The 114,288-nt window shown below is 72.9% G+C and carries 94 protein-coding genes, 2 tRNA genes and 1 riboswitch (1 of these 97 cut by a window edge); of the genes, 36 read left to right on the forward strand and 60 right to left on the reverse strand.

Translation table 11 applies throughout. The annotated features are described in order from the left end of the window. On the forward strand, positions 1 to 1,754 hold the 3' portion of the coding sequence (locus ACPU2J_RS13985; RefSeq protein WP_423833380.1) for an ABC transporter permease. 796 nt of this gene lie to the left of the window's left edge; the window shows 1,754 of its 2,550 coding nt (coding positions 797-2,550); the start codon falls outside the window, past its left edge; it ends in the stop codon at positions 1,752 to 1,754. A 66-nt stretch (positions 1,755 to 1,820) separates the two neighbouring features. Here ACPU2J_RS13985 and ACPU2J_RS13990 read toward each other — a convergent pair whose 3' ends face one another. From ACPU2J_RS13990 to ACPU2J_RS14030, 9 genes are all read right to left on the reverse strand, one after another. Continuing rightward, on the reverse strand, positions 1,821 to 3,212 hold the full coding sequence (locus tag ACPU2J_RS13990; RefSeq protein ID WP_420080587.1) for a class I SAM-dependent methyltransferase: 1,392 nt from the start codon (positions 3,210 to 3,212) through the stop codon (positions 1,821 to 1,823). Positions 3,213 to 3,358: 146 nt separating this feature from the next. Next, entirely contained in the window at positions 3,359 to 4,744 is a 1,386-nt protein-coding gene (locus ACPU2J_RS13995) for an NAD(P)/FAD-dependent oxidoreductase (protein WP_399823585.1), read from the reverse strand. A 484-nt stretch (positions 4,745 to 5,228) separates the two neighbouring features. Continuing rightward, on the reverse strand, positions 5,229 to 6,170 hold the full coding sequence (locus ACPU2J_RS14000; RefSeq protein ID WP_423833381.1) for an exopolyphosphatase: 942 nt from the start codon (positions 6,168 to 6,170) through the stop codon (positions 5,229 to 5,231). Then, positions 6,167 to 6,709, reverse strand: coding sequence for a DUF501 domain-containing protein (locus ACPU2J_RS14005; RefSeq protein ID WP_030716431.1), 543 nt, complete (start codon positions 6,707 to 6,709; stop codon positions 6,167 to 6,169). Before ACPU2J_RS14005 ends, ACPU2J_RS14000 begins: the two co-directional genes overlap by 4 nt. A gap of 79 nt (positions 6,710 to 6,788) precedes the next feature. After that, on the reverse strand, positions 6,789 to 7,277 hold the full coding sequence (locus tag ACPU2J_RS14010; protein ID WP_399823587.1) for an FtsB family cell division protein: 489 nt from the start codon (positions 7,275 to 7,277) through the stop codon (positions 6,789 to 6,791). 89 nt (positions 7,278 to 7,366) lie between these two features. Continuing rightward, on the reverse strand, positions 7,367 to 8,647 hold the full coding sequence (gene eno / locus ACPU2J_RS14015; protein ID WP_350994215.1) for a phosphopyruvate hydratase: 1,281 nt from the start codon (positions 8,645 to 8,647) through the stop codon (positions 7,367 to 7,369). A 279-nt stretch (positions 8,648 to 8,926) separates the two neighbouring features. Further along, positions 8,927 to 9,637 (reverse strand): transglycosylase family protein, encoded by a 711-nt coding sequence (locus ACPU2J_RS14020; protein WP_423833382.1) that lies wholly within the window; start codon positions 9,635 to 9,637, stop codon positions 8,927 to 8,929. A 3-nt stretch (positions 9,638 to 9,640) separates the two neighbouring features. After that, positions 9,641 to 9,811: riboswitch (cyclic di-AMP (ydaO/yuaA leader) on the reverse strand. Between the two features lie 279 nt (positions 9,812 to 10,090). Further along, on the reverse strand, positions 10,091 to 11,131 hold the full coding sequence (locus ACPU2J_RS14025; protein WP_420080583.1) for a transglycosylase family protein: 1,041 nt from the start codon (positions 11,129 to 11,131) through the stop codon (positions 10,091 to 10,093). 91 nt (positions 11,132 to 11,222) lie between these two features. Then, on the reverse strand, positions 11,223 to 12,485 hold the full coding sequence (locus ACPU2J_RS14030; RefSeq protein ID WP_365136018.1) for a cytochrome P450 family protein: 1,263 nt from the start codon (positions 12,483 to 12,485) through the stop codon (positions 11,223 to 11,225). A gap of 150 nt (positions 12,486 to 12,635) precedes the next feature. Here ACPU2J_RS14030 and ACPU2J_RS14035 point away from each other — a divergent pair, with 150 nt between their 5' ends. Then, positions 12,636 to 13,814, forward strand: coding sequence for a globin domain-containing protein (locus tag ACPU2J_RS14035; RefSeq protein ID WP_420080582.1), 1,179 nt, complete (start codon positions 12,636 to 12,638; stop codon positions 13,812 to 13,814). A gap of 88 nt (positions 13,815 to 13,902) precedes the next feature. On the opposite strand, the gene ACPU2J_RS14040 is transcribed toward ACPU2J_RS14035, so the two are convergent. Both ACPU2J_RS14040 and ACPU2J_RS14045 read right to left on the reverse strand, forming a co-directional pair. Then, positions 13,903 to 14,955, reverse strand: a complete 1,053-nt coding sequence (locus ACPU2J_RS14040; protein ID WP_420080581.1) for a MazG family protein — start codon at positions 14,953 to 14,955, stop codon at positions 13,903 to 13,905. A gap of 43 nt (positions 14,956 to 14,998) precedes the next feature. Beyond that, positions 14,999 to 15,616, reverse strand: a complete 618-nt coding sequence (locus tag ACPU2J_RS14045; protein ID WP_420080580.1) for a SurA N-terminal domain-containing protein — start codon at positions 15,614 to 15,616, stop codon at positions 14,999 to 15,001. 191 nt (positions 15,617 to 15,807) lie between these two features. Between ACPU2J_RS14045 and ACPU2J_RS14050 the strand changes: the two genes are divergently transcribed. Then, on the forward strand, positions 15,808 to 18,210 hold the full coding sequence (locus ACPU2J_RS14050) for a YfhO family protein (RefSeq protein ID WP_423833383.1): 2,403 nt from the start codon (positions 15,808 to 15,810) through the stop codon (positions 18,208 to 18,210). Between the two features lie 7 nt (positions 18,211 to 18,217). Here ACPU2J_RS14050 and ACPU2J_RS14055 read toward each other — a convergent pair whose 3' ends face one another. Beyond that, positions 18,218 to 19,768 carry a serine/threonine-protein kinase gene (locus tag ACPU2J_RS14055; RefSeq protein ID WP_361601733.1) on the reverse strand — a complete coding sequence of 517 codons (1,551 nt, stop codon included), beginning with the start codon at positions 19,766 to 19,768 and terminating at the stop codon, positions 18,218 to 18,220. Next, positions 19,765 to 20,394: a hypothetical protein gene (locus ACPU2J_RS14060; RefSeq protein WP_420080577.1), complete on the reverse strand. Its 630-nt coding sequence runs from the start codon at positions 20,392 to 20,394 to the stop codon at positions 19,765 to 19,767. Before ACPU2J_RS14060 ends, ACPU2J_RS14055 begins: the two co-directional genes overlap by 4 nt. Positions 20,395 to 20,613: 219 nt before the next feature. Here ACPU2J_RS14060 and ACPU2J_RS14065 point away from each other — a divergent pair, with 219 nt between their 5' ends. Continuing rightward, positions 20,614 to 21,309: a hypothetical protein gene (locus ACPU2J_RS14065; RefSeq protein WP_420080576.1), complete on the forward strand. Its 696-nt coding sequence runs from the start codon at positions 20,614 to 20,616 to the stop codon at positions 21,307 to 21,309. A gap of 81 nt (positions 21,310 to 21,390) precedes the next feature. Here ACPU2J_RS14065 and mfd read toward each other — a convergent pair whose 3' ends face one another. Then, complete coding sequence (gene mfd / locus ACPU2J_RS14070; protein ID WP_423833384.1) at positions 21,391 to 24,924, reverse strand: transcription-repair coupling factor; 3,534 nt, start codon at positions 24,922 to 24,924, stop codon at positions 21,391 to 21,393. A gap of 309 nt (positions 24,925 to 25,233) precedes the next feature. Here mfd and ACPU2J_RS14075 point away from each other — a divergent pair, with 309 nt between their 5' ends. Beyond that, positions 25,234 to 26,658, forward strand: coding sequence for a DUF2079 domain-containing protein (locus tag ACPU2J_RS14075; protein WP_399312391.1), 1,425 nt, complete (start codon positions 25,234 to 25,236; stop codon positions 26,656 to 26,658). 81 nt (positions 26,659 to 26,739) lie between these two features. On the opposite strand, the gene ACPU2J_RS14080 is transcribed toward ACPU2J_RS14075, so the two are convergent. Both ACPU2J_RS14080 and ACPU2J_RS14085 read right to left on the reverse strand, forming a co-directional pair. Continuing rightward, positions 26,740 to 29,268 (reverse strand): ABC transporter permease, encoded by a 2,529-nt coding sequence (locus tag ACPU2J_RS14080; RefSeq protein WP_420082421.1) that lies wholly within the window; start codon positions 29,266 to 29,268, stop codon positions 26,740 to 26,742. A gap of 53 nt (positions 29,269 to 29,321) precedes the next feature. Further along, complete coding sequence (locus ACPU2J_RS14085) at positions 29,322 to 30,098, reverse strand: ABC transporter ATP-binding protein (RefSeq protein ID WP_423834965.1); 777 nt, start codon at positions 30,096 to 30,098, stop codon at positions 29,322 to 29,324. Between the two features lie 390 nt (positions 30,099 to 30,488). Here ACPU2J_RS14085 and ACPU2J_RS14090 point away from each other — a divergent pair, with 390 nt between their 5' ends. Further along, positions 30,489 to 32,159, forward strand: coding sequence for an MFS transporter (locus ACPU2J_RS14090; RefSeq protein ID WP_399312389.1), 1,671 nt, complete (start codon positions 30,489 to 30,491; stop codon positions 32,157 to 32,159). A gap of 134 nt (positions 32,160 to 32,293) precedes the next feature. After that, entirely contained in the window at positions 32,294 to 33,178 is an 885-nt protein-coding gene (locus ACPU2J_RS14095) for a hypothetical protein (RefSeq protein WP_420080574.1), read from the forward strand. Between the two features lie 277 nt (positions 33,179 to 33,455). Here ACPU2J_RS14095 and ACPU2J_RS14100 read toward each other — a convergent pair whose 3' ends face one another. From ACPU2J_RS14100 to ACPU2J_RS14110, 3 genes are all read right to left on the reverse strand, one after another. Further along, positions 33,456 to 34,328, reverse strand: a complete 873-nt coding sequence (locus ACPU2J_RS14100; protein ID WP_420080573.1) for a cellulose-binding protein — start codon at positions 34,326 to 34,328, stop codon at positions 33,456 to 33,458. A gap of 146 nt (positions 34,329 to 34,474) precedes the next feature. Further along, positions 34,475 to 37,027: an SUKH-4 family immunity protein gene (locus ACPU2J_RS14105; RefSeq protein ID WP_423833385.1), complete on the reverse strand. Its 2,553-nt coding sequence runs from the start codon at positions 37,025 to 37,027 to the stop codon at positions 34,475 to 34,477. 7 nt (positions 37,028 to 37,034) lie between these two features. Further along, positions 37,035 to 38,030 (reverse strand): SMI1/KNR4 family protein, encoded by a 996-nt coding sequence (locus tag ACPU2J_RS14110; RefSeq protein ID WP_420080571.1) that lies wholly within the window; start codon positions 38,028 to 38,030, stop codon positions 37,035 to 37,037. A 230-nt stretch (positions 38,031 to 38,260) separates the two neighbouring features. Between ACPU2J_RS14110 and ACPU2J_RS14115 the strand changes: the two genes are divergently transcribed. Both ACPU2J_RS14115 and ACPU2J_RS14120 read left to right on the forward strand, forming a co-directional pair. Further along, positions 38,261 to 38,836, forward strand: a complete 576-nt coding sequence (locus ACPU2J_RS14115) for a YwqJ-related putative deaminase (RefSeq protein WP_423833386.1) — start codon at positions 38,261 to 38,263, stop codon at positions 38,834 to 38,836. Between the two features lie 2 nt (positions 38,837 to 38,838). After that, entirely contained in the window at positions 38,839 to 39,351 is a 513-nt protein-coding gene (locus ACPU2J_RS14120) for an SUKH-3 domain-containing protein (RefSeq protein WP_361601704.1), read from the forward strand. A 552-nt stretch (positions 39,352 to 39,903) separates the two neighbouring features. On the opposite strand, the gene ACPU2J_RS14125 is transcribed toward ACPU2J_RS14120, so the two are convergent. After that, on the reverse strand, positions 39,904 to 41,193 hold the full coding sequence (locus tag ACPU2J_RS14125) for a sensor histidine kinase (protein WP_423833387.1): 1,290 nt from the start codon (positions 41,191 to 41,193) through the stop codon (positions 39,904 to 39,906). Between the two features lie 130 nt (positions 41,194 to 41,323). Here ACPU2J_RS14125 and ACPU2J_RS14130 point away from each other — a divergent pair, with 130 nt between their 5' ends. From ACPU2J_RS14130 to pth, 6 genes are all read left to right on the forward strand, one after another. Further along, positions 41,324 to 42,208, forward strand: coding sequence for a hypothetical protein (locus tag ACPU2J_RS14130; protein ID WP_420080568.1), 885 nt, complete (start codon positions 41,324 to 41,326; stop codon positions 42,206 to 42,208). A 40-nt stretch (positions 42,209 to 42,248) separates the two neighbouring features. Beyond that, positions 42,249 to 42,320, forward strand: a tRNA-Gln gene (locus tag ACPU2J_RS14135). Between the two features lie 109 nt (positions 42,321 to 42,429). Next, positions 42,430 to 43,878, forward strand: coding sequence for a bifunctional UDP-N-acetylglucosamine diphosphorylase/glucosamine-1-phosphate N-acetyltransferase GlmU (glmU, locus tag ACPU2J_RS14140; protein WP_365080674.1), 1,449 nt, complete (start codon positions 42,430 to 42,432; stop codon positions 43,876 to 43,878). Between the two features lie 133 nt (positions 43,879 to 44,011). Beyond that, a complete protein-coding gene (locus tag ACPU2J_RS14145; protein ID WP_030027111.1) occupies positions 44,012 to 44,989 on the forward strand; it encodes a ribose-phosphate diphosphokinase in 978 nt (325 codons plus the stop codon). 175 nt (positions 44,990 to 45,164) lie between these two features. Continuing rightward, the gene (locus tag ACPU2J_RS14150; protein ID WP_423833388.1) at positions 45,165 to 45,746 is read left to right on the forward strand and encodes a 50S ribosomal protein L25/general stress protein Ctc; all 582 of its coding nucleotides are present in this window, start codon (positions 45,165 to 45,167) and stop codon (positions 45,744 to 45,746) included. 106 nt (positions 45,747 to 45,852) lie between these two features. After that, positions 45,853 to 46,443: an aminoacyl-tRNA hydrolase gene (gene pth / locus ACPU2J_RS14155; RefSeq protein WP_361601689.1), complete on the forward strand. Its 591-nt coding sequence runs from the start codon at positions 45,853 to 45,855 to the stop codon at positions 46,441 to 46,443. 82 nt (positions 46,444 to 46,525) lie between these two features. Here pth and ppc read toward each other — a convergent pair whose 3' ends face one another. After that, positions 46,526 to 49,294 carry a phosphoenolpyruvate carboxylase gene (gene ppc, locus ACPU2J_RS14160; RefSeq protein ID WP_389069465.1) on the reverse strand — a complete coding sequence of 923 codons (2,769 nt, stop codon included), beginning with the start codon at positions 49,292 to 49,294 and terminating at the stop codon, positions 46,526 to 46,528. Positions 49,295 to 49,667: 373 nt separating this feature from the next. Here ppc and ACPU2J_RS14165 point away from each other — a divergent pair, with 373 nt between their 5' ends. Further along, on the forward strand, positions 49,668 to 50,648 hold the full coding sequence (locus tag ACPU2J_RS14165) for an acyl-CoA desaturase (RefSeq protein WP_420080565.1): 981 nt from the start codon (positions 49,668 to 49,670) through the stop codon (positions 50,646 to 50,648). Continuing rightward, positions 50,645 to 51,319: a TetR/AcrR family transcriptional regulator gene (locus ACPU2J_RS14170; RefSeq protein WP_361601683.1), complete on the forward strand. Its 675-nt coding sequence runs from the start codon at positions 50,645 to 50,647 to the stop codon at positions 51,317 to 51,319. The genes ACPU2J_RS14165 and ACPU2J_RS14170 overlap by 4 nt, the downstream gene beginning before the upstream one ends. Before the next feature lie 79 nt (positions 51,320 to 51,398). Here ACPU2J_RS14170 and ACPU2J_RS14175 read toward each other — a convergent pair whose 3' ends face one another. After that, entirely contained in the window at positions 51,399 to 51,767 is a 369-nt protein-coding gene (locus ACPU2J_RS14175; protein WP_423833389.1) for a VOC family protein, read from the reverse strand. A gap of 2 nt (positions 51,768 to 51,769) precedes the next feature. Continuing rightward, positions 51,770 to 52,627, reverse strand: a complete 858-nt coding sequence (locus tag ACPU2J_RS14180; protein WP_420080563.1) for a trans-aconitate 2-methyltransferase — start codon at positions 52,625 to 52,627, stop codon at positions 51,770 to 51,772. Positions 52,628 to 52,788: 161 nt separating this feature from the next. On the opposite strand from ACPU2J_RS14180, the gene ACPU2J_RS14185 reads away from it, so the two are divergent. After that, positions 52,789 to 53,286 (forward strand): MarR family winged helix-turn-helix transcriptional regulator, encoded by a 498-nt coding sequence (locus tag ACPU2J_RS14185; RefSeq protein WP_361601674.1) that lies wholly within the window; start codon positions 52,789 to 52,791, stop codon positions 53,284 to 53,286. On the opposite strand, the gene ACPU2J_RS14190 is transcribed toward ACPU2J_RS14185, so the two are convergent. The 13 genes from ACPU2J_RS14190 to rsmI all read right to left on the reverse strand — a co-directional run bounded on the left by ACPU2J_RS14190 (position 53,245) and on the right by rsmI (position 69,369). After that, positions 53,245 to 54,009, reverse strand: a complete 765-nt coding sequence (locus tag ACPU2J_RS14190) for a response regulator transcription factor (protein ID WP_365080667.1) — start codon at positions 54,007 to 54,009, stop codon at positions 53,245 to 53,247. The two genes, ACPU2J_RS14185 and ACPU2J_RS14190, sit on opposite strands and share 42 nt — an antisense overlap. Positions 54,010 to 54,588: 579 nt before the next feature. Next, positions 54,589 to 55,548, reverse strand: a complete 960-nt coding sequence (gene galE, locus ACPU2J_RS14195; RefSeq protein WP_361607303.1) for a UDP-glucose 4-epimerase GalE — start codon at positions 55,546 to 55,548, stop codon at positions 54,589 to 54,591. A gap of 133 nt (positions 55,549 to 55,681) precedes the next feature. Beyond that, entirely contained in the window at positions 55,682 to 56,374 is a 693-nt protein-coding gene (locus ACPU2J_RS14200; protein ID WP_420080562.1) for a response regulator transcription factor, read from the reverse strand. A 128-nt stretch (positions 56,375 to 56,502) separates the two neighbouring features. After that, positions 56,503 to 58,245 carry a PQQ-binding-like beta-propeller repeat protein gene (locus tag ACPU2J_RS14205; protein WP_423833390.1) on the reverse strand — a complete coding sequence of 581 codons (1,743 nt, stop codon included), beginning with the start codon at positions 58,243 to 58,245 and terminating at the stop codon, positions 56,503 to 56,505. Positions 58,246 to 58,312: 67 nt separating this feature from the next. Next, positions 58,313 to 59,941 (reverse strand): hypothetical protein, encoded by a 1,629-nt coding sequence (locus ACPU2J_RS14210; protein WP_420080560.1) that lies wholly within the window; start codon positions 59,939 to 59,941, stop codon positions 58,313 to 58,315. A 153-nt stretch (positions 59,942 to 60,094) separates the two neighbouring features. After that, the gene (locus ACPU2J_RS14215) at positions 60,095 to 61,897 is read right to left on the reverse strand and encodes an ABC-F family ATP-binding cassette domain-containing protein (protein ID WP_420080559.1); all 1,803 of its coding nucleotides are present in this window, start codon (positions 61,895 to 61,897) and stop codon (positions 60,095 to 60,097) included. A 28-nt stretch (positions 61,898 to 61,925) separates the two neighbouring features. After that, a complete protein-coding gene (locus ACPU2J_RS14220; protein WP_423833391.1) occupies positions 61,926 to 63,257 on the reverse strand; it encodes an acyltransferase family protein in 1,332 nt (443 codons plus the stop codon). A 102-nt stretch (positions 63,258 to 63,359) separates the two neighbouring features. Further along, a complete protein-coding gene (locus tag ACPU2J_RS14225) occupies positions 63,360 to 64,268 on the reverse strand; it encodes a 4-(cytidine 5'-diphospho)-2-C-methyl-D-erythritol kinase (protein WP_420080557.1) in 909 nt (302 codons plus the stop codon). Then, positions 64,265 to 65,176 (reverse strand): 16S rRNA (adenine(1518)-N(6)/adenine(1519)-N(6))-dimethyltransferase RsmA, encoded by a 912-nt coding sequence (gene rsmA / locus ACPU2J_RS14230; RefSeq protein ID WP_423833392.1) that lies wholly within the window; start codon positions 65,174 to 65,176, stop codon positions 64,265 to 64,267. Before rsmA ends, ACPU2J_RS14225 begins: the two co-directional genes overlap by 4 nt. Then, positions 65,173 to 66,783: a ubiquitin-like domain-containing protein gene (locus ACPU2J_RS14235; protein WP_420080556.1), complete on the reverse strand. Its 1,611-nt coding sequence runs from the start codon at positions 66,781 to 66,783 to the stop codon at positions 65,173 to 65,175. The genes rsmA and ACPU2J_RS14235 overlap by 4 nt, the downstream gene beginning before the upstream one ends. 115 nt (positions 66,784 to 66,898) lie before the next feature. Then, a complete protein-coding gene (locus ACPU2J_RS14240; RefSeq protein WP_365135972.1) occupies positions 66,899 to 67,780 on the reverse strand; it encodes a TatD family hydrolase in 882 nt (293 codons plus the stop codon). A 10-nt stretch (positions 67,781 to 67,790) separates the two neighbouring features. Next, complete coding sequence (locus ACPU2J_RS14245) at positions 67,791 to 68,291, reverse strand: hypothetical protein (protein ID WP_420080555.1); 501 nt, start codon at positions 68,289 to 68,291, stop codon at positions 67,791 to 67,793. Between the two features lie 160 nt (positions 68,292 to 68,451). Then, complete coding sequence (gene rsmI, locus ACPU2J_RS14250; RefSeq protein WP_361594668.1) at positions 68,452 to 69,369, reverse strand: 16S rRNA (cytidine(1402)-2'-O)-methyltransferase; 918 nt, start codon at positions 69,367 to 69,369, stop codon at positions 68,452 to 68,454. Positions 69,370 to 69,447: 78 nt separating this feature from the next. On the opposite strand from rsmI, the gene ACPU2J_RS14255 reads away from it, so the two are divergent. Next, positions 69,448 to 71,214 carry a dolichyl-phosphate-mannose--protein mannosyltransferase gene (locus ACPU2J_RS14255; protein WP_423833393.1) on the forward strand — a complete coding sequence of 589 codons (1,767 nt, stop codon included), beginning with the start codon at positions 69,448 to 69,450 and terminating at the stop codon, positions 71,212 to 71,214. A 62-nt stretch (positions 71,215 to 71,276) separates the two neighbouring features. Here ACPU2J_RS14255 and ACPU2J_RS14260 read toward each other — a convergent pair whose 3' ends face one another. Next, positions 71,277 to 71,573, reverse strand: coding sequence for a hypothetical protein (locus tag ACPU2J_RS14260; RefSeq protein ID WP_365495806.1), 297 nt, complete (start codon positions 71,571 to 71,573; stop codon positions 71,277 to 71,279). 188 nt (positions 71,574 to 71,761) lie between these two features. Continuing rightward, on the reverse strand, positions 71,762 to 72,304 hold the full coding sequence (locus ACPU2J_RS14265; RefSeq protein WP_399820399.1) for a GNAT family N-acetyltransferase: 543 nt from the start codon (positions 72,302 to 72,304) through the stop codon (positions 71,762 to 71,764). A 160-nt stretch (positions 72,305 to 72,464) separates the two neighbouring features. On the opposite strand from ACPU2J_RS14265, the gene ACPU2J_RS14270 reads away from it, so the two are divergent. Next, entirely contained in the window at positions 72,465 to 74,090 is a 1,626-nt protein-coding gene (locus tag ACPU2J_RS14270; protein ID WP_420080553.1) for a penicillin-binding transpeptidase domain-containing protein, read from the forward strand. Positions 74,091 to 74,211: 121 nt separating this feature from the next. Next, positions 74,212 to 74,703, forward strand: a complete 492-nt coding sequence (locus ACPU2J_RS14275; protein ID WP_389069451.1) for a YbaK/EbsC family protein — start codon at positions 74,212 to 74,214, stop codon at positions 74,701 to 74,703. Between the two features lie 31 nt (positions 74,704 to 74,734). Here the strand turns inward: ACPU2J_RS14275 and ACPU2J_RS14280 are convergent, their stop codons facing one another. From ACPU2J_RS14280 to ACPU2J_RS14295, 4 genes are read right to left on the reverse strand one after another with little or no spacing between them, the layout of a single operon-like run. Further along, entirely contained in the window at positions 74,735 to 75,892 is a 1,158-nt protein-coding gene (locus ACPU2J_RS14280) for a serine hydrolase domain-containing protein (protein WP_420080552.1), read from the reverse strand. Between the two features lie 28 nt (positions 75,893 to 75,920). Then, on the reverse strand, positions 75,921 to 76,718 hold the full coding sequence (locus ACPU2J_RS14285) for an energy-coupling factor ABC transporter ATP-binding protein (RefSeq protein WP_365495812.1): 798 nt from the start codon (positions 76,716 to 76,718) through the stop codon (positions 75,921 to 75,923). Next, complete coding sequence (cbiQ, locus tag ACPU2J_RS14290; protein ID WP_420080551.1) at positions 76,706 to 77,467, reverse strand: cobalt ECF transporter T component CbiQ; 762 nt, start codon at positions 77,465 to 77,467, stop codon at positions 76,706 to 76,708. The genes ACPU2J_RS14285 and cbiQ overlap by 13 nt, the downstream gene beginning before the upstream one ends. Position 77,468: 1 nt before the next feature. Next, the gene (locus tag ACPU2J_RS14295) at positions 77,469 to 78,521 is read right to left on the reverse strand and encodes an energy-coupling factor ABC transporter permease (RefSeq protein ID WP_420080550.1); all 1,053 of its coding nucleotides are present in this window, start codon (positions 78,519 to 78,521) and stop codon (positions 77,469 to 77,471) included. Positions 78,522 to 78,687: 166 nt separating this feature from the next. On the opposite strand from ACPU2J_RS14295, the gene ACPU2J_RS14300 reads away from it, so the two are divergent. After that, positions 78,688 to 79,098 (forward strand): SsgA family sporulation/cell division regulator, encoded by a 411-nt coding sequence (locus tag ACPU2J_RS14300; RefSeq protein WP_423833394.1) that lies wholly within the window; start codon positions 78,688 to 78,690, stop codon positions 79,096 to 79,098. Between the two features lie 75 nt (positions 79,099 to 79,173). Here the strand turns inward: ACPU2J_RS14300 and ACPU2J_RS14305 are convergent, their stop codons facing one another. Together ACPU2J_RS14305 and ACPU2J_RS14310 are read right to left on the reverse strand one after the other, a co-directional pair. Next, entirely contained in the window at positions 79,174 to 81,369 is a 2,196-nt protein-coding gene (locus tag ACPU2J_RS14305) for an MMPL family transporter (protein ID WP_423833395.1), read from the reverse strand. 120 nt (positions 81,370 to 81,489) lie between these two features. After that, on the reverse strand, positions 81,490 to 82,080 hold the full coding sequence (locus ACPU2J_RS14310; protein WP_361594690.1) for a TetR/AcrR family transcriptional regulator: 591 nt from the start codon (positions 82,078 to 82,080) through the stop codon (positions 81,490 to 81,492). 151 nt (positions 82,081 to 82,231) lie between these two features. Here ACPU2J_RS14310 and ACPU2J_RS14315 point away from each other — a divergent pair, with 151 nt between their 5' ends. Continuing rightward, positions 82,232 to 85,501: a S41 family peptidase gene (locus ACPU2J_RS14315; RefSeq protein ID WP_420080548.1), complete on the forward strand. Its 3,270-nt coding sequence runs from the start codon at positions 82,232 to 82,234 to the stop codon at positions 85,499 to 85,501. A 105-nt stretch (positions 85,502 to 85,606) separates the two neighbouring features. On the opposite strand, the gene ACPU2J_RS14320 is transcribed toward ACPU2J_RS14315, so the two are convergent. The 3 genes from ACPU2J_RS14320 to ACPU2J_RS14330 are packed head-to-tail and all read right to left on the reverse strand — an operon-like array spanning position 85,607 to position 89,084. Continuing rightward, the gene (locus ACPU2J_RS14320; RefSeq protein WP_423833396.1) at positions 85,607 to 86,491 is read right to left on the reverse strand and encodes an SDR family oxidoreductase; all 885 of its coding nucleotides are present in this window, start codon (positions 86,489 to 86,491) and stop codon (positions 85,607 to 85,609) included. Continuing rightward, complete coding sequence (locus tag ACPU2J_RS14325) at positions 86,488 to 87,414, reverse strand: alpha/beta fold hydrolase (protein WP_365080615.1); 927 nt, start codon at positions 87,412 to 87,414, stop codon at positions 86,488 to 86,490. The genes ACPU2J_RS14320 and ACPU2J_RS14325 overlap by 4 nt, the downstream gene beginning before the upstream one ends. After that, complete coding sequence (locus ACPU2J_RS14330) at positions 87,411 to 89,084, reverse strand: flavin-containing monooxygenase (RefSeq protein WP_423833397.1); 1,674 nt, start codon at positions 89,082 to 89,084, stop codon at positions 87,411 to 87,413. The genes ACPU2J_RS14325 and ACPU2J_RS14330 overlap by 4 nt, the downstream gene beginning before the upstream one ends. 180 nt (positions 89,085 to 89,264) lie before the next feature. On the opposite strand from ACPU2J_RS14330, the gene ACPU2J_RS14335 reads away from it, so the two are divergent. Then, positions 89,265 to 89,984: a MerR family transcriptional regulator gene (locus ACPU2J_RS14335; protein WP_423834966.1), complete on the forward strand. Its 720-nt coding sequence runs from the start codon at positions 89,265 to 89,267 to the stop codon at positions 89,982 to 89,984. Here ACPU2J_RS14335 and ACPU2J_RS14340 read toward each other — a convergent pair. Then, a complete protein-coding gene (locus tag ACPU2J_RS14340) occupies positions 89,966 to 90,769 on the reverse strand; it encodes an exodeoxyribonuclease III (RefSeq protein WP_365135957.1) in 804 nt (267 codons plus the stop codon). The two genes, ACPU2J_RS14335 and ACPU2J_RS14340, sit on opposite strands and share 19 nt — an antisense overlap. A gap of 38 nt (positions 90,770 to 90,807) precedes the next feature. Here ACPU2J_RS14340 and ACPU2J_RS14345 point away from each other — a divergent pair, with 38 nt between their 5' ends. Next, entirely contained in the window at positions 90,808 to 91,311 is a 504-nt protein-coding gene (locus tag ACPU2J_RS14345; protein ID WP_399820382.1) for a GNAT family N-acetyltransferase, read from the forward strand. 40 nt (positions 91,312 to 91,351) lie between these two features. On the opposite strand, the gene ACPU2J_RS14350 is transcribed toward ACPU2J_RS14345, so the two are convergent. After that, positions 91,352 to 92,719, reverse strand: a complete 1,368-nt coding sequence (locus tag ACPU2J_RS14350; RefSeq protein WP_423833398.1) for a CoA transferase — start codon at positions 92,717 to 92,719, stop codon at positions 91,352 to 91,354. A 138-nt stretch (positions 92,720 to 92,857) separates the two neighbouring features. Here ACPU2J_RS14350 and ACPU2J_RS14355 point away from each other — a divergent pair, with 138 nt between their 5' ends. Then, entirely contained in the window at positions 92,858 to 93,883 is a 1,026-nt protein-coding gene (locus tag ACPU2J_RS14355; protein WP_423833399.1) for a LuxR family transcriptional regulator, read from the forward strand. Positions 93,884 to 94,034: 151 nt separating this feature from the next. Here the strand turns inward: ACPU2J_RS14355 and ACPU2J_RS14360 are convergent. The 7 genes from ACPU2J_RS14360 to galU form a co-directional block, all read right to left on the reverse strand. Further along, a tRNA-Ala gene (locus tag ACPU2J_RS14360) sits at positions 94,035 to 94,108 on the reverse strand. A gap of 78 nt (positions 94,109 to 94,186) precedes the next feature. Next, a complete protein-coding gene (locus tag ACPU2J_RS14365) occupies positions 94,187 to 95,230 on the reverse strand; it encodes a hypothetical protein (RefSeq protein ID WP_423833400.1) in 1,044 nt (347 codons plus the stop codon). A gap of 169 nt (positions 95,231 to 95,399) precedes the next feature. Further along, a complete protein-coding gene (locus tag ACPU2J_RS14370) occupies positions 95,400 to 96,008 on the reverse strand; it encodes a GNAT family N-acetyltransferase (protein ID WP_361594706.1) in 609 nt (202 codons plus the stop codon). Between the two features lie 17 nt (positions 96,009 to 96,025). Further along, positions 96,026 to 96,580 carry a MogA/MoaB family molybdenum cofactor biosynthesis protein gene (locus tag ACPU2J_RS14375; RefSeq protein WP_403635335.1) on the reverse strand — a complete coding sequence of 185 codons (555 nt, stop codon included), beginning with the start codon at positions 96,578 to 96,580 and terminating at the stop codon, positions 96,026 to 96,028. Further along, entirely contained in the window at positions 96,577 to 97,056 is a 480-nt protein-coding gene (gene moaC / locus ACPU2J_RS14380) for a cyclic pyranopterin monophosphate synthase MoaC (protein WP_361594710.1), read from the reverse strand. The genes ACPU2J_RS14375 and moaC overlap by 4 nt, the downstream gene beginning before the upstream one ends. A 74-nt stretch (positions 97,057 to 97,130) precedes the next feature. After that, entirely contained in the window at positions 97,131 to 98,477 is a 1,347-nt protein-coding gene (gene glp, locus ACPU2J_RS14385; RefSeq protein ID WP_420080542.1) for a gephyrin-like molybdotransferase Glp, read from the reverse strand. 4 nt (positions 98,478 to 98,481) lie between these two features. Further along, a complete protein-coding gene (galU, locus tag ACPU2J_RS14390; RefSeq protein WP_361594714.1) occupies positions 98,482 to 99,384 on the reverse strand; it encodes a UTP--glucose-1-phosphate uridylyltransferase GalU in 903 nt (300 codons plus the stop codon). A gap of 92 nt (positions 99,385 to 99,476) precedes the next feature. Here galU and ACPU2J_RS14395 point away from each other — a divergent pair, with 92 nt between their 5' ends. Continuing rightward, positions 99,477 to 100,091: a 5-formyltetrahydrofolate cyclo-ligase gene (locus tag ACPU2J_RS14395; RefSeq protein ID WP_399820368.1), complete on the forward strand. Its 615-nt coding sequence runs from the start codon at positions 99,477 to 99,479 to the stop codon at positions 100,089 to 100,091. 54 nt (positions 100,092 to 100,145) lie between these two features. Here ACPU2J_RS14395 and ACPU2J_RS14400 read toward each other — a convergent pair whose 3' ends face one another. Next, a complete protein-coding gene (locus ACPU2J_RS14400) occupies positions 100,146 to 102,995 on the reverse strand; it encodes a penicillin acylase family protein (protein ID WP_423833401.1) in 2,850 nt (949 codons plus the stop codon). A gap of 216 nt (positions 102,996 to 103,211) precedes the next feature. Here ACPU2J_RS14400 and ACPU2J_RS14405 point away from each other — a divergent pair, with 216 nt between their 5' ends. The 7 genes from ACPU2J_RS14405 to ACPU2J_RS14435 all read left to right on the forward strand — a co-directional run bounded on the left by ACPU2J_RS14405 (position 103,212) and on the right by ACPU2J_RS14435 (position 109,877). Continuing rightward, complete coding sequence (locus ACPU2J_RS14405; RefSeq protein WP_423834967.1) at positions 103,212 to 104,750, forward strand: potassium/proton antiporter; 1,539 nt, start codon at positions 103,212 to 103,214, stop codon at positions 104,748 to 104,750. 368 nt (positions 104,751 to 105,118) lie between these two features. Then, positions 105,119 to 106,483 carry an MFS transporter gene (locus tag ACPU2J_RS14410; RefSeq protein WP_423833402.1) on the forward strand — a complete coding sequence of 455 codons (1,365 nt, stop codon included), beginning with the start codon at positions 105,119 to 105,121 and terminating at the stop codon, positions 106,481 to 106,483. A 67-nt stretch (positions 106,484 to 106,550) separates the two neighbouring features. Further along, complete coding sequence (locus ACPU2J_RS14415) at positions 106,551 to 106,862, forward strand: FmdB family zinc ribbon protein (protein WP_361594722.1); 312 nt, start codon at positions 106,551 to 106,553, stop codon at positions 106,860 to 106,862. Between the two features lie 73 nt (positions 106,863 to 106,935). After that, complete coding sequence (locus ACPU2J_RS14420; protein ID WP_420080537.1) at positions 106,936 to 107,769, forward strand: S-methyl-5'-thioadenosine phosphorylase; 834 nt, start codon at positions 106,936 to 106,938, stop codon at positions 107,767 to 107,769. A 181-nt stretch (positions 107,770 to 107,950) separates the two neighbouring features. Then, on the forward strand, positions 107,951 to 108,508 hold the full coding sequence (locus ACPU2J_RS14425; protein WP_423833403.1) for a carboxymuconolactone decarboxylase family protein: 558 nt from the start codon (positions 107,951 to 107,953) through the stop codon (positions 108,506 to 108,508). 214 nt (positions 108,509 to 108,722) lie between these two features. Further along, the gene (locus ACPU2J_RS14430; protein ID WP_420080535.1) at positions 108,723 to 109,256 is read left to right on the forward strand and encodes a hypothetical protein; all 534 of its coding nucleotides are present in this window, start codon (positions 108,723 to 108,725) and stop codon (positions 109,254 to 109,256) included. 174 nt (positions 109,257 to 109,430) lie between these two features. Then, the gene (locus tag ACPU2J_RS14435; RefSeq protein ID WP_420082419.1) at positions 109,431 to 109,877 is read left to right on the forward strand and encodes an MscL family protein; all 447 of its coding nucleotides are present in this window, start codon (positions 109,431 to 109,433) and stop codon (positions 109,875 to 109,877) included. Positions 109,878 to 109,890: 13 nt separating this feature from the next. Here the strand turns inward: ACPU2J_RS14435 and ACPU2J_RS14440 are convergent, their stop codons facing one another. Next, positions 109,891 to 110,103 carry a hypothetical protein gene (locus tag ACPU2J_RS14440; RefSeq protein ID WP_420080534.1) on the reverse strand — a complete coding sequence of 71 codons (213 nt, stop codon included), beginning with the start codon at positions 110,101 to 110,103 and terminating at the stop codon, positions 109,891 to 109,893. A gap of 329 nt (positions 110,104 to 110,432) precedes the next feature. Here ACPU2J_RS14440 and ACPU2J_RS14445 point away from each other — a divergent pair, with 329 nt between their 5' ends. Continuing rightward, positions 110,433 to 111,590, forward strand: coding sequence for a low temperature requirement protein A (locus tag ACPU2J_RS14445; protein WP_423833404.1), 1,158 nt, complete (start codon positions 110,433 to 110,435; stop codon positions 111,588 to 111,590). A 93-nt stretch (positions 111,591 to 111,683) separates the two neighbouring features. Next, the gene (locus ACPU2J_RS14450; RefSeq protein ID WP_365080568.1) at positions 111,684 to 112,937 is read left to right on the forward strand and encodes a cytochrome P450; all 1,254 of its coding nucleotides are present in this window, start codon (positions 111,684 to 111,686) and stop codon (positions 112,935 to 112,937) included. A 107-nt stretch (positions 112,938 to 113,044) separates the two neighbouring features. Here the strand turns inward: ACPU2J_RS14450 and ACPU2J_RS14455 are convergent, their stop codons facing one another. Together ACPU2J_RS14455 and ACPU2J_RS14460 are read right to left on the reverse strand one after the other, a co-directional pair. Next, on the reverse strand, positions 113,045 to 113,539 hold the full coding sequence (locus ACPU2J_RS14455) for a DUF5949 family protein (RefSeq protein WP_361594738.1): 495 nt from the start codon (positions 113,537 to 113,539) through the stop codon (positions 113,045 to 113,047). Positions 113,540 to 113,596: 57 nt separating this feature from the next. After that, positions 113,597 to 114,184, reverse strand: a complete 588-nt coding sequence (locus tag ACPU2J_RS14460; protein ID WP_420080532.1) for a hypothetical protein — start codon at positions 114,182 to 114,184, stop codon at positions 113,597 to 113,599. Between the last annotated feature and the right edge of the window lie 104 nt (positions 114,185 to 114,288).

The following is a 114,288-nucleotide window of genomic DNA, read 5'->3' on the forward strand; positions in this document are numbered from 1 at the left end:
TCAGCACCATGCTCCTCGTCTTCGCCGGCATCTCCCTCTTCGTCGGCATCTTCCTGATCTACAACACCTTCACCATGCTGGTCACCCAGCGCACCAAGGAGCTGGCCCTGCTGCGCGCCGTCGGCGCCAACCGCGGCCAGGTCATGCGCTCGGTCCTCGTCGAGGCGCTCGTCGTCGGCTTCGTCTCCGCCGCCGTGGGCCTGATCAGCGGCATCGGCCTGGCGGTCGCGATCCGCTCCGCCATCGGCTCCCTCGGGGCCAAGCTGCCGGGCGGCTCGCTCGTGATCGCCCCGGGCACCGTCGCCGCCGCGCTCGTCATCGGCGTCGTCGTCACCACCGTCGCCGCCGTGCTGCCGGCCTGGCGCACCGGCCGGATCGCCCCGGTCGCCGCCATGGGCAGCGCCCACCTGCCGGCCACCTCCAAGTCGCTGCTGGTCCGCAACATCCTCGGCTCGGTCATCGGCGTCCTCGGCGTCGGCCTGGTCTTCCTCGGCGTGTCCACCGGTGGCAACACCGGCCGCATGACCATGGGCGGCGGCGCCTTCTTCATGCTCATCGGCCTGATCGTGCTGCTGCCGCTGCTCTCCCGGCCCGTCATCGGCGCCGCCCGCCCGCTGCTGCAGAAGCTCTTCGGGATCCCCGGCAAGCTCGCCGCGCAGAACGCCGTCCGCAACCCGCGCCGCACCGCCGTCACGGCCGCCTCGCTGGCGATCGGCCTGACCCTGGTCACCACGCTGTCCGTGTTCGGCGTCACCGTCGGCAAGGTCGTCGACCGCATGAGCACCGAGAAGCTCAAGGCCGACTACCGGGTCTCCATGTCCTCCGACGCGGGCAGCCTGGACAAGTCCGTCGCCGAGACCCTGGACAAGGCGCCCGGCATCACGGCGGTCTCCCCGGAGACCCTCGGCTACTTCCTCGTCGACGGCGACTTCCGGGCCGCCTCCGGCGTCACCCCCGGCGCCATCGAGCGGCTGCTCAACATCGAGGTCCTCAGCGGCTCGCTCGACAGCCTCGGCCGGGGCGAGCTCGCCGTCGCCCAGAAGACCGCGGAGAAGGCCGGCTTCACCGTCGGCAGCACGATCAGGCTGAAGTACGACGACGGCCAGGAAGCGTCCGTGAAGGTCGGCGCGATCTACAAGGACATGGAGGGGCTGCTCTCCCCGTACGTCATCGACAACAAGATCCTCAGCGAGCACAGCGAGGACATGTACATCCCCAAGGTCTACGTCAACGTGGACGGCGGGGCCTCCCAGGCCGCCCAGCAGAAGGTGGTCGACGCCCTCGGCAAGAACCCGGCCATCACCGTCGCCACCCAGCAGGACATGCGCAACGAGATGGGCGGCATCATCAACACGATGCTGAACATCATGTACGGCCTGCTCGGCATGGCCCTGATCGTCTCGGTGCTCGGCGTGGTCAACACCCTGGCCATGTCCGTCTTCGAGCGGACCCAGGAGATCGGCATGCTGCGGGCCATCGGCCTGGACCGCAGCCGCGTCAAGAACATGATCCGCCTGGAGGCCGTGGTCATCTCGCTCTTCGGAGCCGTCCTCGGCATCGTCATCGGCGTCTTCCTCGCCTGGGCCGTCGGCACCACGCTGACCAAGGCCCTGCCGGGCTACGAGCTGATCATCCCGTACGACCGGATCGGCCTCTTCCTCCTGCTGGCCGCCGTGGTCGGCGTCCTGGCCGCCATGTGGCCGGCCCGCAGCGCCGCCCGCCTGAACATGCTGACGGCCATCAAGACCGAGTAGCGGCGACCGTACACACGGCCGGAGCCCCGGGGCACTGCCCCGGGGCTCCGGCGTTTCCCGGACCGGTCAGGCCGGGGTGCCCCAGGTCCGCAGGCGCAGCGGGAGCTCCGAGGAGCCCGTCGGGGCCGGACGGACCGCGAGGATCTGGTTGACCCCGAGCCGGTCGTGCTCGAAGCCCAGGGCCGAGGCCGCCATGTACAGCTGCCAGACCCGCGCGCGGCCGGGCGAGGTCAGGGCCACGGCCTCCTCCCAGTGCTCCTCCAGCCGGGCCACCCAGGCCCGCAGGGTCAGCGCGTAGTGCTCGCGCAGCGCCTCCACGTCGCGCACCTCCAGCCCGGCCCGCTCCAGCTCGCCCACGGTGGTGCCGAGGGGGGAGAGCTCACCGTCCGGGAAGACGTACGCGTCGATGAACTCGTCGACGTGGTAAATCGATTCGTCCGCCTCGGGCGGGCGGGCGATCTGGTGGTTGAGCAGCAGACCGCCCGGACGGAGCAGCGCGTAGAGCACCCCGGCGTACTCTCGGTAGCGGTCGGCCCCGACGTGCTCGGCCATGCCGATGGAGGAAATGGCGTCGTAGGGGCCGTCCTTGACGTCCCGGTAGTCCTGGACGCGGATGTCGACCCGGTCGGTGAGCCCCTCGTCGGCGACCCGCTTGCGGGCGTACGCGGCCTGCTCGCGCGAGAGGGTGACGCCGGTGACCCGGGCACCGTACGCGCGGGCGGCGTGCAGGGCCATGGAGCCCCAGCCGCAGCCGACGTCGAGCAGCCGGTCCCCGGCCTTCAGGCCGAGCTTGCGGCAGACCAGGTCGAGCTTGTCGTGCTGGGCCCGCTCCAGGGTCGCGCCGGGACTCCAGTAGGCACAGGAGTACACCATGGACGGTCCCAGGACCCGTTCGTAGAAGTCGTTGCCCACGTCGTAGTGGTGGCTGATGGCCCGTCGGTCGCGGCCCTTGGTGTGCCGTCCCCCGGCGCGCCGGGCCGCCTCCTCGGCGGGCGGCGGGGGCGCGGGAAGGGGCCTGGCAAGGGCGAGGAGGTCCCGTATGGCGGCGCGGGTGTCGCCGTCGCGCAACAGGGCCGCGGTCTGCGCGGCGGCCGAGGCCCGCCGCGGCAGCCGGGGCGGGCGGGGCCGCAGTCCGGCCGGCCGGGAGGCGGCGGGCGCGGCCGGGGGCACCTCGGGCGCGGGGCCGCGTCCGCGCTCCCAGAGCAGGCCCGCGACCCGGTCCAGGAGCTCGAACAGGTCGCCCTCCACGGTCAGGTCGCCGGCGACCCAGGCCCGGGCCAGGCCGAGCTCGCCGGGCTTCCACAGGATCCGGCGCAGGGCCCGGCGTCCCCGGACGACGAGCACGGGGCCGTCCAGGGGCCCGGCCTCGCTGCCGTCCCACGCGCGGATGCGCACGGGCAGGGGGCCGCCGAGCAGGGTTTCGGCAAGAGCGGCCAGCCGCGGAGCGGCGTCGGTCATGGCGCACCTCCACAAAGTTCCGACCCATCCGTCTACCCATCCGCGGCCCCGGGTACGCCGAAGGGGCCGCCCGCACCACGGATGGCGGGCGGCCCCTTCGGGGACGTGCTGTCGGCCGGTTCAGCGGCCTGCCTGCTCGCGCAGGGTCAGGAGGCCTTGGCCTTCTCGGCCGGGGCCGCGGCGGCGGCCGGGGCCGGCGCCGGCTTGGCGGCCTCGTAGAACTCCTCGCGCGGGGTCTCCAGCGCACCGAGGGAGACGACCTCGCGCTTGAGGAACATGCCGAGGGTCCAGTCGGCGAAGACGCGGATCTTGCGGTTCCAGGTCGGCATGGCCATGCCGTGGTAGCCACGGTGCATGTACCAGGCGAGCCGGCCCTTGAGCTTGATCTTCATCTTGCCCATGACGATCATCGCGACGCCCTTGTGGAGGCCGAGGCCCGCCACCGCACCCTTGTTGGAGTGCGAGTACTCGGTCTGCGGGAAGCCCCGCATGCCCGAGATGACGTTGTCGCCGAGGACCTTGGCCTGGCGCAGCGCGTGCTGGGCGTTCGGCGGGCACCAGGCGTTCTCGACGCCGGCCTTGCGGGAGGCCATGTCCGGAACCTGGGCGTTGTCGCCCGCGGTCCAGATGTAGTCCGTGCCCGTGACCTGGAGGGTCGGCTGGGCGTCCACGTGGCCGCGCGGGCCCAGCGGCAGGCCGTAGCGGGCGAGCACCGGGTTCGGCTTGACGCCGGCGGTCCACACGATGGTGCTGGAGTCGACCTCGAGGCCGTTCTTCAGCACCACGCGGCCGTCCACGCAGGAGTCCATGGAGGTGTTGAGGTAGATCTCGATGCCGCGGGACTCGAGGTGCTCCTTGCCCCAGGTGCCGAGCTTGGGCCCGACCTCGGGGAGGATCTTGTCGGCCGCGTCGACCAGGATGAAGCGCATGTCCTCGCGCTTGATCGTGGAGTAGTACTTCGCGGCGTCGCGGGCCATGTCCTCGACCTCGCCGATGGTCTCCGCACCGGCGAAGCCGCCGCCGACGAAGACGAAGGTGAGGGCCTTGCGGCGGACGTCCTCGTCCGTCGTGGACTCGGCCTTGTCGAGCTGCTCGAGGACGTGGTTGCGCAGGCCGATGCCCTCCTCGACACCCTTCATGCCGATGCCCTGCTCTGCGAGACCGGGGATCGGGAAGGTGCGGGAGACGGCGCCGAGGGCGATCACCAGGTAGTCGAAGGGCAGCTCGTACGCCTCGCCGACGAGCGGCGTGACGACGGCGACCTTGCGGTCCTGGTCGATGCTGGTGACCCGGCCGGTGAGAACCTCAGCCTTGGGCAGCACGCGTCGCAGCGGGACGACGACGTGCCGAGGCGAGATGCTGCCTGCGGCCACTTCGGGGAGGAAGGGCTGGTAGGTCATGTACGAGCGCGGGTCGACGACCGTGACGGTCGCCTCGCCGTAGCGCATCTTCTTCATGATGCGCTTGGCTGCGTACAGGCCTACGTACCCACCTCCTACAACGAGGATCCTGGGACGCTCCGTGGTGCTCATGAGAACGAGTATCCAGCACCCATTGGGGTGTTGCTCGTGAGCCCCTTCACAAGGAGTCGGAGGGCCTCTGCTACACTCCGCCGCCCACGTGACGGACGTCATGGCGTGCGACGGGAACCAAGAGGTATCGGGAGTCGTTGTGCACCCGTCCTGAACTGGCCTCCAGGGCCGGAAGCGGAGTAGACCACCGGGTTCGTGGATACCTACCGACCCCACCCGCCGGCCCCCGCGATTCGCACGAACGCACGCCCCGGACACCTCCGCGGACCTCCGGAAAGGGCCGAAGGACCCCTCCGGCACACGATCAGGCACTTTTTCCTTGTGAAGAACTTCACGAACCTCGTGTGCGCGAGGGGACCTAAGACCCCCGTAAAGGCCTGCCGAAGGTCCCGGAACGCGCACAGCACCCCCCGGATCGTCCGTCCCGGAGGGCGCTGCACATGGGATCCACGGGCCAGGCCCGCGATGACCTTTCATCCCCGGGTCAGGCAACGCTCCAGGCGATGCCGTCCAGGATGTCGTGCTCGGAGACCACGACCTCCTCGGCGCCGGTGCGCTCCATGATCGCCAGGAGGACCAGGGCGCCCGCGCCGATCACGTCGACCCGGCCCGGGTGCATCACCGGGATCGCCGCGCGCTCGTCGTGCGTGGAGGTCAGCATCCGCTCGGTGATCTCGCGGACCTGCTCGCGGGAGATGCGGGAGTGGTGGATCGCCGACGACTCGTACGCGGGCAGCCCGAGAGCGATCCCGGCGAGGGTGGTCACCGAGCCCGCGAGGCCCACCAAGGTGCGCGCCTCGGCCAGCGGGACGGTCTCGGCGGCCAGGTCCAGGGCCGCCTCGATGTCGGCGCGGACCGCGGCGATCTGCTCCTCGGAGGGCGGGTCGGTGACGACCCCGTCCACCACGAGGTGGCGTTCGGTCATCCGGACGCAGCCGACGTCCACGGAGCGGGCGGCCCGCACGTGGTCGTCGCCGACCACGAACTCGGTGGAGCCGCCGCCGATGTCGACCACCAGGAACGGCCGGGCCAGGTGCTCGTGCGCAGCCAGCTCCCGGGTGGCCCCGGTGAAGGAGAACTCGGCCTCCTGGTCGCCGGAGATCACCTCGGGCTCGACGCCCAGGATCTCCACGACGCCCCGGACGAAGTCCTCCCGGTTCTCGGCGTCACGGGAGGCGGAGGTCGCCACGAACCGCACCCGCTCCGCACCGAGCTCCTTGATGATCCCCGCGTACTCGCGGCAGGCCGCGAAGGTGCGCTCCAGGGCCTCCGGGGCCAGCCGGCCGGTGCGGTCCACGCCCTGGCCGAGCCGGACGATGGTCATCCGCCGGTCGAGCTCGACCAGCTCGCCCGTGGCGGGGTCGCAGTCCGCCACGAGCAGCCGGATGGAGTTCGTACCGCAGTCGATGCCCGCGACCCGGGTCACCGGGACTCCTCTTCCTTCTTCTCCCCGCACGGGGTGACGCAGGCGCCCTTGGCCCACCACTCGGGCAGCATCGCCAGGGCCTCGTCGCCGAACGGGTTCACGCCCGGGCCGGCGGCGAGGGAGTGGCCGACGAGCACGTGCAGGCACTTGACCCGGTCCGGCATGCCGCCGGCGCTCGGGAAGCCCTGGAGCACCTCGATGGCGTCGCGGCGCCGGATGTAGTCCTCGTGCGCGGCCTGGTAGGCGGCGGCGAGTTCCGGGTCCTCGGCGAGCCGGGCCTGCATCTCCTTCATCACGCCGTTGGCCTCCAGCGTGCCGATCGCGGAGGCCGCGCGCGGGCACGTCAGGTAGTACAGCGTCGGGAAGGGGGTGCCGTCGGGAAGCCGCGGGGCGGTCTCGACCACGTCGGGCTGACCGCAGGGGCAGCGGTGCGCGATGGCGCGCAGCCCGCGCGGCGGGCGGCCGAGCTGCTGCTCGAACGCCTCGATGTCGGCGTCGGTCGGCTCGGTCCGGTCGGTCTGGGGCGGGGGCGTCTGCATGCCTGGAGGAAGTCTCTTCGTTCTCGTGGATGGGTGCTGCGGTGCTTCGGTGCTCGGTGCTTCGGTGCCGGGTCGCCGGTCAGTCGCCGGGCCGGTCGGCCTTGTCGACGCCGTCCCAGACGTTGGAGTACCAGGGGCGGTCGGACCCGGTGTGTCCGGTCCTGCGCGGCTGCGGCGGCTGGGACCCGGGGTCGCTCATGATGTAGCCGATCTCCCCCGGTCGCAGGAAGTGCAGGTGCCGGCGCGCCTGCTGTTCCGCGTAGGCGTCGTCCTGCCAGCGGGCCTTCTCGTCGCGGAGCCGCTCCAAGCGGTCCCGGGCGGAGGCGGCGTCCCGCTGCTGCTCGGCGATCTCCGAGCGCTGGGAGACGTACTGGCGCATCGGATACGCGAGCGCGACGACCAGCGTACAGAGGACCAGCACCAGGAGTGCGGCGCGGCCGGTGAGCCGGCTGCGGCGGACCTGACGGCGCGACTGCGAGCGGTAGACGTGGGCGGCGGTGCGCTCACCGAGCTGCTTGAGCCGCGTGGCTGTGGAGAAGGTGGAGAACCGATCCCGGTTCCCGGCCATTGGTCCGCCTCCCCTTGGTACGCCCTACGCAATACGTCCCCGCACACGGTACGGGACCGAGTGCGGGGACGTACGGAGGCAGAGCGTGATTAGCCCTTGAAGCGCGGGAAGGCGCTGCGGCCCGCGTACACCGCGGCGTCGTCGAGGATCTCCTCGATGCGCAGCAGCTGGTTGTACTTGGCGACGCGGTCCGAGCGGGCCGGGGCGCCGGTCTTGATCTGACCGCAGTTCACGGCGACGGCGAGGTCGGCGATCGTGACGTCCTCGGTCTCGCCGGAGCGGTGCGACATCATGCACTTGAAGCCGTTGCGCTGGGCCATCTCGACGGCGTCGAGGGTCTCGGTCAGCGAACCGATCTGGTTCACCTTCACGAGCAGGGCGTTCGCGGAGCCCTCCTCGATGCCGCGGGCCAGGCGCTCCGGGTTGGTGACGAACAGGTCGTCACCGACGATCTGGACCTTGGAGCCGAGGCGGTCGGTGATGGTCTTCCAGCCGTCCCAGTCGTCCTCGAACAGCGGGTCCTCGATGGAGACCAGCGGGTACGCCTCGACGAGCTCGGCGTAGTAGTCCGTCATCTCGGCGGCCGAGCGGGACTTGCCCTCGAACTCGTACTGGCCGTCCTTGTAGAACTCGGACGCGGCGACGTCGAGCGCGAGCGCGATGTCCGTGCCCGGGGTGTAGCCGGCCTGCTTGATGGCCTCGATGATGAGGTCGAGCGCGGCGCGGTTGGACTCCAGGTTCGGGGCGAAGCCGCCCTCGTCACCGAGACCGGTGGAGAGGCCCTTGGTGTGGAGGACCTTCTTGAGGGTGTGGTAGACCTCGGCGCCCCAGCGCAGGGCCTCGGAGAAGGACTCCGCGCCGATCGGGGCGATCATGAACTCCTGGATGTCCACGTTGGAGTCGGCGTGCGACCCACCGTTGAGGATGTTCATCATCGGAACGGGCAGCAGGTGCGCGTTCGGACCGCCGAGGTAGCGGAAGAGCGGCAGGTCCGAGGCCTCGGACGCGGCGTGGGCGACGGCGAGCGAGACGCCGAGGATGGCGTTGGCGCCGAGCGAGCCCTTGTTGTCGGTGGCGTCCAGGTCGAACATGGCCTGGTCGATCAGGCGCTGCTCGGTGGCGTCGTAGCCGACGAGCTCCGGGCCGATCTGCTCGATGACGGCGAGGACGGCCTTCTCGACACCCTTGCCGAAGTAACGGTCGGGGTCACCGTCACGGAGCTCGATGGCCTCGAATGCACCGGTGGAGGCGCCGGACGGAACGGCAGCACGGCCGGTGCTGCCGTCGTCGAGGCCCACCTCGACCTCGACCGTGGGGTTGCCTCGGGAGTCCAGGATTTCCCGGGCTACGACGACGTCGATGGACGGCACGAGCATCTCCTTCTGGGATGTGACGCTGGGTGTGCGGTGGCGTGTCAGGCCGTGGGATGGCCTTGCCGCCTAGAGCCTAACCGGCTTCCGGGGTACGACCGGCCGACCGCCCGCCCCCTGGGACGAAAAAGGGGCCGAATACCCCTCTTCCGGGACATAGGTCTCTCGATGAGCAGCCCGGGCGTCCGCACACACCGCCGCCCGGCGCGTGGGGGGAAGGGCGCCGGGCGGTGGGAAGTGCGTGCGTTGCGTACGCTTTTGCGGCTGTCGCCGCGAGGGTCAGCTGAGCTTCAGCTTCTGACCCGGGAAGATCAGGTCGGCGTCGGAGACGATGTCCTTGTTCAGCTCGAAGAGCTTCTCCCAGCCGCCCTTGACGCCGTTGGCCTCGGCGATGGTGCCCAGGGTGTCGCCGGCCTTGACCTCGTAGGAGCCGTTGCCGGTCTTCACCGCGGGAGCCTCGGTGCGCTCGGAGCGGGTGGTGGGGGCCTCGGCGCGCTTGGTCTCCTTCTTCGGCGCGGCCTTGGTCTCCGTCTTCTTGGTCTCGGTCTTCTTGGTCTCGGTCTTCTTCGGCGTGGCCTTCGGCTTGGTGGCCTCGGTGGAGCCGCCACCGGTGTACGAGGAGTTCGACAGGCCCTTGCCGCAGCTCGGCCAGGCGCCCTTGCCCTGGACCTTCAGGACCTTCTCGGCGACGGCTATCTGCTGCGCCTTGCTGGCCTGGTTGGCCTGCGGGGCGTAGGACTTGCCGCCGAAGGAGGACCACGTGGAGGGCGAGAACTGCAGGCCGCCGTAGTAGCCGTTGCCCGTGTTGATGGACCAGTTGCCACCGGACTCGCACTGGGCGACCTTGTCCCACTCGGACGCGGTGGCGGCACTGGCGGTACCCGCGGCCATCAGCGGGGCGGCGACGGCAACACCGGCGACACCGGCGAGCGTGACGATGCGGACGGCCTTGGAGCCGCGGCGGTGCTTGCCCTTGCCGGAAAGCAGCATGAGGTTTCTCCTCACCGACGCCTACGAGGTGAGCTGTCGGGTTCGGGCCTGTGAGTGCCCGGCGGTGCGACCTAGCGCACCACTTCACCCCTAGCCGGTACATGACCGTCTCTCAACGGCCTTTCCCGGCACCTACCTTGGTTCCCCCGCTCCTGCCTTCGGCGCTTGACGCGACGACTGTTCCCCCCGTCCGCCGGCAGGACTCGGCGATGCGGTCGAAGGAGCTCGCGGTGGCGAGCGATTCAGAAGGTAGACACAGCTCTCCCCGATGTTCAACGCGGAACATCGGGGAGAACGGGCCCCTACTTGCGCTCTCCGCAGGGGTGTTTGCGCAGGTGAGAACGGGGTTTGCGGAAGCCCCGGGGCAGGACACGCCAGTTGACCCGAAGAGACACATGTCTCACTTACAGAAAACAGACAATCAAGTCTTTCCGGATGTCCGAAGTGCCCTTGTTACGTGGTTAGATCCAGGTTCTGTCCGGGCTTGATCAGGTCGGCGTCCTCGCCGATGACCTGCTCGTTGGCCTGGTAGAGGCCGCTCCAGCCGCCCTTCACGCCCTTGGCAGACGCGATGGTGGCCAGGCTGTCGCCCGCCTTCACCGTGTAGAGGGGCTCCGACGCGGCACCGGAGGGGGTGCCGGAGGGGGCCGGGGAGGGGGTGCCCTCCTCGGGGGCGGGCGCACCACGGTGCTTCCCGCTGCCCTCGCCGACGCCGGCGTCCGGGACGGCCGGGGCGCTCGGGTCGACCGGGACGGTCGTGTCCGACGGGGAGGGGCTGGGGCCGGTGGGCGTGGTGGGCGCCGTCGGGTCGGCCGGGGTGGCCGGCGCGGTCGGGTCGGCGGGGTTCACCGGGGTCGTCGGGTCGACCGGGGCGGTCGGGGCCGTGGGGTCGACGGGGGCCGTCGTCGGCACGTCCGGGACGGGCATGACGGGCAGTCCGACGGACGGCGCGTCGGGTATGAGGTACGGGGTGCCGGAGGGGCTCGGGGTCGGGCTGCCGAAGTCGGTGGAGCGCTCACCGCCGCCGGTGGTGGGCACGGCCGCGTCCGGGCGGGACGGCGTGGGGGTCACCGGGCCGGAGCCGCCGGGCATGCCCGGGTCCACCTCGGCCGCGGGGCCCTGCTGGGTGAGCCCGGCCGTGGCCGCGCACATCGGCCAGGCCTGCGGTCCCTGCGCGGCCAGGACGCGCTCGGCGACGGCGATCTGCTGGGACCTGCTCGCCAGGTCGGCCCGCTCGGCGAAGTCGAGCCCGCCGGCGCTCTGCCACTGCTCCTGGGAGAACTGCAGCCCCCCGTAGGCGCCGCTGCCGTAGTTGGCGCTCCACGCGCCACCACTCTCGCACTCGGCGACCCGGTCCCACGTGGAGGTGTCGGCGGCGGTGGCGCTGGTGGCGGCCAGCAGCGGCAGGGCCAGTGCAGAGCCAGTGACTCCGGCTGTGACTACCAGCGCGGGGACCTGGCGGGGGCGTCTGTGACGGCCGTTCCCGGAACGCATGTGGTGCACCTTTCGCATAACAGCGGGGTAACGGCAGAACCTAGCGGCCTTTGAACGATTGTCACAAGTTCGGTCGGAAACTGACGTGCGGTCAGGGGTTTAGAGGGGTGAACCGCACGGGAAGGGTGCGCAGGCCGCGCATAATCAACCCCCCTCGCCAGCGCAGCTCTTGGGGTGGAACGGCCAGTTCCAGATCGGGCAGGCGCATCAGCAGTGTGCCGAGCGCGGTCTGCCCCTCCAGCCGGGCGAGCGGGGCGCCGAGGCAGTAGTGGATGCCGTGCCCGTACCCGAGGTGCTGGTTGTCGGTCCGGGAGAGGTCGAGCACGTCCGGGTCGGCGAACCGCTCGGGATCCCGGTCCGCGGCCGCGAGGACGACCAGGACCGGATCGCCGGCCTCGACCGGCTGCCCGCCGAGGGTCAGCGGCTCGGTGGCGAACCGCCAGGTGGCCAGCTCCACCGGGCCGTCGTAGCGCAGCAGCTCCTCGACGCCGGTGGCCAGCAGCCCGGTCTCCCCCGCGGCCAGCGAGGCCTGGAGGCGTTCGCGCTGGCCGGGGTTCATGAAGAGGGAGTGCACGCCGTTGCCGATGAGGTTGACCGTGGTCTCGAAGCCGGCGAACAGCAGGATGAAGGCCATCGCCGTGGCCTCGCCCTCCGTCAGGTGGTCGCCGTGGTCGCTCGCCCGGATCAGGTCGGAAATGAGGTCATCGCCCAGATCATCCCTTTTGCGGTGGATGAGTTCACCGAGGTAGGTCCGCATCTGCTTGACCGAGCGGGCGACCCCGCCGCGCGGACCGCCGCCGTGGCGGATCATCATGCCCGCCCAGTCGCGGAAGTCGTCCTGGTCCTCGCGCGGTACGCCGAGCATCTCGCAGATGGCGTAGATGGGGAGCGGAAAGGCGAACTCGTGGATGAGGTCCGCCTCCCCCCGCGCCGCGAAACCGTCGATCAGGTGGTCGGTGAGCGCCTGCACCCGCGGGGTGAACTCGGCGACCCTGCGCGGGGTGAACGCCTTCGACACCAGCCGCCGCAGCCGGGTGTGGTCCGGCGGGTCGATGTTGAGCAGGTGCGTCATCAGCTCGGCCTTGCGCTCCCCCGGGATCCCGGTCTTGCCCTTGGCGTGCGCGGGCTCGGCGTGGTGCGCCGGGTTCTTGCTCAGCCGCTGGTCGGCAAGGGCCTGACGGGCGTCGGCGTACCGGGTGACCAGCCAGGCGTCCACCCCGCTGGGGAGCTTGGTGCGGTGCACCGGGGAGTGCTCGCGCAGCCAGGCGTAGGCCGGGTACGGGTCGGTCGCGAACTCCCACGTGAAGAGTTCGGGCCCCGCCTCGGCGGGGGGAGGGGACGGCTGATCGTGCATGTCCCCGACAGTAGCCGCACCCCCGACCGCTCATCCCCTATGCCCCAATGGTCGCGGCTGTCCATGGATCGGTCATCACTTGACCTGAGCTCGCCCGGCGTTCCTACTTTCGCTTCTGTGGATGCGAGGATCTTGAAAAGCAGTTTTGCGGTGGTGGAGCGACGGGCCGAGCAAGCCGTCAAGTTCTTCTACTCCCACCTCTTCTGGCACAACCCGGACATCCGCGAGCTCTTCCCCGCCTCCCCCGAGGACATGGAACGCCAGCGCGACCGGCTCTTCGCCGCGCTCACCCACGTGGTCTCCCGGATCGACGACGACTCCCTCGGCCCCTACCTGCGCGACCTGGGACGCGACCACCGCAAGTTCCGCGTGGGCCCCGAGCACTACGCCGTCCTCGGGTCCAGCCTCCTCGCCGCCCTCGCCGAGACCTCGGGCGCCGCCTGGACCCCCCGGGTGGAGAAGGCCTGGGCCGAGGCCTACCAGGTCGTCGCCGACGCCATGCTCGCGGGCGCCGCCGCGAGCGAGGACCCGCCCTGGTGGGACGCGGAGGTCGTGCGCCACCTGCGGTACGGCGAGGACGTCGCCGTCCTGACCCTGCGTCCGCACCTGCCCTTCCCCCATCTCCCGGGCCAGTACGCGGGCGTGAGCAGCGACCGCGTCCCGCGCACCTGGCGCACGTACTCCCTCGGCAACGCGCCCCGCGCCGACGGCACCGTCGACCTGCACGTCAGCCGGATCCGAGGCGGCCGGCTCTCCCCCGCTCTGGTCGCCGAGACCCGGCCCGGCGAGGTCCTGAGGATGGGCGCGGCCGGCGGACGGCTGACCTTCCGGCGCACCGACCGGCCGGTGAGCCTCATCGCGGCCGGCACCGGCTGGGCACCGGTCCGGGCCATCCTGGAGGACCTCGTGGAGCATCCCCCCGACCAGGACGTACGGCTCTTCGTGGTGGCCCGGGACGGCGCGCACCTCTACGACCGCCCGCTCATCGACGCCTACGCCGCCTCCTGCCGGTGGCTCGGCGTCACCTACATCACGCCCGCCCCCGGGCAGCACCGCAACCAGGCCACCGACCGGCTCGCGACCGCGCTCTCGCACCGCGGCCTCTGGCCCGACCAGGACGTCTACCTCAGCGGGCCCGCACCGTTCATCGGCGAGACCGCGCACGTCCTGGAGGAACTGGGGGCCCGCCCCGACCGCCTCTTCCACGACCGCGTCCCGGCGGTCGGCACGGGCAACGGCCCCGGCGGGCGGCCGCTGGGCTTCGGCGAGTGGTTCCTGCACCGGCCCGCTCCGCACTGGCACGACCCCGCGGCACGCACCCCGGAGTGACCCGCGCGGGCAGCTGCCCCGGAGCGGGACACGGCGCGGGACACGGCCGGGGGCCGCCCGTCCTCGTAGGCACCCGCCCGTCGGCCCGTCAGCCGTCGACGCCCTCCGCCGCCCGGATCGCCTCCCGGTAGACGCGGGCCGCCGCGCGCAGCGCGGTCTCGGGGTCGACGCCCTCCGCCTCGGCACGCGCCGCCAGTTCCAGCAGCTCGTACCCGATGCCCTCGCCGCGGGGCAGCTCGACGGCCACACCGCCCGCCCGGGCCCGGCCCGCGAGCTTCGCCGCGAGCGCCAGACCGGGCTGGCCCACGGGCACCCCGTCGGTCACCGACTCCCGCTGCTTCTCCACGGCCTTGGTCCGCTGCCAGTGCGCGTGGACGTCCTCGGGGGTCTCGGCCTCGGCGTCGCCGAAGACGTGCGGATGGCGGTGGATCAGCTTCTCGACCAGCGCTCCGGCCACGTCGTCGATGGAGAAGGCCCCGAGCGTGCCCGCGCCGTCGTCCTCGTCGCCCTCCTCGTCCCCGTCACCGTCGCCTTCGCCGCCGGCCGGGAGGCCCTCCTCGGCGATCCGCGCGTGGAAGACGACCTGGAGCAGCACGTCGCCGAGCTCCTCGCGCAGCTCCTCCCGGTCCCCGGCCTCGATGGCCTCGACCAGCTCGTAGGCCTCCTCGATCGCGTACTTGGCGAGACCGCGGTGGGTCTGCCGGGAGGTCCACGGGCACTCGCGCCGGACCCGGTCCATGACCTGGACAAGGTCGAGCAGGCGCGCGCCGGGCAGGTCGTAGGAGCCGGGGAGCAGTTCCAGGCCGGGCATGGAGACCCGGCCGGAGCCCGCCAGCCGGGCCAGCCCGTCGGTCAGCCGCCGGTCGCCCTCCCCGCCCGGGAGCACCACGACCGTACGGCCGCCCGCGCAGGCCTCGACCAGCTCGTGGGCGTCCGGGGCCGCGTGCTCCACCTCGACGCCGGCCTCCCGCAGGTACGGCAGCTGCGGGTGGCCGGGGTCGGCGCACAGCACGCGGTCGGCGGCGTGCAGGACCTGCCAGGCCGGCCAGGACAGCACGCCGGGCGCGACCCGGTGGCTGGTGGTCAGCAGGACGATCCGGCCGGTCGGCTCGGGGGCGGTGGACTGGGAGTGGTCGGTCACCCTCCGAACCTACCCCCGTCCGGGGCGGTCCGGCTCCGAGGGGTCAGGCCCCCACGGGCGGCTGCGCGGGCCGGGTCCGCTGGGTGATCCACGGGGTGTCGACGGCCCCCAGGCCGATGCGCTCCTCGTCCCAGGCCCCGAAGCGCGGGTTCACCTCGATGTGGAGGGTCTGCGCCGCCTTGGAGAGCGGGCCGTAGACCTTGTCCTCGCCGTAGCGCTCGTTCAGCTTCTCGAGCAGCAGCGAGAAGCGCAGGTCCTCGTCGATCTGGCCGGGTGCCAGCGGGTCCCGGTTCAGCAGGGCGAGCTTCTCCAGGTCCCCGGCGGCCTTGCCCTGCCGGGCCGCGCGGGCGTCCTCGATCTCCTTGGTCGTGACCGAGATGCCCGCGTCGTCGGCCGCCTGCTCCAGCACCCTCAGCTGGATCATCCTGCCGAGCTTGGTCCGCTCCAGCTGCGGGGTGTTGGCGATGAGCGTCGCCCCCTGCTCGGAGCGGTTCTGCGCGGCACGGACGGCGTTCACCTGGGCCTGGACCGCGGAGGTGGTGATCCGTTCGCCCCCGACGACGGCCGCGGTGCCGGGACGGACCTCGCCCGAGCACGCCGACAGCAGGGGTGCCGCCACCAGCAGGGCGGCGGAGACGGAGAGCGCAGTGCGACGGTGCAAAGGAGCCTCCAGGGCCGGGAGATTGTGCGTGAATGCACAAGGCCGTGCGGTGATCGATGGTATGCAGTAAGGGTGGCCCGGGCCACCGGTTCGACCAACGATTCACACGGTGTCGGGGTACGTGTCTGTTCGTGTCCGCGCCACCCCGCGGCCACCCCCGCTTCCGCCGGTGCTGCCAGTGTCGGCCCACCATGTCGACACCGCACCGCTCGCCGCGCCGCCGCAGCCTGCTCGGCTCGGCACTCGCCGCCCTGCTCACGGCGGTGGCCGTGGGCGCCGGGGACGCCGCCGCCCGCGTCCACCCGTACGGACCGCGCCACCGCAGCGTCAACGACCTCGGCAATCAGTTCGTCCCCTTCCACGCGCACCTGTGGGACCTCCTGCACGGCCGCGCGCACGGCGGGCTCCTGTTCAACTGGCAGTCCGGCTTCGGCACCGGCTTCCTGCCCGACCTCGGCACCTACCTCTCCAGCCCGCTGTCCGTCCTCGTCGCCCTCTTCCCGCGCGAGGACATCGACCTCGCCGTGTACGCGGTCACCGTGCTCAAGACCGCGCTCGCCGCGGCCGCGATGGCCTGGCTGCTGCGCACCCACCACCGCGGTCCCTGGTGGGCGGCGGGACTGCTCGGCGCCTCCTACGCGCTGTGCGGCTGGTCGGTGATCGAGGCCTCCTACAACCCGATGTGGCTCGACGGGCTGATCGCCTTCCCGCTGCTGTGCCTGACCGGCGAATGGGCCCTGCGCTCCCGGCGGCCCGTGCCCGCCGCCCTGGTCGTCGCCGTCTGCTGGACCGCGAACTTCTACACCGCCTTCATGGCCACCCTCGGCGCGGCCCTCGTCCTGCTCGTCCGGGCCGCGCTGGTCCGCGAGGGCCTGCGCGCACGGCTGTCCGCCGTCGGCCGGGCGGCCGCGGCCACCGTGCTCGGGATCGCGCTCACCGCACCCGTCCTGCTCCCGCTCTTCCTCAGCACCGGCCGGGCCCACCCCGGCTGGGCCCGGGAGTTCCGGCCGGTGCCGTGGGCGGACCTGTTCGCCCGGCTGCTGCCGGGCACCTACTCCTTCTCCTCCCCCGCCGTCTTCGTCGGCACCGGCACGCTCCTGCTCGCGGCCGCGCTCCCCTTCCACCAGGCGCTCCCGCCGCGCACCCGGCTGTACTGGGCCGGGCTCACCGCGGCCGTGGCCCTCTCCCTCCAGTGGGAGCCGACCCACCTGGCCTGGCACCTGTTCGCGACCCCCAACGGCAGCCCGTACCGGCAGACGTTCGTCCTCGCCGGGATCATCGTGATCGCCGCCTGGAGCACGCTCGCCGCCGGACCGCCCCGTCTCCCGGCCCTGGCCGCGGGGGCCGCCCTCCTGGCCGCCGCCGCCCTGTGGGCGCACGGCAGCACCCTGGTCACCGCGTGGGCGTACGCGCTCTTCGCGGCCGGCCTGGCCCTGACGGCGGCGGCCTGGTGGGCGCTGCGCCTCCGCCGCCTCCTCCTCCCGGCGGCCGCACTGCTCGCGGCGGTACTGCTCGCGCAGGCGGCCGCGACCAGCGCCTTCGGGCACCGCGGCAAGCTGGGCGGCCTCGACGACTACCCGTCCTGGGGCCCCGCCCACACCGCGCGCGCCGCGGCCCTGGCGGCGGCCGACGGCTGGCCGGCGTACCGCACCGACCCGAGCCGGCCCGCCCTGTCGGGCAACGACCCGCTGCTGCTGGGCGGTGAGGGCGGCGCCTACTACAGCAGCCACACCCCGGCCGTGTTCACACGGACGATGGTGGCGCTCGGCGCGGGCTGGACCTCGCGCGGACGCAACGTCCAGAGCCTCGACAACCCGGTCACCGACGCCGTCTTCGCGGTCGGCGCCCGCCTGCAGCCCGACGGCAGCGTCCTGCGCGCCGACGTACCGCCGCTGGTGACGACCCGTCCTCCCGGCGCCCCCCTCGCCTACGGCGACTCGCCCTTCGCCAACCAGGAACTCCTCCTGGGCGCCCGCGTGTACGAGGACCCGGTCACGCCCGGGACCTGCCGGGCCGGCACCGAGGCCTTCCTGTGGGCACCCGAGTACAACGCCACGGCCCGCCTCGCGGACGGCCGCGCCTTCCGGCTGAGCGGCAACGCCCCCCGCAACCGGGCCGCGCTCCAGCCCCTCGGCGTCTCCCGCGGCACCTCCTCGGCACTGGTCTTCGACGCCGCCCCGCCGCCCCGCTGGACCCTGTCCTGCCTGGACCGTTCCCGCCTCGACGCAGCCGTCGCCGGCCTGCGGGCCACGGCCGCCACCGCCGTACGGGTCGGCTCCTCGGACGTCCGGGCCACCCTCCCGCCGGACGCGCGCGGCACGGCCGTGCTCTCCGTCCCCGCGACCGCCGGATGGACCTGCGAGGGCCGGCCCGCCGCCGAACACCTGGGCCTGGTCGCCGTCCCGCTGACCCCCGGCACCACCCGCATCGGCTGCTCCTACCGCCCGCCGGGGCTGGTGGCGGGCCTCGTCGTCGCGGGCGCGGCCCTGGTCCTGCTGCCGTTCGCGGCACGCCTGTCCGGCCGGGGCCGCGGCGGTGGCCGCAGGCCGTCCGGTGCGCCGCAGGCGGCGCTGCCCGCGCCGGTGCCCGCGTAGCCGTGCGTCAGCGGACCTGGCCCAGCCACTGCAGGGTGCGGCGCACCTCCGACGGGAACGGATGGGCCGGGCCGTGCAGGCGCTCCGCGTCGAACAGCAGCCGGGCCAGGGCGTCGTGGGCCGCCGGACGGTCGCCGAGGGACAGCAGCAGATGCGCGATCCGGCGGCGGATCTCCAGCGGCAGCGCCTGGTCCGGGTTGGCGTAGCGGTTCTCGAAGTACGGCAGCAGCGACCGGTACTCGGCGAGGGCGGCCGCCGGCTCGCCGAGCTGCTCCAGGCACTGCGCCGCGTCGTAGCGGAAGCGCAGGGACTGCGGATCGCCGGCCGGGAACTCCTCGGCGAGGCGACGCAGTTCGGGCAGGGCCCGACGGTACTGTCCGTCGTCCATCAGCGTGGCCGCGTACTGCTTGCGCAGGGAACGGACCACGGGCGAGTGCTCCCCGTGCTCCGCGGCCGCCGCCGGGAGGATGCCGCCCAGGATGTCCACGGCCTGGGTGAGCCTGCCCTGGTCCAGCAGCGTGCGCGCCTGGTCCACCGCGCCCGGGATGTCCGGCTTCGCCGGTGCCGGGACCGGCGTGGGGGTGTGCGTCGGCGGCGGCGGAGCGGTCGGCCGGGGCGGGATCGCCGTCGCCCGGTCCGGCCACGGGGCCTGCGGGCGGACGAAGGGCCGGGTCGGGTCGAGCGGACCGGACGCGCCGCGGCCGTCACGGGCCGGGAGCAGTGGGGCGAGGGCCTCGTAGACCTCCTGCGCCGAGGACGGCCGGTCCTGCGGGTCCTTGGCGAGCAGCCGCATCAGCAGCGCCTCCAGCTCCTGCGGCACCTCCGGGCGCTGCGGGCGGACCGGGAGCGGAGCCTCGTACAGGTGGCGGTGGAGCACGCCCAGCGCGGTCGAACCGGCAAAGGGCACGTTCCCGCTGAGGAGTTCGTAGAGGAGCACGCCCAGCGCGTACAGGTCGGTGTACGGGCCCACCGCCCCGCTCATCGCCTGCTCGGGCGCCATGTACGCCGGGCTGCCGATGGGCGTGCCGGTGCTGGTGAGACGCGTGGTGTCGGTGTCCATCACCGAGGCCACGCCGAGGTCGAGGACCAGGACGGTGCCGTCCGGGCGGATCATCACGTTGCGGGGCTTCAGGTCGCGGTGGACGATCGGCACCGCGTGCACGGCCGACAGGACCGAGCAGAGCTGCGCGACCACGGCGACCGCCCACTGCCACGGGTACGGGCCGTGCGCGGCGAGCCGTTCGGCCAGGTGGTCGGCGAGGTCGGAACCCTCGACGTAGCCCATGACCAGGAAGAGTTCGTCGCCGTCGCTGCCCGCGTCGTGCACGGTGACCAGCCCCGGGTGGTCCACCTGGGCCGTGACGCGGCATTCGCGCACGAAGCGGCGGCGCAGCTCCTCGGCGACCGTGCCGGGACCGGCGACCTTGTCGGGGCGCAGCAGTTTGACGGCGACCCGGCGGTCCAGGCGGCGGTCGTACGCCGTCCACACCTGACCCATGCCGCCCTGCCCGAGGACGCTCGCCAGCTGGTAGCGGTCTCCGATGAGGCGGTCGGTCACTGCTGCGGATCCCGGAAGGGCGTCTGGTTCGGGTCCTGGCGGTGCCCGCCGGGCGGCGGGGTCTGCTTGCGCAGCAGCTCGCTGAGCTCGTCGAGTTCGGCCCGGACCTGCCCGATGCGCGGCGGCGGGGTGTGCTGCGGCGGCACCTGCGGGGCGGCCGGCGTCGCACCGGAGATCACCGTGGGGGCCGTCGCCTGCGGGTAGCCGTAGGAGGGGGTGTTCTGCTGCGGGTGCGCGTAGGGCGCGGACGGCGCCGGGTACCAGGCGGCCGTCCCCGCCGTCCTGCGCGCCTCGTGGTGCTTGATGTCGGCGACGAGGAAGTACACGCAGACCGCGAAACCGGTGAGGATCGAGCCACCGGCACCGAGGTTGCCCTGCCAGCCGTTGACGTCCGGGGTGGGGTCCATCTGGATCAGCGTCATCCAGACGACGGCGAGCACCCCGCTGATCACCATCAGCGCCCAGTCCCGGTTCTTCCGGGTGACCAGGGCCAGCCGCAGCATCGATCCCCAGGACAGGAAGCCGCAGCTCAGGATGGGCAGCAGCGTGAACACCACGCGCAGGGCCACCACTCCGCCGTCGGTGGACTGGGGGCCTTGCTGCGGCTGAAGGCCGGGGCCGTGCATCGCTGCTCCTGACGGGCCGTGCGGAAGAGGTTTCGGCTCTGAGGGTATACAGCGTTCCCGGCCAGGGGTGAGGGGATGCGCCCAACCGTTGCACGCTCGCAGCATGGCCCGCGGCCGCGGCGGCGCGGCGGCGCCCGGCGCGGACCCCTCCCGCCCGCGGCCCGCGCCGAGTTGCCCCGTACTCTCCTTCCGTCCCGCCGCCCCGTGAAGAGAGTCCCCGTGCACACCGTTCACCGCCTGACCGCCGCCGCACTCGCGGGTGCCGCAGCCCTCGGGCTCTCCGGATGCGTGACCGAGCCCGCCCCGCTGTTCCCCGGCCTGGAGAACGCCCAGTCGCTGGACCGGTCCGTGACCGCGCTGCGCGGAGCGTCCACGTTCACCGTCAGCGGGAAAACGGTGACCAAGGGCGTGCCCACGCAGGTGAACCTCTCGGTCAGCGAGACCGGCGAGTGCACGGGCACCATGTCGCTGCCGACCGGTTACCTGAAGGTGGTCCGCACCCGCGAGGACGTCTTCCTCCAGAGCGACGAGGCCTTCGCCCGCATCCGGACGGAAGGCCTTCCCGCGGACGAGGCGGAGCAGGTGTTCCGGGACGCCACGACCCGGTGGATGCGCCAGGAGGCGTCCGACCCCGCCCTGAGGGGACTGGCCTCCCTGTGCGACCGGGACGGGATGCTCAACACGTTCTACGGCCGCCTGGGCACCCAGCAGGAGGGACGGACCGAGGTCGACGGCCGGCCGGCGGTCGCGATCACCGCGGACGGGCACGTCTTCCACGTGGCCGCGGAGGGAGAGCCGTACCTCCTGAAGGTGACCAAGGCCGGACCGGAGGGCATCGACCTCACCTACACCGGCATCAACCAGCCGGTACGGGTGGACGTTCCGGACGAGAAGGACGTCTACGAGGTCGACTGACCGACCCGCCGGCACGTCGGCCTGTGCTCGGGCGGGTCCGGGAACCGGTGGTCCCGGGTCCGCCCGAGCGTGGCGGCGGTGCTACGAGCCGAGGATCGTGGTGAGGAACTCGCCCGTCCAGGCCAGGAGTTCCCGGCCGACCACCGGCTTGCCGCCGATCTTGCCCGTCTTCGGGCGCGGCACCAGGATCTGCGAGGTCGCCGGCTTGAGGACCGTGCCCGGGTAGAGCCGCTTGAGCCGCAGCTCCTGGGACTCGCGCAGCTCCACCGGCCCGAAGCGGATGTTGTTGCCCTGGAGGGTGATGTCGCCGACCCCGCAGGCCCGCGCCAGCATCCGCAGCCCCGCCACCAGCAGCAGGTTCTCCACCGGCTCCGGCAGCTTGCCGTAGCGGTCGGTGAGTTCCTCGCGCACCGCCTTGATGTCCGCCTCGGAGGTGGCCGAGGCGATCGACCGGTACGCCTGAAGGCGCAGCCGCTCGCCCGGCGCGTAGTCGTGCGGGACGTGCGCGTCCACCGGAAGCTCGATCTTCACCTCCAGCGGCGGCTCCTCCTCCACCCCGCCCTCGACGGCCGCCCGGTAGTCGGCCACCGCCTCACCCACCATGCGGATGTAGAGGTCGAAGCCGACGCCCGCGATGTGACCGGACTGCTCCCCGCCCAGCAGGTTGCCCGCGCCGCGGATCTCCAGGTCCTTCATCGCCACGTACATGCCCGCGCCCATCTCGGTGTGCTGGGCGATCGTCGCGAGCCGCTCGTGCGCGGTCTCCGTCAGCGGCTTCTCCGGCGGGTACAGGAAGTACGCGTACCCGCGCTCGCGGCCGCGGCCGACGCGCCCGCGCAGCTGGTGCAGCTGCGACAGGCCGAAGTTGTCGCCGCGCTCCACGATGAGGGTGTTGGCGTTGGAGATGTCGATGCCGGACTCGACGATGGTCGTCGAGACGAGCACGTCGAACTTCTTCTCCCAGAAGTCCACGACGACCTGCTCCAGCGCCTGCTCCGACATCTGGCCGTGCGCCGTCGCGATCCGCGCCTCCGGCACGATCTCGCGCAGCTTCGCCGCCGCCCGGTCGATGGACTCCACCCGGTTGTGGATGTAGAAGCACTGGCCCTCGCGCAGGAGTTCGCGGCGGATGGCCGCGCCGATCTGCTTCTCCTCGTACGGGCCGACGAAGGTGAGCACCGGGTGCCGCTCCTCCGGCGGGGTGGTGATCGTCGACATCTCGCGGATGCCCGTCACCGCCATCTCCAGGGTGCGCGGGATCGGCGTCGCGGACATCGTCAGCACGTCCACGTTGGCCCGCAGCTTCTTCAGCTGCTCCTTGTGCTCCACGCCGAAGCGCTGCTCCTCGTCGACGATGACCAGGCCCAGGTCCTTGAAGCGTGTCTCCTGCGAGAACAGCCGGTGGGTGCCGATGACCACGTCCACCGAGCCCTCCTTCAGACCCTCCAGGGTGGCCTTCGACTCCGTCTCGCTCTGGAAGCGCGACAGCGCCTTCACGTTGACCGGGAACTGGCTGTAGCGCTCGGAGAAGGTCCCGAAGTGCTGCTGCACCAGCAGCGTGGTCGGCACGAGGACGGCCACCTGCTTGCCGTCCTGCACGGCCTTGAACGCCGCCCGGACGGCGATCTCCGTCTTGCCGTAGCCGACGTCGCCGCAGATCAGCCGGTCCATCGGGACCGACTTCTCCATGTCCTCCTTCACCTCGGCGATCGTGGTGAGCTGGTCGGGCGTCTCCGCGTACGGGAAGGCGTCCTCCAGCTCCCGCTGCCAGGGCGTGTCGGGACCGAAGGTGTGCCCGGGCGCCGCCATGCGCGCGCTGTACAGCTTGATGAGGTCGCCGGCGATCTCCTTGACGGCCTTCTTCGCGCGCGCCTTCGTCTTGGTCCAGTCGGCGCCGCCGAGCCGGTGCAGCGTCGGCGCCTCACCGCCCACGTACTTGGTGACCTGCTCCAGCTGGTCGGTGGGGATGTACAGCCGGTCCCCGGGCTGCCCGCGCTTGGCCGGCGCGTACTCCACCAGCAGGTACTCGCGGGTGGCGCCCTGCACCGTGCGCTGGACCATCTCCACGTAGCGGCCCACGCCGTGCTGCTCGTGCACGATGTAGTCGCCCGCCTCCAGCGTCAGCGGGTCGATGGACTTGCGGCGCCGGGTCGGCATCCGGCCGAGGTCCTTGGTGGCGGTGCGCTGACCGGTCAGGTCCGTCTCGGTGAGCACGGCCAGGCGCAGCACCGGGTCGACAAAACCGTTGTCGACGGAACCGCACGCCACGTGCACCAGGCTCGGCTCCAGCACGGCCAGGTCCGGCTCCAGCCGCGCCGCGATGCCCTCCCCGGCGAGCACCTCCACCGTACGGGCGGCCGGGCCGTGGCCCTCGGTCAGGTAGACGGTGCGCCAGCCGTCCGCGATCCAGCCCTTGGTGTCGGCCAGCGCCCGCGCCGTGTCCCCCCGGTACGCCTCGGGGGCGTGCATGCCGAGGGTGAGGGTGTCCCCGCCGGAGGTGTCCTCGTCGGCCGCGAACGGGGAGACCGACCACCACATCATGTCCAGCTCGCGGGCCCGGTCGCGGACGTCGGCGATACCCCGCAGCGAGGCCGCGCCCACGTCGATGGGCGCCTCGCCGCCGCCCGCGGTGGCCGCCCACGAGGCCATCAGGAACTCCTGGCTCGTCGCCACCAGGTCGGCGGCCCGGGTGCGCACCCGCTCCGGATCGCACACCACGGCCATCGACCCGGCCGGCAGCACGTCGATCAGCAGCTCCATGTCGTCGACGAGGACCGGGGCGAGGGACTCCATGCCCTCCACCGCGATCCCCTCGGCGATCTTGTTCAGGAGTTCGCCCAGCTCGGGGTGGGCCTCGGCGAGCGCCGCGGCCCGCTCCCGCACCGACGGCGTCAGCAGCAGCTCGCGGCACGGCGGCGCCCACAGACCGTGCTCGGCGATCTCCAGGGAACGCTGGTCGGCAACCTTGAAGTAGCGGATCTCCTCGACCTCGTCACCCCAGAACTCCACGCGCAGCGGATGCTCCTCCGTGGGCGGGAACACGTCCAGGATGCCGCCGCGCACGGCGAACTCGCCGCGCTTCTCGACCAGCTCGACCCGCGCGTACGCGGCCGCCGCCAGCGCCTCGGTGACCTCCCCGAGATCGGCGGCCATCCCGTGCCGCAGGCTCACCGGAACCAGGTCCGCCAGCCCGCCGACCTGCGGCTGGAGCACCGACCGGATGGGCGCGACCACCACGCTGACCGGGCCGGCGGCCGGATCGTCCTTGCTGGGGTGCACCAGGCGGCGCAGCACGGCCAGCCGGCGGCCCATGGTGTCGCTGCGCGGGCTGAGCCGTTCGTGCGGGAGCGTCTCCCACGACGGGTAGTCGGCCACCTCGTCGGGCGGCAGCAGGGAGCGCAGCGCGGCCGCCAGGTCCTCCGCCTCGCGTCCGGTGGTGGTGACCGCCAGCACCGTACGGCCGGTCTGCCGGGCCAGCGCGGCGATGACGAAGGGCCGCGCGGCGGCCGGACCGACCAGGTCCACGTGCATGCGGTTGCCGTCCCCGGCCGCGCCGACCGCCTCGGCGAGAGCGGCGTCCCGGGTGACGGCGTCGAGCAGTCCGTGCAGGCTCATGAGGGGGCTTTCCGTCCGGTGAGGTCTGGGGGGTGTACGGGCGTACGGGGTCGTGCCGGGAACGTCGGGCGGGCAACGCGAAGGGCCCGACACGTCGCACGGGCCGGGGGTTCCCACCCTACGACGGCGCCCCCGCCGACGCGCGAGGGATTCGGGTCACCCGCGCGGGTGAGCCCGGCCGGGCGGCCCCGCCCGGGTCACACCACGACCGGCGGGCCCGTCCCGCCTACGATGTCCCCGTACTGACCGCCTGAGCCCGCCGCGCCCTTCCGCCCGGGCCCACGCCGAACGGCCGAGGAGCACCAGTCCGTGACGAGCGATGCCATAGCCCGCCCGGCACCCGCGGCCGCAGCCCCCGCGAAGACCGCCGAGCCCCGGTGGGCCGGACCCTGGCTGGTCGCCGCGGCACTGCTCCCCGTCTACCTCGTGCTGTCCGTCGGCCGGTTCCGCCGCATGGACTGGGCCTCCTGGGACCTGGGCATCTTCGAGCAGGCCATCCGCGCCTACGCCCACCTGCGCGAGCCCGTCGCCGACCTGAAGGGGCCGGGCTTCAACATCCTCGGCGACCACTTCAGCCCGGTCATCGCCCTGGTCGCCCCCGTCTACCGGGTCTTCCCCGGACCGCTCACCCTGCTCGTCGTCCAGGCCCTGCTGTTCGCGCTCTCCGCCGTGCCCGTGACCCGGGCCGCCGGACGGCTCCTCGGCAAGGCCCGGGGCGTCGCCGTCGGTGTCGCCTACGGCCTGTCGTGGGGCGTGCAGCGGGCCGTGGAGTTCGACTTCCACGAGATCGCCTTCGCCGTGCCGCTCCTGGCGTTCGCCCTGGAGGCCGTCCTCGCCCGCCGCTGGCGGGCGGCACTGCTGTGGGGGCTGCCCCTGGTCCTCGTCAAGGAGGACCTCGGCTTCACCCTGGCCGCCCTGGCCGTGGTGGTCGCCTGGCGGGCCCGCGGCACCGACCGGCGCACCACCTGGACCGCGCTCGGCCTGGCGGCCGCGGCCTGCGTCTTCGCCGTCCTGGTGTTCACCGTGTTCATACCGGCCTTCGCCACGGACGGCTACGGCTACTGGCACAAGATCGACGGGGGTGGCCCGTTCGCCGGCCTCGGCACCAAGCTCACCACCCTGGCCTGGGTCCTCGTCCCCACCTCGGGACTGCTCGCGCTGCGCTCCCCGCTGCTGCTCGTCGCCGCCCCCACCCTCGGCTGGCGCTTCCTGTCCGGCGACGACCACTACTGGTCCACCGACTGGCACTACAGCGCCGTCCTGATGCCCGTCGTCGCGCTCGCCCTCGTCGACGCCATCGACGCCCTCCGCCGCGACCGGCGGCCCTGGCTGCGCTCGTACGCCCTCCAGATGCCCGCCGCGGTGCTCGCCGCGAGCCTCGCCCTGGCCGCGACCGCCATGCCCACCTCCCGGCTGACACAGGCGGACACCTACCGCAAACCCGAACGGGTCGTCGCGGTGGAACGCCTCCTCGCCCGGATCCCCGACGGGGCCACCGTCGAGGCCGACACCACCCCGCTGACCCGGCTCACCTCCCGCTGCCGCGTGCTGTGGATCGGCGGCAGCAAGGGCGTGGTCCCCGACTGGATCACCATCGACAACGGCAACAAGTGGGCCGGCGAGGACCCCACCGTGTACGCCTCCCAGCTCCACCCCGGCGAGCGGTACACCCTCGTCGGCGAGGCGGGCGGCATCGTCCTGATGCAGCGCGACACCGCGCCCGCCGGCGGCTGAGCCGCACCGCGCCGCACACAGGCGCAGGCCCGGGACCGAAGTCCCGGGCCTGCGCCTCCCCCCGACCGACCGCGGCGCCGGCTACTCGCTCGCGATCGCGTTCAGTACGTTCATCCGTCCCGCCCGGAACGCCGGGACCAGGGCGGCGAACAGGCCCACGAAGGCCGAGCCCGCGAACACCCCGAGGATCGTCGGCCACGGGATCTCCAGCACCTTCAGGCCCTCCAGCGCCAGCAGCTGCTGCGCGGTGGCCCCCCAGCCCATGCCCAGCCCGAGGCCGAGGAGGGCGCCGAAGAGGGCGATGACCACCGACTCCAGACGGATCATGCGGCGCAGCTGGCGGCGGGAGAGGCCGATGGCGCGCATCAGGCCGATCTCCCGGGTCCGCTCGACCACCGACAGGGCCAGGGTGTTCACGACGCCCAGGACCGCGACGATGATGGCGAGGCCGAGGAGCCCGTAGACCATGTTCAGCAGCTGGCCGACCTGGTCCTTCAGAGCCTGCTTGTAGTCGGTCTGGTTGCGCACCGCGTACTGCGGGTACTCGGCCATGGCCGCCTTGACCGCCTTGTACGCGGCGGCGTCGGACTGCCCGTCCTGTGCGGTGGCCAGCATCATGAAGGGCAGCGGCATCCGGTCCGCGGGGACGTTCGCCCGGGCGGTCTCGGTGCTGATGTACTTCATGCCCTTGTCGAGGTTTCCCTCGTCGCTGGTGATCGCCGCGACCTTCAGCCTGACCGTGCTGCCGCCGGTGAACGCGACGGTCATCTCGTCGCCCAGCTCGATGCCGTGCGCGGTGGCGTACAGCGAGCCGACCGACATGGAGCCGGCGCCGTAGGCCGCCGCGTGCTCGCCGGCCGTCATCTTGCGCCGGATGTCCTTGGCGTACGTCGGGTCGGTCGCGCCGAGCTCCGTCGTCTCGGAGGTGCCGTCGGGCGCGGTCAGCCTGACCTCGACCTCGCGGTAGGCGGTGACGTGGTCCAGGCCGGCGGTGGCGCGCAGGGCCTGTTCGGCCTGCGGCAGGACCGGCTGCTGGGACTCGGAGGCGACGATGTAGTCCGCGCCGACCGACCGGTCGAGCTCGTCGGTGGCCGAGGCCACCATCGAGGAGCCGACCACCGACAGGCAGGCGACCAGCGCGAGGCCGATCATCAGCGCGGCGGCGGTGGCACCGGTGCGGCGCGGGTTGCGCAGGGCGTTGCGCTCGGCGAGCCGGCCCACGGACCCGAAGGGCCGCAGCACCACGCCGGAGAGCACCCGCACCACGCCCGCGGCAAGCAGCGGGCCGATCACGATGAAGCCGACGAGGGTCAGGACCACGCCCAGGCCCAGCCAGAGCGAGCCGGCCCCGGCCTTCTCCGCCGACCCGGCGAGGTAGAGGGCCCCGCCGCCGACGCCGGTGAGGACCAGACCGAGCGCGGCCCGGACCCGTCCGGCCTTCTTGTCGCCCGGGGTGCCGGACTCGCGCAGCGCCGCCATCGGGGAGACCTTGCCGGCCCGGCGGGCCGGGACGAAGGCGGACACCACGGTCACGACGATGCCGAGGACGACGCCCACGACGGGGGTGGTCCATGCGACCGTCAGGTCGTCGGTGGACAGGTTCATGCCCATCTGGCCCATGAGGGCCATCAGGCCGACGGCCAGGCCCACGCCCGCCGCCACACCGAGGACCGAACCGACCACACCGAGCAGGAAGGCCTCGACGACCACGGACTTCAGGACCTGCCCGCTGTCGGCGCCGATGGCGCGCATCAGGCCGATCTCACGGGTGCGCTGGGCGACCAGCATGGAGAAGGTGTTGAAGATCAGGAAGATGCCGACGAGGAAGGCGATGCCGGCGAAGCCGAGCATCACGTACTTCATGACGTCGAGGAAGGCGCCGACGTCCTTGCGGTTGGCGTCCGCGGCCTCCTTCGCGGTCTGCAGCGTGTAGGCGTCCGCGCCGACCGCGCTCGCGATGTTCGCCTTGAGCTGCTCGTCGCTCACCCCGTCCTTCGCGGTGACGTTGACGTGGGTGAAGGAGTCGGGCGAGCCGAGCAGCGACTGCTGCGCGGTGGCCGTGTCGAAGTAGACGACGGCCGCGCCCGGGTTGGTCACGGTGAAGGCGGCGATCCCGGTGATCTTCGCGCGGATGTCGCCGGTGACGGCGATGGTGCGCAGTTCGTCACCGAGGGCCAGGCCGTGCTTCTTCGCGGTGTCGGCGTCGACCATCACCTCGGTGGGGCCGCGCGGAGCCCGGCCCGAGGCGATCTTCATGGACTTGAGCTCGTTGTCGCTCCAGTTGCCCGCGATGGTCGGGGCACCGGTGGTCGAACCCATGTTCTCGTTCTCGGAGTTGACCACCGTGACGGCCATCGAGACGACGCCGCCCTCGGCGCCCTTGACCCCCTCGGCCTTCCTGACCTGCTCCACGACCGAGCCCGCCAGCATCTCGGGCTTGCCGCGGTCGGGGGTCTCCTCGCCGCTCCCGACGGCCTTGGGGCTGACCGTCACGTCGGAGTTGGTGACGGCGAACAGCTTGTCGAAGGTGGTGTTCATCGTGTCGGTGAACACCAGGGTTCCGCAGACGAACGCGACGGACAGCAGGACGGCCACCGCGGACAGCGCCATCCGTCCCTTGTGCGCGACGAAGTTGCGCCGGGAGGTCTTCAGGACGGTGTTGCTCACGAGGTCCGCCCCCGCGCGTCGAAGTCCTTCATCCGGTCCAGGACCTGGTCCGCGGTGGGCGCGTACATCTCGTCGACGATCCGGCCGTCGGCGAGGAAGACGACGCGGTCCGCGTAGGAGGCGGCCACCGGGTCGTGGGTGACCATCACGATGGTCTGGCCCAGCTCGTCCACGGAACGCCGCAGGAAGCCGAGGACCTCGGCGCCCGCCCGGGAGTCCAGGTTCCCCGTCGGCTCGTCACCGAAGATGATCTCGGGACGGGCGGCGAGGGCGCGGGCCACCGCCACACGCTGCTGCTGGCCGCCGGAGAGCTCCGTCGGGCGGTGCTTGAGCCGGCCGGCCAGACCGACGGTCTCCACCACGCGGTTCAGCCACTCCGCGTCCGGCTTGCGGCCCGCGATGTCCATGGGGAGCGTGATGTTCTCCAGGGCGTTGAGCGTGGGCAGCAGGTTGAACGCCTGGAAGATGAAGCCGATCCGGTCGCGGCGCAGCCGCGTGAGCTTCTTGTCCTTCAGCCCCGTGATCTCGGTGTCGTGCAGGTGGATCTGCCCCTCGGTCACCGTGTCCAGGCCGGCGAGGCAGTGCATCAGCGTGGACTTGCCGGAGCCCGAGGGGCCCATGATCGCGGTGAACTGGCCGCGCATGATGTCCACGTCCACCCGGTCGAGGGCGACGACCCGCGTCTCCCCGGAGCCGTAGGCCTTGACGACCTTCCGCGCCCGGGCCGCGACGGCAGCATGCCCTCCAGTACCCCCGTGCCTGGTTTCGGTCATTGCCGTTGTCACGGTCTGTCTCCTTCTCGGAACGTCGATTGCTCGGAACGTCGGTGAGTGGTGCTCGGTGCGTCGTGCGTGGTGCTCGGTGCGTCGTGTTCGGCACGTCGTGCCCGGCACGCCGGACCTCGGATGTGGTGCGTGCGCCGCCGACACGAGTCTGTTGCGGCCGGCCCTCCGGCGCGCTGGTGCCCATCGCCGTATCCGCCCGGGGGTTAACCCCACCCCCGGCCCCCTGCTCCGTATGCTCCAGTTAAGGAGACGTCGCGGGCCCGCACCTCCTCCGCCGGGAGGAACGCCCCCTGGCCCGTAGTGGTGAGGAACCCCTAGGGGTCCTGCGCCCTTCGGCGTACGCACCCTGAGGGATACCGCCCGCGGGACGGCGGTGAGATGGTGTCCTGCGCAGATGCGTGCAGGGGGAAAGGAAATCCGGTGGCCGCAGCGGACAGCACGGACGGAGCTCCGGGCGGCATACCCGGGCGGCGCACCGACGGCGGAACCGGAGCGGCGGCGGCCCCGGCCACCGGCTCCGCCGCGGACGGCCGGCCGGACGGACCGGCGGGCCGGCCCCCGACCCCCGTCGTGATCTCGCTGATGCTCGGCATGGCCCTCGTCGCCCTCGACAGCACCATCGTCGCCACCGCCGTCCCGCAGATCGTCGGCGACCTCGGCGGCTTCTCCGTCTTCTCCTGGCTCTTCTCCGGCTACCTGCTCGCCGTCACCGTCACCCTGCCCGTCTACGGCAAACTGACCGACACCTTCGGCCGCAAGCCCGTCCTCCTCTTCGGCATCGGCCTCTTCCTGATCGGCTCGCTGCTGTGCGCGCTCGCCTGGAACATGGCCGCCCTCATCGCCTTCCGCATCGTCCAGGGCCTGGGCGGCGGCGCCCTCCAGGGCACCATCCAGACCCTGGCCGCCGACCTCTACCCGCTCAAGGAACGGCCGCGGATCCAGGCCCGGATGTCCAGCGTGTGGGCCACCTCCGCCGTCGCCGGACCCGCCCTCGGCGGGCTCCTCGCCTCCTACGCCCACTGGCGCTGGATCTTCCTCCTCAACCTGCCGCTGGCCGCCCTCGCCCTGTGGATGATCGCCCGCCACCTGACCGAGCCCGTACGCTCCCCGGGCCGCCGCGGCCCCGTCGACTGGGCGGGCGCGCTCGGCGTGTTCTGCTGCGGCGGACTCCTGCTCTTCGCCCTCGTCCAGGGCGGTGTCGCCTGGCCCTGGCTGTCCGCGCCCTCCCTGGGCCTGCTCGCGGCCAGTGCCGTCCTCGCCGCCGTCGTCGTCCGCGTGGAGCGCCGGGCCGCCGAGCCGATCCTGCCCGGCTGGGTGTGGCGCCGGCGCACCATCGCCGCCGTCAACCTGGCCATGGGCGCCCTCGGCCTGCTGATGGTCGCCCCGACGGTCTTCATGCCGACGTACGCCCAGTCCGTCCTGGGCCTCGGCCCCGTCGGAGCCGGACTCGTCATGTCGGTGATGACCCTGAGCTGGCCCGTCAGCGCCGCCCTCAGCCAGCACGTCTACCGGCGCATCGGCTTCCGCAACACCGCCGCCGTCGGCATCGGCCTGGCCGCCCTGATCCTCCTCTCCTTCACCCTCCTCCCGACCCCCGCCCGGCCCTGGCAGCCCGCCCTGATCATGCTGCTGCTGGGCGGCGCCCTCGGCCTCTTCCAGCTCCCGCTGATCGTCGGCGTCCAGTCCACCGTGGGCTGGGCCGAACGCGGCACCACCACCGCCTCGGTGCTGTTCTGCCGCCAGGTCGGCCAGAGCGTCGGAGCGGCCCTGCTCGCCGCCGTCGCCAACGCCACCATCGCCGCCCGTCTGGCCGACGCCCCCGTACCCGGACTCCCCGGCCACCTCGACGACGTCGCCGAGGCACTCGACGACCCGGCCCTGCTCCCCCGGGCCGCCGCCGACCACCTGCGCGAGGCGGTCTCGGCCGCGGTGGAGCACATCTTCCTCGGCGCGGCGGCCGCCGCCGTGGCCGCCCTGCTGGTCCTGCTGTTCGTGGCCCCGCGCCGGTTCCCGGTGCTGCCGGAGCTGCGCGAGGAGGAGAAGGCGTAACCGTGCGCGGGCGGGCATCGCGGGTCCGGCACCGCGGTCCGGCCGGCCGGAACGCCCCGGAGCGTCGGCTTGTCATGATCGGGACACTCGGTGACCCTCGTTGCCCAGGACCGCAACCCGGGGGAGACCACCGCATGGCATCCGCGCTCTACGCACTCGCCCTACTCGCCGCACTCGCCGGCCCGCTCTGCCTGCAGCTGCGCCGCACCCCCTCCTTCGTCACCGGCCGCGACGGCCGCCTCTCCACCTCCACCGCCCTCGCCGTGGCCTGGACGGTCATCCTCGTCTGGCTCCTCCTCACGATCCTCGGCTACGGGCTCACCGCGGGCGGCGGAGTCGCCTACTTCCGGGACGCCGACGGCCCGCTGTCCCCCCTGACCAGCGTGTACCTCCCCCTGCTCGGCGGCCCCTACGTGGCACTCATCGCCGCGAAGGCCGTCGTCGGCATGCGCGTCGAACACGGCACCATGGCCAAACCCGCCGCCCCTCCCACCCGGACGGGCCGCCGGCCGCTCCACGAACTCGTCGCCAACGACAGCGGACGCACCGACCTGGTCGACCTCCAGTACGTCGCGCTCAGCGCTGTCACCATGCTCTACGTCGTGCTGTTCTTCCTCGCGGACGTCGGCGCCGGACTGCCGCGGCTGCCCGCCGAGATGTGGGCCCTCACGGGCGCCCCGGCCGGCGCCTACCTGGTGAACAAGATGGCCGTGCGCGCCAACCCGGTGATCACCGGCATCGCGGCCGGGAACGGCCTGCTGAAGGTCGAGGGCGGGGGCTTCACCCCCGACCCCGCGGGACGCCCGCCGCTCGTCACCGTCGACGACACCCCGCTCGAAGCCCACCCCGACCCGCTCACCGGCGCCCTGACGGCCACTCTGCCGCCGACGGCGCAGCCGCCCTTCACGGTGGTCGTCACCGCCCGCGGCCTGCGCAGCGACCCGTACCGCTACGACCCCCGCCCCGAACCCACCCCGGCCACCCCGGCCCCCCGCAAGGAACCCACCGCCCCCCACTGAACCCGGCCCGACGCACGAGCCTCGCCCGACGTCGGGCAACCACCCGGCCCGGCCCGGTACGGGCGCACCCACCATCCCCGGCCCGGCGAACCGGCCGGCACCCGGGCCTTCGCCGACGGCCGAGCAACCGCCCGCCCGGTCCCGGCGCGGGGCGCGCGCACCCACCGTCCCGGCCCGGCGAACCGGCCGGCACCCGGAACAACCGGCCGGCCGGCGCCGGGCGCACACCCCACCGGCCGCAGCCGCACACCCGCGCACCCGGACCGGGAACGGACCGTCAGCCCTCCGCCGGGGCGCGGCCCGTCAGAGCCGCAAGGCTGGCCCGGACGTGGTTCATGTGCGCCCGCATCTCCTCCTGGGCCTCCGTGTGCTCCCGCAGCACCCGCTCCGTCTCACGGCCCGTCCGCTCCTGCGCCAGCCTCGCCTCCGCCAACAGCTCCGCGGCCCGCGCCTCCGCGTCCTCCTGCCCGTGCCGCGCCGTCTCCTCCGCCTCCGCGAAACCCCGGCGGGCCTCCTCCAGGCGCGCCAGCGCGTACCGCTCGGCCTCCGCCTCCCGCGCCTCCCACTCGGCCTCGCGCGCCGCCAGCTCCCGCCCCGCCGCCTCCCACCGCTCCGACTGCTCCCGCTCGCACTCCACCCGCTCCGCCTCCGCCCGCCGACGCACCTTCGCCAGCCCGGCCGAAGCCTCCGCGCGCCACGCCGACGCGTCGTCCCGCGCGCCCGCCCGCAGCCCGTCCGCCTCCCGCTCCGCACGCGCCAGCCCCTGCCGCGCCCGGATCTCCGTCTGCTCGCGCACCGCCTCCGCGTCACCCCGCGCCAGCTCCGCCGCACGGTCCGCCCGCGCCCGCGCCGCCTCCGCCGTCGCCACGGCGTCCGCCCGCGCCTCCGCCCGCAGCGACTCCGACTCCTCCTCCGCCAGCAGCAGGATCCGGCGCGCCCGTTCGCTCAGCTCGTCGTACGTCTGCGGCGCCAGCGCCGCCACCACCTCGCGCAGCCGCGCCGCCTCGGCCTCCATCTGCTTGGCCAGGACCGTCAGCCGCGCCACCCGCTCCCAGGCCTCGTCCCGGCTCCCCGAGAGCCGGGCGAGATACCGGTCGACCTCGTCGGTGCGGTAGCCGCGACCGCGCACGGTCGCAAAGGGTGCACTCATCCTGGATGCGCCTCTCTCGCGGGGATTCCCGTCAAGGATGCGCCATTTGGTCCCGGAAGCCCGAATGGCCGGGCCGAGACCCCCTCCGAGGGTCCCGACCCGGCCACGGCGACCGGTCCTCCGATCGCCCGGTCAGGCGCCGTACGTCACAGCAGCCCGTCCCACATCTGCTCCAGCAGCACCGACCACCAGCTCTCCGGCGACGCCAGCGCGGCACTGTCCAGGCCCGCCAGATTCGCCTGGAAATCGACGGTCCAGCGGCCCGCCTGCTCCGGCGTCAGATGCTGCCGCAGCCGCCACATGTGACCCAGCATCGCCATCGACCGGACGAACTGCGGCAGGCTCGAGTTCACGAACTGCGGCGGCACCGGCGCACCGCCCGGCCCGCCCTCCACCGGCACGGCCACGATGTGCGCCGTGCCGTACTGCACGCACAGCGCCTTGCCGAAGTCACTGCCGATCACCAGGTACGAGCCCGCGTCCGAAGCCGGCTGCACCTGCCGCTGCGCGGCCAGCTCGGCCAGCGTCGGCACCGGCTGACCCGGCACCGCCTGCGCCCAGAAGAACGGCCCGAAATCAGCCGGCAGACCAGACCACACCAGCGTCTGCGCCACGATCTCCGGCACACCCTGACGGGACACCGCGCGCTGGTCGAAGCGGAACACGCCCTGCGGACCGAACGCCGCCGTCAGCTCCTGCGCGATGGCCTCCAGCGGGATCGCCGGCTGCAACGGGACCTGCGGCAGCGGCGCGCGCACCGGCGCGGGGCGCGCCGGACCGTCCGCCACCTGGTGCAGCTCGCCCTGGTGCGTCAGCAGGTGCCGCATCCCCTGCTGACGGCCCGCGTGGTCCTTGCCGTACGGGGCGACGCTGGTGATCCGCACCTGCGGCCACGTCTCCCGGATCATCCGGGCGCAGTAGCCGCCGGGCAGCTCGCAGGACTCCAGCTCCGTGTGCAGCTCCAGCACCTGCTGCGGCGGGACGTTCATCGCGCGCAGCTCGTAGAGGATCTGCCACTCCGGGTGCGGGGTGCCCGGCGCCGAGCGGCGGATGATCTGCTGCTCGGAACCGTCGGCACCGCGGTAGCGGAGCACGGCCTGGTAGCCGGGCCCGACCGTGGGCACACCCGTCTGCCCCTGCGGAGAAGCGACGGGCCCGCCCTGCGGGGGCCCCGGCGGACCGGGAGGCGCGGGCTGACCGGTCACGGCCGGACCGGCCAGCATCGTCGCGGCATGGTCCAGCCCGCCACCCAGCGAACCGGGAGCACCCGGAGGACCGGGAGGCTGCGGCACACCCGGACCCGCGAGCATCGTCGCGGCGTGATGGGCCCCGCCCCCGGGAGCACCGGGAGCACCGGGCGGACCGGGAGGCTGCGGCGCACCGGGAGCACCCGGCGGACCGGGAGGCGCCGGCGGCTGACCGGTCACGGCCGGACCCGCCAGCATCGTCGCGGCATGATCCAGCCCACGCCCCAGCGAACCGGGAGCCCCCGGCGGACCGGGCGGACCGGGAGGCTGCGGCGCACCGGGAGCACCCGGCGGACCAGGAGGCGCCGGCGGCTGACCCGTGACAGCCGGACCCGCCAGCATCGTCGCCGCATGGTCCAGCCCGCCACCCAGCGAACCGGGAGCACCCGGAGGAGCGGGAGGCTGCGGCGCACCAGGAGCCCCGGGCGCAACCGGAGCAGCCGGCGGCTGACCCGTCACGGCCGGACCCGCCAGCATCGTCGCCGCATGATCCAGCCCACGACCCAGCGAACCGGGAGCCCCCGGCGGCTGCGGCGGTGCGGGCGGCGCGCCCGCTCCCGAACCCCCGGAACCACTCTCGGAACCACCCGGCCGGGACACCCGCGCCTTGCTCGTCGGCGCGTCGGCGATGTCCTGCGGCGACGACCCGATCGCGGGCACCACGGCGGTCCTCGGCAGCCCGCTGCCACCCGGCATCAGCGTCGTCGGCGCGTCCGCGGCCGCGGAGTGCACCGGCGCGTCGTCCAGGTCCGAACCGGACAACGGCGGCGCGAACACCGTCGCGGGCAGCGGAACGGACACGTCGTCCCCGCCCGGATTCACATCGGTACCCGCCCACGGAGTCGACCCCGACGGCACGGCCACCGGAGCCGGCTCCACCGGAACCCCGTCATTGGCCGTCGGCTCGTACGGGACCTCGCCCCCACGGCTCAACGGCACCGGCTCGCCCGGCACCGGACCCCCGGACCCGGCGGGCCCCGCCGCGGCGGACGCCCCGGCCGGCACCTCCTCGGCGGCCGGCGCGGAAACCTCCACGTCGGACACCGCGGCCGCCACGGGAGCCGGCGCCGGCGGAATGCCCGCCCGGTCCGCCGCCTCCTGCAGCCACTCCGGCGGACTCAGCATGAACGAGGTCATCTCCGAGTCGATCCGCGGCGCGGGCACCGACGCCTCCGAGGCCGCGGACGCCGAAGCGGCCCCGTACTCCTCCTCGTACCGGCGGATCACCTCACCCACCGGCAGCCCCGGCCACAAGGTCACCTCCCCGCTGTCCCGCGCGATGACCAGCCGCTGCCGGCCACCCCCGGACACCGGACCGGCCGCCCGGTCCTCGGCCCACACCACGAACCCGAGCCCGAACTCCCGCACCCGCACCTCCCGGTGCTGGTACCCGGGCACGTCCCCGTTGATCCACTCCTCGGCGCGCTCCTGCGCCTGCGCGAACGTCACCACAGCGCCGTCACCCCTCACCCGAACCGGCGGACGCCACCGGAACCGAACGTGCGAATCCGCCGTCCACCATCAGACCGGCCACCGACTCCAACTCCGGGGGATTTCCCGCCAGACGCTCGAGAAAGGCATCGAAATCACCGCCGCACGGCAGCAACAGCCGCTCCACGCGCTCCTGCACGGTCCAACCGTCCCGGTCCCGCGCGTCGTCGTACGGCGAGAACCACACCGAACCGACCGCCTCGCCCCTCACCTTCAGCGCGACCAGCCCGCCCTGCACGAAGGCCACGCACAGGTAGTCCTTCGTCAGATGGTCCCGGAGGCACTTGTTCACGTAGACGAGATCGTTGACGGCAGCCTCCTCACGCACCGTGAAGAACGGCTGGTCCACCAGCAGACCCAGCTCCACGTCCAGCCCCGCACCCATCGGCGCACAGCCGCCCGCGGCCTTCAGGAACGAGCGGTACGCCTCCGGCAGCCGGTAGCCGAGATCCTCCTCGACACCCTGCACCTGCCCCTCGGACACCGAGACCACCGACTTCGGCAGCCCCATGTGCACCGGACGCACCTCCTGCAACGGCCGCGTCCCACGCTTCTCGTGGTCCACCGGAGCCGTCGCCAGACCCGCGTGATGCCGCAGCAGCGCCTTCACCTCGACCGGCACCAGCTCCATGCGCCGAGAACCGGCCACGTGGTGCCAGGTCCAGCCGTGCGGCGTCGCCACCGCCCCGACCGTGTCCCACATCTCGTGCCCCGCGGCCTTCATCGCCGCGTTCGCCGACACGTAGTCCGTCAGCCGCAACTCGTCCACGCCGAAACCCTCGGGCGGCTCGGCGATCTCCACCGCAGCCCGCGCATAGGCGGAGAAGTCCGGATACCCGTCGCCGTCCATCCGCACTCCGTGGGGATGCCGGGCGGCCCGGACCGGGTCCGGGAAATGCACGACCTGCCCCGAGTACGCGGCGTTGGGTGGCGGGGCCTGCTGCCCGAGCCGACCTGTCGTCATGGCGGTAGCCCCCTGCTGGATCTGGCTGGTTCACCACAGCCTATGCGCTGGGACAAGAGGCTCACCCGCGCCAGTCCCGCGCACCCGCCCACGGGCCAGGAACATCCGAATTGATACGAATATTCGACCCCGCTTCCACAGGCCGGACGACATTTGGCAGGCTGTCCCCGCAGCAGGGGGACGTGCGCGAGAGCGGTCACCACCGCCGCCACGGGAGGGAAAGCGCGACCATGCAGAACACGGCAACACGAACAGAACCGGGCGAAAACACCCCCGGAGCAGCAGGCACACCCGCCACCGGACCGGCCACCGACCACGCCGGCCCCAACGGCGACCCCCGCCTGCGCTGGAGCAGCACCGACGGCCGCCCCGCGGCACCCGTCCTGCGCTTCCGCAGGGACGGCATCCTGCCCACCATCGCCGCCGCCCTCTCGGTGCGCGGCGAAACCCTCACCGGCACCGCCGGCAAGGCCGACCAGCCACCCGTACTCCACCCCCTCGTCCAGGACTTCCTCGACACCCTCACCAGCGGCCAGCGCGAACGCTTCACCGGCCGGTGCCCCGAAGCCATGCTCCTCTCCCGCCACCTCTCCGCCGTCGAAGCCGCCCGCTCCAAACGCGCCTCCCGCAAACCCCTCTCCGCCGGCGAAGCCCGCCGCTCCCTCAAACAAGCGAAGATCACCGCCCGGCGCATCCGCGAGGACGGCGACCCGCTCCACGGCAGCTACGCACCCCCCTGCCGCTCCTGCCACGCCCTCCTCTCCCACTTCGGCGTACGCCCCGTCGACCTCACCCCCGCCGAGTAGCCATGACGACCTCCGCCTCCTACGACCGCTCCTCGACCACCCGCTTCCCCGCCCCGGTCGACTCCGCGCTGCGCACCGCCGGCTGGGAACCCGGCCGCTGGGACATCAAGCAGGCCGAATACTGGGCCGACGCCCTCCGGGACCACACCACCCCCGCCGGACACCGGCACACCGTCTTCCCCGCCGCCGTCGAGGCCTGGGCCGAATTCGGCGGCCTCACCGTCACCGCCCCCGGACCGGGCCGCCAGATCGCCCCCACACCGGTCCGCATCGACCCCCTCACCGGACTCCACCTCGCCCGCACCTTCGCCGACCTGGGCCGGGCCCTGTCCACCCAGCTCTGCCCCCTCGGCGTCGAGGCCGACGGCGACTCCCACCTGGCGCTCGACCGCGAGGGCCGCGTCTACGGCATCGACCACACCGGCGACTGGTACCTCGGCCACACCCTCGACGAAGCCCTCACCCTCCTCCTGACCGGCCTCCAACCCACCCGCCTGACGCTCCCGCGGGGGTAGCAGATCCGGGCCGGCCCGCGGGGTCGGGATCGGCCTGTGCGGGGTGGTGCCGGGTGCGGCGTGGTCGTGCGGGGTCCGGATCGCGAGGGCGCGGGGTCGATGCGTCGGTGTGCGGGTGGGGTGCGGGGCCGGGGAGGGGTGTCTCCTCGGCTCGCGCGTGCGGCGGGGTTCGTCCCGTGCGAGGTGGTTGCACGCTCGTCCTGCGGGGACACCCCTCCCCGTCCCCGCACCAACAGCACAACCCCCGCTCCGGGCACACCAGACCCGCCGAAGCCATGGAGCGCCGCACGGCCAGGTCCCCGCACGGGACGGCAAGTGGATCGGCCCGGGGTGTCGAAGCCTCGGCGTGGGGTGGGGACACGGTGGAGTGTCCCCGCAGGACGAGCGCGCGACCACCCCGCCACAGACCGACCCACCCGCACGCGCCGAGCCGAGGAGACACTCCACCGGGGCCCCACCCCACACCACCACAGGCCACCCGCACCGAAACCCCGCCCCACCGGCAGAACACCGACCCGGCGAAGCCAAGCCCAACCCGCCGACGCCCAGCGGCTAGCGGACCGGCAGGACCGCCGACACCCGGAAACCCCCCGCGTCCGTCGGACCCGACACGAACACCCCGCCCAGCCCGAGCACCCGCTCCCGCATGCCGACCAGCCCGTTCCCCCCGCTCGGCAGGCCGACCCCGGCCACCGGCCCCTCGGACGGCCCGTTCTCCACCTGCATCGCCACCTCCCCCTCCCGGTGCGCGAGCCGCACCACGACCCGCGCCCCCGGAGCGTGCTTGTGGCAGTTGGTCAGCGCCTCCTGGACCACCCGGTACGCCGTCTGCTCCACCTCCGCCGCGTACCCGCCCCCGGCCCCGGCCCCGTCCCCGTGGACGACCACCTCCACGGCCATCCCGGCCGCCCGGGACTGGCCGACGAGCGCCTCCAGCTCCGCCAGCGAAGGCCCGTCCTCCGCCCCCGCCGCCACCGCGGCGGGAACGACCCGCACCACGGCCTCCACGGACCCGGCGGCCGCCACGGCCGCCACCGGCTTCGGGGCCGCCCGCAGCACCCCGAGCATCTCCCGCAGCTCCGTGAGCGCCTGCCGCCCCATGTCCCCGACCAGCGCTGCGTTCTTCGCGGCGCGCGCCGGGTCCTTGACCGCCACCGCCTCCAGCGCGGCCGCGTGCACGACCATCAGCGACACCCGGTGCGCGACCACGTCGTGCATCTCCCGCGCGATCCTGGTCCGCTCCTCCGTACGGGCCCACTCGGCCCGTTCCTCCGCCCGGTCCGCCAGCAGCGACAGCTCCCGTTCCAGCGAGTCCGCGCGTTCCTGCAGGCTCTCCATCAGCCTGCGCCGGGCCCCGATGTAGAGGCCGAGCAGCATGGGCGGCACGGTCAGCGCGACCGCGACGAAGACGGACAGCGCGAGGACGAGCGTCGGATCGGCCTCCACGTCCCCGCGGGTCTTGACGTACATCACGACGAACGTCGCCACCAGCGACATCGAGGCCAGCGCGGCGATGATCCGGCGGGGCACCTCCGAGGAGGCGAGCGTGTACATGCCCGCCACCGACAGCAGGAAGCCCATCTCGGCAGGCGCCACCGCGATCCCCACGAGCACCACGGCGATCGGCCACCGCCGGCGCAGCACGAGCGTGACCCCCACCACGACCCCGAACAGCACCCCGGCCGCGACGGGGATCCCCGCCTCCTCCGAAAAACGGATCCCCTCCCAGGCGCACTCCGCGGCGGACACCGCCCCGAGCGCCGCGTCCCCCACGGCATCGCGCCGCCGCGCCCACCACAACGGCGGGCCGGCGCGCCCTTGCTCTTCCCCCGTACCGGTCATGCCGTCCAGCGTACGCAGCCGCCCCTACAGACCACCGACAGAATTCCGGCGAACGCGAGGTAATCGCACATACGAGTGAATCGACCGCATCCCGAGACCTGAATACCGCATTCCGGACGACATTGGGCCCATGAACGAGATCCGACGTCGCCCCGGCGACGGCACGGGCGGCCTCCGTACGGGCGCGGCCACCTTCGAGACCCTGCGCGAGCAGGCGGTGGCCCTGCGCCGCGAGGGGCACAGCCGGCGCGCGATCCGCGACCGCCTGGCCGTCCACAACAACGACCTGCTGAACGCCCTGCTCCAGGGCGAGCCGCCGCCCGAATGGACGAAGCGGCCGAACGCAAAGGACGACCTCCGCGCCCGCGCCCGCGAACTCCGCCTCCAGGGCCTCACCTACGACCGGATCCAGCTGGAACTCGGCTGCTCGAAGAGCTCGATCTCCCTCTGGGTCCGCGACCTCCCCAAACCGGAGCCGACGCGTCGGCCCCCGGGCACGTCCATGGAGCGGGCGCAGCAGGGCCGCGCCGCCGCCCATGAGCGCAGGAAGGCCGCGTACGAGGCGACACGGCAGGCAGCCCGGGCCGAGGTGGGTGAGCTCACCGAGCGGGAACTGTTCCTCCTCGGCGTCGGCCTCTACTGGGCCGAGGGCGGCAAGACCAAGCCGCACCAGCCTCACCCGCAGATCACCTTCGTGAACAGCGACGCGGACATGATCCGCACCTTCCTCGCCTGGCTGCGACTGATGGGCGTCGGGGACCACCGGCTCCGCTTCGCACTCCAGATCCACGAGACCGCCGACGTCGCGAGAGCCGAGGAGTACTGGAGGGACGTCGTGGGGCTGGACGCGTCCCACTTCGGGAAGACCACACTGAAGCGCCACAACCCGCGCACGAACCGGCAGAACGTGGGCGACACGTATCGGGGTTGCCTGGCCGTACGGGTCCTCGGAGGCTCCGATCTGTACCGTCGCATCGAAGGCACCTGGTGGGGCATAGTAGGTGCCGTCACATAGATCAGCCCGGAAGAAATGTCCGGTTTGATCCTAAAAATGGTCCCCTGTGGTGTAATTGGCAGCACTGAGGCTTTTGGTGCCTTATGTCCGGGTTCGAGTCCTGGCGGGGGAGCACACGATGTTCGGGTCCCGACCTCCGCGGTCGGGACCCGGCCTCGTTTCAGGGTGTTAACGCCCCGGTATCCTTCACGGGTCCACTCCCGAAGCCGAAGGGCACACCCGTGAGCGCCAACCGCCCGGCAGCCGTCGTCGTACTCGCAGCGGGTGAAGGCACCCGCATGAAGTCGGCCACTCCCAAGGTTCTGCACGAGATCTGCGGGCGTTCGCTCGTCGGTCACGTCGTCGCCGCCTCCCGCGAGCTGGACCCCGCCCACCTCGTCGTGGTCGTCGGGCACGCCCGGGAGCAGGTCACCGCGCACCTCTCCGCCATCGACGCCGAGGTCCGCACCGCCGTCCAGTACGAGCAGAACGGCACCGGCCACGCCGTCCGCATGGCCCTGGAGGCGCTCGGCGACGAGGACCTGTCCGGCACGGTGATCGTCGTCTGCGGCGACACCCCGCTGCTGACCGGCGAGACCCTGCGCCAGCTGGCCGCGACGCACGACGCCGACGGCAACGCCGTCACCGTGCTCACCGCCGAGGTGCCGGACTCCACCGGCTACGGCCGCATCGTGCGCGACGCCGGCGGGGCCGTGACCGCGATCGTGGAGCACAAGGACGCGACGGACTCCCAGCGCGCCATCCGGGAGATCAACTCGGGTGTCTTCGCCTTCGACGGGGCCCTGCTCGCCGACGCGCTCGGCAAGGTCCGCACGGACAACAGCCAGGGCGAGGAGTACCTGACCGACGTCCTCGGCATCCTGCGCGAGGCCGGCCACCGGGTCGGGGCGGCCGTGGGCAGCGACCACCGCCAGATCCTGGGGATCAACAACCGCGTCCAGCTCGCCGAGGCGCGCGCGCTGCTGAACGCGCGGCTGCTGGAGCAGGCGATGCTCGCGGGCGTCACGGTCGTGGACCCCGCCAGCACCTTCGTGGACGTGACCGTGACCTTCGGGCAGGACGCGATCGTGCACCCGGGGACGCAGCTCCTGGGGGCCACGCACCTCGCCGAGGGGGCCGAGGTCGGCCCGAACACCCGGCTGAAGGACACCCGGGTGGGCGCGGGTGCCCGTGTGGACAACACGGTGGCGGAGAGCGCGGTCGTGGGCGCGCAGGCGTCCGTGGGTCCGTTCGCCTACCTGCGCCCGGGTACGGACCTCGGTGCGAAGGCCAAGGCCGGCACGTACGTGGAGATGAAGAACGCCACGATCGGCGAGGGCACGAAGGTGCCGCACCTGTCGTACGTGGGGGACGCGACGATCGGCGAGTACACGAACATCGGCGCGGCGAGCGTTTTCGTGAACTACGACGGTGAGCACAAGCACCACACCACCGTCGGCTCGCATTGCAAGACGGGGTCGGACAACATGTTTGTGGCACCCGTCACGATCGGGGACGGTGCCTACACGGCCGCCGGATCCGTGATCACGAAGGATGTGCCGCCCGGCGCACTGGCCGTGGCCCGCGGCCAGCAGCGGAATATCGAGGGCTGGGTGGCTCGCAAGCGTCCGGGAAGTGCTGCCGCGACGGCGGCGCAGTCGGCGGTCCAGGAGGATCCCGAGCGCCCCTGAGGTGAACTGACCGGAAACAGGTACGCCTCCGACGGCGTACCGTGATAGGTGCACGCAATTCGGCTGGCTCACCGTGTGCGGGACGGACGCACATGGGGGCGAGCAGCTTCAACACGTCTGAGGAGACAGTGCTGTGACCGGGATCAAGACGACCGGCGAGAAGAAGCTGATGCTCTTCTCCGGCCGCGCCCACCCCGAGCTGGCCGAGGAGGTCGCGCACCAGCTGGGTGTCGGCCTCGTGCCGACCAAGGCCTTCGACTTCGCGAACGGTGAGATCTACGTTCGCTTCCAGGAGTCGGCCCGTGGCGCGGACTGCTTCCTGATCCAGAGCCACACGGCTCCGATCAACAAGTGGATCATGGAGCAGCTGATCATGATCGACGCGCTGAAGCGCGCGTCGGCTCGTTCCATCACCGTGATCATCCCGTCGTACGGGTACGCCCGTCAGGACAAGAAGCACAAGGGTCGCGAGCCGATCTCGGCGCGCCTGGTGGCGGACCTGCTGAAGACCTCGGGTGCGGACCGCATCCTGACGGTCGACCTGCACACCGACCAGATCCAGGGCTTCTTCGACGGTCCGGTGGACCACCTGTCGGCGCTGAACGTGCTCGCGGACTACGTGGGCGCGAAGGTGGACCGTACGAAGCTGACGATCGTGTCTCCGGACGCGGGTCGTGTGCGGGTGGCGGACCGCTGGTGCGACCGGCTGGACGCGCCGCTGGCGATCGTGCACAAGCGCCGCGACAAGGACGTCGCCAACCAGGTGACGGTCCACGAGGTCGTGGGTGAGGTCAAGGGCCGTGTCTGCGTGCTCGTGGACGACATGATCGACACGGGTGGCACGATCTGCGCGGCGGCCGAGGCGCTGTTCGCGCACGGTGCCGAGGACGTGATCGTGACGGCGACGCACGGCATCCTGTCGGGTCCCGCGGCCGACCGTCTGAAGAACTCGAAGGTGAGCGAGTTCGTGTTCACGAACACGCTGCCGGACCCGTCGGACCTGGAGCTGGACAAGATCACGGTGCTGTCGATCGCTCCGATGATCGCGCGTGCGGTGCGCGAGGTGTTCGAGGACGGTTCGGTGACGAGCCTGTTCGAGGAGCAGCAGTAGCGGCTGCGGCGAGATCCTTTTGAAGTGCGGCCTCTCCGCCGGGTAGACTCCTGAAGTTGCTCGGCGAGGGAGGCCGCACTTCTGTGTGCGGGTCTCCGTTATCGACGCGCTCTTCGTAGCAGGCCGTTCAGGCCGGGTGACTGTGTCCTTTTCCATCACCCCACGAGGAGTGAGCATGTCCGAGGTCAAGCTTTCCGCTTCCACCCGTTCCAACTTCGGCAAGGGTGCCGCCCGTCAGGCGCGCCGTGACGGCCTGGTCCCCGGTGTCATCTACGGCCACGGCACCGCCCCGAAGCACGTCGACGTCGAGGGCCACGGCCTGATGATGGCGCTGAAGACCCCGAACGTCCTGCTGTCCCTGGACATCGCGGGCGACGGCACCGAGCTGGTCATCCCGAAGGCCGTGCAGCGTCACCCGGTCAAGCGCACCCTGACCCACGTCGACTTCCTGATCGTCAAGAAGGGCGAGAAGGTCACCGTCGAGGTTCCGGTCGTGACCGAGGGCGACCTGGCCGCCGGTGGCAACCTGCTGGAGACCCTGCTCGCGGCCGTGTCCGTCGAGGCCGAGGCCACCCACATCCCGACCGAGATCACCGTCTCGATCGAGGGCCTGGAGGCCGGTGCGACCGTGCACGCCTCCGACCTGAAGCTGCCGGCCGGCACCACCCTGGCCGTCGACGGTGAGACCGCCGTTCTGCAGGTCGTGGCCCCGCAGGCCGAGGAGCCGGCCGCCGAGGCCGAGGGCGACGAGGCCTGAGCCTCCCCCTTCTGCTTCTGCAGTTGCTGAACCGGCCGCCGTCCGGCTCCACTGGAGCGGGACGGCGGTCGTCTTCGTTTTCGTTCACGGTGGTGAGGAGCTTTTGATGTCGGACGAGTCGGCGCCCTGGCTGATCGTCGGTCTCGGGAACCCGGGGGCGGAGTACGCGGGGAACCGCCACAACATCGGCTTCATGGTGGTGGACCTGCTGGCGGAGCGGATCGGCGGGAAGTTCAAGGCGCACAAGGCGCGGGCGCAGGTGCTGGAGGGCCGTATCGGTGCTCCGGGGCCGGCGAACCGGCGGGTGGTGCTGGCGAAGCCGATGTCGTTCATGAACCTGTCGGGTGGCCCGGTGACGGCGTTGCGGGACTTCTACAAGGTTCCGACGGACCGGATCGTGGCGGTCCACGACGAGCTGGACATCGATTACGCGACGCTGCGGCTGAAGCTGGGCGGCGGGGACAACGGCCACAACGGTCTGAAGTCGATGACGAAGGCGATGGGTGCGGAGTACCACCGGGTGCGGTGCGGCATCGGTCGTCCGCCGGGGCGGATGCAGGTGGCGGACTTCGTGCTGAAGGACTTCTCGTCGACGGAGCGCAAGGAGCTGGACTGGTTCGTGGACCGGTCGGCCGATGCGGTGGAGTGTCTGGTGCAGGAGGGTCTGGAGCGGGCGCAGTCGGCGTACAACTCCTGAGCCGTGTTCCGTACGGGGAAGCCCCCGCGCCGCGTGAGCGGTGCGGGGGCTTCTTGCCGTGCCCGGGTGGTGGGAGTGGAGATCAGCCGGTGTTGCGCAGGCCGGCGGCGACGCCGTTGACGGTGAGGAGGAGGGCCCGGGACAGGAGGGGGTCGGCTTCCTCGCCGCGGGCGGCGGCGGCGCGCTGGCGGGCGAGGAGGGAGACCTGGAGGTAGGAGATGGGGTCGAGGTAGGCGTCGCGTACGGCGAAGGTCTGCTGGAGCACGGGGTGGGAGTCGAGGAGCTTCTCGCCGCCGGTGATGCGCAGGACCTCGCGGACGGTGAGTTCGTGTTCGGCCTCGATACGGGCGAAGACGTGCTTGAGGTGGTCGGGTACGAGGGTGTCGACGTAGTGGCGGGCGATCCGCAGGTCGGTCTTGGCCAGGGTCATTTCGACGTTGGACAGGAAGTTGCGGAAGAAGTGCCAGCGTTCGCCCATTTCGGCGAGGGCGTCGTCCTGGCCGGCTTCGCGCAGGGCCTTGAGGCCGGAGCCGACGCCGTACCAGCCGGGGACGATCTGGCGGGACTGGGTCCAGCCGAAGACCCAGGGGATGGCGCGCAGTCCGTCGAGGCCGGCTCCGGAGTCGGGGCGGCGGGAGGGCCGGGAGCCGAGGTGGAGGTCGGCGAGCTGGTCGACGGGGGTGGCGGCGAAGAAGTAGGAGGGGAGGTCGGGGTCCTCGACGAGTGCGCGGTAGGCGGCGTGGGCGGCGTCGGAGACGACGTCCATGGCCGCGTCCCAGCGGGCGAGGGCTTCGTCGGACTGGCGGGGCGCGGTGTGCAGGGCGGAGGCCTGGAGGGTCGCGGCGACGGTCAGTTCGAGGTTCTCGCGGGCGAGGGAGGGGACGAGGTACTTGTCGGAGATGACCTCGCCCTGTTCGGTGACCTTGATCTCGCCTTCGAGGGTGCCCCAGGGCTGGGCGAGGATCGCGTCGTGGGAGGGGCCGCCGCCGCGGCCGACGGTGCCGCCGCGGCCGTGGAAGAGGCGCAGGCGGACGCCGTAGCGGTGGGCGACGTCGCGCAGGCGGCGCTGGGCGCGGTGGATCTCCCACTGGCTGGTGGTGATGCCGCCGAACTTGGAGGAGTCGGAGTAGCCGAGCATGACCTCCTGGACGTCGCCGCGGAGGGAGACGAGGCGTCGGTAGGAGGGGTCGGCGAGCATGTCGTCGAGGATGACGTCGGCGGCGCGGAGCTCGTCGGTGGTTTCGAGGAGCGGGACGATGCCGATCTTGGCCCAGCCGGCGTGGAGGTCGATGAGGCCTGCTTCGCGGGCGAGGACGGCGGCGGCGAAGACGTCGTCGGCGCCCTGGCACATCGAGATGATGTAGGACTCGATGACTTCGGGGCCGAACTTCTCGAAGGCGTCCTTGATGGCGAAGAAGACGCCGAGGGTCTTGGCGCCGGCGGCGTCGAGGGGGGCGGGGGTGGGGGCGAGGGGGCGCCGGGAGCGGAGTTCCTTGGCGAGGAGCTTGCCGCGGTAGTCGCGGGGCATGTCGGCGTAGCGCCAGGATTCCTCGCCGAGGCGGTCGAAGAGCTGGCCGAGGGCGTGGTGGTGGGCGTCGGCGTGTTCGCGGACGTCCATGGTGGCGAGCTGGAGGCCGAAGGCGGCGAGGGTGCGGATGGTGCGGTCCATGCGGCCGTCGGCGAAGAGTCCGCCGCGGTGTTCGCGCAGGGAGGTCTGGATGAGGGTGAGGTCGGTGAGGAGTTCGGCGGTGCCGAGGTAGTCGCGGCCTTCTTCGTGGGGGATGCCCTTGGCAAGGCGTTCGCGGGTGTTGAGGAGCTTCTGCCGGATGCAGGTGGCCTTGAGGCGGTAGGGCTCCTCGGCGTTCAGCCGCTTGTAGCGGGGGCTGATCTCGGGGAGGCGTTCGAGGTCGGCCTGGAGGGAGGCGAGGAGTTCCTCGGTGGCTCCGGCGTAGCGGATGGAGTTGGAGAGGAGTCCGCGCAGGAAGTCGACGAGTTCGAGGGCGTCGGTGATGCCGTGCTCGTGCTGGAGGATCAGGACGTCGCGGGTGACGTCGGGGGTGACGTTGGGGTTGCCGTCGCGGTCGCCTCCGATCCAGGTGCCGAAGGTGAGCGGGCGGGTGCCGGTGGGCAGTTCGACGCCGACGCGGCGCAGTTCGGCGGCGAGGTCCTCGAGGACGTCGCCGACGGCTCCGGCGTGGAGTTCGTCGAGGTAGTAGATGGCGTTGCGGGCCTCGTCGGCGGGTTCGGGGCGGACGACGCGGAGTTCGTCGGTCTGCCACACGAGGTCGATGTTCTCGGCGAGGCGGAGGTCGTGGCGGCGGCGTTCGCCGGCCCCGGCGACGGGTTCTTCGAGCAGGGCGGCGATGCGGCGCAGCTTGTTGAGGACGCTGCGGCGGGCTGCCTCGGTGGGGTGCGCGGTGAAGACCGGTCGGACGTTGAGGTTCTTGACGGTCGCGCGCAGGTGCTCGGGGTCGGCGTCCTTGAGCATGTCGACGGTGCGGGCGAGGAGCCCGCCTTCGGCGGCGCGGTGGGCGCGCAGTTCCTTGCCGCGGTGCACCTGTTCGGTGACGTTGGCGAGGTGGAAGTAGGTGGAGAAGGCGCGTACGAGCTTGGCGGCGGTTTCGAGGTCGGTGTCGCCGAGCAGGGCGGCGGCGGCCTCGCCGTCGGTCCGGGTGAGGGCGCGGACGCGTTCGACGAGGTCGAGCAGGTCCTGGCCCTCCTGGCGTACGAGGGTCTCCCCGAGGAGGTCGCCGAGGCGGCGGATGTCGGCCCGCAGTTCCGCGTTGGCGGAGGCGGCCGGGGTGGCGGGGGCCTGCTGGGCGGCCAGGGGGGCCTTGTCAGCACTGCTCACAGGTGCGGCTCCTTGCAGTGTTCGAGCGCTACTGGGCGGTGGGCTCCCGGCCGTGCGCGGCGAGGCCTCCCGGGGACCCGGGGGTCCTGGGGTGCGCCGCTCCTGAGGCGTGGCTCGGGCTGCCCGTGCGGACCGCGCTGTCCGACGGGAACAGGATAGGTGTCCCGTGCGTGTGCCTGGGCAAACGTCTCACTGTCCGAGTCGGACGGGGTCCGGAGGGCGCGTACCGGCGCGGGGGCGCTCCGCCGCGGCGGTCGCGCTCCTGTTGTCCGGGGTCGGGGTTTTGCCATACTTACCCTGCCGTAGGTTACGGGACCGTAGGGTGGCGTGACCGGCGCTCCTCCTGACTCCTCACACCCCCCAGGGGATCCCCATGACCACGAGTCCCGATCTGATCGAAAACCCGTCCGCGCCTTCGGGCGCACCCATCCCGTCCGCGACCCTCGGCGGCGAGAACAAGCGGTCGATCGAGCAGGTCGCGCTGATGCTGTTCATCACCGTTCCGTTCGTGGCGTTGCTCGCGGCGGTTCCGCTGGCGTGGGGCTGGGGGGTGAGCTGGCTGGACCTGGGGCTGATGGTGTTCATGTATTTCCTGGCGTGTCACGGGATCACCATCGGTTTCCACCGGTACTTCACGCACGGGTCCTTCAAGGCGAAGCGTCCGCTGCGGATCGCGTTGGCCGTGATGGGTTCGATGGCCGTGGAGGGGCCGCTGGTGCGCTGGGTGGCGGACCACCGCAAGCACCACAGGTTCTCGGACCACGAGGGGGACCCGCATTCGCCGTGGCGGTTCGGCGAGTCGGTGCCGGCGCTGATGAAGGGCCTGTGGTGGGCGCACATCGGCTGGTTGTTCGACGAGGAGCAGACGGACCAGCAGAAGTACGCGCCCGATCTGATCAAGGATCCGGCGATCCGGCGGATCAGCCGGGACTTCATCTACTGGACGATGTTCTCGCTGGCGGTGCCGCCGCTGGTGGGCGGTCTGGTGACGATGTCGTGGTGGGGTGCGTTCACGGCGTTCTTCTGGGGTTCTCTGGTGCGGGTGGCGCTGCTGCACCATGTGACGTGGTCGATCAATTCGATCTGTCACGCGGTGGGCAAGCGTCCGTTCCGGTCGCGGGACCGGTCGGGGAACGTGTGGTGGCTGGCGGTGCTGTCGTGCGGTGAGTCGTGGCACAACCTGCACCATGCGGACCCGACGTCGGCGCGGCACGGGGTGCTGCGGGGGCAGGTGGATTCCAGTGCGCGGCTGATCCGGTGGTTCGAGCGGCTGGGCTGGGCGACGGACGTGCGGTGGCCGTCGGCGGCCCGTATCGATGCCCGGCGCAGGGAAAACGGGTCGAACGCGGCATGATGGGGGATGTGGCGATCGACGGCATCAATTCCAGCAGTGACAAGCCCCGGCGTGGCCGCCGGGTGAGGATGACGGGCGCGGAGCGGCGCCAGCAGCTGCTGGACATCGGCCGGACCCTGTTCGCGGAGAAAGGTTTCGAGGGCACGTCGGTGGAGGAGATCGCGGCGAAGGCCGGGGTGTCCAAGCCGGTGGTGTACGAGCACTTCGGCGGCAAGGAGGGCCTGTACGCGGTGGTCGTGGACCGGGAGATGCGGCAGTTGCTGGACGGGGTGACGGGCGCGTTGACGGCCGGGCATCCGCGGGAGCTGCTGGAGCAGGCGGCGTTCGCGCTGCTGGACTACATCGAGTCGTACACGGACGGTTTCCGGATCCTGGTGCGGGATTCGCCGGTGGCGCAGTCGACGGGGACGTTCGCGTCGCTGATCAGTGACATCGCGACGCAGGTGGAGGACATCCTGGGGCTGGAGTTCAAGGCCCGCGGGTTCGATCCGAAGCTGGCTCCGCTGTACGCGCAGGCGCTGGTGGGCATGGTGGCGCTGACGGGCCAGTGGTGGCTGGACGTGCGCAAGCCGAAGAAGGCCGAGGTGGCGGCGCATCTGGTGAATTTGGCGTGGCACGGGCTGGACGGCCTGGAGTCGAAGCCTCAGCTGGTGGGCCGCCGCAAGAGCTAGACGGAGGTGTGACGGCGCCCCGTCACCGGTGGTCCGGTGGCGGGGCGCCGTCGTGCGGTGCGTGGGGTGCGGGTCGGGCTCAGGTCGCGGGGTGCGGTTCGAGGAATTCGAGTCGGTTGCCGACGGGGTCTTCGGAGTGGATGCGGCGGTGGCCCGGCAGGTTCTCGTCCCAGACGACGGTGGCGCCGCGGTCCTCCAGTCTCTTCGCGTACTCCTCGATGCCGGTGACCCGCAGTCCGGGGTGGGCCTTGCGGGCGGGGGTGAACTCCTCTTCGACGCCGAGGTGGAGCTGTACGGGGCCGGCGGCGAACCAGCAGCCGCCGCGGGCGGCGAGCACGGGTGGTTTGGGGATCTCGGTCATGCCGAGGACGTGGGTGTAGTAGGCCCGGAGCAGGTCTTCGGAGTCGGGCGGGGCGGCGAGTTGGACGTGGTCGACTGCGGTGAGCACGGTCAGGCCTCCTTGCGGGCGACGGCGAAGATCCGCCGGAACGGGAAGACGGTGCCGCGCGGCCCGCTCGGGTAGGCCGTGCGGAGCCGGTCGCGGTATTCGGCGAGGAAGGCGTCGACGGCCTCGTGGTCGTCTCCGAGGGCGGTGAGGACGGGCCGCAGGGCGGTTCCCTTGACCCAGTCCAGGACGGGGTCGGTGCCCTGGAGCAGCTGGTGGTAGGTGGTTTCCCAGACGTCGGCGGCGCAGCCGAGCTCGGTGAACCGGGCGAGGTACTCGGCGGGTTCGAGGATGTGGATGTAGCGGGCGCCGTGTCCGGCGAGGCGGGAGCGCCAGCGCGGGGTGTCGCACTGTTCGGCGAGGAGGGCGTGGCTGGGCGCGGTGAAGTTGCCGGGGATCTGGAAGGCGAGGGTGCCGCCGGGGCGCAGGCCGTTGATCCAGGCTCCGAAGGAGCCGGCGTGGCCGGGGACCCATTGGAGGGCGGCGTTGGAGACGATCAGGTCGTAGGGCTCCTCGGGGAGCCAGCCGGCGATGTCTCCGTGGCGGAAGTCGAGGCTGCCGCCGCCGGCGGTGGGGCCGGCGTGTTCCTGTTCGGCGCGGTGGAGCATCTCCCGCGACAGGTCGAAGCCGGTGACGGCGGCTTCGGGCCAGCGTTCGGCGAGGAGTCGGGTGACGTTGCCGGGGCCGCAGCCGAGGTCGGCGATGCGGGCGGGGCGGGTGGGGAGTTCGGGTATGCGGTTGAGGAGGTCCAGGAAGGGCCGGGTGCGGTGGCCGGCGTGGCGGAGGTACTGCTGGGGGTCCCAGGTGGGGGCGGAGGGTGCGGTGGACGTGGGGGTCCCTGCACGCGTGGTATCGGAATACATGTTCGAGCCTCCCTGCTGGCGGGGCGTTCGGAAGCGGAATCCGTTCCGGCCCCCTCCATGCCCCATGCTCGCTCCAATTATATCTCGACGTCAAGATACTTGCGATCAAGATGCATGACATGAAGAGACTTCACATCGACAGACCCCTTACACTGATCGGCATGGAGGACGAGGTCGACCGACTGGTGGCGGCATGGCGGCGGGAACGCCCTGACCTCGACGTGGAACCGCTCGAGGTGCTCAGCCGCGTCAGCAGGCTCGCGCGCCACCTCGACCGCGCCCGCAGGCTGGCCTTCTCCGAGCACGGCCTGGAGCCCTGGGAGTTCGACGTCCTCACCTCCCTGCGACGCGCCGGCGCGCCTTACCAGCTCTCCCCCGGCCAGCTGCTGACCCAGACGCTGGTCACGTCCGGCACGATGACCAACCGCATCGACCGGCTCGCCAAGAAGGGCCTGGTCGAGCGGCTGCCGGACCCCAGCGACCGCCGCGGGGTCCTGGTGCGCCTCACCCCCGAGGGCCGGGACCGTGCCGACCAGGCCCTCGCCGGACTGCTGGCGCAGGAACGGGCGATCCTCGCCCAGCTCTCGCAGAGCCAGCGCGGCGATCTCGCCGGGCTGCTACGCCGGTTGACCGCTCCGTTCGACAACATCCCCGGCTAGGTCGGCGGGCCGCACCCCGGCCCGGCGGGCCAGTGCCACCGCCGCCAGCGTGGAGTGCACCCCGAGCTTGCCCAGCACGTTCTGCATGTGGGTGCGGACCGTGTGCGGCGACAGGAACAGCCGCGCCGCCACGTCCTTGCGGCCCAGCCCGGCCACCATGCAGCGCAGCACCTCGTGTTCGCGCGGGGTCAGCGACTCCACGAGCCGTTCGCTGTCCGTACGGTGCTTGCGCGCGGCCGTGAGCTCCCGGAGCACCCCGGTCAGGAGCGCGGGCGGGAGGTGCGTCTCCTCGCGCAGGACCCCGCGGACGACGGCGAGCAGCCGCGACAGCGAGCAGTCCTTGGCCACCCAGCCCGAGGCTCCGGCCTGCAGCGCGTGGGCGGCGCGGCGCGGGTCGTCACGCTCGGCGAGCACGACCGTACGGACCCCGGGGTGGGCCACCCGCACGCCCGCGACCAGCGCGATCCCGTCCGAGGCGGGCGGTGGCCCGGAGCCGTGCTCCCGCTGGGCGGGCACGGCCCCGGCGACCGCGCCGAGATCGGCGTCGACCAGCAGGACGTCGAAGCGGCGGCCCTCGGCCACCGCGCGTTCGAGGCAGCGCAGCGCGGCGGGGCCGCTGCCGGCCGCGGACACGTCCACGTCCGGCTCGGCCGCGAGCGCGGCTGCGAGCGATTCGGCGAAGATGCGGTGATCGTCGACGACGAGAACCCGGATACGAACCACAAAACCCCCAAGGGTAGGGGAACGGACGGCTGCGGGTACGGCGCCCGGACCCGTGGTCCGCAGCAGTCCGGCCGCCGCCGAGACATAACTGCATTACCCCGGAGCGGACGCCGTACCCGACGTGTCTCGACCCCTGAATCAACACCGGCCCCCACCGGTGTCACGCATCAGCGTAGGGCCGGGGGGCTTGCGCGGTTGGCCGAATAGCAGAAGTTTTCCCGGTGATTTCGGGGAGCATGCGTTCCGGTCGGGTCGGGTCATGGCTTGAAATCGACTACTCGCGGGTACGAGACCACGACCGCGGTACGGGCGTGTGCCACGGGCAGATGCGCGGGGCGTGGTTCACCCGGCGTGTGCACGCCGGGCGCCCGCGCACGGCGCCCGGCCGCAGCGCACGGCCCGCGCGTCCGCGCCCCCCGCGGGGCGTGCCGCGCCCGGCGGGGTCCGGCCCCTCTCCGACGAGCGACCTGCATATGCGCATGGCAACACCGGCCCGGAGGACGGCGCGGGAGGGCGGGAAGACGGACGCGCCGCCGCGGGGCCGTGGCCCCGCGGCGGCGCGTCCGCAAACTCCCGGGTTCAGCTCTCCTGCGAGCGCGCGAAGTTCCACGCGTCGCTGATGATGCCCGTCAGGTCCGAGCGGTTGGGGGTCCAGCCGAGGCGCTCGTGCGCGGTGCGGGCCGAGGCGACCAGCATCGCCGGGTCGCCGGCCCGGCGCGGGGCGACGATCTCCGGGATCTCCCGGCCGGTGACCTTGCGGACGGTCTCGACGACCTCGCGCACCGAGAAGCCGCTGCCGTTGCCCAGGTTGCAGATGAGGTGCTCGCCGCCGGTGGCCGCCTCCAGGGCGGCCAGGTGGGCCTCCGCCAGGTCGGCCACGTGGATGTAGTCGCGCACGCAGGTGCCGTCCGGGGTCGGGTAGTCCTCGCCGAACACCGAGATGGCCTCGCGCTGCCCCAGGGCGACCTGGAGGACCAGCGGGATCAGGTGCGTCTCGGGGGTGTGGCGCTCGCCGAAGCGCCCGTAGGCGCCGGCCACGTTGAAGTAGCGCAGGGAGACGGCCGCCAGGCCGTGCGCGACGCACTCCCCCGCGATCATGTGGTCGACGGCCAGCTTCGAGGCGCCGTAAGGATTCGTCGGGGCGGTCACCGAGGTCTCGGTGAGCAGGCCCTCGGCCGGCTCGCCGTAGGTGGCGGCCGTGGAGGAGAAGACGAGCTTGCGCACCCCGGCCCCGCGCATCGCGGCGAGCAGGGCGAGGGTGCCGCCCACGTTGTTCTCCCAGTACTTGCCCGGGTTCACCACGGACTCGCCGACCTGCGAGGAGGCGGCGAAGTGCAGCACCGCGTCGAAGGAGGGGTCCACGTACCGGGCGGCGTCCTGGATGCGCCCCTCGACGAACACGGCGCCCTCCGGGACGCCGACGCGGAAGCCGGTGCTGAGGTCGTCCAGGACGGTGACCTCGTGGCCGGCCTCCAGGAGGTGGGCCGCGACCACGCTGCCGACGTATCCGGCGCCACCGGTTACCAGGTACTTGCTCACTCGCCTACTGCCTCTCGCACGGGAGCACGCGCGGAGCGTGCGCGTGCGTGGTCACTGGCTTACCCGATGGGGCGCCCCCGGGGGAAATCGGCCCCCTCCGCGGCCGCCGTCCCGCCCGCGGTCCGCGCCGCGGTCAGAGCTGCGCGGACGCCGCGGGACGCCCCGGCAGGGCACGGTCCAGCAGGCCGGTGCGGGCGGCCAGCGCGGCCGCCTCCAGTCGCGATCCCACCCCCAGCTTCATCAGGACCCGCTGCACATGGGTACGGGCGGTGCTCGGCGCGATCTCCATGCCCGCCGCGATCAGCCGGGTGTCCTCGCCCTCCGCGACCCGGACCAGCACCTCCACCTCCCGCGGGGTGAGCAGGCGCAGCAGCCTGCTGCCCTCGTCGTCGGGCTGGACGGCCGGGTTCAGCAGTTCCGAGAAGGCCCCCTGGAGCAGTTGCGGGGCGATCGCCGTCTCCCCGGCGCGGGCCTTCGCCAGCGCCCGCTCGACGCCCTCGATCCGCTCGTCCTGGCGTACGTAGCCCGATGCCCCCGCGGCGAAGGCGGCCGCGATCCCGCGCGGGCTGGGCACCGGGCCGAGGACGACGACCGCCGTCTGGGGGCGCTCCCGTTTGATCCGGACCACCGGCTCGAAGACCCCGGGACCGGCCGGGGCGGCCGTGCCGAACAGGCAGACCTCCGGGGCGCGGCTGATGACCAGCTCGGCGGCGCCCGCGGCGGGTGCGGCGGCGGCCAGGACCCGGTGGCCGCGCAGTTTCAGGGCAGAGGCCAGCGCCTCGGCCAGCAGCCGGTGCTCGTCGACCACGACGACCCGTACGCCCATGAGGAACCCACCCCCCACCCTTCTGCCCCGGCAAGCTACACGCTTGTTCGACGGTGCGCGGGGGTTACCGCGCAGAAGCCCCCGATCGGTACGGACCGACCGGGGGCTCCTGTGCGGTGACGGGCGGGTCAGCTCGCGGTGAAGGAGAGGAACAGCAGGTCCTTCTCGGGACGGTCCGCGTAGGGCTTGCTGATGCTCTGCTTGGCCATGAAGAGCTTGCCGCTCCGGTAGCGGATCTCGGAGGAGTAGTCGGGCGAGAAGGACATCTCGGCGCTCCGGCTGTCCTTGTCGGCCGGGTTCTCCATGAGGACGGTCTCCTTCATGGTCCGGGTGTCGATGCTGACGACCTGGCCGCCCTTGTCGTACGGGGGGACCTTGTAGGCGATGATGTTGGACCCGTCCATGCGGAGCGGGTAGATGGTGTACCGCTCGCCCGCGTCGGCACGGTCGGTGGTCTGCTTGCCGGTCTCCAGGTCGAAGGAGAGCAGCTCGTTGGTGCGGCTGCCGGGGCCCTGGCCCTGGTGTTCGCTGGAGGGCACGTAGAGCCGGCCGTTGCCGACGACCATGTGCTTGCACTTCTCGACGTCGGTGGATGCGCACTTGGCGGCGAAGTTGTCGGAAGGCAGCGGGATGCGGGCCTTCAGCTCTCCCTTGGGGTCGACGACGAAGAGGTCGCTGACGCCCTTGCCGCCCTTGGCGTTGTCGCCGACGTCGGCGGCGACGACCAGCGGCTTGGTGGAGACGATGTGGGCGTACTCGATGCCCGGGGAGAGCTTGTAGGAGCTGGTGGGCGCGCCCGTGGCGGGGTCGAGGAGCTGTGCGTGGAGCGTGTAGTTGGGGCTCTGGCCGCACTTGCGGATGACGGCCAGGGCCTCGCCGCCGGCGTAACCGGTGTCGCGGCAGCTCTCGTTGTCGACCTTGGGCAGCCACAGGGACTTGCCGTCGGCGAGGTTCCAGGCGGCGCCGCCCGCGGAGACGCCGGCCGCGGCGACGGTCTTGCCGCTGAGGGTGACCTCGGAGAAGGAGACGGGCCGGTCGCCGCCGTTGGCGCTCTTGGCGTTGCCGGACCAGGCGAGCTTGCCGGCCTCCAGGTCGATGACGCCGACCTCGGTGCACGGGGGGTACTTGGCCTCGGGCGTGGGCTGGGCGGCCTTGAAGAGGATGGCCGTCCGGTTCTCGCTGACGTGCGGGGTCGCTCCGCAGACTTCGCCGGGGAGGGCGACCTCCCACTTCTTGGAGCCGTCGACGAGGTTGTAGCCGATCACCTTGGACACGTCGGACTTGACGTAGGTGGAGTCGGTGAGCCAGGAGCCGTCGACGGTGACGAGGTCGGCGACCTCGGGGGCCTGCTGCTTGATGAGGATCTTCGACTTGGTGTTGCCGGGGACCTTCTCGGTGCCGGCCGTGTAGGCCGGGTTCTTGTCGCCGCCCGGGGAGGCGCTGGGGTCGCTCTGCGCGGTCTCCTCCTTGCCGCCGTCGCCGGAGGCGTACCAGAGGCCGCCGCCGACGATGAGGACGATGGCCAGGAGGGCCGCGCCGACGATCGTCAGCTGGGTGCGCTTGTCGTTGCCGCCGCCGGTGGGCGGGGTGGCGGGGACGGGCGCCTGCGGGGACTGGGGTGCGCCGTACGGCGGGGTGCCGGGCTGCTGCGGGTAGCCGTAGCCGGGGCCGGTCTGCGGGTAGCCGTAGGCGGGCTGCTGCTCGGGCGGTCCGGCGGGCCCGGCCGGCGGTGCGGCGGGCGGTGCGGCGGGCGGCGTGGGCGCGCCGAACCCGCCCGGGGCGGGGGTGCCCCCGGCGCCGGCCGGGGGAGGATCCTGCGGCGCTCCGAAACCGCCGGACGGCGGCTGGCTGGGGGGCGGCGGGGTACTCATCGGTTGCTGTTGCCTCTCGGTGGACGGCTCGTCGGACGGCTCGTGGGACGGCTCCTGGGACGCGTGTTCATTTGCCGAAGACCATCAGGAGTTTCTCGTCGCTGTCCTTCGCGTTCAGGCGGGACGTGGAGATGAAGAAGCGTCCGTCCACGTAGTCGACCTGCGGGGAGTAGAAGGAGCTCTCGATCGGCGCGGCGGCGCCCGACGGGTGGCGCAGGAGTGCGGTGGGGGTGCTGCCGTCGGCGGGTACGGAGAGGACCTCGCCGCCCTGGGCGTTCTCGGCCTTGCGGTAGGCGATCAGCGTTCCGTTCGCGGCCTTGACCGGTTCGATGGTGCGTCCCTCGCCGGCCGGGACGCGCCATTTGGCCTTGCCGGTGGCGAGGTCGAAGGCGACGATCTCGTTGGCCTTGCCGATGTCGGCCTTGGTGGGCAGGTAGAGGGTGCCGGCGTCGGCGACGGCGTTGGCGCAGCCCTGGAGGGAGTCGTCGAAGCTCATGCCGCACTCGGTGGGGAACTTGCCCTCGCCGGAGAGGGTCGCGCGCTGCTTGCCGTCGGGGCCGAGGACGATGATGGAACGTTCCTTGGACTCGGCGTTGCCGAGGTCGAGGACGATCGGGTCGACGGAGTAGACCCGGTTGACCTTCCAGCCCTTGGGGAGACGGTAGGTCCAGGTCTTCTTGCCGGTGACCGGGTCGGCGTCCTGGACCTCGACGGTGCCGTCCTTGTCGTAGCAGGTGGCGATGCCGATCATCTTGCCGCTGCCGGCGGCGTAGGCGCCGGGGACGCAGCCCTCGGCGGGGCTGGCGAAGAGCTTGTCGCCGGTGCTGATCCGGAAGGCGGTGGCGCGGGTGAGCCGGTTGACGGTGACGGTGTCCCCGGTGAGGGCCAGGTTCGGGTCGAGGAACATGTCGAAGTCGCTCTCCTTCGTCACCTCCTTCGACCAGCCCTCCTTGCCCGCCTTGAGGTCGATCATGCGAATCTGGTTGCAGTCGGCGGTCTCCGACGGACCGTTCTTGTGGAGGACGACGGTCTTGCCGTCCTCGGTGGTCCGGGGGGTCGTGGCGCAGAGGTCGGCGGGGAGGGTGATCGCCCACTTCTCCTTGCCGTCGGTGACCGCGTAGCCCTTGATGGTGTTGCCGACGGCCTTGGCGACGGTGTCGGCGACGATCCACTGGCCCCGGGACTCCACGCCGGCGCCGGGGCCGTCGATCTTTGCGGTCTTGAGCCAGAGGACCTTGTCCTCGCCCTGCTTGCGGCCGGCGTTGAGGTCGGTCTGCGCCGTGCCGCCGTCGCCGTTGCCGTCGCCCTTGTCCACGGACGGGGAGCCGGAGGGCTTGGCGTCGCCGGACTCCTGGGCGACGGGCTCCTTGGCGTCGTCGTCGCCGGCGAGGACCGCCCAGCCGACGCCGCCGAGGACGAGCGCGGAGGCCACCGCGGCGGCGACGAGGAGCGTGGTCTTCTTCTTCGGCGGCATGCCGGGCCCGCCGGGCGGGGGCGGCTGCAGGCCGTGCGCGGGGTAGGCCGCGACGGTGGGCGGCTGTTGCGGGTACGGGGGCTGCTGGGCGTGCGCCGGCTGCTGGGCGTACGGGTTCTCGCCCTGCTGCGGATATCCGTAGGCCTGCGGCGGGGGCCCGGGGAGGTGTCCGTAACCGGAAGGTGTCGGCGGCTGGTTCGGCGGCTGGGGCGGCTCGGTCATCAGCGCACTTTCGGCTTCTGGGGGGCGGGGAGGATGACCTTTCTATCACTGACGGCGTTCATACAACGGACCGGTCCGTCCCCTGTTCCCAAGGGAGGACCGGCCCGTGACGCCGTCGTTATCCGCTCGGCCGGCCCCGGCGGCCGGTGGGATCTAGGCCTCCTCGGCGAGCTCCAGCCAGCGCATCTCCAATTCGTCGCGGTCGGAGAGAAGTTCGCGCAGCTCCGCGTCGAGCTTGGCCACCTTGTCGTAGTCGGTGGAGTGTTCGGCGATCTGGGCGTGCAGGTTTCCCTCGCGGTCGGCGAGCTTGTTGAGCTGCCGCTCGATCTTCTGGAGCTCCTTCTTCGCGGCGCGGGAGTCGCCGGAGGAGCTGGACTTGGCGGCGGCCGCGGCGGGTGCGGGGGCCGGAGCGGCGGCCTCGATCATCTTCTGGCGGCGTTCCAGGTACTCGTCCAGGCCGCGCGGCAGCATCCGCAGGCTGGCGTCGCCGAGCAGGGCCATCACGGTGTCGGTGGTGCGCTCGATGAAGAACCGGTCGTGGGAGATCACGATCATGGAGCCGGGCCAGCCGTCGAGGAGGTCCTCCAGCTGGGTCAGGGTCTCGATGTCGAGGTCGTTGGTGGGCTCGTCGAGGAAGAGGACGTTGGGCTCGTCCATCAGCAGGCGCAGGATCTGCAGGCGGCGGCGCTCACCGCCGGAGAGGTCGCCGACGGGCGTCCACTGCTTCTCCTTGGTGAAGCCGAACTGCTCGCAGAGCTGGCCGGCCGTCATCTCGCGGCCCTTGCCGAGGTCGACGCGGTCGCGGACGCGCTGGACGGCTTCCAGGACGCGCAGGGACGGGTCGAGTTCGCCGACCTCCTGGGAGAGGTAGGCCAGCTTGACGGTCTTGCCGACGATGACCTGGCCGGAGGCGGGCTGCGTCTCGCCCTGGGTGCGGGCGGCTTCGGCGAGGGCGCGCAGCAGGGAGGTCTTGCCGGCGCCGTTGACGCCGACGAGTCCGACGCGGTCGCCGGGGCCGAGGTGCCAGGTGAGGTGCTTGAGGAGGGTCTTGGGGCCGGCCTGGACGGTGACGTCCTCGAGGTCGAAGACGGTCTTGCCGAGGCGGGCGTTGGCGAAGCGCATCAGCTCGGACTTGTCGCGCGGCGGCGGGACGTCGGCGATGAGCTCGTTGGCGGCCTCGATGCGGTAGCGGGGCTTGGAGGTGCGGGCGGGGGCGCCGCGGCGCAGCCAGGCGAGCTCCTTGCGCATCAGGTTCTGCCGCTTGGTCTCCTCGGTGGCGGCGATGCGTTCGCGTTCGGCGCGGGCGAAGACGTAGTCGCTGTAGCCGCCCTCGTACTCGAAGACGTCGCCGCGCTGGACGTCCCACATGCGGGTGCAGACCTGGTCGAGGAACCAGCGGTCGTGGGTGACGCAGACGAGTGCGGAGCGGCGCGTCTGGAGGTGGCCGGCCAGCCAGGAGATGCCCTCGACGTCGAGGTGGTTGGTGGGCTCGTCGAGGATCAGGAGGTCCTGGTCGGCGATGAGCAGCTTGGCGAGGGCGATGCGGCGGCGCTCGCCGCCGGAGAGCGGGCCGATGACGGTGTCGAGCCCCTGGCCGAAGCCGGGCAGGTCGAGGCCGCCGAAGAGTCCGGTGAGGACGTCGCGGATCTTGGAGTTGCCGGCCCACTCGTGGTCGGCCATGTCGCCGATGATCTCGTGGCGGATGGTGGCCGAGGGGTCGAGGGAGTCGTGCTGGGTGAGGACTCCCATGCGCAGGCCGCCGGACTGGGTGACCCGGCCCGTGTCGGGTTCCTCCAGTTTGGCGAGCATCCGGATGAGGGTGGTCTTGCCGTCGCCGTTGCGGCCGACGACGCCGATCCGGTCTCCCTCGGACACGCCGAGGGAGATACCGTCCAGCAGGGTACGTGTGCCGTACACCTTGCTGACTGCCTCGACATTGACCAGATTGACGGCCATCAGACGCGCTCCAGGGAAAGGGTGTGGATCAGCCCCTCAGCCTAACCCTCCGGGCCGGGGCGGATCGTTCCACCAGCCAGGCGCCCGCCACGGCCATGCCGATGGCCGCCGGTGCGGTGACGGGGAAGGCGATCAGGGTGGCGCTGTGGCCTTCGAGGAGACCGTCGAGGCCGGTCATGGACAGGCCCAGGACCCCCAGCAGGCACAGGGTGATGCCGAGGGCGGCGCGGGGACCCGCGGCCGGGACGGCGGCGGGAGCCGGGGCGGGCGCGGGGGCCTCGAAGCAGCGGAACAGCGCGACGAACCCGGCGGTGAGCGCGGCCGCGGCCAGGATCCGTACGGGCACCTGCGCCCACCAGGCCGCCGTCGCGGGCTCGGGGAGGTCCATGCCGAGGGCGAGCTGGGCCCCGTACACGGCGAGCATGGCGGTGAGGTGCCAGAGGAAGGCGGTCATGGCGACGCCGTTGGCGGCGACGACCGTGCGCCAGACGCGGGGGCGCCTCAGCCAGGCGGCGGCGGGCCGGGCGGCGAGCTGCACGGCGCCGACGAGCCACAGGCCGTGGCAGAGCAGGGCCAGGGTGGGCGGGGCCATGTTGGAGACCTTCTCGCCGGGCATCCCGACCATGGACAGCGGGTACGGGCCGAGGGCGACCAGCAGTGCGGCGCCGGCGAGCCCGGCGGCGGCGAGCAGCCCGGGCCGGCGGATGCGCCCGTCGGCGCGCAGGAAGCCGAGCTGGTGGACGGCGAGCCAGACGAACGCGAAGTTCAGGAACTCCACGTAGGGGACGCCGAACGCGAAGCGCAGTACGTCGACCAGCGCGGCCGCGCCGGCCAGTGCGGCGAAGGCCGCCCAGCCGTGGCGTTCGTGCAGCCTGAGCAGGGGCGGGGTGAAGGCGACCATCGCCAGGTAGATCCCGATGAACCACAGCGGCTGGGTGACCAGCCGCAGCGCCGCCCCGGTCAGGGTGCCGCCGCCGCGGCCGGCGAGTTGCACGGTGAGCGCGAGCACGGCCCACACCAGGACGAAGACGAGGGTGGGCCGCAGCAGGCGGCGCAGCCGGGCCCGCAGGAACGCGGCGTAGACGGGCCGGCCGTCGGCGCGGCGGGCCAGGGAGCGGTAGGACAGGGCGTGCGAGAACCCGCCGACGAAGAAGAAGACGGGCATGATCTGCAGTCCCCAGGTGAGCACCTGGAGGGCGGGTACGAGGGCGAGCAGGTTCCCTATGCCGTCGCCGCTGACGGCGGCCATCAGCCAGTGTCCGGCGATGACGGTGCCGAGGGAGGCGACGCGCAGCAGGTCGACGTACCGGTCGCGGTCGTCGGGGGTGGCGTCGGCCATGGCGCGTGCGCTGACTGTCATGCAGCCACGGTGCGCCCTGCCGTACGTCCCCCGACAGCGCGCGGATACTCAGCTCCGGCCTGAGTATCCGCCATCGGGCCGCGCCGCGGCGGCCGGTCCGCGTCAGGCCGGCAGGACGGTGGCCCCCGGGGTGGGGCCCGTGGCGGTGCGGGTGGTGCGGCAGGTGGCGGAGGCTTCGAGGGCGGCGGCGACCTTGGCCGCGGCTTCCTCGTCGGCGACGAGGAAGGCGGTGGTGGGGCCGGAGCCGGAGACCAGCGCGGCGAGGGCCCCGGCGCCGAGGCCCGCGTCCAGGGTCGCCCGCAGGGAAGGCCGCAGGGAGAGGGCCGCGGGCTGGAGGTCGTTGGCGAGGGTGGCGGCGAGGGCGTGCGGGTCGCCGGAGGCGAGGGCCGCGAGGAGGGCCGGGGAGGCCTCCGGTTCCGGGATCGGCGTGCCTGCGGTGAGGCGGTCGAACTCGCGGAAGACGGCCGGGGTGGAGAGGCCGCCGTCGGCGACGGCGAAGACCCAGTGGAAGGTTCCGGCGTCGACGGGGGTGAGCAGTTCGCCGCGGCCGGTGCCGAGCGCGGCGCCGCCGGCCAGGCTGAAGGGGACGTCGCTGCCGAGCTCGGCGCAGAGGGCGAGGAGTTCCTCGCGGGGGGTGTCCAGGCCCCAGAGGGTGTCGCAGGCGAGGAGGGCGGCGGCGCCGTCCGCGCTGCCGCCGGCCATGCCGCCCGCGACGGGGATGTTCTTGGCGATGTGGAGGTGGACGGCCGGTTCGATGCCGTGGCGGGCGGCGAGGACCTCGGCGGCACGGGCGGCGAGGTTGGTGCGGTCCAGGGGGACCTGGTCGGCGTCGGGGCCGGTGCAGGTGACGGTGAGGGCGTCGGCCGGGGTGGCGGTCACCTCGTCGAAGAGGGAGACGGCGAGGAAGACGTTGGCCAGGTCGTGGAAGCCGTCGGGGCGGGCCGCGCCCACCGCCAGCCGGACGTTGACCTTGGCGGGGACCCGTACGGTGACGGGGCTCGGGGTGGTCACAGCGCGGGCCTCTCCGCTTCGGGCCGGTGCTCGGCGATCGCGGCGAACTGCTCCACCGTCAGGGATTCGCCGCGGGCCTGCGGCGAGACTCCGGCGGCGACCAGGGCGGCCTCGGCGCCGGCCGCGGAGCCGGCCCAGCCGGCCAGGGCGGCGCGCAGGGTCTTGCGGCGCTGCGCGAAGGCGGCGTCGACGACGGCGAAGACCCGCTCCTTGGTGGCGGTGGTCTTGATCGGCTCGGTGCGGCGCACGAGGGAGACGAGTCCGGAGTCGACGTTGGGGGCGGGCCAGAAGACCTTGCGGCCGATGGCTCCGGCGCGCTTGACGTCGGCGTACCAGTTGGCCTTGACGGAGGGCACGCCGTAGACCTTGTTGCCCGGTTCGGCGGCGAGCCGGTCGGCGACCTCCGCCTGGACCATCACCAGGGTCCGCTCGATGCTGGGGAAGCGGTCGAGCATGGTGAGCAGGACGGGCACGGCCACGTTGTAGGGCAGGTTCGCGACGAGTGCGGTCGGCGCGGGGCCGGGCAGTTCGGTGACGAGCATCGCGTCGGAGTGCACCAGCGCGAAGCGGTCCTTCTTCGCGGGCATCCGGGCCTCGATGGTGGCGGGCAGGGCGGCGGCCAGGATGTCGTCGATCTCGACGGCGACGACGCGGTCGGCGGCCTCCAGCAGCGCGAGGGTCAGCGAGCCCAGGCCCGGGCCGACCTCGACGACGACGTCGTCGGGGCGGACCTCGGCGGTGCGCACGATCCGGCGCACCGTGTTGGCGTCGATGACGAAGTTCTGGCCCTTCTGCTTCGTCGGGCGCACGCCGAGGGCGGCGGCCAGCTCCCGGACGTCGGCCGGTCCGAGGAGGGCGTCGGGGGTGCTGGGAGGGGTGTTGTCTGGCTGCTGCTCTGCGGTGCTCACCGGTAAAGCCTACGGCCGCAGTGGGGCCAGGGACTCGCCCCCCGCTGCACGTAGAGCTTCTTCGCCCGGTACGTCTGTTCCGCGCCGGAGGCATCCTGCGGGCGGCCGCTGCCGCCGAGGCCCTGCCAGGTGCGGACGTCGAACTGGTAGAGGCCGCCGTAGGTGCCGGACGGGTCGGTGGCGGAGGGGCGGCCGCCGGACTCGCACCGGGCGAGGGCCGCCCAGTCGAGTCCGTCGGCGCCGGAGACGGAGTCCGGCAGGGGCCGGGTGCCGATCCTGACGAGCTGGGTGACGGGTTCGCGCACGATCTCGTCGGCGACGGGGCGGGGCTTCTGCCGGACCCCGTTGACGGTCCGCAGGCTGTAGGTGACCCGGCGGGCGCCGGGGCGGCCCGCGCGTTCGACGACCTCGGTTCCGGCGAACAGGCCGGGGTCCCGGACCTCCTCGGTCGCGAAGGGGATGCGTTCCTCGCGGACCTCGTGGGTGCCGGTGATGCGCAGCACGGTGACGGTCTGTCCGTCGCGGGGGAAGGCGGTGGGGGGCACGGAGGTGGTGTCCTGCTCCCCCAGGGTGATCCCGGCCTGGTCGAGGGCTTCGAGGACGGTGGCGGCGTTGGTGCGGATGGTGCGTTCCCGGCCGTCGGCCATGAAGGTGACGCTGCGCTCGGTGCGGACGCCCAGGGAGAGGCCGGAGCGGGGGACGGGGGCGTCGCGGGGGCTGGTCAGGTGGGCGCCCTCGGCGCGGATGCCGAACTGGCGCAGGGCGCCGTCGACGGTGCGGGCGGTGGTCCACACCTGGCGCTGCTCCCCGTCGACGGTCAGGCGCAGGGGGCGGCCGTAGCGGACGACGACCTCCTCGCCGTCGTCGAGGGGCTCGCCGGGGGCGGGGGCGACCAGGTCGTGGGGGCCGATGGCGAGGCCTTCGGCGGCGAGGAGGGCGTCGACGTCGCCGGCGAAGGTGTGCAGGTTCCGGGGGACGCCGTCGACGGTGAGCCGTACGGCCTTGTCGGCGGCGACGAAGGCGGTGGTCCCGCCGGCGAGGAAGGCGACGACGAGCGCCTGCGGAACGATCCGCCGCCAGGTGCCGCCGGGGGCCGGGGCGGGGTTGCCCGTGGCGGTGGCGGTCCGGCGGCGGGCGCGTCCCGGTTCGGGGGCGGGGGCGGGTGCGGCCGCGCCGCGGCGGCGGCCGGTTCCGGCGGGGGCGGGCAGGACGGTGGTGCCGGGTCCGGGGGCCCCCGGGGTGGCGGGCGCGCGCCGCCGTCCGGGGCCGGGCAGGTCGGGCAGGGTCTCGTGGCCCGGTGGTGGTGTGTCGGAGGGGCGACGGCGGCCGGCGGGCGGCGGCTGCGGGGCGCGGCGGCGGCCCGGGCCGGGCCCGGGGGCGGTCCCGGCGGGTTCCGCGTCCGGGCCGGCGGGCGGCGGGACGGGCCGGCCGGGGGCCCGTCTGCGGCCCGCCCGGTGGTCGCCGGGGCGGGGTACGGGGACGGCCGGGACCGTGTCCTGCTGGGCCGGGTCGAGGTCCCCGGGGCCGGCCGGAGGGGCCGCGGGCGCGGCCGCGTACGCCTCCGGGGCGGGGCCGCCCCGGCGGTGGCTTCCCTGCGTTTCGCTCACGACGCTCGCTCCACTGGTGGTCCGGCACCCGCTGGTCGGGGCACGGCACCCTAGCGGAGGTGACGTCACGCTCCAAAGTCGGACGGCTACGCTGCGTGGCGTTCGCGGGGTGTGGTCAGTAGTCGAAGGCGCGGGCGGTGTTGGCGGCGAGGGCGGTGGCCATGGCGTCCTCGTCGATTCCCCGGACGGCGGCCATGGCCCGGACCGTCAGCGGAATGAGGTACGGGGCGTTGGGCCGTCCGCGGTACGGCGCCGGGGTGAGGTAGGGCGCGTCGGTCTCGACGAGCACCCGGTCCAGGGGGGCCACGGCCAGCGCCTCGCGCAGCGGGGCGGCGTTCTTGAAGGTGACGGTTCCGGCGAAGGAGAGGTAGTAGCCGGCGGCCGCGCAGATGCGGGCCATGTCGGCGTCGCCGGAGTAGCAGTGGAAGACGGTGCGTTCGGGGGCGCCCTCCTCTCGGAGGATGCGCAGCACGTCGGCGTGGGCGTCGCGGTCGTGGATGACGAGGGCCTTGCCCTGTCGTTTGGCGATCTCGATGTGGGCGCGGAAGGACCGTTCCTGGGCGGCCGTGCCCTCCGGTCCGGTGCGGAAGAAGTCGAGGCCGGTCTCGCCGACGGCCTTCACGTGGTCGAGGGCGGCCAGGGCCTCGATCTCGGCGAGGGCGTCGTCGAGGGCGGAGTCGCCGCCGCCGGCCCGGGCCCCCTGCCGGGACCATCCGTCAGGGTCCCCGTGGACGATGCGCGGGGCCTCGTTCGGGTGGAGGGCGACGGCCGCGTGGACGTTGTCGTACGCGGCCGCGGTCTCGGCGGCCCACCGGGAGCCCTTCACGTCGCAGCCGACCTGGACGACGGTGGTCACTCCGACGGAGGCGGCCTTGGCGAGGCCCTCCTCGACGGTGCCGGCCTGCATGTCCAGGTGGGTGTGGGAGTCCGCGACCGGCACCCGGAGCGGTTCGGGCAGCGGCGGCGGTGCGTCCTTGGCGGCGGAGGAAGGGCTCATGGAGCCGATCTTATGACCGTCGGAAGAGGCCCCTGAGCCGGGCGAGGAGGCCCGGCCGCGTGCCGGGGCCGGTGCCGCCGGCGGCGACGGGTCCGGGCGCGTCGTGGCTGCCGGTGTGGCGGCGCGGCTTCGGGGTGCGGGGGACGTCGGCCCCGGCGGGGACCGGGCCGGCGATCCCGGGGGCGATGCGGTGGTGGTAGAGGTGGTCGATCATTCCGAGCACCGAGGAGACCTGGCCGGCGCGCATGATCCGTACGACGTGCCCGCCGCAGTTCAGGCAGGTCGGGTTGGACAGGGGTGAGGGGACCCGCTCGCCGCCCGCCTTGTACATGATGAACGGCTCGCCCTTGGCGTCGACGTGGTGCTCGATCTCGTACGCCTGCTCCCATCCGTATCCGCACTTCATGCAGGCGAAGGAGTAGGCCTCGTGCACGGTCTGGAGGTCGGGGCCGGCGAACACGGCGGGGGCTGCGGCGGGGACGGGTACCGGGGTATCTGCGATCTCACTCATGCCAGCTCCTCTTGTTCCACTGGTGCCACTGCCAGTGGACGCCTCTGCGGGCGGGAGCGCATCAGGCCCTGTCCAGTGTTGGACGGTCTTTGGGCGAGTCATTCCCAAAGTGCCCGGCGCGCGGTCCGAGCTTTGCCTTTCAGACTAGCTCTTTACCGGTTTATGGCGCCTTTTGTGCCGCATTCTTTGCCGCCACGACGGCGTCGAACACCTCCCGCTTGGGTACGCCCGCCTCGGCCGCGACCGCCGCGATGGCCTCCTTGCGGCGCTCCCCCGCCTCCTCGCGGACCCGCACGCGGCGCACCAGCTCCTCGGCGTCGACGTCGCCGGGGCCGGCCGCCGGGGCTCCCTCCACCACGACGGTGATCTCGCCGCGCACGCCTTCGGCGGCCCAGGCCGCGAGCTCGCCGAGCCCGCCGCGCTTGACCTCCTCGTAGGTCTTGGTCAGCTCGCGGCAGACGGCGGCCCGCCGCTCGGCGCCGAAGACCTCGGCCATCGCGGCCAGGGTGTCGTCGAGCCGGTGCGGGGCCTCGAAGTAGACGAGCGTGCGCCGCTCGTCCGCGACCTCGCGCAGCCGGCCGAGGCGCTCGCCGGCCTTGCGCGGCAGGAACCCCTCGAAGCAGAAGCGGTCCACGGGCAGCCCGGACAGCGCCAGGGCGGTGAGCACGGCGGAGGGCCCGGGCACCGCGGTGACCCTGATGTCCTTCTCCACGGCGGCGGCGACCAGCCGGTAGCCGGGGTCGGACACCGACGGCATGCCGGCGTCGGTCACCAGCAGCACGCGGGCACCGCCGGCCAGGGCCTCGACCAGCTCGGGGGTCCGCGCGGACTCGTTGCCCTCGAAGTACGACACGACGCGCCCCGTGGTGTGCACGCCGAGCCCCTGGGTCAGCCGGCGCAGCCGCCGGGTGTCCTCGGCGGCGACGACGTCGGCCCGCTCCAGCTCTGCGGCCAGGCGCGGCGGGGCGTCCGCGAGGTCGCCGATGGGGGTGCCGGCCAGGACGAGCGTGCCCGTGAGGCCCTCGTCGCGGACGGCGGTGGAGGTGGGTTCGGTGCCGCGGGGCTGGTCAGTTGTCACCCGCCCATCCTCTCAGCCGCGCGGCCCGCCGCCCCCCGCCGCTGGGGTGCACACAGATCTCTTCCCTACGATGTGCCGGTGACCAGTACCGCGACGCCGCCGCCCAGCCCCGCGGGGGCCCTGACCCCCGTGACGCCGGGCCGCGATGAAGAGCCGCCCACCTGGCTTCGCCGGCTGCGCGGCTTCGGCTACGCGCCTGCGGCCGCTTCGCCGCGCGCGGACGTCCGCACCCGCCTGGTGCCCCCGTACACCAAGCCGTCCCGGCAGCTGTGGCTGACGCTGGGGCTGGGGCCCGAGGTGTGGGCGACGTGGCAGCGCGTGATGGCGTGGGCGGGGCCGGTGCTCGTGGCGCTGGTGGCCGGGGTGCTGCGGTTCGTGCACCTGGGCAGCCCGAAGGCGGTGATATTCGACGAGACGTACTACGCCAAGGACGCCTGGGCCACGATCAAGCAGGGCTACGAGGCGAACTGGCCCAAGGACATCGACAAGTCGATCCTCGCCAACCCGGACGGGGTCGCGCTGCCCCTGGACCCGGGCTACGTCGTCCACCCGCCCGTCGGCAAGTGGGTCATCGGGCTCGGCGAGTGGATGTTCGGGCTGACGCCCTTCGGCTGGCGGTTCATGACGGCGGTGCTCGGCACCCTGTCGGTGCTGATGCTGTGCCGGATCGGGCGCCGCCTCTTCCGCTCGACGTTCCTGGGCTGCCTGGCGGGCGCGCTGCTGGCGGTGGACGGCCTGCACCTGGTGATGAGCCGCACGGCGCTGCTGGACCTGGTGCTGATGTTCTTCGTGCTCGCCGCGTTCGGGGCGCTGCTCATCGACCGCGACCGGGTCCGGGCCCGGCTGGCCGACGCGCTCCCGGTGGACGAGGAGGGCCGGACCCGGCCGGACGCGAAGATCGCCGAGACCCTGCGGCTGGGCTGGCGGCCGTACCGGATCCTGGCCGGGGTCTGTCTGGGCCTGGCGGCGGGCACCAAGTGGAACGGCTTCGTCGTCCTGGCCTTCTTCGGCGTGCTCACCGTGCTGTGGGACGCGGCCGCCCGGCGCACCGCGGGCGCGGGCGCCCCGTACGCGGCGATGCTGCGCCGGGACGCGCTGCCCGCGTTCGTCTCGACGGTGCCCGTGGCGATCGTGACGTACGTGGCCTCCTGGTCGGGCTGGATCCTCAGCCCGGACGACGGCAAGGGCGGCTACCTGCGCGACTGGGCCGCCAAGAACGACCAGCACAGCTCGCTGTCCTTCCTGCCGGAGTGGCTGCGCAGCCTGTGGCACTACGAGACCGAGGTGTACAACTTCCACGTCGGGCTGACCTCGGGGCACACCTACGAGTCGAACCCGTGGAGCTGGCTGGTCCTGGGCCGGCCCGTGTCGTACTTCTACGAGTCCCCGGCGCCCGGCACCGACGGCTGCCCGGCGACGGAGGCGGGCAAGTGCGCCCGCGAGGTGCTCGCGCTGGGCACCCCGATGCTGTGGTGGGCGGGCTGCTTCGCGCTGCTGTACGTGCTGTGGCGGTGGATCTTCCGCCGTGACTGGCGGGCCGGCGCGATCGCCTGCGCGCTGGGCGCGGGCCTGCTGCCCTGGTTCAACTACCAGGAACGGACGATCTTCTACTTCTACGCGGTGGTCTTCGTCCCGTACCTGTGCCTCGCGGTGGCCATGATGATCGGCGCGCTGCTGGGCCCGGCGGGATCGTCGGAACGCCGCCGCGCCCTGGGCGCCATCGGCGCGGGCGTCCTGGTCTTGCTGATCGTCTGGAACTTCATCTACTTCTGGCCGATCTACACGGGCCAGACCCTCCCCATGGACTCCTGGCGCGGCCGCATGTGGCTGGACACCTGGGTCTAGCAGGTCCGGCAGCGCGGACGACGGGCCCGGCACCGGAGGGTGCCGGGCCCGTCGTGTGGGCGCTACGGAGCCGCCACGTTGCAGGCCGATTCGGCGACGTTCTTGCTCGCGCCGACCGCGACGAGGCTGGCGGAGCAGCTGGGCTGGTTGCCGTTGTGGCCCTGGTAGCACGCCTCCGAGACGCCTTCGGTGGTCTTGGGGCTGTGCTGGGCGACGTACTGCTCGCAGGCCTGCACGTCCGCGAAGGCGGACGGGGCGGCGAGGACGGTGCCGCCGACGGCGAGGGCCAGGCCGGCGAGGATGCTGGGGATACGAGCCGACGGACGCATGCGGTGCACCTGCTCTCTCGGGTCGGTCACGCGGTCCGTGCGCCACCGGGACGGGCGCGGGGGCGCCAGGGGCGCCAGGGGTGCGCGCGGGTGTGCCGGACCACGGGCGGGGGCGGCGCGGAGCAGGCTCTCCGGGGGGCGGGCGACCGGCTCGACGCCTCGGTCGCCCTCGCCCTTCCGACGCTAGAACACGGCCCCGGCGGCTGCACTTCGGCCGGTCAGGCGGGCTCGTCGTCCCAGGCGGGGAGGGTGGTGGTGCCGGTGAGCCAGTCGCGGCGCAGGACGGCGTACCCGACCGCGTCGTGGACGGCGGTGCCGTCCGCGGAGGGCCAGCCGTCCCGGTAGTGGGCCTCCTTGACGTAGCCGCAGCGCAGGAAGGTGCGGCGCATCGCCGTGTTGTCCCGGCGGGTCGTGCCCTCGATGCGGCGGATCCCGGGGAACTCGGTGAAGAGGTACCGGGTGAGCCAGGCCAGGGCGTGGGCGCCGGCCCCGCGGCCCCGGTGGGCGGTGCGGATCCGCAGGTCGAAGACGGGCGTGCTGTCGCCGAGGTCCATCAGGCGGACGAGTCCGATGTCCTCGCCGCCGGCGGTGATCCAGAAGGTCCTGTTCCCGTCGTTGCAGTAGCGGCCCTCCGCGATCCACTGCCGGGCCCGGTCGGGATCGACCAGGGGCGAGCCGTGGAACGGCCAGGTGTCGGTGGTGAGGAAGGCGACGAGGTCAGCGGCGTCGGCGGGGGTGTAGGCGCGGTAGGTGAGGTCCACGGCGGAACTCTAGGGACGCTCCGGCCGGGCCGCAGCGATTTCCTTTGCGAACATTCCGGTCCGGTAACGACGACGCACCGTCCGACTCCGGGGAGTAAGGTCTGAGTCGGACATTCCTTGAACGCGTTCAGGAATCGTGACTCCGGGGGGAGACGGAAAAGTGAACGGGGCAGCAAAGGGCGCGGTCATCGGCGGGGTGTTCCTCGCGATGGTCGGCGCCACCGGATACGGCGTGTACGCGCTGGTGGGAGACGGCGGGGAGGGCGGGGACGCGACCACCTCCGCCCTGTCCGCGGACAGCGGGCCCGTCAAGGAGAAGGAGGCGGAGGCGGCCGCGAAGGCCTTCCTCGCCGCATGGGCCGCCGGGGACGAGCGGGTGGCCGCCGACCTGACGAACAATCCGGCGGCCGCGCAGAGCGCGGTCGGGGAGTTCCGCAGCAGGGCGTTCGTGTCCAAGGCGGTGATCACCCCCGGACCGGCGACCGGCACCACCGTGCCGTTCAAGGTCGAGGCGGAGATCACGTACGAGGGCACGACCAAGCCCCTGGCCTACGACTCCACGCTGACCGTGGTGCGCGGGCTGACCAGCGGCAAGCCCCTGGTCGACTGGCAGCCGTCGGTGATCCACCCGCAGCTGCAGAAGGACGAGAAGCTGCGCGCGGGCGCCCCGGCGAGTCCGCCCGTCAGGGCCGTCGACCGCAACGGCGAGGAGCTGACCGCCGAGAAGTACCCCTCCCTGCGCCCGGTCCTGGACCAGCTGCGCCAGACCTACGGCGCCAAGGCGGGCGGGAAGGCCGGCGCCGAGCTGTGGATCGAGCCCGCAGCTGAGGGGGCGCCGCGGCGCAGCCTGCTGACGCTGGTCGCGGGTGAGCCGAGCACCGTCAGGACGTACCTGGACGCCGGGGTGCAGGCGGCGGCCGAGCAGGCCGTCACGAAGTACCCCGAGTCCTCGGTGGTCGCCGTCATGCCCAGCACCGGGCACGTCCTGGCCGTCGCCAACCACCGCCGGGACGGCTTCAACGCGGCGATGGCCGGCAACCGGGCGCCCGGCTCCACCATGAAGATCGTGACGGGGGCGATGCTGCTGGACCGCGGTCTGGTCGCCGCCGACAGGCAGGCGGAGTGCACGAAGGAGGTGTCCTGGGGCGGGCGGACCTTCCACAACCTGAAGAACTTCGAGGACCCGGGTGCCACCTTCGCCACCGCGTTCGCCCGGTCCTGCAACACCGCCTTCATCAAGCCGGTCAAGCACGTGAACGACGACGCCGCCCTGTCGGACGAGGCGCGGGAGGTCTTCGGGATCGGCCTGGACTGGAAGACGGGCGTGAAGTCCACCGACGGCAAGGTGCCGGTGGCGACGGGCGCGGAGGAGGCCGCCGGCTACATCGGGCAGGGCAGGATCACCATGAACCCGCTGAACGTCGCCTCGATCACCGCGACGGCGCGCACCGGCGTCTTCCGCCAGCCGCTGCTGGTCTCCCCCGAACTCGACGGGCGGAAGATCGCGACGGCCGAGCGGAGGATGAAGCCGTCGGTGCAGCAGCAGCTGGTGTCGATGATGCGGCTGACGGCGAAGAGCGGGACCGCGCGCGAGGCGATGGCCACGGTCGGCGGCGACAAGGGCGCCAAGACCGGATCGGCCGAGGTCGGGGGCGCCGGGGACAGCCCGGACAGCTGGTTCACGGGCTTCAGCGACGACCTCGCCGCGGCCGCCGTGGTCGAGGGCGGGGGCCACGGCGGCGACGCCGCGGGCCCGATCGTCGCCACGGTGCTCAACGCCCGCTGACCCGGAGCCCCGCCGGGCCGGCACGCGGCGGGACGGCACGCGGCGGGCCGGCATGCGCCGGGCCGGCGGGGCTCCGGGAACCGGCTCGCGCGGCGGTGCCCCGGGGCGCTAGCGTCCCGGCATGACGACCGCCGCGCACCCGCGCTTCGCCGAAGCACTGACCGCCCTGGGCATCGACGCCGAGGTACGGGCCTTCCCCGAGGGCACCCGGACCGCCGCGGAGGCCGCGGCGGCGATCGGCTGCGAGCTCGGCCAGATCGTCAAGTCGCTGGTCTTCGCGGCCGACGGGGTGCCCGTCCTGGTGCTGATGGACGGGGCCTCGCGCGTGGACGTGGCCGCGGTCGGCCGGGAACTGGGCGCCGCCCGGGTGACCCGCGCGGACGCTGCCGTCGTCCGGGAGACCACCGGATACGCCATCGGCGGGGTGCCGCCCTTCGGGCACCGCACCCGCACCCGGGTGCTGGCCGACCGCTCGCTGCTGGTCCACGACACGGTGTGGGCGGCGGCCGGAACCCCGCACACGGTGTTCCCGATGGCCCCGGACGAGCTGGTGCGGCACGCGGGGGCCACCGTGGCGGACGTACGCGAGCAGGCTCCCGCCACGGGGGCCTGAGCGGGGCGCAGCGCCCCGCGGGACGGACGGCTCAGAGGGCCGACTTCAGGGCCCGCACCAGGGCCTGCGCCCGGGGGTCGGCGGTGACCGACTTGGCGAGGGCGTTGGTGACGTAGCCGAAGCCGATGCCCGCCTCCGGATCGGCGAAGGCCAGCGATCCCCCGCGGCCGGGGTGGCCGAAGGAGGCCGGGGAGAGCAGCGGGGAGGCCGGGCCGTGCAGCATGTAGCCCGCGCCGAAGCGGGTGTTCACGACGAGGACCCGGTCCGGGCCGGCGGAGTGCTCCCGGGCGGCCAGCTCGGTGGTGGCCGGGGTGAAGATCCGGGCACCGTCCTCGACCACCCCGATCGTGGCCGCGTAGAACCGGGCCAGTCCGCGGGCGGTGCCGATCCCGTTGGAGGCGGGCAGTTCGGCCGCGCGGTAGGCGGGGGCGTTCTCGTCGGGCAGCGGGTCGATGGCGGCGAAGGCGCGCCGGGTGAGCGACGCGGGGTCGGCGTAGGCCTCGGAGACGTTGCGCCGCGGCCGGATCCGCAGCACACCCGCGGTCTCCGGCGGGTCGACCGGGGCCACCCGGCCCACCCGGTGGGCCGCGGTGTCCGGCAGGCCTATCCAGAAGTCCACGCCGAGCGGCTCGGCGATGTCCTCGGCGAGGACCGACCCGAGGGTGCGCCCGGTGACCCGCAGCACCAGCTCGGACAGCAGCCAGCTGTAGGTCTGCGCGTGGTAGCCGTGCGCGGTGCCGGGCTCCCAGGAGGGGTGCTGCGCGGCGACGGCCGCGGGGCCCGACACCCCGTCCGCGGCCTCGGCGGCGGTCAGCCCCCGGTCCAGGGCGGGGACTCCGGCCCGATGCGCCAGCAGGTCCCGTACGAGCACCCGCTCCTTGCCGCCGGCCTTGAACTCCGGCCAGTACGAGGCGACGGGCGCGTCGGGGTCCAGCAGGCCGCGCTGGTGCAGCAGCAGCGGTACGGCCGCGGCGACGCCCTTGGTGGCGGAGCGGACGACCTGCGCGGTGTCCTCGGTCCAGGGCTCGGTGCCGTCGGCGTCCCGGGTGCCGCCCCACAGGTCGACGACCTTGCGGCCGTCGCGGTAGACGGAGACGGCCGCCCCCCGGTCCCCGAGCACCTCGAAGTTGCGTACGAACGCGTCCCTGACGGGCTCGAAGCCCTCCGCCACCACACCCTGGATGTCCACGTGCGGTGCAACAACGCCGGACCGGTGCTTATGCCACCGATACCGTGCGCGGGTCGAAGCCGAAGGGCAGCTCCAGCCGGTGGGCGCGCATCAGGTCCTCGTCGCACAGCAGGTCCTGGGTGCGCCCGTCCGCCGCGATGACGCCGTCGCTGAGGACCACCGCGCGCGGGCACAGCTCCAGCGCGTACGGGAGGTCGTGCGTGACCATCAGCACCGTCACGTCGAGCGAGCGCAGGATGTCGGCGAGTTCGCGGCGGGAGGCCGGGTCCAGGTTGGAGGAGGGCTCGTCCAGGACCAGGATCTCCGGGCGCATGACGAGGACGGTCGCCACCGCGACCCGGCGGCGCTGGCCGAAGGACAGGTGGTGCGGGGGCCGGTCGGCGAACTCGGCCATGCCGACCTGCTCCAGTGCCGCCCGGACCCGCTCCTCCAGCTCCTCGCCGCGCAGACCGGCGGCGGCCGGGCCGAAGGCCACGTCCTCCCTCACGGTCGGCATGAACAGCTGGTCGTCGGGGTCCTGGAAGACGATCCCGACCCGGCGGCGGACCTCGGCGAAGTTCTTCTTCTCCACGGGCAGCCCGGCCACGGACACGGTGCCGACCCCGCCGCCGAGGATGCCGTTGAGGTGCAGCACGAGGGTGGTCTTCCCGGCGCCGTTGGGGCCGAGGAGGGCGACCCGCTCCCCGCGCCCGACGGTCAGGTCGACTCCGAAGAGGGCCTGGTGGCCGTCGGGGTAGGCGTAGGCGAGGCCGCTGACCTCGAGGGAGGGGACGCCGCTCGCGGCGGGAGCGGGGGTCGCGGGGGTCGTAGGGCTCACAGGGTCCATCCCATCAGACAGACGGCGAGCGCCGTCACGGGGAGCACGGACGCGTACGCCCACTGGGTGCGGGTGGCGGAGACCTCGTCGATCACCGGCATGGAGCCGGCGTAGCCGCGGCTGACCATCGCGAGGTAGACCCGTTCACCGCGCTCGTAGGAGCGGATGAACAGCGCTCCGGCGGTCTTGGCGAGGACGCCCCAGTGCCGGATCCCGCGCGCTTCGAAGCCCCGGGAGCGGCGGGCGACGGACATGCGGCGCAGCTCGTCGCCGATCACGTCGCCGTAACGGATCATGAAGGAGGCGATCTGTACGAGGAGGGGCGGCAGCCTGAGCCGCTGCAGGCCGAGGAGCAGGGCCCGCAGTTCGGTGGTGGAGGCGAGGACGACGGACGCGGCGACGCCGAGGGTGCCCTTGGCGAGGACGTTCCAGGCGCCCCAGAGGCCGGAGACGCTGAGGGACATCCCCCAGACCTCCACCCGCTCCCCCTCCGCGACGAACGGCATGAGCAGGGCGAAGGCGACGAAGGGGATCTCGATGAGCATCCGGCGGAGCATGTAGCCGGCCGGGATCCGGGCCAGGGCAGCGACCCCGGCGAGGAGGAGCGCGTACAGGCCGAAGGCCCACACCGCCTCGCGCGGTGTGGACACGACGACCAGCACGAAGGCGAAGGTCGCGGCGAGCTTGCAGTGCGGCGGCAGGTCGTGGACCGGCGAGTGCTCCGGCCGGTAGAGCCTGTGGGCGTGGCCGGCGCCCATGTCAGCCCACCGGCGTGGCGGTGGCGGCGGGCTCGTCGGCGCGGCGGCGGCGCACGGCCCAGAAGACGCCGCTGCCGACGGCGACGGTGCCGGCGACGCCGATGACGCCCGCGATGCCGACGGAGAGGCTCTCGTTCTCCACGTCCTTGACCGCGTAGTCGGCGAGCGGGGATCCGGCGGTGGCGTGCTCGTACTGGTCGGCCTTCGCGTCGATGCCCTTGTCGGCGGCGACCTTCTCCAGGCCGTCGGGGCTGGCGGAGGCGTAGGCGGAGACGATGCCGGCGAGGACGAAGGCGGTGGCCAGGCCGACGGCCCAGACCTTCTTGGTGGAGCGTGCGGCGGCCGGGGCGGGGGCGGCGGCCGGGGCGTCGACGAGTTCGCCGCCGACGCGCAGCCGCAGCGGCGCGCCGAGTCCGCGGGCGCCGTGCACCAGGTCGGGCCGTACGGCGATCACGGCGCCGACGGTCACGGCGGTGATGGCGGCCTCGCCGAGGCCGATCAGCACGTGCACGCCGACCATGGCGGTGAGCACCTTGCCGATGGGGACGTCGGTGGTGCCGCCGACCGCGTAGACGGCGGTGAAGGCGGCGGCCGCGGCGGGCACCGAGACCAGGGCGGCGACGAAGGCCGCCACGGTGACGGAGCGGCGGGTGGCCGGCAGGACCTTCAGCAGGCCGCGGAAGAGCAGGTACGCGACGACGACGGTGACGACGCCCATGACGGTGATGTTCACGCCGAGCGCGCTCAGGCCGCCGTCGGCGAAGAGGACGCCCTGCATGAGGAGGACGACGGACACGCACAGCACGCCGGTGTAGGGGCCGACGAGTATCGCGGCGAGGGCTCCGCCCAGGAGATGGCCGCTGGTACCGGCGGCGACCGGGAAGTTCAGCATCTGGACGGCGAAGATGAAGGCGGCGACGAGACCGGCGAGCGGCGCGGTGCGCTCGTCCAGCTCGCGGCGTGCACCGCGCAGGCTCACCGCGACCGCGGCGGCGGCCGCGACACCCGCGGCGACCGAAACGGGTGCGTCGATGAATCCGTCGGGTACGTGCATGGAGTCACTCCGCTCTTCACACAATCTTTAACCGTTCAAGAATGTGCCCAGTTGCGAACCACTGGCAAGAGCGGGCGCATCACAAATAGGGGCTCGCGTTCTCGTGGGAATGTGCGAGGCTGGAGGACAAGCGGACCTAAATGTTCCGATTTGAGGAGTCTTGTCGATGTCAGCCACCGCCGAGAATCTCCCAGCGGCCGCGACGACGGCCACGACGGCGACCGCTGCCGCCGCCGTCGAGGAGCGGGTCCGCGCCCGTGTGATCACGGACGATCCCCTCTACCGGGCCATTCCGGTCGCCCTGCGCTTCGCGCCCGCCGAGCCGCTGGCCGTGCGGATCGTCTTCCCGGCCGGGCTCTCCCCCGAGGGCACCGACAACGAGTGGGTCTTCCCCCGGGCCCTCCTCGAAGCGGGCCTGCAGGCCCCCACCGGCACGGGCGACGTCCGCGTCTGGCCCTGCGGCCGGGTCCAGGCCGTCGTGGAGTTCCACTCCCCGGAGGGCGTCGCGGTGGTCCAGTTCGACATCGCCGCGCTGCGCCGCTTCCTGCGCCGCTGCCACGCCCCCGCCACCCGTTAGGCGCAACGCGCGAGGCCCGGCCCCGCACCCCTGGTCGACAGGGGTGCGGGGCCGGGCCGTGTCCGGGCGGACGGGTCAGGCGCTGACCAGCTCGCGGTCCTTGTCCGGGCCCTCCGGGGAGGACTCGCCTTCCAGGTGCTTGCGCAGGCTCTCGCCCTCCACGTCCACGTTCGGCAGCATCCGGTCCAGCCACTTCGGCAGCCACCAGGCACGGTGGCCGAGCAGGGCGAGGACCGCCGGGACGATGGCCATGCGGACGACGAAGGCGTCGAAGAAGACCGCGACGGCCAGGCCGAAGCCGATCATCTTGACCATCTGGTCACTGGCCCCCATGAAGCCGGCGAACACCGCGATCATGATGACGGCGGCGGCCACGACGACCCGCGCGCTGTACTGGAAGCCGGTGACGACCGCCTGGCCCGGGCGCTCGCCGTGGACGTACGCCTCCCGCATGCGGGTCACGAGGAAGACCTCGTAGTCCATGGCCAGGCCGAAGACCACGCCGACCATGAAGATCGGCATCATCGACATGATCGGGCCGGTCTGCTCCACGCCGAAGACCGAGCCGAGCCAGCCCCACTGGAAGACCGCGACGACCGCGCCGAGGGCCGCGACGACCGAGAGCAGGAAGCCGAGGGCCGCCTTGAGCGGGACCAGGATCGAGCGGAAGACGAGCATCAGCAGCAGGAAGGCGAGGCCGACGACGAGGGCCAGGTAGGGCAGCAGCGCGTCGTTCATCTTCTGCGAGAAGTCGATGTTCATCGCGGTGGCGCCGGTGACGAGGACGTCCTTGCCGCTGCCGTCGCGGATCTCGTGGACCAGGTCCTCGGTCTGGGTGGAGGACGGACGGTCCTTCGGGATGACGGTGATCACCGCGGCGTCACCGGCCTCGTTGGGGGTCGGCGGGGTGACCGCGGCGACGCCCTCCAGGCCCTTGATCCGGTCGACGGTGGAGTCCGCGAGGGCCTTGTCGCCGTCGACGACCACCATCAGCGGGCCGTTGAAGCCCGGGCCGAAGCCCTCGGACAGCAGGTCGTACGCCTGGCGCTGGGTGGTGGAGACCGGCTGGGCGCCGTCGTCCGGCAGGCCCATCTCCAGCTTGCTCGCCGGGACGGCGATGATGCCGAGGCCGATCACACCGGCCAGCAGCACCATGACGGGGCGGCGCAGGACGAAGCGGGCCCAGCGGGTGCCGCCGTTGGCCTTCTTCTCGGAAGCGGCCTTGCCCTTGCCGAACAGCCGGCTCTTCTCGCCCGCGGGCAGGACCTTCTTGCCCGCGAAGCCGAGGATGGCCGGGACCAGGGTGAGCGCGACGAGGACGGCGATGACCACGGTGCCCGCGGCCGCGACGCCCATCTTCGTCAGCATCGGGATGTTGACGACGGCCAGGCCCACCAGGGCGATGACCACGGTCAGACCGGCGAACACGACGGCGGAGCCGGCGGTTCCGGTGGCCCGGCCCGCGGCCTCGTCGCGGTCGCGGCCGTCGGCGAGCTCCGCGCGGTAGCGGGAGACGATGAAGAGGGCGTAGTCGATGCCGACCGCGAGGCCGATCATCGTGGCGAGGGTGGCGGTGGTGTTGCCGAGGTCCAGCACGTTGGCGAGCGCGGTGATGGAGGAGACGCCGATGCCCACGCCGATGATCGCCGTCAGCAGCGGCAGGCCGGCCGCGACCAGCGAGCCGAAGGTGATCACGAGGACGATCGCGGCGACCAGGATGCCGATGATCTCGCCGGATCCGGTCTCGGGAGCCACCATCAGCGCGTCACCGCCGATCTGGACGTTGAGGCCCGCGGCCTTGGCGTCCTCGCCGGACTCCTTGAGCGCGTCGCGGGCGGCGTCCTTCAGCTCCATGCCGCTGACCGTGTACTTGGCGCTGATGTAGGTGGTGGAGCCGTCCTGGCTGACCGCCTGCACCTCGTACGGGTTGGCGACGGAGGCGATCTGCTCCGCGCCCGGGCCGGTCTTCAGCCCGTTCACGATCTTCTCGACCTCGGCCTTGGGGCCGGGGTCGGTGACCTTGGCGCCCTCGGGAGCCTTGACGACGATGCGGGCGGTGGCGCCGTCGGCGGCCATGCCCGGGAACTTCTCGTCCAGCAGGTCGAAGGCTCTCTGCGCCTCCGTGCCGGGTATGGAGAACGATCCGGAGGTCGGGGCGGTCGCGGTCGCCGCGCCGAAGCCGGCGGCGAACAGCAGCGCCACCCAGAGGAGGGCGACGAGTCCGCGGCGCCTGAAGGCGCCCCGGCCGAGTCGGTAGAGGAAGGTGGCCACGTCGGCGGTTCTCCCGTTCGGGTCGTGGGATGGATCCGGAGGATCAGGGCGTGAAGAGCCGGCCCGACGACGAGAGCGGCGTGTCAGGAGCAGCGGATGGGGCGGAGGTGACGGGGAGCGTCAGACACCGAGGGCGGGGAAGACCACGGCGTCGACGAAGTCACCGAGGAACGTCCGGTCCACCGGCCGGTCCTCGATCAGCGGGAGCGCGATGAACGCCCCGATGAGCATGTGCGGTACGAAATCCAGGGCGGGGCACCCCGGGTCGATCTCGCCCCGGTCGACCGCGCGCTGCAGCATCACCTGCAGCCCGGTGATCTCCGGGTCGACGAGCAGGTCCCGTAGGGCCTTGTGGAGCTCCGGGCTCTCGTGGACGGCGTGGGCCAGACCCCGCATCAGCGCGGTGTCCTTGGCCATCTGCGCGTCGTCCGAGAGCTCCACCATGCGCGCGAAGTCCCCGCGCAGGCTGCCCGTGTCGATCTCCCGCAGCGAGACGGGCTGCGTGCATCGAAGGGCCTTGGCGACCAGCTCCGGCTTGCTCCCCCACTGGCGGTAGAGGGTGGCCTTGCTGGACTTCGTACGGGCGGCGACCGCGTCCATGGTCAGCGCCTCGTAGCCGACGTCACGCAGGAGGTCGAGGACCGCCTCGTGCAGTTCGGCCTGCCGTTCGGGGGTGATCCGGCTGCGCCGGGCCGTCATCGCCTCGGTCATCTCCGCGTCTCCGTCCGAACGAAACTGTTCCGTACTCCTCCGACAATACCCCCAACGCCCAACGAAACGAAACCGTTCCGTTTCGCTTCGGGAGTGGCATGGATCACCAGTACGGGTTGCCGGGCCCCCTCCCCGCGGAAAGCATTGGGGGGTGAGTCACGACGTCGCGTACCTCCGGTTCCCGCACCTGCACGACGACCTGCTGTGCTTCGCCACCGAGGACGACCTCTGGGTCGCCCCGCTCGTCCCGGACGGCCAGGAGCCCGGCCGGGCCTGGCGCGTCACCGTCGACCGGACCCGGGTCGGTCACCCGCGGTTCTCCCCCGACGGCCGGCACATCGCCTTCACCACCTGGCGCAGCCTCGACCCCGAGATCCACCTGGCCCCCGTCGACGGCGGCCCCGCACGGCAGCTGAGCCACTGGGGGGCCACCGACACCCGCGTCTGCGGCTGGGACCCCGACGGCAACATCCTCGCCGTCTCCTCCCGCGAGCAGCCCTTCTCCTACTTCTCCTGGGCCTACAAGCTGCCCACCGACGGCAGCCCGGGCGGGCGCCTGCCCTGGGGGCCCGTCTCCGACATCCAGGTCGCCGACATCGACGGCGAGCACCGCAGCCTGCTGCTCACCGGCAAACCCCCGCACGAGCCCGCCGCTTGGAAGCGCTACCGGGGCGGCGCCATGGGCCGGCTCTGGCTGCACGGGCGCCAGCTCGTGGAGGGCATCGAAGGACACCTCGACTCCGCGATGTTCGTCGGCGGCCGCATCGCCTTCCTCTCCGACCACGAGGGCATCGGCAACCTCTACTCCTGCCTGCCCGACGGCACCGACCTGCGCCGCCACACCGACCACGACGAGTTCTACGCCCGGCACGCCTCCAGCGACGGCTCCCGGGTCGTCTACCAGTGCGCCGGGGAACTCTGGCTCGTCGAATCCCTGGCCCCCGGCGCCGTCCCGCGCAGGCTGCGGGTCCGCCTCGGCGGCCCGCGCGCCGGACGGCGCACCTACCAGGTGCCGGCCGCCAGCCACGTCGACTCCCTCTCCGTGGACGCCACCGGGCGGGCCAGCGCGGTCGTGGTGCGCGGCAGCCTGTACTGGCTGACCCACCGCGACGGACCGGCCCGGACCATCGCCGACACCCCCGGCGTGCGGGTGCGGCTGCCGGAGATGCTCGGCAGCGGCGGACAGGTCGCGTACGTCACCGACGCCGAGGGCGAGGACGCGATCGAGATCGCCTACCTGCCCCGCGCCTCCGGGGACCGGGCGCCCCGCCGGCTGGCCTCCGGCCGGCTCGGCCGCGTCACGGAACTGCTCGCGGACCCCGACGGCGAACGGCTCGCCGTCGCCTCCCACGACGGACGCCTGCTGCTCGTCGATGCGACGGAGGACTCCGGCGGCGAGGTCACCGAGCTCGTCCGGTCCGTCAACGGCCCCGTCACCGACCTGGCGTTCTCCCCCGACGGGAGCTGGCTCACCTGGTCGCACCCGGGCATCGGGCGCTCCCTGCGGCAGATCAAGATGGCCCGGATCTCCGGGCCCGGGGCGCGCGCCGTCGTCGACGTCACCAACGGCCGTTTCGCCGACGAGAACCCGGTCTTCACCCGGGACGGGCGCTACCTGGCCTTCCTGTCCTGGCGCGGCTTCGACCCGGTGTACGACGTGCACACCGGCGACCTGTCCTTTCCGCTGGGCTGCCGCCCGTACCTCGTGCCGCTCTCCTCGGCGACCCCCTCGCCCTTCGCGCTCTCCGCCGAGGGACGGCCCGCCGCGGGCGGCCTGGACCCGGGCGAGGGCGACGCGGAGAACCAGGGCGACGCCGGCGCCGTGACGGTCGAGGTCGAAGGGCTGGAGAGCCGCGTCACGCCCTTCCCGGTGACCGCGTCCAAGTACTCGGCCCTGTACCCGGTGAGCGGCGGCGGGCTGGTCTGGCTGCGCTGGCCGATCTCCGGCGCGCTCGGCGAGACCTTCGCCAATCCCAACGACATCAGCGGCAAGCCCACGCTGGAGCACTTCGACCTGACCAAGGCCCGCAAGAGCGAACTGGCCTCGGGGCTGGACTGGTTCGCGGTCAGCGGCGACGGCACCCGGCTCGTGATCAACGACGACGGGGACCTGCGCGCGGCCCCGGCCACCGAGTCGGGCGACGGGGACTCGACGGTCTACCTGGACCTGCGGCGCATCCTGCACGAGGTGGACCCGGCGGCCGAGTGGCGCCAGGCCTTCGAGGAGGCCGGGCGGATCATCCGCGCGTACTTCTGGGAGCCGAACATGTGCGGCATCGACTGGGACGGCATCCTGCGCCAGTACCGCCCCCTGGTCGAACGGGTCGCCTCCCCCGACGAGTTCGCCGACCTGCTGCGCGAGGTCCTCGGCGAGCTCGGCACCTCGCACGCCTACGTCTCCCCCGCCCGCCGCAACGAGGGCCCCCCGCACTACCAGCGGGCCATCGGCCTGCTCGGCGCCAACCTGGTCCCCCGGGACGGGGCATGGACGGTCGGCAAGATCCTGCCCGGCGAGTCCTCCGACTCCAAGGCCCGCTCCCCGCTGGCGGGCACCGGCATCCGGGAGGGCGCCGTCCTCACCCACGTGGACGGACGCCCCGTGGACCCGGTCGCCGGCCCCTACCCGCTGCTGGCCGGAGCGGGCGGCACCACGGTGGAGCTGACCTTCCGGCCGGAGGAGGGCTCGGGCCGCTCCCGCCGGGTCGCCGTCGTCCCGCTCGTCGACGAGCGGCCGCTGCGCTACCAGGACTGGGTGTCCAAGCGCCGCCAGGTGGTGCGCGAGCTCAGCGGCGGACGGTGCGGCTACCTCCACATCCCCGACATGGGCGGCTCCGGCTGGGCGCAGTTCAACCGCGACCTGCGCATGGAGATGTCCCGGCCCGCGCTGATCGTGGACGTGCGCGGCAACGCCGGCGGCCACATCAGCGAGCTGGTGGTGGAGAAGCTCACCCGCTCCATCCTCGGCTGGGACCTGACCCGCGACGCCCAGCCCGTCAGCTACGCCTCCGACGCCCCCCGCGGTCCCATCGTGGCGCTGGCCGACGAGGCGACCTCCTCGGACGGGGACATGATCACCGCGGCCTTCAAACTGCTGGGCCTGGGACCGGTGGTGGGCCAGCGCACCTGGGGCGGGGTGGTCGGCATGACCGGCCGGCACGCCCTCGGCGACGGCACGGTGATCACGGTGCCGATGAACGCCGCCTGGTTCCCCGAGTACGGCTGGTCGGTGGAGAACCACGGCGTGGAGCCGGACTTCGAGATCCTGCGCACCCCGCTCGACTGGGCGGAGGGCCGGCACGCCCAGATGGACGACGCCGTGAACCTGGCGCTGGAGCTGCTGGAACAGGACCCGCCCGCGATGCCGCCCGGCTACACCGACGTACCGGACCGGCGCCGTCCGAAACTGCCGCCGCGGGAGTGAGCGGGCCCGCCCGGAGCGAGCGGGCCCGCGCCCGGGAGGGGCGGGCCGGAGGGGCGCGGGAGGCGCGCGGCCGCGGCGCGCCCGCGCCCCTCCCCGCCCCCGCGGTCAGCTGCTCCGCGTGCGCTGCTGCTCGTCGGCCGCCCCACCGGCCCCGACCAGGCCGGTGGACACCTCGCCCAGCCGCGGCTCGAAGCGCCTCATCTCGCGCCGCCCGCCCGTCGCGATGACCGCCGGCAGGTAGCCGCGGATCCCCTGCATCCCGCGCAGCCACCGCTGCGCGTAGACGTGCGCGGAGCGCCGTTCGATGCCCGCCACGATCCGGTCGACGGCCGGGCCGAGCGGGTAGGTGCGGTTCGCGGGCCAGGGCAGCCGCTGCCGCAGCTCGCGCATGACGTCGTTCTCGTCGGCGCCGCGCACCATGTCGGTGTCGGTCCAGGACAGGTAGCCGACGCCCACCTTGACGCCCTTGTACCCGACCTCCGCGCGCAGGCAGTGCGCGAAGGCCTCGACCCCCGACTTGGAGGCGCAGTAGGCCGTCATCATCGGCGCCGGGGTGATCGCGGCGAGCGAGGCGATCTGCAGGAAGTAGCCGCGGCTCTCCGTCAGCACGGGCAGGAACGCGCGGGCGGTGACGGCCCCGCCGATGAGGTTGACCTCGATCACCCGGCGCCAGGCGGCCGGGTCGGAGGTCTCGAACGGTCCCCCGGCGGCCACCCCCGCGTTGGCGACGACGATGTCGACCTTCCCGAAGCGCTGCTTGACCTCCTGGGCGACCCGCGCCATCGCCTCGTGGTCGGTGACGTCGGCGTACCAGTGGTCGCTGTCGGTGTGCAGGCGCCCGGACACCTCCTTGAGGGCCTCGGGCTCCAGGCCCACCAGGGCGACGCGCGCGCCGCGGGCGGACAGTTTGCGCGCCAGCAGCTCGCCGACCCCGCGGGCCGCCCCGGTGACGACGGCGACCTGGCCTTCCAGGTTCCGGGCAGCGCTCACGGTGTCTTCTCCTTCTCGGTGGTGTGGAGATGGCGGGCGGTCAGCTCGCGGACGACGCCGGTGACGGCCTCGGGCGCCTCGATCGGGGTCATGTGCCCCATGCCGGTGAGCTCGGTGAGGCCGGCGCAGTCCGGCAGCGCCCCGGCCAGTGCGCGGGCGTGCCCGATCGGGGTGAGCCGGTCGGCGGTGCCGCCGATCACGGCGGTGGGGACGGTCAGGCGCGCCACGTCGGCGTCGAGGTCCAGCCCGGCCAGCACCTGTGACCAGGCGTGACGCGTGCCGGTGGGGCAGGCGTGGACGATACGGGCGCACGCCTCGACCCGGTCGGGGGCCGAACCGGGGCCCATGGTGGCGTACTTCAGCACCTTCCGCGCGACGGGCGTGACCGGCCCGAGCGGGGCGCGCGAGCCGAGGACCGCGCCGGTGATCCGGGTCCGTACGCGCCCGGCGCGGCCGGGGATCACCGTGGCCTGCTCGACCAGCCGGGAGCTGCCGGTGCTGCACAGCAGCGCGGCCGCGGCGTGCGCGGTGAACTCGGGCCGGGCGGCCGCCGCCATGATCGTCATGCCGCCCATGGAGTGCCCGGCGACCACGGCCCGTTCGCCGGGGGCCAGGGCCGCGCCGAGCACCGCCACCAGGTCGTCGGCGAGGGCCGTGGTGCTGTGCGTCCGGCCGGCCGGGCTGCGGCCGTGCCCGCGCTGGTCGTAGGCAATGACCCGGTGGTCGGCAGCCAGGGCCCGGACCTGCGCGGCCCAGAAGGCGGTGGAGCAGGTCCAGCCGTGCGCCAGGACGACGGCCGGGGCGCCCTCCTCGCCGTGGACCTCGACGTGCAGGCGGGAGCCGTCGGCGGAGACGGCGACGAGTTCGCGCCGGGCGGCGGGCGGGGCGTAGGGCCCGGAGGTGACGTGCATCAGGCGGCTCACGCGGCGCCCTCGCTGGCCGTGTCCGCCGTGTCCGCCGTGTCCGCAGAGGACCCGGCGGCCGCGGGCCTGCCCGCCCCGGCCGCGGCGGGGACGGAGGCCGGTGCCGCAGGCGGCGGACCGGCCGCGGCGGTCGCTGCGGCCGCGACGGCCACCGGCTCCCGCTCCCGGACCCGTACGACCTCGTACTCCGCCAGGTCGACGCCGCGCGTCTCCCGGCGGAACTCGCCGGTCGTGCCCGGCCAGACGGTGGTGTTGCGGCCCTGGGCGTCCAGGTACCAGCTGGTGCAGCCGCCGGTGTTCCACACCGTCCGCTCCATCCGGGCCTGCACCCGGCGGTTCCAGCGGTGCACGGCGGAGGGCCGGGCGGCCAGCGCGGTCCGCCCGCCGAGCGTGCCGAGCTGGCGCAGGTAGTCGGCCATGTAGTTCAGCTGGGACTCGATCATGAGGATCATCGAGCTGTTCCCCAGGCCCGTGTTGGGTCCGATGATCGTCATCCAGTTGGGGAAGCCGGCCGCGGTGGCGCCGCGCAGCGACTGCATGCCGTCCTTCCAGGCGTCCGCGAGGGTCCGGCCGTCCGCGCCGACGACCCGGTCGGCGATCGGCATGTCCGTGACGTGGAAGCCGGTGCCGAAGATGATCGCGTCGACCTCGGTCTCGGTCCCGTCGGCGGCGACCAGCACCGAGCCGCGGATCTCCTTCAGCCCGGAGGCGACGAGGTCCACGTCGGGCCGGGCGAGGGCCGGGTAGTACGTGCTGGAGAGCAGGATCCGCTTGCAGCCGATCCGGTAGGAGGGGGTCAGCTTGGCCCGCAGCGCCGGGTCCTTGATCGACCGGGCCATGTTCGCCTTGGCCAGCGACTCGATCAGGCCGAGCTGGTTCGGGCGCTTGGTGAAGGCGCTGACCTGGAGCTCCCGCATCCCCCACAGCAGCCCGCGGCGGGCCGCCCGGGTGAAGGGCAGCTGGCGGTGCAGCCAGCGCTCGACGGCGGTGATGGCCCGGTCGGTACGGGGCATCACCCACGGCGGGGTCCGCTGGAAGAGGGTCAGCCGCTCCACCTCGGGGGCGATGGCGGGCACGATCTGGATGGCGGAGGCGCCGGTGCCGATCATCGCGACCCGCTTGCCCCGCAGGTCGTAGTCGTGGTCCCAGCGGGCCGAGTGGAAGACCTTGCCGGGGAACTCGGCGAGCCCCGGCACCTCGGGCATCTTCGGATCGGAGAGCGGGCCCGTGGCCGACACCACCACGTCGGCCGTGAGCCGCCCGGCGGAGGTCTCGATCTCCCAGCGCAGCTCGTCGGCGTCCCAGCGCATCATCAGGACCTCGGACCGCAGCCGGATGTGGCGGCGCAGCCCGAAGGTGTCGGCGACGTGCTCCAGGTAGGCGCGGATGGCGGGCTGGCCGGAGAAGGTGCGGGGCCAGTCCGGGTTCGGCGCGAAGGAGAAGGAGTACAGGTGCGAGGGGACGTCGCAGGCGCACCCCGGATAGCTGTTGTCCCGCCAGGTCCCGCCGACCGAGTCGGCCCGCTCCAGTACGACGAAGTCGGTGATGCCCTCGCGGCGCAGTCGTACTGCGGCCCCCAGTCCGCCGAAGCCGGACCCGATCACCGCCACCCGTACGTGCTCGCGCCCCGCACTTCCGCGGGTACCGCCCGTGCCGTCCATGCCGCCCATGCCCGCCGCCTTCCGCTCTTCCGCAGTCCCAGCCACGCAACACCGCACACACCATCGAAACACTGCCAGCAATCACTGGCACAATCGGGAGGGTAGAGCAGCTCCGTACTCATGGGTAGGGGGCGGACCCGGAAAGTTACTGCCGGTACGCCATAGGCTGCATGCGTGGCGAAGGAAGAGATGCAGGCGAAGACAGTGCGTGAGTACCGCACCGAGGAGCTGGCCGACGCGGCCGGCATACCGGTCCGCACCCTGCGCTTCTACCGCGAGCGCAAACTGCTCCAGCCGCCCCGCCGCGAGGGCCGCATCGCCTGGTACGGCGACCACCACCTGGCCCGGCTGCGCACCATCGCGGCCCTGCTGGAACGCGGTCACACCCTCGGCGGCATCGCCGAGCTGACCGCCGCCTTCGAGAAGGGCCGCGACGTGGGCCAGCTCGGCGAGCTGCTGGGCATCGGCTGGTCGGAGGAGACCCCGGTCCGGCTCACCCCGGAGGAACTGGCCGACTACTTCGAGGGCGAGGTCACCCCGGAGAACCTGGCGGCCTCCCTGGACCTCGGCTACGTCGCCGTCGACGGCGACGCGATCGTGCACGTCAGCCGCCGCCTGCTGGACGTCTCCGCCGCCCTGGTGCGCGAGGGCGTGCCGCTGGCGGAGGTCCTGGAGACGGGGCGCCGGGTCCGCGAGCACGCGGACGCCATGGCGCTGCTGTTCACCGAGCTGATCTCGGCCCACATGTCACCGGACGCGCTGACCCGGCTGCGGCCGCTGGCCAAGAGCGTGGTCGAGGCCGAGCTGACCATGGCGATGGACCGCCTCCTGGCGGCCGCCGCGGCCCCGGCGGCCACCGGCCCGGCCGCCACGGCCCCGGCGCCCCCGCCTCAGCGGCCGAGCGCGTAGACCACGGTCACGGGCGCGTGGTCGGACCAGCGCTCGGGGTGTGTCTCCGCCCGCTCCACGAAGGCCTTGACCGCCTTCGCAGCCAGCCCCGGGGTGACCACCTGGAGGTCGATGCGCCAGCCGGCGTCGTTGTCGAAGGCACGGCCGCGGTAGGACCACCAGGAGTACGGGCCCTCCGCGTCGGGGTGCAGCTCGCGCACCACGTCGACGTACCCGGCCTCCGTGTAGACCTTGCCGAGCCACTCCCGCTCCTCGGGCAGGAAGCCGGCGTTCTTGCGGTTCGTCTTCCAGTTCTTCAGGTCGGCCTCGCGGTGGCAGATGTTCCAGTCTCCGCACACCACGACCTCCCGCCCGTCGGCGGCGGCCCGCTCCTTCAGGGCGGCCAGGTAGGTCAGGAACTCGCCCATGAACCGGTACTTCTCGTCCTGCTTCTCCGTGCCCGCCTCGCCGGACGGCAGGTAGAGGCTGGCCACGGTCACACCCGGCAGATCGATCTCCAGGTACCGCCCGGAGCTGTCGAACTCGTCACTCCCGAAGCCGACCTGCACCCGCTCCGGCTCCCGCCGCGTGTACAGCGCGACCCCGGCCCGGCCCTTGGCGGCGGCGGGCGCGAAGACCGTGTGCCAGCCCTCGGGAGAGCGGACCTCCTCCGGGATCTGCCCCTCCTCGGCCCGTACCTCCTGGAGGCAGACCACGTCGGCGTCGGATCCCGCGAGCCACGCGCCGAAGCCCTTCTTGGCGGCGGCACGGATCCCATTCACATTCACGGAGGTCACAGTGAGCATCCCTGCACCATAGCGGGACGGTTCCGTACGATGTCCGGATGTCTCATGGGATCGACCTCCGCACCGTTGCCTACGACCACCCGGACGCCGTCAGGCTCAATGACGAGGTCCAGCTGGAGTACCAGGTGAGGTACCAGGGCGAGGGCGACGCCACCTTCCTGGACCCGGCCATGTTCGCCCCGCCGCGCGGCCTGTACATCGTGGCGTACGACACGGACGGCACCCCGGTGGCGACCGGGGGCTGGCGCAGCCAGGAGCGCAACGAGGAGGGCTACTCCGACGGCGACGCGGAACTGAAGCGCATGTACGTGGTCCCGCGGGCCCGCGGCCTGGGCCTGGCCCGCCGCATCCTCGGCGTCCTGGAGCAGGACGCCCGCGCGGCCGGCCGCCGCCGCATGGTCCTGGAGACGGGCGACCAGCAGCCGGAGGCGATAGCCCTCTACCTCTCCTCGGGCTACGCCCTCTCGGCGAAGTTCGGCCACTACCGCTTCCACGACTCCAGCCGCTGCATGACCAAGCCCCTCCACCCCGAGCACCCCTGACCCCGGCACAGCGGCCGGCCCCGATCGGGCCCCGCGGGGGTCAGTCCCGCGGGAGCCAGGACGGGTGGGACGTGCCCCAGCGGTTCGGGCCGGACGGCCATTCCCCGAAGGGGCTGGCGGCGTGCCGCAGCACCCCGTACCCCGACGGGCTCTCCCGCAGCCACGGCTCCGCCGAGTACTCCGCTCCCCGGCCCCCGGACGCCGCGCCCGCGCCCGCCGCCCCCAGGTCCCGCAGCAGCCACGACGCCGTCCCCGCCAGGGAGAACCTCAGCCCCCGCCCGCCCCCCTCCGCGAGCGCCCTGAGCACCCCCGCGGCCAGCAGGTAGCCCGTCCCGTGGTCGAGCGCCTGCGCCGGCAGCACCCCGGGCACCCCCGCCCCGTCCGCGCACCGCGCGGCGATCCCGTACCCCGCCTGCACCAGCGAGTCGAACCCCCGCCGGCCCTCCCACGGCCCCCACGGCCGCCACCCCCACGCGCACAGCTCGGCCACCACCAGCCCCGGCCACCGCTCCAGCAGCCGGTCGGCCCCGAGCCCGTAACGCTCCAGCGCCCCCGGCCGGTATCCGGTCACGACCACGTCGGCCCCGTCCAGCAGCCCTTCGAGGACCTCCCGGTCCTCGCTCCGCCCCGCGTCCAGCAGCGCCGACCGCTTCCCGAAGCCGGTGTCCGCGTACGCGTCGTCCGCCTCCGGCAGCCCCGGCGGGTCGATCCGCAGCACGTCCGCGCCCAGCACCCCGAGCGTCCGCGTGGCCACGGGCCCGGCGATGACCCGGGTCAGGTCCAGTACCCGCACCCCCGTGGCGGGTAGGCCTGCCCGGGCCCGCCCGAGCTCCCGCCCCCGCGCTCCGGACACCCGTACGGGTTCCGTCAGCGGCTGCGGAAGTCCGTGGTCCCGTGCGACGGCGACGGCGAGACCGCCCCGCGCGTACACGAGCTCCTGCACCTCCTCGGCCGTGCGCCCCGCGACCGCGGCGCGCACCGCCTCCGGCGTCGCGGCCGACAGCCGCAACGCCCGTACCAGCGCGGCCTCGTGGTGCGGGTAGTTGGCGTGTGTGCGCACCCACCCGTCGGCCGTGGGCCAGAAGCCCGACAGCGGGGCGAACGTCACCGGAGTCCGGCCAGAGACCCTCAGGTGACGCTCGCTGACGAAGGCCGTGGCCACCGCCCCCTCGTGCACGACGAGGGGAGGGACGTCCTCCGCCGTGCATCCGGCCCGCACCGCGGCGAGCTCCCCCGCCGCCAGTCCGCAGACCCCGACGGTGGCGCGCGCCAACTCCGCCACGGGCAGCGGCCCTTCCCCGAGATCACCGGTCCCCGCGTACCGGACCCGCTCGACGAGCTCCGGTGCGCCCCCGATGGCCTCCCAGGCCTGGGCCGTTCCCCTGTCGCGTTCACGATCCGTCGCCATGAACGCATCTTCGCCCAGCCGCAGCCTCCGTGGACGTGATCTGTTCCCCCGTGCAACCCATGTTCGCGGTCGGCAGTCCTGAAGTCAGCGGGCGCGGACAGGATGATCGTGCAATGCGAGATCCAGCAGGGTGGACATATGTGTACGGGAACGGAAAAGACGAACGCCGACCCGACCCGGAAGGGCCGTGAGAACGAGATCTGTCACGAGGGCCTGCAGTTCTACGCGGACGCACTGCAGGGCCGGACTCCCCCCGGGACGTGCCCGCCCTGCCTGCTCGACCTGGGACTCGTACGGCGGCTGCCCGACGGCACCCTCGCCGCCATCCCGCCCCGGGTCGCGGCGGGCGCGCGCATCGACCGCCTGGAACGGGCCATCGCCGCGCGGCGCGACGCCCTGGACGCCGTCCGCACGTCCATCTCCCGCGCCCAGGAGGTCTATCTGGACAGCTCGGGCCGCAAGGACACCCTCACGGTCCGCACCCTGCGCGGCTCCGGCACGATCGCCGCGACGGTCGCGGCGGCGGTGCGCTCCTGCCAGACGGAACTGCTGACCGCCCAGCCGGGCGGGGCGCGCCCGCAGGAGGTGCTCGACGCCGCCCTCGTCAACGACCTGGCCGCGCTCCACCGGGGCGTCCGCCAGCGGACGGTCTACCAGCACACCGTCCGCTCGCACCCGCCGACGCTGGGCTACGTGGAGCAGATCACCCGGGCCGGCGGTGAAGTCCGCACCCTGGACGAGGTGTTCGACCGGATGATCGTCTGCGACCGCCGGATCGCCTTCGTCCCCGACCCCGCGGCGGAACGCAGCGAGATCGCCCTGGTGATCGAACACCCGGGCGTGGTCCGCTACCTGGTCGGCTTCTTCGACCACGCCTGGCAGCGCGCCTCGCCGCTGCGGGACGTCTCCGGGGGCCGGCTGCCGGTGGCCCTCACCGACGACATCCGCCGCACGATCCTGCGCCACATGGTCAACGGCCACACCGACGAGGCCATCGCCGCACGCCTCGGCATGAGCAGGCGCAGCGTCGCCAACCACATGCGCTGGGCGGCCGACCTCTTCGGCAGCCGCAGCCGGGCCCAACTCGCCTACCTCATCGCCCGCAGCGGCTTCCTGGACGACCACCCCACCACCACCCCGTCCCCGACGGGCGTCCGACCGTGACGGGCCCGACAACGGGCCCGCTCCCCGGCCCGGTTCGCCCGCGGGCCCGCCCCGCCCGCGCACACCCCCGGAAACGCCGAGATCCCGCCCAGCCTTGCGGCGGAGCGGGATCTCGTGACGTTCGCGAGAGCTACTCGCGAACTGTCGTCTGTGGACCTGTGGGGATTTGAACCCCAGACCCCCTCGATGCGAACGAGGTGCGCTACCAGACTGCGCCACAGGCCCTTGCGACGTGTGAAACATTAGCATCCCTGCGCTGGTGCTCCAAAACGCGTTTCCCGGAGGGTCCGCGCAGGTCACCGATCACTCGTTCGCGGCGCGCGGGCGTCCTTCGCCCTCGTACTGGTCGAACAGCGGGGTGCGTCCGCGGCCCTGGCCGCGGGGCCGGGGCGGGCTCTGGGGCGTGGGGTCCTCCGCGGCCGGGGCGGGGACCGCCGGCTGGGCGCGCAGGCGGGGTTCCGTCGGCTCGGCCGTGCTGGAGCGGGTCGGGCTCCAGCCGTCGGGGGCGACCGGGCCCGTGGCGCGGGGGGCGACCGGTGCGGTCACGTACGTCGGCAGCGGGACCGGGACCGGCTCCCAGCTGTCACCGCGGACGGGGCCGCGTTCGCGCTCGCGCTGCTGGTCCACCCACTCGGCGTGGTCGGTCTGCTCGACCAGGGCGCGCCGCCCGGCCTCCTGCGGGGAGACCGGTGGTGCAGGGTCCGGTTCGGTGTCGGCCGCGGCGCTCTCCTCGGGGTGGCGGCGGCGCGGGCGGTCCTCGCGCAGCTGCCGCGCGGCCGCCTCGGCGCGCCGCCGGTCCATGGTGAACTCGTAGCGCCGCCGCTCCTGGACCCGCAGGTGGCCGATGTACGCGCTCAGCAGCAGGGCGGGCACGGCCGGGGCCCACAGGAAGCGCAGTCCGCCGACCGCCGCGACGACCGCGCCGGCGGTGAAGACGAGGAAGAGCAGGGCGGTGGTGCGGCGGCGGCGCGCGAGGACCCGCAGGCGCTTCTCGCGCCGGGCCCGCTCCGCCCGCTGCTCCCGTTCGGCGACGGCTGCGCGCGGCTCCGTCCTGGTCGGGGGCACGCCGAAGGCCCGGGCGTCGGCGTCGACGGAATTCACCGTTTCCGTCGCGACGTCCGGGTCCGCGTGGGGCTGGGGATCCGCCTCCTCGGCGCCGCGCTCACGCAGCCCTTTGGCGTAACGTCGCTCCATTCCCGCCCGGCCGGAAAGCAGCCGAATGGCGGTGGAGAAGCGTTCCGTCGGACGGGCTTCGTTCAGCTCGTCCTGCCTCCGGAGCCACATGGGCACCAAGTAGGCGGCCCAGGCCCCGACGATGACTGCGTAGATGAGGCCGCTGCTGCTCACACCTCACACCGTAGAGGGGCGCGGGCGGGGGGATCGGCCAATTGGGCCGGTGTGTCGCGCGATCTCGCTGATATCACGGACTTTTTTTGTGATTCTTCGGATCAGGTTATGGGCGATTCGGTGACCCGAGGGCATTAATTCGAACAGATATTCGCATTCCGTGGTTCGGCTATGCGGGTGAGGAGCCCCGGTGCCGCGCCCGGTGCCAGCGGTTCAGCAGCCCCTCCGGCACCTCCTCCGCCGTGACCGCGTACACCAGGTGGTCGCGCCAGGCCCCGTCGATGTGCAGGTAGCGCGGCCGCAGCCCCTCCTCGCGCAGGCCCAGCTTCTCCACGACCCGCCGGCTCGGCCCGTTCTCCGGGCGGATGCACACCTCGATGCGGTGCAGGCCCACCTTCCCGAAGCAGTGGTCGATCGCCAGGGCGACGGCCGTCGGCATCACCCCGCGGCCCGCGACCTCGCGGTCCACCCAGTAGCCGACGTGGGCCGCGCACATCGAGCCCCAGGTGATCCCGGCGACCGTCAGCTGGCCGACCAGCCGGCCCTGGTACTCCACGACGAAGGGCAGCATCCGGCCCGCGTTCGCCTCGGCCCGCAGGTGCCGGACCATCTGGCGGTACGTCGGCCGCTGGACCACCGGCCCCCACGGCGCCGGCGGCGGGATCGTGGCCTCCCACGGCCGCAGCCAGTCCCGGTTGCGGCGGTTGACCTCGCGCCAGGCCTTCTGGTCGCGCAGCTTTATCGGCCGGAGCGAGATGTCGCCGTCCGTCAGGACCACCGGCCAGGTGGGGCCGTTCAGTGCGCGCTCCCGGGGGCCTGCGCCGGCCTGGGATGGTCGCCGCCCCGGAGCTGGTCCACGGCGTGCGGCAGGATCCGTGCGAGGACGGCGAGGCCGTCGCGCACGCCGCCCGTGGAGCCCGGCAGGTTCACGATCAGGGTGCTCCCGGCGACGCCCGCCAGGCCCCGGGACAGGGCCGCGGTGGGCACCTTGGCCAGGCCCTCGGCCCGGATCGCCTGCGGGATGCCCGGGATCTCGTAGTCCAGCACCCGCGCGGTGGCGTCCGGGGTGCGGTCGGTCGGCGAGATGCCCGTGCCGCCCGTGGTCAGGATGACGTCGTACGCGGCGGCGACGCCCTCGCGCAGCGCCGCCTCGACCGGGTCGCCGTCCGGGACCACCCGCGGGCCGTCCACCGCGAAGCCGAGCTCCTCCAGCGCCCCGGCGAGCAGCGGGCCGCCCTTGTCGGCGTAGACGCCCTGCGAGGCGCGGTTGGAGGCGGTGACGACGAGCGCCCGGCCGGCGGAGCCCGGAGCCGCCGCGGCCGCCTCCGTCCCGTCGTGCGGGGTGCTCACGAGCGGGCCCAGTCGCCGGACTTGCCGCCGGTCTTCTCCTCCACCCGGACGTCGGTGATGACCGCGCCCTTGTCGACCGCCTTCACCATGTCGACGACGGTGAGCCCGGCGACCGCCACGGCGGTCAGTGCCTCCATCTCGACACCCGTGCGATCGGTCGTCTTCACGGTCGCGAGGATCTCCACGGCGTCGTCGGCGACCGACAGGTCGACCTTCACGCCCGAGACCGCCAGCGGGTGGCACAGCGGGATCAGGTCGGGAGTCTTCTTCGCCCCCATGATCCCGGCGATCCGCGCGGTGGCGAGGGCGTCCCCCTTGGGCACGCCCTCGCCGCGCAGCAGCTCGATCACCCGGGGGGCGACCAGTACGCGCCCGCTCGCCCGCGCCGTCCGGGTGGTGACGTCCTTCCCGGAGACGTCGACCATCCGGGCCGCGCCGGCCTCGTCGATGTGGGTGAGCCTGCTCTCGGTACTCATTGCTGCGCCGCTCCGCTCTGGGCCCTCCAGGGGGCCTGTGTGGTGCGACACACGCTACCCGCACCGGCGGCGCTTCAGCCGAGCAGGACCACTTCCAGCTCGGTGCCCGGCTCCACCGAGGTGACGTCCTCGGGGACGACCATCAGGGAGTCGGCGTGCGCCAGCGCGGCGATCAGGTGGGAGCCCGATCCGCCGACCGGGCTGACCGTTCCGCTCTCGGCGTCGTACGCGCCGCGCAGGAACTGGCGGCGGCCGGCCGGGGAGCCGAGCGCCCCGTCGGCCTTCAGCACCGCGCGCACGCTCGGCCGCCGCACCTCGGAATCCGGCAGCCCCATCAGGACGCGGATCGCGGGGCGCACGAAGAGCTCGAAGGAGACGTAGGAGGAGACCGGGTTGCCGGGGAGGGCCAGCAGTGGGGTGTGGTCCGGGCCGATGGTGCCGAAGCCCTGGGGCTTGCCGGGCTGCATGGCGAGCTTGCGGAAATCGATCTTCCCGCCGTCGACGTCCTCGGAGTCCGCGTCGCCGGAGCCGACCCCGGACAGCGCCTCCTTGACCACGTCGTACGCACCGACGCTGACCCCTCCCGTGGTGACCAGCAGGTCGGCGCGGATCAGCTGGTCCTCGATGGTGGCGCGCAGGGTGTCGGCGTCGTCCGCGACGGCGCCGACCCGGTAGGCGATGGCCCCGGCGTCCCGCGCGGCCGCGGCCAGCGCGAAGCTGTTGGAGTCGTAGATGGTGCCGGCGGTGAGCGGCTCGCCGGGCTGGACCAGTTCGCTGCCGGTGGACAGCACCACCACGCGGGGACGCGGCCGGACGCGGACCGTGCCGCGGCCGATGGCGGCCAGCAGGGCGATCTGCGGCGGTCCGAGGACGGTGCCGGCCGCGAGGGCGAGGTCCCCGGCCTGGACGTCGCTGCCGCGCGAGCGGACGTGGGCCCGCGCCTCGGCGGGGCGGTGCACCCGCACCTCGCCGGCCGCCTGCTCGGGGGCGGCGCTGGCGGGGGTCATCCCGGCGGCGGCGCCGCCGCCCGTCCCGCCGTCGGTCCACTCCACGGGCACGACGGCCTCCGCGCCGGGCGGCAGCGGAGCGCCGGTCATGATCCGGGCGGCCTGGCCGGGGCCCACGGTGGGCAGCTCACCGCTGCCCGCCGCGACGTCCCCGACGACCGTCAGCACCGCGGGGAACTCCTCGCTCGCACCCTGGACGTCGGCCGTGCGGACGGCGTAGCCGTCCATGGAGCTGTTGTCGAAGGGCGGGAGGGCGACGGGCACGGTGACGTCCTCGACCAGGACGCAGCCCTGGGCGTCGAGGAGCTGGAGCTCGATCGGCTCCAGAGGCCGGACGGCCGCGAGGACGTCCGCGAGGTGCTCGTCCACGGACCACAGACGGTGGCCGGTGCCCTGCGGTGCGGAACTGCTCAAGGTCCTACATCTCCTCCGTGACGTAACGGCGAAGCCAGGTGCGGAACTCCGGGCCCAGGTCCTCGCGCTCGCACGCGAGGCGGACGATGGCCCGCAGGTAGTCGCCGCGGTCACCGGTGTCGTAGCGACGACCCCGGAAGACCACGCCGTGCACCGGACCGCCCACGGTCTCGTCGGCGGCCAGCTTCTGCAGGGCGTCGGTGAGCTGGATCTCCCCACCGCGGCCCGGCTCGGTCTCCCGAAGTATGTCGAAGATCGCGGGGTTGAGGACGTAACGGCCGATGACCGCGTAGTTGCTGGGGGCGTCGGCGGGCTCGGGCTTCTCCACGAGGCCGGTGATGCGGACGACGTCCTCCTCGTCCGTGGCCTCGACGGCGGCGCAGCCGTAGAGGTGGACGTTGGCCGGGTCGACCTCCATCAGCGCGATGACGGTGCCGCCGGTGCGGGAGTGGATCTCGGCCATCTGGCGCAGCAGCGGGTCGCGGGGGTCGATGAGGTCGTCGCCGAGGAGGACGGCGAAGGACTCGCGGCCCACGTGCGGCTCGGCGCAGAGCACCGCGTGGCCGAGGCCGCGGGGGTCGCCCTGGCGGACGTAGTGCATGGTGGCCAGGTCGCTGGACTCCTGGACCTTCTTCAGCCGGTCGTCGTCGCCCTTGGCGAGGAGGGCCGACTCCAGCTCGTAGTTGCGGTCGAAGTGGTCTTCCAGGGCGCGCTTGTTACGCCCCGTGATCATGAGGACGTCGTCGAGTCCGGCGCCCACGGCCTCTTCCACCACGTACTGGATGGCCGGCTTGTCCACAACCGGGAGCATTTCCTTCGGGGTCGCCTTGGTCGCGGGGAGGAAGCGCGTACCGAGGCCCGCAGCCGGAATGACGGCCTTCTTGATCACGGGGTGCAACATAGTCATGGCCCGAACGATAGTGGGTCCTACCGAACACCCGTCGAATCGGTGGTAGGTAGGTCCATATATGCCCTAGTTCGAAGGATAATTGATTTTTCGTGGCTGAGACCCCGCCCACCGCATCCGAGAAGGCCGCCCTGCGCCGGGAACTCCTCGCCGCCCGCCGCGCCTTGTCCCCCGAGGCCCGCCGCGCGGCCGCCGAGGCCCTCGCCGTCACGGCGCTGGAGCTGCCCGAACTGGCCGGTGCGCACACGGTGGCCGCGTACGTCTCCGTCGGCACCGAGCCCGGCACCCGGGCCCTGCTCGACGCCCTGCGGTCCGCCGGCAAGCGGGTGCTGCTGCCCCTGCTGCTGCCCGACGACGACCTCGACTGGGCCGCGTACGAGGGCCCGCACAGCCTCGCCGAGGCCGCCCACGCGGGGAAGATGCGCCTGCTGGAGCCCACCGGCCCGGCCCTCGGGCCGCAGGCGGTGACGGAGGCGGGGGCGGTGCTGCTGCCCGGGCTCGCGGTGGACGGGCGGGGCATGCGGCTCGGCCGCGGCGGGGGCTCGTACGACCGGGTGCTGGAGCGGCTGGAGCGCGCGGGCGCGCACCCGGCGCTGGTCGTGCTCCTCTACGACGACGAGGTGGTCGCGCGGGTCCCGGAGGAACCGCACGACCACCCCGTGCGGGCGGTGGCGACACCGTCGGGGGTGCGCCGCTTCGGCCCGTGACGGCGGGAGGGGCCGGGGGCGCTGTGCCCCCGGCCCCTCCCGGCCCGTCGTCCTCTACGATCCCCCGGGTTCGAGGGTCAGGGTGTCGACCGTGGCCTGCTGGACGGCCTCCTTGCCGAAGGGCCAGTCCAGCAGCTCGCCCTTGGCCCACATCTGCGTCTGGTCCGTGTAGTGCGCGCTGTACGCGTGCCCCGAGGCGCCCGTGAGGTTGATCCAGCGGGACTTGTCGAGGTCGTTGAGGTTCACGACCATGCGCATCGACGGCACCCAGGTGACCTCGTAGCCGCTGGTGGCGTTCCAGCCGGTGGCGTTGACCGTGGCCTCGCCGCCGCCCAGGTTCCACGGGCCGCGGTTGAGGAGCCACTTCATGAAGCCGGGGCCCTCGGTGCCGATGGTCTGGTTTTTGAGGTGCAGCTGGTGCAGCCGGCCCCAGCTCCAGGTGGACTGGTCCTTGCCGAGCTTGGCGGTCAGCTCCCAGCGGGCGTCCGTCATGGCGCGGGCGAAGAGCTCGTCACGGGAGGTGGTCGCCGGCTGGTTGAGCGTGCGGGGCGCAGCCCACCACTGCGACTTCTCGTCCTTGACCAGGCGGCGGACCACCTCGAACCAGCGGTCGCCGCCGTCGGGCTGGGCCGAGTCGGAGTCGCGGGTGCCGCATTCGCGGACGGTCTCGGCGAGGTCGTCGGCGGGGCCGGTGGCGTCGCCGAGGACGTTCATGCAGCTGCCCTCGATGCGCAGCTCCTTCGGCATCTTGTCGCCGAAGGCCAGCTTGAGGACGTTGCGCCAGACCGCGTTGAAGTAGGCGGCGGCGGCCGAGTCGGACTCCTGGGTGTAGTTCCAGCCGTCCAGCAGCTTCTGGGCGGCGCGCACGCCGGGGTCCGAGACCTGGATCTTCGACAGCATCGGGGTGAGCAGCGCGGCGATCTCGCTGCTGTTGTCCATCTGCATGGTGCGCATGTCGTCGGTCGAGATCTTGCCGCCGTCCTTGATCTTCGCCTCGATGAGGTCGTTGATCCGCTGGCTGCGGGCGCCGTAGCCCCAGTCGGTGGTCAGCAGGTGCGGGTACTTGCCCGCGCCGGTGCCGTTCTCGACGACGGCCTGGTTGGCGGTGACGATGTAGCCGCGCGAGGGGTTGTAGTCCCAGGGCAGCTCGTTCTGCGGGATGTAGCCGGCGTTGCTGTCCCGGCCGCCCTTCCAGGCGTACTTGGAGTCCCAGCCCGGGGCGGGCATCCGGCCGTCGCCCTGGTTGCGGACCGGGATGCGGCCGGGGGCCTGGTAGCCGATGTTGCCCTTGGTGTCGGCGTAGATCAGGTTCTGCGAGGGCACCTCGAAGTCGGCGGCGGCCTTGCGGAACTCGTCGAAGTTCTTGGCGCGGTCCAGCTTGAAGACCGCGTCCATCGACTTGCCCGGGTCCAGGGCGGTCCAGCGCAGGGCGACGGCGTAGCCGTCCCCGCGGTCCGGGGCGGCGGTGTCGACGGGGGCGCGGGTGCCGACGCTGCCGAGCTCCTCGCTGCGGTCGGAGACGAGCGGGCCGTTGTTGGTGGTGCGGACGGTGATCTTCTTGCTGTCCCCGCCCGCGATCTTGATGACCTCTTCGCGGATGCCGAAGGGCTGGACCTTGTTGTCGTAGACGTAGCCCTCGGGCTTGATCTGCTCCAGGTAGAGGTCGGTGACGTCGGCGCCGAGGTTGGTCATGCCCCAGGCGATGTCGGCGTTGTGGCCGATGACCACGCCCGGCATGCCGGAGAAGGTGTAGCCGGCCACGTCGTACTGGCACTGGGCCGAGACGGTGCGGCAGTGCAGGCCCATCTGGTACCAGACCGAGGGCAGTTGCGGGGACAGGTGCGGGTCGTTGGCGAGCAGCGGCTTGCCGGTCGTCGTGTACTTGCCCGCGACGACCCAGGAGTTCGAGCCGATGCCGCTGCCGTTGGGGCCGAGGATCGCGGGGACCTTGTCCAGGGTGTCCGCGAGGGCGCTCAGCTGGGTGCGCAGGCCGACGGTCGCCCCCTGGGCGGTGGCGTTGCCGGCGAGGCCCGCGGTCCCGGCGTTCTGGGACGAGGCGGCGTTGCCCGAGCCGGAGGAGCCGGAGCCACCGGCGTTGGAGCCGGGGCCTCCCGCGGATCCCGTCTGGCCCTGGGGCACGTACTTGGCGGCGTCCTTGGTGCCGTCGATCTTGCCGCCCTCGACGACCGGCTTGTTCCGGTCGAAGGGGTAGGGCGGGTACAGCTCGTCGATCTGCGCCTTGGACAGCTTGCTCGACATCAGGGCGCGGTCGATCTCGTCCTGCATGTTGCCGCGCAGGTCCCAGGCCATCGCCTTGAGCCAGGCCACCGAGTCCACCGGCGACCACTGCTCGGGCGCGTACCCGTCGGTGAGCTTGAGGGCCGCGTGCTCGACGGAGAGGTCCTTGCCGGACTTCCCCTTCAGGTACGCGTTGACCCCGTCGGCGTAGGCCTGCAGATACTTCTTGGTCTCCGGGGAGAGCTTCTTGTCGAACTCCTCCTGGGCAACCTGGCGCCAGCCGAGCGTGCGCAGGAAGGCGTCGGTCTCGACCTGGCCGGAGCCGAACATCTCCGAGAGCCGCCCGGAGGTCATGTGGCGGCGGACGTCCATCTCCCAGAAGCGGTCCTGCGCGTGCACGAAGCCCTGCGCGCGGAAGAGGTCGTCGTCGTTGTCGGCGTAGAGCTGCGGGATGCCGTTGGCGTCGCGCTTCACCTCGACGGTCCCGGTCAGGCCCGGCACCTTGAGGGAGCCGGTCGTCTGGGGGAAGGAGGCGCGCACGCCGTCCACGCTCCAGTACGCCCCGTAGCCGAGGCCCGCGAAGAGCGCCAGGACCAGAACGAGCACGATCAGACGCGCGCGTCGTCCCTTCTTCTTGACGGGAGGAGCGGTTTCGTTGGCGGGCATCGCTGTCCTTAGAGGGGCAGGGTGGTCCTGGGAGTGCTGGGAGCAACCATAGGCGCAGGACCGGGTTCGTTGATCCGCCAGGGGTCGGGGGTCCCGAGGACAAGGGGCAACGGGCGTTTCACAATGTGGTTATCGCGTAAAGGGAGCGTCAAAGATTAGGTAAGGTAACGAACTACTTGCCGAACTTGTCGCCGGGAGGATCGATCCACCGGGCGCATTGAGGAGGGCCGCCCGCTGACTGTCCACACGCTCAACGAGCTCCTGCTGGTCTGCTCGCTCGTGCTGCTCGTCGCCGTGGCGGCGGTGCGCGTCTCGTCACGCAGCGGCCTGCCCAGCCTGCTCATCTACCTCGGCATAGGCATCGCGATAGGCCAGGACGGCATCGGCAACGTCGTGTTCGACAACGCCGAGCTGACCCAGGTCATCGGCTACGCCGCCCTCGTCGTGATCCTCGCCGAGGGTGGTCTGGGCACGAAGTGGAAGGAGATCGGACCGGCACTGCCGGCCGCGATCGTGCTCTCCACGGTCGGTGTGGCGGTGAGCGTGGGCGTGACGGCGGCGGGGGCGCACTACCTGGTCGGACTGGACTGGCGGCAGGCCCTGCTGATCGGCGCGGTCGTCTCCTCGACCGACGCGGCCGCCGTCTTCTCGGTGCTGCGGAAGGTGCCGCTGCCCTCCCGGATCACGGGCGTCCTGGAGGCCGAGTCCGGCTTCAACGACGCCCCCGTCGTGATCCTCGTGGTGGCCTTCTCCACCGTCGGCCCGGTGGACGCGTGGTACGTCCTGATCGGCAAGATCGCCCTGGAGCTGGCGATCGGCGCCGCGATCGGCCTGGCGGTCGGCTTCCTCGGCGCCTACGGCCTGCGGCACGTGGCCCTGCCCGCCTCCGGCCTCTACCCGATCGCCGTGATGGCCATCGCCATCGTGGCGTACGCGGCGGGCGCCATGGCCCACGGCTCCGGCTTCCTCGCGGTGTACCTGGCCGCGATGGTGCTGGGCAACGCCAAGCTCCCGCACTGGCCGGCCACCCGCGGCTTCGCCGACGGGCTCGGCTGGATCGCGCAGATCGGCATGTTCGTCCTGCTCGGCCTGCTGGTCACCCCGCACGAGCTGGTCAACGACTTCTGGCCCGCCGTGGTGATCGGGCTGGTGCTCACGATGGTCGCGCGGCCGCTGGAGGCCTTCCTCAGCCTGCTGCCGTTCCGCATCGCCTGGCAGGAACAGGTGCTGATGTCGTGGGCGGGCCTGCGCGGCGCGGTGCCCATCATCCTGGCGACCATCCCGATGGTGTCGGGCATCGAGGGCAGCGACCGCGTCTTCAACATCGTCTTCGTGCTCGTCGTCGTCTACACCCTGGTGCAGGGGCCGACCCTGCCCTGGCTCGCCCGCAAGCTGAACCTGGGCAAGGGCGAGGAGGCCGCTGCCGACCTCGGCATCGAGTCGGCTCCGCTGGAGAAGCTGCGCGGGCACCTGCTGTCCTTCGCCATCCCGCCGGCCTCGCGGATGCACGGCGTCGAGGTCAGCGAGCTGCGCCTGCCGGCCGGGGCCTCGGTCACGCTGGTCGTCCGGGACGCGAAGAGCTTCGTACCGGCGCCGTCGACCGTGCTGCGGCGCGGGGACGAGCTGCTGGTGGTGGCCACGGACCCGGTGCGCGACGCCGCGGAGGCGCGGCTGCGGGCCGTGGCCCGGGGCGGCAAGCTGGCGGGATGGCTGGGCACGGGCAACGGGTCCGCGAAGGGTTCCGGCCACCATTAGAGCGGCGTTCTAATTCGGCCAGATTGCGGGAGATCCGGCCGTTTTCGCCCGCTTTTTTCACGATTTCCGGGGCCGAAGTTCCCGTTAATCACAGGTGAAGAGACGGGCTGTCGGCGCAATCACAGGGCCTGATAGGGCATTCCCCTGTACGATGAAGGCACAACAGATCGAACCAACTCTGCCTGACGCAGAGCTGGCGCGACCGCAAAGCGGCCGTGGCACCCTCCCGCAGTGGGCGCCCAGGTATCACTCGGTTCTGCGCAAGAGGACAGCTCTCGGGGCTCCCACCACGAACGTGTGCGACCGCTCACAAGGCACGGCACCGTCCGCAGACGGGGAGTTCTACCAGGCAGCGGAAAGGCAAGGCCGTGACATCCGCGGTCACGACCGACACGTCCGCCCGCCCCGGATACGGACAGCTGCTGCGCACACCCGGCGCCCTCGGCTTCGTACTCCCCGGCTTCGCAGCCCGGCTGCCCTTCGGCATGCTGACGATCAGCATTCTGCTCCTGGTGCAGCACACCACCGGTTCCTACGCCAGCGCCGGCATCGTCGCCGCCGTCACCGGCATCTCGATGGCCCTCTCCGCCCCGCTGATGGGCATGCTCACCGACCGCTTCGGCCAGAGCACCGTCCTCGTCCCCGTCGTCCTCACCCACGCCGCCGCCGTCAGTGGCCTGACCGCCCTCGCGCTGGCCGACGCCGGCATCTGGGCGCTGGCGCTGGCCGCCGTCCCGACCGGCGCCTCCGTGCCGCAGGTCGGCCCCATGGTCCGCGCGCGCTGGGCGGCCCGGCTGGAGGGCTCGCCGCTGCTGCCCACCGCCGCGGCCTTCGAGTCCGTCACCGACGAGTTCACCTTCGTCGTCGGCCCGGTCCTCGCGACCGCCCTGTGCACCGGCGTCCACCCGGCCGCGGGCCTCGCCACCGAGGCCACGCTGACCCTGCTCGGCGGCCTGCTCTTCGCCGCCCGCCGCGCCGGCCAGCCCGCCACGCACGCCCCCGCCGCCACCGGCGCCGGGCGCACCTTCGCCCTGGCCGTCCCCGGACTGCGCGTCCTGATCTTCGCCTTCCTCGGGATCGGCGCCGTCTTCGGCGGCATGCAGGTCTCGCTCGCCGCGTTCTCCGCCGAGATGGGCAACCCCGCCGCCAACGGCCTGCTCTACGGCGTCTTCGCGGCCGGCAACATGATCGCCGGCATCGCCATGGGCGCCGTCGCCTGGAAGATCGGCCCGCGCCGCCGCCTGATGCTGGGCTACGTCGGCCTCACCGCCGCCGCGTCCGTCCTGTGGGCCGCGAACTCGCTGCTCCTGCTCGGCGCACTCGGTCTCGTCGTCGGCCTGTTCATCGCCCCGGCCCTGATCACCGGCTACACCATGGTCGAGCAGCTCGTCCCCGCGAACGCCCGGACCGAGGCCTTCACCTGGCTGACCGGCTCCATCGCCTTCGGGCAGGCCGTCGCGGTCATCGTGGCCGGCCGGCTCACCGACGCGCACGGCTCCTCGTACGGCTTCCTGGTGCCGATGGCGGCCACCGCCCTCGCCCTGGTCACCCTGCTGGCGCTGCGGTCCCGACTGGCGCCGAAGGCCCCGAGCCGGATCGTGACCGCGTCCGCCGCCCCGGAGACCGCCGGGACCGACGCGGCCGGCGCCGTCTCCGGGGCCGACCCGGCCACCCCCCGTAACCGGGTGAACGAGCGTGGAATGGGTCACCGAGTGCCGGTGACGGTGGACTGATCCGCCGGAATACGTCACCATGGAGCGTCGTTAGCACTCATTGAGTGAGAGTGCCAGGAGGAAATTCGTGCCGACCTACCAGTACCAGTGCACCGAGTGCGGTGAGGGCCTTGAGGCCGTGCAGAAGTTCACCGATGACGCGCTGACCGTGTGCCCGAGCTGCGACGGACGCCTGAAGAAGGTGTTCTCCGCGGTCGGCATCGTCTTCAAGGGCTCCGGTTTCTACCGGAACGACAGCCGCGGCGCCTCGTCGAGCAGCACCCCCGCCTCGAAGCCGGCCTCGTCGTCGACCTCGACGTCGACGGCTTCCGCCGCCCCGGCCGCCTCGTCCTCCTCGACGTCGTCGAGCACGAGCAGCAGCTCCACGTCGGCCGCCTGACAGCTCCGTCCCGAGGCCCCGCCCGCCCCCACCGGGCAGCGGGGCCTCCGGCATGCCCGGATAGGGTGGCCGCATGGTGAACGCAGAGATCGGCGTGATCGGCGGCTCGGGCTTCTACTCCTTCCTGGAGGACGTCTCCGAGGTCCGGGTGGAAACCCCCTACGGCCCCCCGAGCGACTCCCTGTACCTGGGTGAGCTGGCCGGGCGGACCGTCGCCTTCCTCCCCCGGCACGGACGCGGGCACACCGTCCCGCCGCACCGCATCAACTACCGGGCCAACCTCTGGGCCCTGCGCTCGGTCGGGGTCCGCCAGGTGCTCGGCCCGTGCGCGGTCGGCGGCCTGCGCGCCGAGTACGGCCCGGGCACCCTGCTCGTCCCCGACCAGCTGGTCGACCGTACGCAGACCCGCGCCCAGACCTACTTCGACGGGGTGCCGCTCCCGGACGGCTCGGTCCCCAACGTCGTGCACACCACCTTCGCCGACCCGTACTGCCCCGTGGGGCGTGCGGTCGCGGTCGCCGCCGCCCGCGGGCAGGACTGGGAGCCGGTCGACGGCGGCACCATGGTCGTCGTCGAGGGGCCGCGCTTCTCGACGCGCGCCGAGTCCCGCTGGTACGCGTCGGCGGGCTGGTCCGTGATCGGCATGACGGGGCACCCCGAGGCGATCCTCGCCCGCGAGCTGGGGCTCTGCTACACCTCGATGGCCCTGGTCACGGACCTGGACGCGGGCGCCGAGACGGGCGAGGGCGTCTCCCACGCGGAGGTGCTGAAGGTGTTCGGGGAGAACGTCGGCCGCCTGCGGACGGTCCTGTTCGACGCGGTGGCGGGCCTGCCGGCGACGGAGTCCCGGGACTGCCTGTGCACGCACGCGCACGACGGCTGGGACCTGGGCATCGAACTGCCCTGAGGCGCGGTTCGGGGGCGGTCGCGGAGGCGGCTCCGGGGCGGCGGCGGGGCGGCGGCGGGGCGGCGGCGGCGGCGGCGGCGAAAAGATTCTGCGCAAGGTGTCACATCCGGCGCCGCCGTCCTGTCTCCCCTGTGAACGACCGGCCGGAGCGGCCGGGAACCCACACCGGGAGATGACCACCATGCCGCGTATCTCGCTCACCCCGCCCCGCACGCTCCTCATGCGCATCGGTGCCTGGTACTCGCACCGCACGTACGGCAAGGTGCTCGACCCGGGCCAGGCCTACGGGCACAACTCCCGCGTGCTGTTCTCGTACGTCCGCCTGGAACAGCAGGCGGCGAAGTGGAACGCCCTGGACCCGGGCCTCAAGCACCTGGCCGTCATGGCGGCGGCCGCCCGCATCAACTGCTCCTGGTGCATGGACTTCGGCTACTGGGAGGGCCACCAGCAGGGCATGTCGGCGGAGAAGGCCGAGGCGGTGCCGCGGTGGCGGGAGTCGCGCGAGACCTTCAGCGCGCTGGAACTGCTGGTCATGGAGTACGCCGAGGCCATGACCGAGACCGAGCCGACCGTCACGGACGAGCTCGCCGCGGACCTGATCGCACGGCTCGGGGAGGCGGCGTTCGTCGAGCTCACGGCGGTGGTCGCCCTGGAGAACTGGCGCTCGCGCGTCAACAGCGCCTTCGGGCTCACCAGCCAGGGCTTCTCGGAGGCCTGCGAGATCCCGGCGCGACGCTGATCGCGGGGCGGCACCGGTCCGGTCCGGCCCGGCGGTTTCAGCCCGGTTCGTCCGCCTGTGCGTCGGTTGTCCTCACTCCTGTGGGCTACGGGGTTGTCCACAGGCTGGGGACCGTCCACAGGTGCGGGCGGGATCCGGGGGGAGGCGTGATCGTGGGGTGTGTCCGGGCGTCGGGCCCGGACACGGCGACTCACTCCGACTGGTGGTGCTCGACATGTCCAGGACCCGCACGGCCGCTCCGGCCCTCTCCGCGGCCCCCTCCTCCCCGTCCTCCCCCTGTCCTCCGGGCCGTCCCGTGCCCCTTTTCCCGCCCCTGCGGGTGGGCCGGGGAGGCCACCGGCTGCGCCGGGCCGTACGCCGCCGCAGGCGGGCCCTGTCGGCCGCCCTGGCCGTCGTGGCGGCGGGCCTGGCCGTGGGCGGGACGCAGGCCCAGGCCTCCCGGGCCGCGCCCCCGCCCCAGGTGAAGGCGCAGCCCGCCGCGGTGCGGCCGGTGTCGGCCCCCGTGCGCATCGCGGACGCGGCGACGGTGCGGCTGCTGCGGCCCGGGGACCGGGTCGACGTGGTCGCGGCGGAGCGGAGCGGACCGCCGAGGCTGGTGGCCGCGGGGGCGACGGTCGCCGAAGTGCCCTTGCCGGAGGCGGGAGTCGGGGACGGCGGAGCGCTGGTCGTGCTGTCCGTGCCCCGGGACACGGCGCGGGACCTGGTCGGCGCGGGCGCCACGACGCGGCTGGCGGTGACGTTGTGCTGAATCGCACGCGCGGTCAGTCAATTCACCTCAAGGTGGCGGCCGATTGGACACGGCGCGGCCGGACTGCCGTAACTTTCGGAACCGTTGGCTCCGTGTTCGGCAGATGTGAAGAAAGGCTCAGTGGTGGGCGAGAAGAAGAAGGAGAGCGTACTGGCGGGCTTCAAGGCCTTCCTGATGCGCGGCAACGTGGTCGACCTCGCGGTGGCCGTGGTCATCGGAGCGGCGTTCACGAACATCGTGAACTCGGTGGTCAAGGGGATCATCAGCCCGGTGGTGGGCGCCATGGGCACGCAGAGCCTGGACGCCTACAAGTCCTGCCTCAAGGCGCCGTGCGGCGTCGGGCCGGACGGTCAGCCGACCGGTGTCGAGATCCTCTGGGGCTCGGTGCTGAACGCCACGCTGACCTTCGTGATCACGGCGGCGGTCGTCTACTTCCTGATGGTGCTGCCGATGGCGAAGTACCTCGCGCGGCAGGAGGACCGCCGCAAGGCACGCGAGGGCGTCCAGGAGATCGTCGAGATCACCGAGCTGGAGGTCCTCAAGGAGATCCGCGACGAGCTGGTGTCGCAGCGTTCGGGCGGTGGCGGCAGCGGGCCGGTGGGGACGCGCCAGGGCTTCTGACCGGACGCGCCGGTCAGATGTGGTGCGGGGGCTTCTCGTCGAGGAAGCGGGCCAGGTCGGCCGCGCCTCCCCCGGCGGGGGCCCGCTCGCCCCAGCCCCGGTCGGTGTCGTCCGAGGACTGCTGGTCCAGCGGGTCGTCGAAGTCGATCCTCGGCTTCGGCCGGGGCGGGAGCTCCGCGGAAGCGGGGCGCGGGGGCTGCGGGCCGGAGGCGGGGGTGCTGCTCATGCCTCCAGGGTACGGCCGCCCCGGGAAGCGCCCCGGCCCGCGGTCCCGCACCCGGCCCGGCCCGACCGGCCGGCCCGGCCCCCGCACGGGCACGGCACCACCGGCACACCGCCGGGCGGGCGGCGCGGACGCCGTCCCGCGACGACCACCGGGACCTGCCGGATCCCTCCGGGACCGGCTCCGGCACCGGCTCCGGCCTCGGCTCCGGCCGCGGGCTCCGCTCCGGCTCGGGCCGCGGGCTCGGCCCCCGGGAGGGACCCGGGCGCGGTCCCAACCCGGACAGCCCGCCCGACCTGCCGGGAAGCGCTTCCTCTGGTCTGCTGGCCGGTATGGCGTACTCCCCGATGACCGCCCGCAGCCCCGACGAGGACCACCGCACCTCGACCCCGCTCGAGCTGTTCTTCGACCTCTGCTTCGTCGTCGCGATCGCCCAGGCCGGCGTCCGGCTGGTGCACGCCCTGGCGGAGGGCCACCCCGGCACCGGCGTGGTCGGCTACTTCTTCGTCTTCTTCGGCGTGTGGTGGGCGTGGATGAACTTCACGTGGTTCGCCTCCGCCTACGACTGCGACGACGTGCCGTACCGGATCGCCACGCTCGTCCAGATCGTCGGCGTCCTCGTCTACGCGGCCGGGGTCGGCGACGCCTTCGACCACAACGACTGGACCGTCGCGGTCATCGGCTACATCATCATGCGCGTCGCCCTGACCGCGCAGTGGCTGCGGGCCGCGTCGGGCGAGACGGGCCCGGCCCGCACGGCGGCCCTGAAGTACGCGGCCGGGCTGGTCATCTGCCAGGCCGGCTGGGTGGGGCTGCTGTTCGCGCCGGACGGCGCCAGGATGTGGCTGTTCCTGGTACTGGTCGCGGCCGAGCTGCTGGTGCCGGTGATCGCCGAGCGCGGCCACCAGACGCCGTGGCACGCGCACCACATCGTGGAGCGGTACGGCCTGTTCACCATCATCGTGCTGGGCGAGACGATCGCCGCGAGCACGGTGGCCGTGAAGTCCGCCCTCGACGAGCACGAGGCGCTCGACCTGCTGCTGCCCATCGCCGCGGGCGGACTGCTGATCGTCTTCGCCGCCTGGTGGATCTACTTCGCCGTGCCGATGCACCAGCATCTGACGTCCAACCGGGAGGCCATCCCGTGGGGCTACGGCCACCTGCTGATCTTCGCGTCGGGGGCGGCGATCGGCGCGGGCATCGAGGTGGCGGTGGAGCACGCCGTGGGCAAGGCCCACATCTCCCAGGTCTCCGCGAACGCCGCCGTCATGGTCCCGGCCGCGGGCTACCTGTTCATGGTGTGGCTGCTGCACTCCCGGCACTTCAAACGGGGCGCCGCCCAGCAGCTGGCCCTGCCGGTCGCCGCCCTCGCCACCCTCGCCTGCATCTGGACGGGTGCCTACGCCGTCCTGTACGCGGGCCTGGTCGCGGTGGTCACGGTGACCGTCGGCGTGATCCTGTCCGAGCGGTCCGGGGCCCGCACCGCGTGAGGCCGGTCCGGCCGCCGGCCCGGACCGTCACCCCCGCACCCCCGCCGCCGTTCTCCAGCGCGGAAGGACCCGTACCGACTGGAGGCCCCGGCCATGACACTCCCGGCACCACGCCACGGCACCGACCCCGGCGCGGAGTTGGCCGAGCCAGGCTTCTGGCAGCGGCCCCCCGCCCACCGGCTCGCCGCCTTCGCCCGCCTGCGCGCGGCCGACGGGCCCGTCTTCGTGCCCGAGGGGACGGGCCGGGGCCACTGGGCCCTCGTGCGCCACGCCCACGTACAGGAGGCCAGTCGGCTGCCGAAGGTCTTCGCCAGCGCCCCCGGGGTGACCACTCCCGAGCCGGCCCGCTGGGTGCGTGCGCTGTTCGGGGACTCGATGGTGAACCTGGACGGTGCCGACCACGCCGCCCTGCGCAGGATCGTCCAGCGGGCGTTCACACCGCGACTGCTGGCGGCGGCCGAGGCCGACATCCACGCCGTGGCCGCGCGGATCGTGGACGACGTGCTGGCCGAAGGGCCGGAGGAGTTCGTCTCGGCCGTCGCCTCCCGGCTCCCCCTGGAGGTCATCTGCAACATGATGGGGATCCCGGAGCGCCACCGCGCCGAGATCGCCGACCGCGTCAACCACGCCTCCGAGAACATCGGCGTGGAGCGCGGCCTGGCCTCCCGGCTGCGGATGCCCGGGCGCGGGCTGCGGGCGCTGGCGCGGATGCAGCGGATGGTGGCGGGCATCGGCCGGGAGCGCCGCAAGCACCCCGGCGACGACCTGATCTCCGCGCTGGTCTGCGCGAACGTCGACGGCCAGGCCCTCGGGGCGCGGCAGCTCGGCGCCTTCTTCTCCCTCTTGATGGTCGCCGGGGTGGAGACCACCCGGAACGCCATCACCCACGGGCTGACCCTGCTGACCGACCATCCGGACCAGCGGGACCTGCTGCTCTCCGACTTCGGGACGTACGCCGACGGGGCGGTCGAGGAGATGATCCGGCACTCGACGCCGATCATCCAGTTCCGCCGGACGGTGGTCGCGGAACACACCCTGGGCGGGCGGGTGTTCCGGCCCGGCGAGAAGGTGGTCCTGTACTACGCCTCCGCCAACCGCGACGAGGCGGTCTTCCCGGATCCCGACGCCTTCGTGATCACCCGGTCGCCCAACCCGCACCTGGGGTTCGGCGGCGGCGGGCCGCACTTCTGCCTGGGGGCCCACCTGGCCCGGGTGGAGATGCGGGCGCTCTTCCACGAGCTGCTGACCCGTCCGGTGGGGCTGCGCGCCGTGGGCCTGCCGGACCTGGCGGGGTCGAACTTCGACAACCGGGTGCGCTCGTTGCGGTTCGCCTTCGAGCGCCCCTGAGGGGTCCCCCGCCGTGTCGCGGGGACCGGCCACCGAGCGGGCTGGGGGCCCGGCGGCCGGAGCGGGTGGGCGGCCTGCGCGCACGGCGGCGGCACGGCCCGGACGCGCTACTTCTGCAGGCGCCGCACGGCGAGGACGCAGTGGGCGCTGCCGGTGAGCACCTCCTCGTCGCCCGCGAACGCCTGGAGGGTCGCGGCGTCGACCGGCTTGCCGGGGACGGCCTCGGGCCAGGCGCGCGTGGCGAAGAGGAAGTACGCCTGCCCGCTCTCGTCCGCCGCGGCGACCCACTCGTCGGGGGCGGTGCACTGGGCGTTCATGCCGGGCAGGGTGAGCGCGATCTGGTTGCCCTCCAGCAGGATCTGCACGGGGAAGGCGGCGGGGTTGCGGGTGCCGTCCATGACCACGTCGCCGATGGGCAGGCCGATCTCCTCCAGCAGCCCGCGGGCCGCGGCCTCCCCGGCCTCCCGGCCCTGCGGGCCGTCGCCCAGGATGTAGGCGAGGAGGTAGGGGATGTCGTGCGCCTCGGAGGGGTCGCCGATCCATGCGAGCACCGAAAGGGTGCCGAGCTGGGACCGGTCGATTTCGGCTTGAGTAGAAGTCATGCGCCGCACCCTAATGGTCCCGCCCGGGCCCCTTTCACGGCCTGTCACCCGGGCGGGCTAGACGGCCCAGAATCCCTCTCCGGAATTCGGCTGGATGTTCGCATCCTGGTACTGGATCCGTCGAATGGAAGTGTTCTCCGGGATTTCGAACACCACCCATCCCTCGGCCCGCTCACCGACCTCCAGGGAATCGAAGACGACGGGTTTGCCGGTCGTCAGCTCGCCCGTCCGCACCGCCGGGTGGCGCCGGCCCGCGCTGTCGTGCGCCCACACGCGTCCGAGCGCCCCGTACGAGTCACCCCCCACGTTGACGAAGGACATGGAGGCGGCCACCCAGCGCTTGCCGGCGGGCGGGGCGTAGTTCCGGTCGGCGCTGATCGCCGGGTCGACGTAGGCACCGAGCCCGACCTGGAGGTGCCGCCCCATTCGGGAGCCGTGCACCCGTACGGAGTCACCCACACGGGCGTCCTTCGCACCGGGCCGGGCGGGTGCGGCCCCGCCGCCCGGCGCGCCGTCGTCCACCGGGACGGCGGGCACCGCGGCGGGCCGGGCGGCCCCGTCGGGGACGCTCTGGCAGGCCGTGGCACCGATCAGCAGGAGGGGCAGCAGGGCGGCGGCGAGGACGGGGGCGGCGGACTGGCGCATGCGGGATCCCTTCAGGGACGTATTTCCGGTCAGTCTCACGCGCCCGAGCAGGCAATTGCACACAACGACACGAGTGTGCGGAGCGAGTGCCACCGCCCGGCTGC

This window comes from Streptomyces manipurensis, assembly GCF_049570255.1.
Classification (GTDB): domain Bacteria; phylum Actinomycetota; class Actinomycetes; order Streptomycetales; family Streptomycetaceae; genus Streptomyces; species Streptomyces manipurensis.

What these genes read in the sequence shown, in the direction of transcription:
- ACPU2J_RS13990 (WP_420080587.1), bottom strand. Translation starts at nt 3,212, where the DNA reads ATGACCGACGCCGCTCCGCGGCTGGCCGCTCTTGCCGAAACCCTGCTC.
- ACPU2J_RS13995 (WP_399823585.1), bottom strand. Translation starts at nt 4,744, where the DNA reads ATGAGCACCACGGAGCGTCCCAGGATCCTCGTTGTAGGAGGTGGGTAC.
- ACPU2J_RS14005 (WP_030716431.1), bottom strand. Translation starts at nt 6,709, where the DNA reads ATGCAGACGCCCCCGCCCCAGACCGACCGGACCGAGCCGACCGACGCC.
- ACPU2J_RS14010 (WP_399823587.1), bottom strand. Translation starts at nt 7,277, where the DNA reads ATGGCCGGGAACCGGGATCGGTTCTCCACCTTCTCCACAGCCACGCGG.
- ACPU2J_RS14020 (WP_423833382.1), bottom strand. Translation starts at nt 9,637, where the DNA reads ATGCTGCTTTCCGGCAAGGGCAAGCACCGCCGCGGCTCCAAGGCCGTC.
- ACPU2J_RS14025 (WP_420080583.1), bottom strand. Translation starts at nt 11,131, where the DNA reads ATGCGTTCCGGGAACGGCCGTCACAGACGCCCCCGCCAGGTCCCCGCG.
- ACPU2J_RS14030 (WP_365136018.1), bottom strand. Translation starts at nt 12,485, where the DNA reads ATGCACGATCAGCCGTCCCCTCCCCCCGCCGAGGCGGGGCCCGAACTC.
- ACPU2J_RS14050 (WP_423833383.1), top strand. Translation starts at nt 15,808, where the DNA reads ATGTCGACACCGCACCGCTCGCCGCGCCGCCGCAGCCTGCTCGGCTCG.
- ACPU2J_RS14060 (WP_420080577.1), bottom strand. Translation starts at nt 20,394, where the DNA reads ATGCACGGCCCCGGCCTTCAGCCGCAGCAAGGCCCCCAGTCCACCGAC.
- mfd (WP_423833384.1), bottom strand. Translation starts at nt 24,924, where the DNA reads ATGAGCCTGCACGGACTGCTCGACGCCGTCACCCGGGACGCCGCTCTC.
- ACPU2J_RS14080 (WP_420082421.1), bottom strand. Translation starts at nt 29,268, where the DNA reads ATGGCGCTGTCCGCGGTGGCCGTCCTGCTGTCCGTCGCGTTCGTCTGC.
- ACPU2J_RS14085 (WP_423834965.1), bottom strand. Translation starts at nt 30,098, where the DNA reads ATGACCGAAACCAGGCACGGGGGTACTGGAGGGCATGCTGCCGTCGCG.
- ACPU2J_RS14090 (WP_399312389.1), top strand. Translation starts at nt 30,489, where the DNA reads ATGGTGTCCTGCGCAGATGCGTGCAGGGGGAAAGGAAATCCGGTGGCC.
- ACPU2J_RS14095 (WP_420080574.1), top strand. Translation starts at nt 32,294, where the DNA reads ATGGCATCCGCGCTCTACGCACTCGCCCTACTCGCCGCACTCGCCGGC.
- ACPU2J_RS14100 (WP_420080573.1), bottom strand. Translation starts at nt 34,328, where the DNA reads ATGAGTGCACCCTTTGCGACCGTGCGCGGTCGCGGCTACCGCACCGAC.
- ACPU2J_RS14110 (WP_420080571.1), bottom strand. Translation starts at nt 38,030, where the DNA reads ATGACGACAGGTCGGCTCGGGCAGCAGGCCCCGCCACCCAACGCCGCG.
- ACPU2J_RS14115 (WP_423833386.1), top strand. Translation starts at nt 38,261, where the DNA reads ATGCAGAACACGGCAACACGAACAGAACCGGGCGAAAACACCCCCGGA.
- ACPU2J_RS14120 (WP_361601704.1), top strand. Translation starts at nt 38,839, where the DNA reads ATGACGACCTCCGCCTCCTACGACCGCTCCTCGACCACCCGCTTCCCC.
- ACPU2J_RS14125 (WP_423833387.1), bottom strand. Translation starts at nt 41,193, where the DNA reads ATGACCGGTACGGGGGAAGAGCAAGGGCGCGCCGGCCCGCCGTTGTGG.
- ACPU2J_RS14130 (WP_420080568.1), top strand. Translation starts at nt 41,324, where the DNA reads ATGAACGAGATCCGACGTCGCCCCGGCGACGGCACGGGCGGCCTCCGT.
- ACPU2J_RS14150 (WP_423833388.1), top strand. Translation starts at nt 45,165, where the DNA reads ATGTCCGAGGTCAAGCTTTCCGCTTCCACCCGTTCCAACTTCGGCAAG.
- pth (WP_361601689.1), top strand. Translation starts at nt 45,853, where the DNA reads ATGTCGGACGAGTCGGCGCCCTGGCTGATCGTCGGTCTCGGGAACCCG.
- ACPU2J_RS14165 (WP_420080565.1), top strand. Translation starts at nt 49,668, where the DNA reads ATGACCACGAGTCCCGATCTGATCGAAAACCCGTCCGCGCCTTCGGGC.
- ACPU2J_RS14170 (WP_361601683.1), top strand. Translation starts at nt 50,645, where the DNA reads ATGATGGGGGATGTGGCGATCGACGGCATCAATTCCAGCAGTGACAAG.
- ACPU2J_RS14180 (WP_420080563.1), bottom strand. Translation starts at nt 52,627, where the DNA reads ATGTATTCCGATACCACGCGTGCAGGGACCCCCACGTCCACCGCACCC.
- ACPU2J_RS14185 (WP_361601674.1), top strand. Translation starts at nt 52,789, where the DNA reads ATGGAGGACGAGGTCGACCGACTGGTGGCGGCATGGCGGCGGGAACGC.
- ACPU2J_RS14200 (WP_420080562.1), bottom strand. Translation starts at nt 56,374, where the DNA reads ATGGGCGTACGGGTCGTCGTGGTCGACGAGCACCGGCTGCTGGCCGAG.
- ACPU2J_RS14205 (WP_423833390.1), bottom strand. Translation starts at nt 58,245, where the DNA reads ATGAGTACCCCGCCGCCCCCCAGCCAGCCGCCGTCCGGCGGTTTCGGA.
- ACPU2J_RS14210 (WP_420080560.1), bottom strand. Translation starts at nt 59,941, where the DNA reads ATGACCGAGCCGCCCCAGCCGCCGAACCAGCCGCCGACACCTTCCGGT.
- ACPU2J_RS14215 (WP_420080559.1), bottom strand. Translation starts at nt 61,897, where the DNA reads ATGGCCGTCAATCTGGTCAATGTCGAGGCAGTCAGCAAGGTGTACGGC.
- ACPU2J_RS14220 (WP_423833391.1), bottom strand. Translation starts at nt 63,257, where the DNA reads ATGACAGTCAGCGCACGCGCCATGGCCGACGCCACCCCCGACGACCGC.
- ACPU2J_RS14240 (WP_365135972.1), bottom strand. Translation starts at nt 67,780, where the DNA reads ATGAGCCCTTCCTCCGCCGCCAAGGACGCACCGCCGCCGCTGCCCGAA.
- ACPU2J_RS14245 (WP_420080555.1), bottom strand. Translation starts at nt 68,291, where the DNA reads ATGAGTGAGATCGCAGATACCCCGGTACCCGTCCCCGCCGCAGCCCCC.
- ACPU2J_RS14275 (WP_389069451.1), top strand. Translation starts at nt 74,212, where the DNA reads ATGACGACCGCCGCGCACCCGCGCTTCGCCGAAGCACTGACCGCCCTG.
- ACPU2J_RS14285 (WP_365495812.1), bottom strand. Translation starts at nt 76,718, where the DNA reads ATGGACCCTGTGAGCCCTACGACCCCCGCGACCCCCGCTCCCGCCGCG.
- cbiQ (WP_420080551.1), bottom strand. Translation starts at nt 77,467, where the DNA reads ATGGGCGCCGGCCACGCCCACAGGCTCTACCGGCCGGAGCACTCGCCG.
- ACPU2J_RS14295 (WP_420080550.1), bottom strand. Translation starts at nt 78,521, where the DNA reads ATGCACGTACCCGACGGATTCATCGACGCACCCGTTTCGGTCGCCGCG.
- ACPU2J_RS14300 (WP_423833394.1), top strand. Translation starts at nt 78,688, where the DNA reads ATGTCAGCCACCGCCGAGAATCTCCCAGCGGCCGCGACGACGGCCACG.
- ACPU2J_RS14310 (WP_361594690.1), bottom strand. Translation starts at nt 82,080, where the DNA reads ATGACCGAGGCGATGACGGCCCGGCGCAGCCGGATCACCCCCGAACGG.
- ACPU2J_RS14330 (WP_423833397.1), bottom strand. Translation starts at nt 89,084, where the DNA reads ATGGGCGGCATGGACGGCACGGGCGGTACCCGCGGAAGTGCGGGGCGC.
- ACPU2J_RS14335 (WP_423834966.1), top strand. Translation starts at nt 89,265, where the DNA reads ATGCAGGCGAAGACAGTGCGTGAGTACCGCACCGAGGAGCTGGCCGAC.
- ACPU2J_RS14340 (WP_365135957.1), bottom strand. Translation starts at nt 90,769, where the DNA reads ATGCTCACTGTGACCTCCGTGAATGTGAATGGGATCCGTGCCGCCGCC.
- ACPU2J_RS14345 (WP_399820382.1), top strand. Translation starts at nt 90,808, where the DNA reads ATGTCTCATGGGATCGACCTCCGCACCGTTGCCTACGACCACCCGGAC.
- ACPU2J_RS14350 (WP_423833398.1), bottom strand. Translation starts at nt 92,719, where the DNA reads ATGGCGACGGATCGTGAACGCGACAGGGGAACGGCCCAGGCCTGGGAG.
- ACPU2J_RS14355 (WP_423833399.1), top strand. Translation starts at nt 92,858, where the DNA reads ATGTGTACGGGAACGGAAAAGACGAACGCCGACCCGACCCGGAAGGGC.
- moaC (WP_361594710.1), bottom strand. Translation starts at nt 97,056, where the DNA reads ATGAGTACCGAGAGCAGGCTCACCCACATCGACGAGGCCGGCGCGGCC.
- galU (WP_361594714.1), bottom strand. Translation starts at nt 99,384, where the DNA reads ATGACTATGTTGCACCCCGTGATCAAGAAGGCCGTCATTCCGGCTGCG.
- ACPU2J_RS14400 (WP_423833401.1), bottom strand. Translation starts at nt 102,995, where the DNA reads ATGCCCGCCAACGAAACCGCTCCTCCCGTCAAGAAGAAGGGACGACGC.
- ACPU2J_RS14420 (WP_420080537.1), top strand. Translation starts at nt 106,936, where the DNA reads ATGGTGAACGCAGAGATCGGCGTGATCGGCGGCTCGGGCTTCTACTCC.
- ACPU2J_RS14425 (WP_423833403.1), top strand. Translation starts at nt 107,951, where the DNA reads ATGCCGCGTATCTCGCTCACCCCGCCCCGCACGCTCCTCATGCGCATC.
- ACPU2J_RS14430 (WP_420080535.1), top strand. Translation starts at nt 108,723, where the DNA reads ATGTCCAGGACCCGCACGGCCGCTCCGGCCCTCTCCGCGGCCCCCTCC.
- ACPU2J_RS14435 (WP_420082419.1), top strand. Translation starts at nt 109,431, where the DNA reads ATGCGCGGCAACGTGGTCGACCTCGCGGTGGCCGTGGTCATCGGAGCG.
- ACPU2J_RS14440 (WP_420080534.1), bottom strand. Translation starts at nt 110,103, where the DNA reads ATGAGCAGCACCCCCGCCTCCGGCCCGCAGCCCCCGCGCCCCGCTTCC.
- ACPU2J_RS14445 (WP_423833404.1), top strand. Translation starts at nt 110,433, where the DNA reads ATGGCGTACTCCCCGATGACCGCCCGCAGCCCCGACGAGGACCACCGC.
- ACPU2J_RS14450 (WP_365080568.1), top strand. Translation starts at nt 111,684, where the DNA reads ATGACACTCCCGGCACCACGCCACGGCACCGACCCCGGCGCGGAGTTG.
- ACPU2J_RS14455 (WP_361594738.1), bottom strand. Translation starts at nt 113,539, where the DNA reads ATGACTTCTACTCAAGCCGAAATCGACCGGTCCCAGCTCGGCACCCTT.
- ACPU2J_RS14460 (WP_420080532.1), bottom strand. Translation starts at nt 114,184, where the DNA reads ATGCGCCAGTCCGCCGCCCCCGTCCTCGCCGCCGCCCTGCTGCCCCTC.